We start from the raw sequence: 115343 nt of genomic DNA, 5'->3' as shown, positions 1-115343 counted from the left end.
CAAATTTTTCTACATTTTCATACATTTTATAGGCCAATTCTGGACCCATAATAGAATCAAAGCCTGGGTAATTCTCTACCTCAGCAGTGTTGTTCATTTGCCCACCAGGCGCACCGCGTTCAATCATTAATACAGAAAGATTGGACCGTGATGCATAAAGTGCTGCCGTCATCCCAGCAGGACCGGCACCAATGATAATTACATCATACATTTTATTTCCCCCAAAATTTTAAGTAAGTTTACTTTACTCCTTAAACAATTTCTTGTCTACTTTTCTGCCCTTTTTTGACATTCGGAGTAGGTGTGTCTATTACGTAAGTTATTGTACCACGGTTTTGTGTTTTCTAGGAGGGGGAAAAGAAAAGTTTAAAAATAACGATCACAACGAATCATTGATTTTTAGAAGCCGTTGTACTGCCGCATCAGAGAATTCTTCTTTATCATTTTTTATGCATTCTTGTTGATTTTGCCCTTGTGGAACAAAACGAAATACTGTAAATGATGCAGATAACGTATCAGGATTACTAATCCGATGAAGACTTTTATGCATCCGAATAAGTTCTCCTTCTGCACAAATTCTTGAAATAATTTGCTGATTTTCTAGCTCTTCTATTTTCACTTTTCCCGACTGCACAAGTAAAACTTCTTCGATTTCGTGATGCTTATGCCAACCTTGCACAGTTTTTCCTGGCAAGCTATTTATATGTATTTCAAACTCTGGAAATAGAAAATAATTTACTTCTGTTCCATCTGGCTTTTTACGAAAGATGACCTCGTCTCTTGTTAAAATTTCTATATATTTCTGTAACATGGCAGGCTCCTTTTAACTTTTTTTATAGCCGAAAGCTATTCTTTCAAACTAAGTTTGAAGCTACTTTCTGAAAATTCGAGTTCCTTTAAATATACTTTTATTACCATTTGAAAATCACTTTTTTTAAAACAATTGACTGTTCAGTATCAATCTTCACTAATCCATCTGTTCACCAGAAAAAATATAGTATTTCCGATTATTCACGAACTTATTATTCAACTTCAAAGGAAAATCAGTCAACATACAGCCCACATATCTAACATCAGAAACACTTCTACTTTTCTCAAGTACTGCTATGGTATACATTGACCTTACTAGTAACATTATAGCATCAAGTTTTAATCATATGTAGATTTAAAAAAACTGATAGCACCCTAACAGATGTTTTCGTTGCTCATTTAATTTACATGATTATTTTTTAGATGCTAATTAAATGTTTGTCAGTAACCTGAATTTTTGATATTTTTATCCAGATTACTTATGTCGGTTTATCAGTTGTGCTAACAAAAAATGATTGTTTTTAAAGATAATTTAATTCATAATATATATAGAATGAAAAAAAGGAGGTTTTATTGTTGAAAGTTGCTATTTGTGATGACAATCCAACGTTAACCGAAAAAATAAACACGATGCTATTTAATTATAACCCAAATATATTTGAAACCTATACCTACTACAATCCTCTCAAGTTAGTCAATCAACTTGACCAAGAAAATTTTGACTTTTTTATTTTAGATATAGAAATGAGTGAAATGAGCGGAATAGACTTGGCAAAAAAAATCCGAGAACGTGATATTTTATCACCTATCGTTTTTTTGACGAGTTACAAAGAATACATGGAAGAAGTCTTCCAAGTACAAACTTTTGATTATTTATTGAAACCGCCTACGGAAGATCGGTTGCACCAAGTTTTGGAAAAACTGAGACAACAGCTAGAAAAAAAAAGAAATTACTTTGTATTTTCTAGTAACAAAGTTACTTATAAAATACCAACCAAAGATATCATTTATTTCGAAAAAGATAAAAGACAAGTATTGATTCATACAGTTGGAGAAATCTACAAACCCTATATGTCAACGAATCAGATAAACGAACAACTTGATACGAATTTTGTGCAAGTCCACTCTTCTTTCATAATAAATTGCGCTTATATAAAAGAGTTAGGAAAAAATTTCCTATTAATGGATTCTAAAGAAAAATGTATTGAAATACCAATAAGTAGGCGCTTCAAAGCCGCCGCTCATAAAAGTATAGTTATGTCCATGAGAGGAAAGATATAATGCTTGATATAACATTACGAAGCCTAAGTTTGTTAGTTTATTTATTTCTTATCTCTTATTTTTTTTCTAATTGGTCAACAGCTATTAAAAATCATAGAGAATTTTATAATGTCATCTGGATTGTTATAATCATATCAGCCATGGTTACGATTATATTATCCAATGCTTACATACCGAACATTTATTTACCGTATCTTAACTTATTACTAAGTTTCATTTTAACTTACACTATTGCTATGCTACACTCGGTCCCTTATCTCGACTCGGCCGTATGGACAATGACACTTATATCAATAAATTTAATCTGTGAAGTATTGTCGTTACACTTTACGAAAATAATTTTAAATGCAGAATTAACATCCTATGGTAGCCCTACTTTTTTCATAACTTCAATAACAATTACAACTTTGATTGGGGTAGCCTGGATAGTCATACTTAAATTTTCAATAGTTAAAGAAGCAAAGTCTGAATTATCGACAAACTTATCATTTATTGTGATTTTATTACCTATTCCCATACTATCAATAATCATTTTATTTGGGCTTTTAATAGGAAACAACAATGACAAAATTTCTGAGATTACTATTACGATTAGTGTCATATTTTTAAACATCTGTGTAATTTTTCTTTATAAAATCACTATAGAATATCAAAAAAATCAATATGATCTTACTTTGAGAAAAAAAAATATCGAAGTGGAGTATAGAATTTTAAATGAAATAAAGAGAAACAGAACTAACGTTTTAAAATTAAAACATGATTTGAAGAATCAATACTTAACAATCCTCGGACTTATCGAAAATGAAGAAGTTAATGAAGCTATCGATTATATTAAGAGTAGTTTTGATATTTTAGAACCACCAACAAAAACTTATGCTGCCGATGGAGTATTAAACTACCTATTGAATGAAAAGCTTGCTGAAGCAAGAAAGAATCAAATTAATGTTGATCATCAGATATTTGTCTCTAAAAATATAAAAATTAATAATGACGTTCTAACTATTGTAATTGGAAATATAATTGATAACGCCATACAAGCATCGAAGAGAATCAAGCCGATTGACAGATATGTCAATATAATTATCAAGCAAGTCAATAATGATTTATTTATTGAAGTATCTAATAACTATAATTCTGAAGAAATTTTTACAAGAAAACATAGAAAAAATAAAGGTTTAGGAATGAAAAACATTGATGATCTCTTACAACAATTAGGTGGTATTCAACGTCACTGGACGAAAGAACGTAGATATTTTGTAACTATAGTTATATTTAATGTATACAAAGGAAACAAATGCGGTGATAACTAATCAAGTAAATCACCGCATTTTTTAGTATACTTCCATGTCGCATAATTTATCAGAAAATTTCAAAAATAACCAAACAAGCATCAATCCCATAATCGTTGAAAATAGGAACGTTATAGTTGGAAAATTCATAAGACCCATAGCAGAAAAATTCGAATATATTAGCATTAGTACCACTGACGTTATTATTGAAGCAATTTCCGATTGTTTCCAAATTGAAATTATTTCTGACAATATCAAAATTACGAATAGTAGACTACAACTTGTAACTATGGTAATAAGACCAAGGTAAATTTCAAAAAATAAATTTGAACTATGAAACTTCAAAATTAAGTTAAGCAAAACCTCAGTCACAAATGAAATAAGAAGCGCACTTCCAAAGCTAGATAAGATTATTACGTAAAAAGAACTTGTTTTTTTTACGAGAAGCTCTTTTCGATCAATCGGAAAAAGAAACGTTCTATTCCGGTGATTGCCAACATAAAATCGTACAAGCTCTTTCCTTAGTAATACAGCTCCATAAATTGATATGCCGCACATAGAAACAGTGTTCGATAATGCTATAATTCCTTGAAATGACGAGATCGTATCAGCACTTTCATCAAATATTCCCACAAATGAGAAAAACATAAAAAATAACATTTGGATTACCAGTGTAATTAAGAAAACTTTAAACCAAACATTTTTAATTTTATCTAATTCATATCTATAAACATTCAATTTTGAGTCACTAATCATGTTTTCTCTTTTGTTCATCATAATACTCTTTCAACCCCTCTCTATACTCTTCTCGAATCTCAACCATTGATTTTGGTTCTTGTACATTGCCTTTCTCTATAAATATAACGTCATCAAGAAATGTTTCCATATCTCTCAATATATGACTACTAATTATCAACACTCTATTTTCGGACAAGGTCTTAACATTCTCAATAAATAACTCTACACCATCAGGATCTAAACCGTTAAATGGCTCATCTAATAATACTAATGAAGGGTTGTGAGCTGTAGCAAGACCTAGCAAAAACCTTTGTTTCATTCCTAAAGACATTGTATTAAACTTTCTTTTTTTATTTACATTTAGACCAACATCCATTAATAGAGTCTCTATCATTAACAAATTTTTTAACTTGTAATAAAAAGCATGGTCATTGTATATATCTTCAAGCATAAATCCATTTAAACTATCTGAGTTAACAAAGTTAGTACCCACCTGCAATAATATTTTAGGGTCTGCTATTTCTACTTGCCGATTGTCTATTTTAAGTATTCCACTATCAGGTCTAAGCAAACTACATAGACATTTCATCAAAGTTGTTTTACCTGCACCATTCGGACCAACTAATCCATAAATTTTCCCTACTTCTAAATCTAATTGATCAACCTTTAAATTGAATGTATCACTTACTTTTTTATATAAATTATTTATATTTATTGTTTGCATTTTGCAATTCAGTCCCTTCTTGACAATGAAATAAGTGAAAGTAATGTAGTTAACACGAACCAAAAACAAACTACAATAATATTAGAAACATTAACAGTATTCTGTTCATAAAACAGTGATCTTATCAAATTACTCGATGGAACAAATGGTAAAAATTCAAAAAAGTTCACTAAAGCAGAAGGCAATCTATCTGTTGGATAAGTAATAGGCGAGAATAAAAGTCCACCTATCATAATTATCTGAGTTGCTAATCCTACTACATTAGGTGTTAGCCAATATGCCAAAGCAAAACCTATAGAGATCATACATAATTGAATTAGACTAAGAATAGCTAGGGCCTTCATTGAGAATCTAATTTGGACATCGAATCTTAAATATGCCGCTAAAAATGACATAAACACCCCAGGTAGTGAGGCCATTCCCCAAATTATAAAGTCGGAAATTAATATGTTCAACCGAGAAACTGGCAATGTCCTTTGATAGTCCACAATGCCCTCCTGTTTTGCTGTACTTACTATTTGAGCAGCAAGAACGCACCCTACCGCAATAATCCCAAGAGTAGTTGCTCCAGATGACAGATAGATAGCTGTCTGATTATTCACATCTGGTATTAGAAGTGCTAACCCGTAAACAATTGCTAATGATAGAAATACTTGAGTTAATGTAAAAACAGGCAATAAGTATTTATGTCTTAATAAACTCCACCCTACTAAAGCAAATAATTCCTTAATCATTGATTTTCTTCTATAATTTTTTATCATTTTCATCTATTAACTCTCCATAGGTTTCATTTAAGGATTTTGGGGAAACTTTATAATTTTGAACTTTTCTTTCTATTACTAATTTCATGACCCAGTCAACTGCTTCTAACACTTGACTGTTCTCTAATTCCATTTCTATCATTAATTCCTCATCGTTTATGTTAGTCTGAATTGCACTCGGTACTATTACACTCTTCAAATCACTTAGATTAAGAAAGTTAACAGTCATATAATTTCGATCGTTTATTTTTATAGACTGTTTTTTTAAGTTCTTATCCTCAAGAACCTTTCCATGATTCATTAAAATATATCTATCAGCATATTTTTCAACTTCTAAAATATTGTGTGTGACCACGATGATTATATGCCCCTTATTAGATAATTTTTTCAGATATCTCCATATTTTTTGCCGTCTAATAGGATCCACATCATTAGTAGGTTCGTCAAGGACTATTATTGGAGAAGGATATACAACGGCCATTGCAAATGAAGCGAGCCTTCTAAGTCCGCCTGAAAGTTTCTGTCCTGGTATATCTTTCCATCCATCTATTTTTAATTCTTTTAAAATTTTAATACACTCTTCTTCAGCTATTTTCTGACTGCCTCCTCTTATTCTTATTATTGACTCGACAGATTGAGCCATCGTTATACCTGCCAAGGGAGCATGTAGTTGAGGCATCATAGAGACATATTCTCTTGCAATTTTACTATCTCTCGCAAATGATAGACCATTAAATGTTATAGAGCCCTTTGTTGATTTCGTTATACCTATAATCTGATTCAACATTGTTGTTTTACCAGCGCCGTTATGTCCAGCTATGGCAGTTATTTCACCTTTATTAAAGCGCAAATTTATATTATCATTTGCACAGCTCTCTGATTTCTTGTACTTTTTACTTAGCGAATGTAATTCTAACTGTTGATTCAAAGCAAACCTCCTATATTTAGACTTAATTAAATTGATTGATAACAGGTTGGAACCATAACCAAATTATCATTACTAGCACACTTATACTTATTACTTTAATAATGATTAATTTCATAATTGCGACCTCTTCAAAGTAGAAAGGATTATCAACCACAAAAGAAATCAAAATGTTAATATCTGTTTTTTGTATAATGATAAATTGCCACAATATCCTTGTTATAAGTATTGATGCCGCAATAGAATTAACTCCAACACTTTTATTATTCATAATCAAAAAAACTAACAAGAATATTGCATCCGACGACATTCCAGAGGTGATCGCCGTGATTCTACCAAACCTACTCCACGTCCATACATGAGTCATAGGTATCGTAGCAACGGCTTTAACTATGTTTAAATTGATTTTCCTTGAATTCCTTGAAAATATAATGTGCATAAATTCATGAAAAGTTGTAGATACGATTGAGACAAGAATAGCAATTAGAAGAAATTTTAAAGGATTTGTAAACAAAACATTTACTGCACTTCCAAAAGGAGACCCCTTGATTACGAATAAAAATATGCTAATCGTAAACGCAACAATACCGTTAACATCAATCAGGAAAGAGGAGCTTTTAAATAAGATATTCTTAGGCTCGACAAATAGCGGCTTATAATCATCTCTCTGATCGGCTTTTTTTATCATAATTTTATTTTCAACTAATTCATTAAGTACCTCTTCTTCGATTAGTTCGGATGAATTAATTTGTCTCGCCACTTCATCACTCAACACTAATAGTTGATTTTCTTCTGATACATAAACCCAATCGCCATTGTTTAGCTTACGTTTTAACGTACGAGCTTCGGTATAGTCTCGGCCTATTTCTTCTCTTGATAATATTGAAATATTTCCCATTGGGAGACATCTCCTTTACCACAAGTTGGACATTCACTCTCAAACCTTGGCCAAGTTTTATGCGTGAACGAGTTTCCGTCCTCATAGTTAATTTCATATTGCGTTCCCAAACTTTTTGGCTCAGCATATCTTGTTACCACTCTTATTAACTCATCTACAATTGATGCTGTTAATTGAAAGATACCAGGACCATAAGCTATGGATGGGGGAGCAAATTGAATATTTCTAAAACCTACAAATTGTTCAACAAATTTAGGGTCATTTTTACTGAAGTTCAAATTCATGCAATCAAAGCATCCTGTTTTCTGGGGTATTACAGTGTATACTCTTCCTCGGCTAACCTGTGAGGCACCAAACACGCACGGCAAACCAACTTTTACAATAGCTTCATTCACAATTCTATGTATAAGGAAAGGGGGTTCATCAATAGCGCAAACAATGATATCTATTCCTTCTGTCAATTCAACAACATCATTCACATCTATTATTTTTTTATCTACAGTTTCAACGTTAATATTTGAGTTCATTTCATTAATGGATCTTTTAGCAACTACAGTTTTCTTCTCACCAATATCTGCTTCTCTATATAGTAATTGACGACCTAAATTACTTGCTTCAACTCGGTCATAGTCCACCATTCTGATCATCTTGGGGCCAAGACCCGCTAGTAAAGTTAGAATATTTGATTCTCCTCCACCAAGACCTAATAATAGTATTTTCAAGTTATTTATCTTTTCCTGTATTTCAAATCTATCATCATCAGCTTTACAGTACCTACTAAAGTAATTCACATTAGCTAAGTATCTATCTTCAATCATTCTACCAGGAAACGTCTCCTCGATTAGACCTTCATCATCATCAAATTCAATAGTGATTCCTAATTGGGCCCAACTCTAAATCTCTCTTTATTTAATTGATATAATGGATAGATTGGTTTTATTCTGGGATATTTATACTTCATTTTTTTCACTCCTTATTAAAAAAATGACGAGATATTTCTATCTCGTCTAACCGTTATTTGGTTATCAAATTAGATAATAATCCACCATGCTGTTGCATCAACTGTATCGGCTTTACGTACGTTAATTTTTTTCATTCCGCATCACTCCTTCCGCTAAACTTTTTATTGAAAAAGAAAATAAATTTCTCTTTCAGTATATCTATATAATAACTTTGACAATCATAAGTATTATTGATTGGTAATAACTAACAATTTCAATGTAACAATTTGCAAAACAACTGCTGATTTTGCAACTATTTGATTAAAGCGTTGAACGGGTATATCTTATATTAGGTTACAGTTTAAAAAAGAAATGTAAAAAATGGACAAAAATGAACTACAGCCAAAAAAAAAGAATAAAAGCAAATAAACTAGCAGCTATTATAAGTTTATTTTTTAACAATATTTATAGCGGGACAAACCATCTCACTTTTCTGGTATTCAGACTTGCTACTCTATTCAATATTTATTTGAATTGAGATGCTTTCACTAATTTTAATTTGAATTCTACCTGATAAGTTCATAAAAAATAACCTCCAAAAATTGTATTTTTCAGATACAACTTTTGGAGGTTAAAATATCTTACCTCAGCCTATTTCTTGGCATTTTTCCATACTTATCATTTCTCTACTTCTCTAAATAAAACTCAAATCGACTTCCTGCATACTGCGTACGAACATATTCAAAAGGTAGTCCGTTTTCAAAATAGGATACTTGGCGCACACGCAGAATCGCATCGCCGCGTTTAATCTCTAAATATTCTGCGATCTGTTCCGATGCTTGAACAGCAGAGATTGTTTGGTTAGAATGGCCAATTTTGTGGCCAGATTTGGCTTCAAGTGTTTTATAAAAAGAGTTCGTGATTTCAGATTTGCCATATTGCGAGACCAATGAATAAGGAATGCTCGCCACCTCAAAACAAATCGGAATGTCATCCGCAAAACGAATTCTTTCCATTCGTAAAATTGAATCTTCTGGACCTAGTTGTAATTTTTCCATCTCACTAGAACTAGGTTTCGCTACAAAATAAGACACCGTCCGACTAGAAGGAACGCGATTTTGAGACAAGGTAATTTCTGTAAAACTAGTGGTACCTGTCATTGTTTCTTGAACTTTCTTACGTGCTACATATGTTCCTGAACCAATTTTTCGTTCTAAAATCCCTTCGTCTGCTAAAGTCTGAATGGCTTGGCGTAAGGTCATTCGACTAACATCAAATTTCAAGGCTAATTCTCGCTCAGAGGGCAAACGATCCCCGATACTCCAGACACCTTTTTCAATATCTTCTTTGATTTTATCGTGAATTTGAATATAAATTGGTATATTTTGAACCATTTACGCTTCCTCCTCTTCGTTCATCTCCTCTTCTATTATAACTGGTATAGACCGTGTAAACAACCAAAAAATGATAAATAAAAGAGGAATTGGAATTTTTATCAAAGTTGGTCTAGTTGCATGCTTTCTTTTTATAACAAAAACATTTGGCTTAGTCAGTAAAAAGTGACCAAGTCAAATGTTTTTAAACGAATTTCTATTAGTTATTATCTTTTTACATTTTCTTCGTTCAACAACTTGTTCGCTGTGGCCATCATCAAACGGATTCGGTTCAACTGATTGACCAAAGATACCCCTGGATCATAATCCACCGCCGCAATGTTTGCTTGCGGATATTGACGTCGTAGCTCTTTCACGACCCCTTTTCCAACAATATGGTTTGGTAAACATCCAAACGGCTGCATACAAACGATGTTATTCACCTCATGTTTTAAGAGCTCAATCATTTCAGCTGTTAAAAACCAACCTTCACCCGTATGATTGCCAATTGATAAAATTTTACTTGCGTCTGCTGCCATATCATAAATGGAATGAATGCCATCAAAACGGACCGACTTTCTCAATGCCTTATCCATTGGTTTTTCTACCAATTCAATGATTTTTATCGCAAATTCTGCTAAACGTTTGCTTTGTTTTGACATGCCCATATTTTCGTATTTCCAAATTTGATTGTACAAAGAATAGTTCATAAAGCCAACAATATCTGGCACAACTGCTTCAGCACCTTCTTCTTCTAGCAAACGCACAATATCATTATTCGCTGTCGGCGAATATTTCACTAAAATTTCCCCGACCACACCGACTTTTGGTTTTTTTATCTCTTGTAAAGGAATTTCATCAAACGTCCGAATAATTTTTTTCATGAAGTGATTAAATTGTGTCAGCGAACCATTCCGGACATTGGCTTCCACTCTTTTTAGCCAATCTTGGTGCAGTTGATCCACCATTCCTTTTTCTGTTTCATAAGGTCTTGTTCGATAAACTACTCGTTCGAATAAGTCACCATATAAAAAGGCAACTACTAAGCGCTTGATCATTGGCAACGTAAATTTAAATCCTGGATTGGATTCGACTCCTTTATTGCCCATCGAAACTGAAGCTACAGGAACTTGAGAAAAACCAGCATCATTTAAGGCTTTTCGTAATAAGGGAATGTAATTCGTTGCGCGGCAACCGCCCCCTGTTTGCGTCATTAAGACACTGACATTATCCAAATCATATTGACCACTTTCCAAAGCTTCAACTAGTTGTCCGATGGAAATAATTGCTGGGTAACACGCATCATTATTGACATATTTTAACCCGACATTCACAGCTTCTTTGTCTTGCGCAGGCAAACAGACGACATGATAGCCAGAAGCTTGTAATGCTACATCGACTAATCCAGATTGATGAATCGGGCTAAGCATTGGTAACAGTAAGGTATGTGTTTTTTTCATTTGTTTTGTAAACACAATTTTCTCTGGCTCTTCCATTTGCATATGCGGAACAAACTGTTGCTTCTCCCGCTCATTGACAGCCGCCTTCAAGGAGCGCAACCGAATACGAATTGCGCCCAAATTCGCACCTTCATCGATTTTGAGGACTGTATAAATTTTGCCAGACCGATCCATGATTTCTTCTACTTGATCGGTTGTCACAGCATCTAAGCCGCAACCAAAGGAATTCAGTTGGACAAGTTCTAAATTTTTCGTCTTAGCCACTACTTTAGCCGCCGCATATAAGCGAGAATGATAGACCCATTGATTCACCACACGTAAATTCTGCACGTCTCCAAGATGCGAGATACTGTCTTCTGTCAAGACATGGAATCCTTCCTTTGTAATGACTTCGGCAATGCCGTGATTAATCTCTGGATCCAAGTGATACGGTCGCCCCGATAAGACAATCCCTCTCTGGCCTTTTTCAGTTAACATGGCTAACGTTTCTTCGCCTTTTTCTTGAATTTCTTTTTTAAAAGCTGCTAATTCTTGATAACCATGATGCAGCGCTGTTTGAATTTCTTCTAAGGAAATCCCTAAATCAGCAAAATTTTCAGCTAAAACTTTGGCAACTGCAGCTTCATTCGCTAAATTAAGATAGGGATTTCGATAATTCACTTGGCCCTCTCTGATGGCATCCACATTATTTCGAATAACATCTGGGTAGCTTTGCACAATTGGACAATTAAAATGATTATCTGCTTCCACTGTTTCTTGCTGTTCAAAAACAACACCAGGATAAAAGATAATTGGCACTTGCGCATCAATTAATGCTTGAATATGTCCATGCGCCATTTTCGCTGGGTAACAAACCGTATCACTGGGAATCGTTTCAAGGCCTTGTTCATAGATTTGCTTATTAGAACGTGGCGATAATTCGACCCGAAAGCCTAAGTCAGTAAAAAATGTATGCCACAAAGGATAATTTTCATACATGTTTAGGACTCTAGGGATACCCAAGCGCCCACGAAACGCTTTATTTTCCCGCAAAGGTCGGTACTTAAATAACTTGCGGTACTTATAATCAACCAAATTTACTTTGCGTTCTTCTCGTTTAATTTTAATTCGTGCACCACGTTCACAGCGATTTCCCGTAATAAATTGGCGCCCATCCGAAAACACTGTGACCGTTAATTGACAATTGTTTTCACACAAGCCGCAATGAGTAAATTCCTTTTCAGAGGTAAATGCCGCTAACTCTCCTAAAGAAAGAAGCGTGGTTTCTTCCCCAATTTCATAAGCGTCCAAAGCAATCAGCGCTGCCCCATAAGCCCCCATCAAACCAGCAATAGAAGGACGAACCACTTCACGACCGCTAATTTTTTCAAAAGCTCTCAAGACCGCTTCATTGTAAAATGTTCCTCCCTGGCAGACAATCTTTTCTCCCAACTCTTCAGGTCGGCGAACCTTAATGACTTTATAAATGGCATTTTTGATGACTGAATAAGATAGTCCAGCAGAAATATCGCCGACAGAGGCCCCTTCTTTTTGAACTTGTTTCACTTTTGAGTTCATAAAAACAGTACACCGAGAACCTAAATCAACAGGCGCTTGCGATTCTAAAGCCGCCAAAGCAAAATCCTTCACATTATATTTTAAAGATTTCGCAAAGGTTTCGATAAAAGAACCGCACCCAGAAGAACAAGCTTCATTTAATTGAATCGAGGAAAGCACGCCATTTTTAATGGTCATCGCTTTCATATCTTGTCCTCCGATATCCAAAATAAAATCCACACCTGGCTGAAAATGGTTGGCTGCTTTGTAATGGGCCATCGTTTCAACTTCACCAATATCGACTTTTAACGCATTTTTTATTAGCTGTTCTCCATATCCTGTAACAGCCGCTTTTCCGATAAAAACTTCTTCAGGCAGTTGTTGATAAAGTGATTTCAGTACTGTCATGGTGGTTTCTAAAGGTTGCCCTTGGTTATTACCATAAAAAGAAAACAACAAATGGCCATCTTCATCAATCAATGTGACTTTTGTCGTTGTAGAGCCTGCATCAATCCCTAAAAAGGTCACGCCAGTATGTTGAGATAAAGGTTTCTCCTTTGCTTGGGCTTGCGCGTGTCTTTCTCGAAAATCTGCTAAATCTTCTGCGCTGTTAAATAACGGTGGTAACGTGTCGCTCGGCTGTAAATCAGTAGCCTGGCTGTTCACTAAGCGCTGAATTAATTCTTCCAATGTACATTCGGCTGCATCTTCTGAATAAAGTGCTGCTCCCATTGCTACAAACAGTTGCGGTTGTTCTGGAAAAATAACATCTTCTGGCTGAATTGCTAAGGTTTCAATAAACCGTTTTCTCAATTCTGACATGAAAAATAAGGGTCCCCCTAAAAACGCTACTTTACCTTTAATTTTGCGACCAGCAGCTAACCCGGCGATTGTTTGATTAACTACCGCTTGAAAAATACTTGCCGCGATATCTTCTTTCGCTGCTCCTTCATTGATTAAAGGTTGAACATCCGTTTTGGCAAAAACCCCACAGCGGGAAGCAATCGGATAAATAGTTTGATAATTCTTCGCCAATTCATTCACTCCATTGGCATCCGTTTTAAGTAAAACAGCCATTTGATCGATGAAGGCGCCTGTCCCACCTGCACAACTACCATTCATTCGTTGCTCTAAAGCACCATCAAAAAAAGTGATTTTTGCATCTTCTCCGCCAAGTTCAATAGCAACATCCGTTTCTGGTATTATTGTTTCAACAGTTCGTGTACACGCGATAACCTCTTGAACAAAGGGAATCCCTAATACCTCAGCCAGCCCCATACCACCAGAGCCAGTTATGCTCATTGTCACAGGTTGGTCTGCACCGATCCTTGCTAGCCCTTCTTTTAAAATGCGTTCCGTTGCTGCTTTGACATCTGAAAAATGGCGTTCATATTTTGTAAAAATAGGCTGATTTTGCTTATTTAAAAATACTAATTTTACTGTCGTTGACCCAACATCAATCCCTGCTCTCATAACCATCAATTAAAATACCCCTTCATTTTTCAACAGTTTGTTGATTATTATACAAACTGTTTGTTATAATAGATATACCTATTTTAGAAAGGTTCTAAATGATTTGCAACAAGCAATTTACCCTATTTTGTGAGATAAACAACAAAGTTTCCGCGAATGTTGACTATCTCGAAAGGAATTTATGATGGCAAAGAAAACAGACCTTAGAGTACAACGAACCAGAAAAATGATTATTGAAGCTTTTTTTAAACTTGTAGAAACGAAAGGCTACGAAGCGGTGACGATTCAGGATATTGCTGATGAAGCTATGATTAATCGTGCGACTTTTTATGCTCATTTTAAAGACAAACAGCATTTATATGATGCAATCTTCACCTTTACGCTTAGTGCTTTTACCGCTATTCTTGATTCGCAACAACTGGTTAATGGCAACCGTGTCCGCGTGAAGCACATTGAAGAACTTCTGACGCAACTCTATATTAATATTCAAGAGAACAAATCTTTCTTCTTAACTATCATGGACAATAATTTCAACGAACACTTTCGAAAACGCTTAGCTGAAATTATCGAAGAAAAATATGCGACGATTTTTTCGCAGTTGCGTATTACCGAAAATGATATTGACGTACCGATAGATTTTGTTATTGAATACATGACCTCTATCTTCATCGGTACCCTTCATTGGTGGATTACTAGCGAGACGGATATGACACCCAACCACTTAGCCCAATTAGTTATCAAATTAGTTGGTAATGGTCATTTAACTGTCTTAGGCATCGAATTAGAAAAATAAAAACACCGGAGTAGACAATAATGTTGTCTGCTCCGGTGTTTCTGTTAAAGACGAGTTAGTTTTTTGAACGCCATTTGATATTGTGGGCTGTATTTCTTGAAGAAGTGACTTTAACACCACTTTTGATGTTACCTTTTTTACGAGGAATTAAGTCAACTTTGACATCATACTTACCATCGCGTGCTAAATCGTAAACATTTTCAACCATTTCTGTAATTTTTTCTTTAAAGTTCATTCTTATCAACTCCAGACTATTCTTTCTTAATACTTTAGCATATTCTTATATAAATGAAAACTTTTCTAGCCTGTACATGAGGAAAATCTTACCTCATTTTTGTTATATAATTATACAAAAAAAGAACATCTCTCTACCAGAAATGTTCTGAAAACTGGGGTAGCTGGATTCGAACCAACGCATGACGGAGTCAAAGTCCGTTGCCTTACCGCTTGGCTATACCCCAAAAAGAAAATGGAGGAAAGTGGATTCGAACCACTGAACCCTAAGGAACGGATTTACAGTCCGTCGCGTTTAGCCACTTCGCTATTCCTCCAAAAAGTCATTGTCGCTGTAACGACCTGACTTAGTTATAATACAATCTTTTCCAGAAAAAAGCAACCCTTTTTTTAAAAAAATTGTTATTTATTTTTTATTCACTTAAATTCCATTGACGAATAATTGTTTCAAAGGCTTCGTCCAGATTTTTTGCTGTACCTTCTTGCTTGCCATCAATTTCAATGATGAATTTTTTATCATTTTGCGGAATGACACGACCGATTTCTTTTTTACCAATAAATAATTTGTTCATTAAAACATTTGCTCCATTGTATTGGGCTTTTTCTTCTTCAACACGCACTTCAATATCTTTATTCTTTTTTGACATCTCTATCCCTCCAAGAACTCTATGTTATCAGAATCTTTGAAACAAAACAAGCACTCGCTATTTCTCTGTCAGATTGTTCGTTTATCGTTTCAATGCAGCATTAAGGAGTAACGAAATGCGATTCGCTACTCCTTAAAGGCTGATTTCTATTCTTTTTCTGAACCTTCTGTTGCATGATAGTTCACGCTATTTGAGGTACCTTTTTTAGAAAAGTTTTCAATTAGCTCTTTCACGTCAAGGCCCGTTGTTTCTTTTAGTGTTTCTTGTGTACCAGCCAACAAGTTTGTTGCATAATTGGTAATACGGTTGGCGCCAGAATTTTCGCCACCTGCGCCTGTATCTACCACTGAAATCTTGTCGATGTTGCCCAATGGTTGTGCTGCTTCTTTCATTAATTGTGGCAACATTTCCATCACCATACTTAACACAGCTGCTTCACCATATTCTTTGAAGGCATCAGCAATCTTTTGTTTGGCTTCGGCTTCCGCTGCACCACGAGCTAAAATAGCTTCGGCTTGCGCTTGACCTGTTAAACGCGTTTTGTTGGCTTCCGCTTCGGCTAATGCTTCAACTTTGAAGCGTTCTGCTTCGGCTTCTGCCACTTCGCGTGCCTTTTGAGCAAGAGCTTCTTGTTCGCGTGCGTAACGATCTGCATCGGCTTTTTTCTTCACTTCTGAGTCGTATTGTTTTTCACGACGCGTAATTTCTTTTTCTTCTAACTCAATTTGTTTTTGACGTTCAACGACTTTGACTTCCATTTCTTGTTCCACCACGTGTTGTTGTGCACGCGCGCTTTCCAAGTTATAGGCTTGGTCTGCTTTGGCTTTGGCAATATCTTGTTCTTGTTTGTATAACGCTAATTTCAATTCTTTTTCTTTTGAAGCTTCTGCAATTTCTGTTTGACGTTGCAATTCCGCTTGTTGTGATTCTTTTTCTGCTTCCGCTTTTTTGATGCGAGTTTCTTTCAAGGCTTCTGCTTCAGCAATATCTGCATCACGTTTAACTTGAGCGATTCTTGGTTTCCCTAATGAATCCAAGTATCCATTTTTATCACGAACTTCTTTAATTGTGAACGACACAATAACTAAGCCCATTTTAGCTAAGTCAACACTGGCAACTTCTTGTACACTTTGGCTAAATTTATCACGATTTTGGTAAATTTCTTCCACTGTCATTGAACCTAAAATCGAACGTAAATGTCCTTCTAATACTTCACGTGCTTCATTTTCTAATTCTTCTGTTGTTTTTCCTAAAAATTGTTCCGCTGCTGTCGCAATTTCTTCAACTGACGAACCAATTTTAATGATTGATGTCCCATCACACATTACAGGAACCCCTTGTTCTGTGTACACTTCTGGTGTAGAAACATCTAATTTACTTGAAAGCAAACTAATTCGATTTGAACGTTGGAACACTGGTAAGACAAACGCACCACCGCCACGAACGATTTTAATTTTGTTGCCACCTTCGTCTACATGAACATTTTTAGAGCCTAGATAGCTCCCGCTGATAATTAACGCTTCATCAGGTTTGGCTGTCTGATATTTAGAAACAAACACAATTAATAACATTAATAATACTAAAACTGCAATAATAATCGGTAACAAAATCCCCATTTTCTTCTCTCCTACTCTATATTTTTAGACTGCCTTCGTAAGGAATGACATAACAAACCCGTTCTTTCAATTCAATAATCAATACCTCACTACCTCTTGGCGCAGCCACTTCTTGTGGCACATAAAATGCTGCTGGTCGACTTAACGAACCTGTGACACTCTTCAATTGAATCTCGCCCATTCCCCGGACAGGGATTGGGGTAATCACAGTAGCAACACGACCCTCCATGTCTTTTTCCGAAATAGAAATTGTGGCCTCCGAATTTTTCAAAGGGACCAACACATAAAAATTTAGGAAGAAAACAATAATGGTTGAAAGAATACCACTGACAATTAAAATAAGCCAACTATTCACCGCTGTTAATTCTTCCCCAAGGTACCCAAACAGCGAGGTAAAAGCAATCCATGGAATAATCAGCATTGGGTCCACCGGTCCATCAAAATTAAAAACATCCCCAAAAATAATTAGTAAAAAAGCGAGGACCGCGCTCCCCACTAATGCATAAAAATAAACCGTTTCCAATGGTAGACCTTCTAACACTTTTCCCACACTCCTTTCTGTGCTATAACCTAGTAATAGTGTACCAATTTTTAAATAAAAAGAGTAGTAATTTCCAAATAAATCTCAAAAGATACATCTTAAGACCTATTTTTTCTTAATAAAAGAAGCAGCAATAAACGAGCAGTCCTAGAATTATCGAACTTCTACGGACTCCTCGTTTTTAAAATGTGCTATTCATTTGATTTTAACGCTTCAATCATATTGATTTTCTTCAATTTCCGATGCATAATGACCATCACAAACAACGTGAAACACATGGTGATAACTGCGGAATACAGATAACTTGGCCAATGAATAATTGGCGAAAACATAATTAAATCAACTTCAACGGTTGCTAAAATATACTGATGCAAAATTTTCCCAAAGAAGCAGCCAACAATAATACCAATGAACGTTAAAATAATGTTTTCACGGTAAACATAGGTGGTGACTTCACGATCGTAAAACCCTAAAACCTTAATCGTGGAAAGTTCTCGAATCCGTTCAGAAACATTAATGTTGGTTAAATTATATAACACAATTAACGCTAAAGAACCAGAAACAGCAATTAGTACCCAAATGACAATATCAAGGCTTTTCAGCATATCATCAAACGAACCTTTCATCGCAGTTAAAAACGTAATGTTCAACACTTTCGGCTGTTTTATCAACGCCTCTCCGATTGAGGTTTCTTGTTTTGAGGATAACTTTTTGTCAAAAAGTAGGAATTCTGTATTATACTCCGGCTTCTGTTTCGTCATCGTCTGGTAGAGTTTCGGCGTCATATAGACAAAATGACCCGTGTAGTTCTCTGCAATCGCGGCAATTTTCACGTGATAGGTTTGATTATCACTATTTTCTAAATTTAATTGATCTCCGACTTTATAGCCAAATAATTTAGCTAATTTTTCATTAATGATTACACCGTCATCGTTGAGGGAATATTTTTCTCCAGTGACTCGATCATTAAATAACTGAAAATCAGCCATTTTCGAAGGATCTTGTGGCACATAAAGAGTAATATTTTGAGTTGGTGCGCCTTTGCCCTTCGTTTTAAAGATTTCTGAATATAACGGAATTGTTTTATTCAAACCATCCAGTTTGCGCAACGTTTCTTGATACTCTTTTGTCTCTTCAGGTGTTGTTTGCTCTTTAAAAGTCACGACTGCTTGGTAATGCCAGATTTTATTAAATTGAATTGTAGCGACATCCACAATTGAATCGCGTAAACCAAAACCAACAATTAACAGCCCCATACAACCAGCTATTCCGATAACGGTCATCAGCATCCGTCGTTTATAGCGGAACAGATTTCTAGCGGTCACTTTTTGAATAAAGCTCATGCGTTGCCATAAAGGGCGGATTCGTTCTAATAAAATCCGTTGGCCTGCTTTCGGCGCTTTGGGTCTTAGCAAGGTAGCTGGGGTACTTAATAAATCGATTCTTAATGTCACTAAGGCCGCTCCCACAGTACAAGCTAAGGCTACAATGATGCCCCATAAACTGTAATTTAAGTACCACGGTGTAACTAAATCAGGAATATTGTACATTTGACCGTAGGCATCAAAAATTATTTTAGGGAATAGATAATAGCCAACTGCCAATCCTAATAATGCACCTGTTAGGCTAGCAACCGTTGCATAGGTAATAAAAATCGAAGCAATTTCACGATTACGATAACCTAAAGCTTTCAAACTACCAATTTCCATTCTTTTTTCTTCCACCATACGCGTCATGGTAGTTAAGCTGACTAATGCCGCAATTAGGAAAAAGAACAACGGGAACAGCGTGGCTAAAGAAGAAATCCGATCAGCGTTATCTTGATATTCAGAAAATCCTGGATTGTCTTCCCTAGTAAAATAATAATACGTTGGGGCTTTCAAATTGGCTAGCTCTGTTTCTTTTTCAGCCAACAGTTGTTCTTGTTTAGCCAATTCGTCTTTTTGCTTTTCAAGCATCTCAGCTGGAATTCCTGGTTGTTGCTCCAACTGCGCAAGTGCTTGTTTTCCCGTTTCCAGCGCTTGCCGACCTTGGTTAATGTCCGGCTGAGCCGAATCACGCAGAGCCGCAACCTGTTCTTCTGGCCGATTTTTCAGTGCCTCTTTTACTTGATTTAAGGCCTGCTCTCTTTTCTTTTCATAATCAGAGGAATACGTATTTTGATGTTTTAATGAACGAAATGAGATTAGCAATTCTGGATACCGTTGACTGTCAAAGGCTTTTTCCGAAACCACGCCAAAAAAGTTTAACGTTCCAGACCCGACCGTTGTGGTTCCCCTGGATGTATTATCAATATATTCTGGTGAATTGATAAATCCGACAACAGTAAAATGGGTTTGCGTCAGTCCTTTTTCTTTAATCGTTGCATCGTTTAAAGTGATTTTATCACCCATTTTATAGTCATATCTAGTTTTCGCTAATGTATCTAATGCAATTTCATTTGTTTGTTTAGGTAACCGACCGTCAACTACTTGATAGTTAACCGATCCTGCTTGATTTTTTCGATAGCCAAACAATTTTACTGCATTATTTTGCGGCCCAATCGTGGCATCTATTGTATACCGCGGCACAACTGTTTCGACATCTTTTAAAGACTGTAGTGTTGTTAAATCTTTCTTTTCCAGTCCCATTGTAGAAATTATTCGCGCATCTGGAAGCTGCTCTTTCTGGTAATAATTATTCGCGGTTTTAATCATATCTGGTCCAGTAGCTTTCAAACCAACAAAGACCATTACACCAAGGAAAATAATCCCCATAATCGATAAAAATCGTGTAGTAGATTGTCTAATTTCACGTAAGCTTGTTTTAATTAGCGCTGTTTTCTTCATTTTAGGCACCTACCATTCAATTTCAGCAACCAATTTAGGCTGATCATTCACAGTCATTTCGCGAACTTTCGCATCATTAATTCGAATTACCCGATCGGCCATTTCTGCAATGGCTGAATTGTGGGTAATAATTAAGACGGTCGTTCCAGTTTCACGAGCAGTGTTTTGCAAAATGGTTAAAATTTGTTTCCCTGTTTCATAATCCAGCGCTCCTGTCGGTTCATCACATAAAAGTAACTTTGGCTTTTTAGCAATCGCACGGGCGATGGTTACTCGTTGTTGTTCACCACCAGAAAGTTGCGCTGGAAAATTATCTAAACGTTCCCCTAAACCCACCGATTGTAAAACATTGGTCGAATCCAACGCATCCGCAACGATTTGCGAAGCCAATTCGACATTTTCTTTTGCCGTTAAATTTGGGACTAAATTGTAAAATTGGAAAACAAACCCGACATCATTGCGTCGATAAGTGGTTAATTGTTTCTCTGAAAACTGAGCGATATCTGTGCCATCAATAATAATTTCCCCTTCATCACAGCTGTCCATTCCACCAAGAATATTTAAAACAGTTGATTTTCCAGCACCGCTGGGGCCTAAAATAACCGCTACTTCTCCTTTTTCCACTTCAAAAGAAATGCCGTCATTCGCAGTAATAGTTGTCTCTCCCATTTGGTAACGCTTGTATTCATTTTTGACTTCAATATAGGCCATCCACTATCCCTTCCCTTCTACATTAAAATAGTAACATATCTGAGAAAACAAGTCTTTCAAAGAAAAGCCTTTTTTGATTTTTTAGCAAATTTACGTATAATAGAAAAGATGGTCCACTTAAATTTGGACTATTGCAAGTATAAAATTAGAGGAGCACGTTATGGCAAACAGAAAGAAGAAACCACCATTTAATTCAACCATCATGCTGATTGGCGCATTAATCATTTTAATTTTAGGCGCGGTTGGCGTTAAAGTTCCTGATGCTTTACAAGATTTATTTAATGTTCAACCACAAACAACCACCCCCTCAAGCACACCAGCACCAAAAGGAGATAATCCCGGACCCATCGAAAATGGTAAAGCCACATTTTCAGCAGAGGAATTAAAGGATAACTCAAACGGCTGGATTACTTATCATTCTCTAGATCGTCTAAAACGAGCGACAGGCGCTGATGCGCTATTAAAACCCGCAATGGTCAATACAGGAACTTCCGCTAATAAAGATATTCGACCAGCTGGTTTCATTTCAGGAAAAGCTAATCACTCGCGTGGCCACCTAATCGGCCGTCAAATGGGAGGCAGTGGTGATGATCCACGTAACTTAACCACCTTGTATCAGAATCCTGTCAACACTCCTTATATGACGAAATATGAAAATCAGATTCGGGCAGCTCTTGATCGCGGCGAAACCGTTCGCTATCGCGTGACACCTGTATATAACGGAAACGATTTGTTGGCTGAAAAAATCATCTTAGAAGCCAAAAGCCTTAAAACAAATTCACCCATTGATTTTTCAGTAACTATTTTAAACAAACAATAAGGAGGAACTTTCATTGGATTTTGAACAGCTAAAAGAAACATTACCCGATGCAAAACCACAAACATTTTTGCAAGCAATCCTCTCTCAACCTCAAGAAGAGGATGCTGAATTAACTTTCAGTGAAGAAATTGATGAACAGTTTGTCGAAAATTGTAAATTTTTAGCCTCTCCGGAAACCATTTCTGAAACAGATGTGGAACATTGGCGCAAACAAGAATTTTTAGTTGTCGCCCAAAGTTTAGATGGCGATTATCTAGCAGGCACCCTAGAGCAAACCTTTGTGATTCCTAGCTCCCTTTACAAAGAGGATATTGAGCAATTTGACAAGCAATTAATCGATTTTTTTATTGCCTACGAGAACAAAGAAATCACTTCTGCGATTTTACCAAAAGAATTATAAAAAAAGCTTGCGGATAAATTTCCGCAAGCTTTTTCTTGTGTCTTATGCTCGATAACGTTCTACGCCATCTAAATAAGTGGCTGCTAATTCCATGGTTGGTTCTAATACGATAAAGTCAGCATCGCGACCATTTGCAATCATGCCGCATTGATCATCAATTTTACAGCTGATCGCAGGAACTAATGAAGCCATCATAATTGCTTGTGCAGGTGTTGCAATACCCCAATCAACTACATTTTTAATTGCTTCTTTTAGTTTTAAAATACTACCTGCTAAGTTCCCAGTATCCAAACGAGCCGTTCCTTCTGCTACCACAACAGGAAATTCACCTAAATTGTAGTTGCCATCTGGCATACCGCCAGCCATCATGCAGTCTGTAATTAACGCAACGTGATCATGGCCCGCTTTTTCCATCAATACTTCAGCCGCTTGCGGATGTACATGGTGTCCATCACAAATTAATTCAGAGAAAACGTGTTGTAACGTTAACAATGCACCAACCATCCCTGGTTCACGGTGATTTAAGCCACGCATCCCATTATATGCATGAACAAAAACGCTAGCGCCTGCTTCAACTGCCACATCAGCTTCTTCTAAGGTCGCATTACTATGGCCTAAAGCAACAACGACACCTTCATCTGTAACGGTTTCAACAAATTCTTTCACACCATTACGTTCTGGTGCCAACGCAATTTTCTTAATAATTCCGCCTGAAGCTTCTTGCCATTCGTGGAATGTATCAAGGTCTGGATCTCCAAAATAACTTGGATTTTGTGCGCCTTTATGTTCTTCAGTAAAGAAAGGTCCTTCAAAGTAAATCCCTTGAATTTTTGCACCAGGTACTTCTTGGTAGACTTGACCAATCGTACGTGCAACGTCTGTTAAACGTTCTTTACTTGAAGTTAACGTTGTTGGTAAAAATGAAGTTACACCACAAGATAATAAGCCTTCAGACATCACTTTAATGCCTTCTGCATCGTTATCCATTACGTCATGATTCATGTAACCATGAATATGAGTATCCACTAAACCTGGGGCAATCCATTTGCCTTCCTCACGAATAATTTTTACGTCCCCTTGCGGTTCATCTTTTGTATAATTACCAAAGATACCATCCGTGATTTCTAAATAACCAGGTCCTTTAACATCGCTTTTTAAAAAGAACTTGTCTGCAAAGATAAATGTTTTCATCTTCATCCTTCTTTCTTTATTTTACTTACTTCAAAAGTACTCTTAATCAGTACAAAAGTCAAGAAATGGTGTAGACCTTTTAAGCAATTCTGAGGATTTTTTAAAGATTGCCACTTTCCACATTTTTCATTTGTTGTGCTAAGTTCAGATAACGTTCTGCTTCTTCATGTTTATTCTTTCTCATTAAAACTAAATATTTTAGATTTAATAATTCACTTAAATAATAATAACTATTTTTTTTGCGGGCCCAAGTAATTCCTTGATCCACATAAATTTCGGCATCTTTTTCTGTATAATTTTTAAATAAGAAATCAGCATAATTAAAAAATATTTTCGTTAATTCTGCATTACTGCGTTCATTTGGCAATTGATTAAAATAATGAATACTCAAACTTAAAAATCGTTCTGCTTCTACTCGATTGCCCATGTAACCATAAGTAGCACCTAGACAACTAATTAATTGAATCTCTAAATCAGAAACATTTAACTTATCGGCTTTATAGGTGAAAGATAACCCTTTACGCAAGCTAGCAATAGCTTTTTCATAATCATTTAGAACAAACAATTCACAACTACCTAAATAATAATAATATTTTTGCCAGTCCGTATCTAAATACAATTGTTCTTCAATACGATTTTCCTTTAAATAATTTAATAATAATTGATATTTTTTATGGCGAAAATATTCAGCCATTTTTTCAAATGAATACGTAACAACGTGCACATCACCAGATTTATAACGCATAATCTGGTCAACAGTCACACCTAAACGATCACAAAGTTGTTGCATTACGAGAACGTTTGGCAACTCTTCATTGTTTTCAATGCGACTTAAAACACTTTGCGAACAGATGTCTTCTGATAACATTTTCTGTGTCAATTTTCTATTTTTTCTAATTTCTTTAATAACTGCACCTAAAGAATTCATCACAATAGCTCCTATTTATATCGGCCATTTTCCTTGCAAAATGGGGATTTTGTCAAAATATGCGAATTCGCATTATGCTTTTATTGTACTTTATTGCATAATATACTGCAAGAACATTATCTAAGGTTTTCTTAGAAAATAAATAGGTTCATTTTTATTAAAAAGGAGTGTTATTGTATGGCCGAAGAGAAAAAGGTTCACTTCATTTGGGAAAAAACAAATTATTCAGGCTTTGTGGAGAAGGAGTATGAAAATTCTTATCTCATCGTAGTAGCAAATCCTAGTCCTGATATGGAAGAAAAATATACCAACCGAATGATTATTAGTAAAAAAGCATGTGAAACCGCAGAATAGTATTGTTGATAAAACAAGAACTACCAAAAAATAGCTTCGTTAGAGGCTATTTTTTGGTAGTTCTTTTATTTTTGTTTGTAGGTACTTAAAAATTCACGCATTTTATCTGCTGTAGTTTTTAAGTCTTCCATCTTCGGTAAATAAACAATACGGAAGTGATCTGGTTGTTGCCAGTTGAACCCACCACCATGGACTAATAAAATATGATGTTTGTGTAAGAAATCTAAAACAAATTTTTCATCATCATAAATGTCAAATTTGGCCGTATCAATTTTCGGGAAAATATAGAAAGCTGCTTTAGGCTTCACGGCTGATAAACCAGGAATATCATTTATCGCATTGTAAATAAATTCTCGTTGTTCGTAAATTCTGCCACCTGGTAAAAGTAAATCATCGACACTTTGATAGCCGCCTAATGCGGTTTGAATGATTTGTTGTGACAACACATTCGAGCATAACCGCATGGAAGCAAGCATATTTAGCCCTTCGATATACCCTTTTACTCGTGATTTATCTCCACTTAACACCATCCAACCGCATCGGAAGCCTGCCACTCGATGTGATTTTGACAAACCATTCAATGTTACGACAAATAAATCAGGTGCTAATGTAGCAATCGGTACATGAACCAAACCGTCCATGACCAAGCGATCATAAATTTCATCGGAGTAAATAATTAAATCATTTTGACGTGCCACTTCGACAATTTCTAGTAATAACTCTTTCGGATATAAAGCACCAGTCGGATTATTGGGATTGATAATAACGATTGCTTTTGTATTCGAAGTTATTTTTGATTTTATATCATCAATGTCTGGATACCATTCTGCTTGCTCATCACAAATATAATGAACGGGTGTACCGCCCGCCAAAGAAACAGAAGCAGTCCATAAAGGATAGTCTGGCATTGGCACAAGTACTTCATCGCCGTTATTTAACAAGCCTTGCATACACATGGTAATTAGTTCACTCACGCCATTACCAGTGTAAATATCATTAATCGTTACATTAGGAAATTTTTTTAATTGGCAATATTGTTCAATCGCTTTTCTTGCAGAAAAAATACCTTTTGAATCGGAATAACCTTCTGAATCGCGAACATTTACAATCATGTCGCGCACAATTTCATTTGGGGCATCAAAACCAAATGGCGCTGGATTCCCTGTATTTAATTTCAAAATACGTATGCCCTCTTCTTGCATGCGTTCTGCTTCTTCTAAAACAGGACCACGGACATCGTAACTTACGTTATTTAATTTATCAGATTTTTTAAAATTTCTCACACGGACTCCCTCGCTTCACAAATTTATACTCTAAAGTTACGCCAACTATAATGAAAAAGCAATAATAAATATCAGAATTTAATAAAAAATTGATGGTTTTTCCGTAATAAACAAGAGCGTGGGACAAAAATCACTTTGGATTTTTGCTCCACGCTCAAAAACTGATAAACGGCGGGAACAGAAGCAACTCCTTCTTATTTCTCGGAGTTAAACACTTCTGTCCCGACCTCTTGTTATACTAGCTGATGCAGATGATGGGACTCGAACCCACACGGACATCTGTCCACATGACCCTCAATCATGCTTGTCTGCCAATTCCAACACATCTGCATTTTAAGAGCACTTATTTATCCTAAAATAATTACTGGTCTTTGTCAAGATAACAAAGACCAGAATCGTTAGATTTGTTCTTTTTTCGCTTGCCAGGACAAACGCCCATGACATTTTCCGCAGACATATCGTGTCGTATCAATTCGTCGTTTTCTGAGGATGACTTCTCCACAAGACTGACATTGGTACTGATGGAAAACTGCTTTTTTCCGTTCTACTAGAGGCGGTGCGTAACGGGCACCGCCAGTCTTAGCCAATAACTCTTTAAAGTCCTTATCTTTATGCTGATAGCCTTTGCCAGCTAAATGTAAATGATAGTGACATAACTCATGCTTAATGACTTTTTCCAGTTCCTCTTGTCCATACTTTAAAAAGACAGTTGGATTAAAATCCAGGTGATGCGAAGCTAAATGATAGCGACCGCCCGTAGTTTTTAACCGCCGATTAAATGTAGCTTGATGCAGAAAAGGTTTCTGAAAAAATACGATTGAAATTTTTTCCACTAGCGTTTGAAGCGCTTGATCTGTCATCAAGACTGGTTGAGACTCTTTCATTGTTACTCTTTTCTATCAGCCCGAGGCAACATGGTTAAACTAATACGCCCCTTTTTCAAGTCAACATCTTCTACCCAAACTGTGACTACATCCCCCACCGCAACAACATCCGTTGGGTGCTTAACAAATTTAGTACTTAACTTAGAAATGTGGACTAAGCCATCTTGCTTCACACCAATATCGACAAACGCGCCAAAGTCAATTACGTTTCGAACAGTCCCTTGCATTTCCATTCCTGGTTTCAAATCTTCCATCGTCAACACGTCTTTACGTAAAAGTGGCGCTGACATCTCATCGCGCATATCACGACCTGGTTGGATTAAACTAGCAATAATATCTGTGAGTGTTTCTGAACCTACTTCTAACTCAGTAGCTAATTGATTCACTGGTAACTGTTTCAATTTTTCGATAGCTTCTGCTGTCCCTAATTCTTTAGAAGCAATCTCTGCTTTTTCTAAAATTGCTTGTGCTACTGGATAACTTTCTGGGTGAATGCCAGTGTTATCTAACACATTTTTGCCATTAGGAATTCGTAAAAAGCCAATTGCTTGTTCAAATGCTTTTGGTCCTAAACGAGGTACTTTTTTGACTTGATTTCGTGCTGTAAAGACACCATTTTCATCACGATAAGTGACTAAGTTTTGCGCCGTTGTTTTATTTAAGCCAGAAATATGTTGTAAAAGTTGAGCACTCGCTGTATTCACATCAACACCAACTTGGTTTACCGCAGTTTCTACAACAAAATCCAATTGCTCGGCAAGACGTTTTTGCGATACGTCATGCTGATATTGACCGACCCCGACTGCTTTGGGATCAATTTTTACTAATTCTGCCAACGGATCTTGCAAACGACGTGCAATGCTGACCGCACTTCGTTCTTCGACTTGTAAATCAGGAAACTCTTTACGAGCCACTTCACTCGCAGAGTAAACGGAAGCCCCTGCTTCATTAACAATCACGTAAAAGACGTCCCGTTTCACCGCTTTTAATTGCTCTGCCACAAACAATTCAGATTCACGACTTGCCGTTCCGTTTCCAATAGCTACCATGTCCACTTGACAGTCTTCAATGATCTTTTTAAAGGCTGGACCAGCGGCTTCACGTTTCGCAGCAGTCGCTGGTTTATGTGGATAAATCACTTGAATTGCTAAAACTTTACCCGTTTCATCGACAACTGCTAATTTACAACCTGTCCGATAAGCCGGGTCAAATCCTAGAACAACTTTTCCTTTAAGTGGTGACTGTAATAATAAATTACGTAAATTTTCACCGAAAATTGCAATCGCTTGTTCATCAGCTTTTTCTGTTAATTCATTGCGGATCTCCCGTTCAATCGCTGGTCCAATAAATCGTTTATAGCTATCTAAATAAGCAGCCTCAATGTATGGAGCAGCAAAACTTGTTGCTTGTTTGCCGATTAGTTGACGTTGGAAATAATCATTAATTTTTGTTTCATCAGCGACAAGGGAAACCTTTAAAATGTCTTCTTTTTCACCACGATTCGTTGCTAAGACACGGTGCGGCACCATTTTGCTAACTGGTTCTGCAAAATCGTAATACATTTCATAGGTCTGCTTTTCGTCTTTTTCTTCGTCCTTAACTACGCTAACGTATTGCGCATGTTTAACCATATAATCACGTAACCATGTTCGGTATTTTGGTTCATCGCTAATGCGTTCTGCTAAAATTTCATGAGCACCTTGCAAGGCTATCTCGGCGGTTGCAACTTCTTTTTCTTCATTAATAAAAGTAGCCGCTTTAGCTAAGATATCCGCGTTTTCAGGTAAAGAGAGCAACCAATCTGCTAATGGTTCCAACCCTTTTTCTTTCGCGATAGTCGCTTTAGTCCGACGTTTTTGTTTATATGGTCGATATAAATCTTCCACTTGTTGCATTTTTACTGCTTTTTGAATATCTGTTTTGAGTTCTTTTGTTAGTTTTCCTTGCTCTTCAATTAAACGGAGAACTTCTTCTTTCCGCTTTTTCAAGTTTTGTAAATAATGATAACGTTCTTCTATTTCACGGATTTGGACTTCATCTAAACTTCCAGTCATTTCTTTCCGGTAACGGGCAATAAAAGGAACTGTATTTCCTTCATTTAATAAAGTTAAAACCGTTGTTATTTGTTTTGAACGATACGTTGTCAATTCTTTTTGAAGTAGCGCTACTACTTCTTCGTTATAAGCTTCTGCCATTAACTAGATACCTCTTTTCTTATGCATACTTATCTATTTTAGCATATTTTTGCTTCTAAATATAGAAGTGAGGTAACTGATTCATACGATTAAGGAATCAAAATTCTGGTTGCCACGCAGGGGTGCGTTTTTGATATTCGATATCTTGGACAATGCCTTTTTCATTAAAAATCACACCATGTACAGAGCCGCCAAAAATAGCACCACCATCTATCCCAATTTTTCCATCACTTTGCCAAAGGTCCGTGGTCTGCATATCACCATGTAACATCGGAGTAATGGTATGACCAAAAACAATGGTCTTGCCTGTATTATTTTTCCCTTGATGAAAGGGTTCGCGAATCCACAAAAAATCCTTAGGTGCTGTTTGCCGCCAATCTTCCATCGTTAAATCAACCCCAGCATGCACAAATAAGTAATGCTCCCATTCAAAATAAAGCGGTCGTTTTGTTAAAAAATCAACTAACTCTGGATAGCGACTACGGATCATTAAGGCCATTTCTGTTGGTGAGTATTCTGCAGTAGCTCCTGGATGCAAGAGACTTTCAATTGTTTCCTTGCCACCATTGCGAACATATCCTGCAAACCAGTCCTCTGGATTTTGAAGAAACTGCAAAAAATATTCTTCATGATTGCCTCGCAAATAAACAGCGTCGTGTTGCTCGACAAGTTCTTTTCCTTTGAGAAAACAGGCTTTAGAATGCGGACCACGGTCGTTTAAATCACCAATTAAAACTAGCTGATGCTCGACTGGGTCATAGTCTGTGAGTAAGGCATCAAACAAATCTGCTTGTCCATGAATATCACTGATTACATAAACATATGGTTTCATAAATAAGCCCTCCTAACTTGCTTATATTAAGTATACGCTAAATTTTAAAATATTCTCGTAAAATGTTTGGAAATAAAAAAGCTCTTAAAAGTTTACTTTTCAATAAACTTTTAAGAGAGTCAGCTTATTCTGTTAATATCTACGATCTACACCTGCAGATTTACTCTTGTCATAAATACTATCAAACGCTAAAATTCCTAAAGTCAGATAACTAACAGAAATAATAATAAATAATAGATATTCTCCACTAGAAATTGCTTCACCTTGAATCAAGGTTTGACTAATTTTGATTCCTTTAGTAATAGGTAGTAATTGACCTATTTTTTGAAGCCAATTAGGTAATAATCCCAGAGGAAAAATCGCACCTGATAAAATCATTATTCCATATGAAATAATCGACTCAAAAGAAGCTGTTTTAGTAAACTTTAACGTTAGGCCACACAAAAGCATCGTAAACCCAAGAATTCCGAGACTTGCAATAAAAAAAATAGGAACCAAGAGCATATGGAAGCCTAAAGTTAAATTTAAAATCACTTTTAAAATAATAAGTGCTACAAGAACTTTCACTAAATTAACGACACCCCAAATACTCGAACGAATTAAAATTAGTTTTTTCAAACCGATTGGTTGAATCATTAATTGTTCCAAAACACCCATTTGTTTTTCACTAGAAGTTGAAACTGAGGCTTCGCCAATTAAACTACTTAATAAAAACCAATAGACAAATCCAATATAAAAAGAGCTTTCCGACGTGTTTCCGCTCATTAATCCCATACCAATAAAAATAAAAATCGTAATCACTGTACTCACAATTTGGTCAGGGTAATACATTTTAATTTCAAATAAATATTTACGAAGTTCACCAACGAATGCTTGTAGAATTTTCATGATAAACCTCCCTTAAAATTTCTTCAATGTTTTTCTTACGTTTTTCAAATCTATTAATTTGGTACCCTTGTTTGATTAAATTTTGTAGTTCTAGCTGTGCTGTTTCCTCTCCTTCAAGAATTATTTCTTTTGAGGGTTCTCCTAAAAAATTAAAAACTATTTCATACATATCAGATTCAAATTGTTTTATAAAGGTCGAATAGCTACCATAATATAATTGCTTACCGTTATTTAACAACAAGACTCGATCTGACAAGGTTTCTAAAACATCCGCTTGATGGGAGGTTAAGACAATTGTTTTTTGCTCTTGGTGCGCTAATTCTTCAATAATTGCCATAATTTCTTTATTTGACTGAAAATCTAAACCTAAGGTTGGTTCATCTAAAAATAAAATATCTGTTTCTTTAACTAACGCACAAATAATGGCTAATTTTTGTTGCATACCTCGTGAATAAGCTCCTGCCGGTTTGTGAATAGCTTGTTGCAACTGAAAGCGTTGGACCCATTGATGAACTTTTTGTTTTTCCTTCTTGTATGATTTTCCAGATAAACTTAGAAAATAACGAATATTTTCTATCCCGGATAAAAAAGGGTAGATATTGTCTACTGATTCCAAAACTGCTCCCATTTTGCTATATAGCTGAGCAGAATTATTTTTTTTAATTCCAGCATATTTTACTTCTCCCTTGGTCGCATAGATCATTCCCAACAGAATTTTAATCAAGGTTGATTTACCTGCGCCATTCTTACCAAGAATCACAAAAATTTCTCCTTTATTAATTGCAAAAGATAAATCTTCAAAAATGAGTTCTTGTCCAAATTTTTTAGTGAGGTTCTGACATTTAATCACTTCTTCCATTAAGATACATCCTTTCTGAAAATTCATGCACTAGAGGAATAGAATTACTCTCAAATGAATTTTTGGGGCATTTAAACGTTTTACTGAATCTCTTATAATAGCAACCCCCATCACAAACAGGTAAAAACTTACATTCTATACAGTCCTCTAAAGATTCATTTTTATTAATCTCTTGCGAACGGATAAAATCAAACATGAATTCACCATATTCTCTTACATGTACTTGTTGAAATTGTTTTAAACCTACTGCTTCTATACATGAATAAAGATAACCATTTGCTCCAATAATAAAATTATTTTTTTGAAACATGCTACATCCTAAAAATATATCTCTATAAAATGGTTCGTATGTATATCCCTCTTCCAGTGCCATTTTGTGTACTTCGTACCAATGAGTATCTTCTTTTAAAGTATATTCATACTGTTCATCTTTAGTATCTATGACATCACTAAATATAAGTGGATAGGTAATATTTTGTACTTTTAATTGTTGAATTAATTCAGGAATAGAATCTACATTTTCAGCATTTAGATTACAATTAATTTGAATGTTAATATCTGGATATTTTTCATTTAATAATGCTATGTTCTCCAAAATTTTATCAAAGCTACCACTTCTGTGTTTCGAAACACGAAAATTATCATGTATTAACTTCGGACCATCTAATGTAATCATAAGCTCTTTCAGACCTAAATCGTACAATCTTTGGTATTTTCTCCCCATTATAGTACCGTTAGTAACCATATTGAAATGAGTTCGCTCCCTAGGTACACTCAAAGTTTTCATAATATTTTCAATTGATTTTGAATGAAGCATGGGTTCTCCTCCGATAAAACAAATATCCACTTGTTCTGGTTGGATGTCGTTTACAGAAACATTTATAAAATTAACAACCTCGTTAACTGTAACTTCTGTCATTACTTCTTTCTCTGGAATAACATTCTGATAACAATAACTACACTTTAAATTACAATCATAATTTAAATGCACGACATATCGTGCAACTTTGTCTGAAAATAAATATGAATTCCTTACAGGATTCAACAGTTCTTCTTTGTCAGATTTACATGTTTTATTCATATAAAACTGATGTTCTAATTCTGGATACATGGAGTCTCTATTTTCGTTATCAATGAGCATATGTTGTTTTGTTAACATATTGTAAAGCGCAGTCTGACTTTTATTTATCCTAGTTTTTACAACATACTTACTAAGTCTTTCCAATTTATTCATCCCTCTCCAACACAGCTTTATATTCATCCCTTATATTATTGTATATTGATATTTTACTTTCATTAAATTCTTGACAAATATCTTTATTGCTAAGCATAGTTTTGAAAAAGCCAAACGTTACTTGCAATGAAGGAAACATACCAAATAAAAAAAGTAATTCCTCAGGGTAATCATATATTTGCTTGCAGTCATTATATTTTTTTACAAAAAAATTTTTATTGTTTTTCAGTTTTAATGTAGAACTATTTCTGATAAATAGATTAAAGTTTTCAAAATGATATCCATCAGTTTCAAAAGTCATTTCTATGCATATATTTTTATATAAATTATATGTTTTACAAATTTTATTCAATTCTTTCAAATCATTGATATTTTCAATTTTTATGAAATAATTATTTTCAAAAAAGCGAGAATTGTATATGTACTCCAAATAATTTTTTTCTTTATATTTTTTTTGAACTAATATACCATTTGCAACTAGCTTCTCCACTAATTCCAAATCATATTTTACCCAATCATCAATTCTATTCCATAGTTGATAAGGAACTTCAAAAACAGTGAGAGAAAAATAATTTATTATTCTTACAGCTTCTTTTCCTCTTTCTACAAATATATAATTAGATTTTTTCAACATGAGAAGCCCTCATTTCTATTATAGACAAAGTGTCATAAATATTATCACAACTTAATTCATCGCTATAACGTAACACTTCATTACCTTCTTTAGGTATAACAAATAAAGAAAAATTTTCTTTTCTAAAAATTTTTCTTTTCTCCTCCAAACCACCAATTTCTTTGACATTTCCCCTCAAATCAACATCTCCAGTTACTAAGAATGTAAAATTGCTATTTATTAGCTTCATTTTGGTGTGATACTTCTGATAATATAATATTGCCATAAAAATCCCAAGAGACGCCGAAGGTCCATCTTTAAATATATCATTATTAGTAAAATGGATATGAAAGTCTTTTATTTCATTTAAACCAAACTTCTGTTTATTATTTTTAAGCAATGTTTTCGCTATAAATACTGAATCTTTTATTTGCGAACCTACTAACCCTGTAATTACAGTAGTATCTGACTGGGCAATCTGAATTTCAAAATATTCTACAAATCCATCTTCAGAAATTGCAGGAACATAAAACATTTTTAATTCCTCCTTTTAAAAAAAACTCACTATAAAATAAAGATTTTATAGTGAGTTTTTTGATTAAATGTGTATATTTACTTGACGTTGAGTTTTTGCGCAGCAAGAATATACTTTCGAAAGATTACTTACCTCTTTCTTGACTTTACTTTTTGTATTTTCCATCACTTTCTTTTCTACCATCGAAATTTCTGACATTTTTTTCATTACCCAATCCTCCTAAAAAATATATTTTAATTAGGTTAAATACCTAATTATTCAATGTATAAACAATCCACCATTCATTTCCCATAATAAATCCCCTTTCTTTGTAACATAATACACAAGAATGATTTAATTAAAAATGACTTTTTTGTCCTTGACTATAAACACAATTTAAGGCATAATTATTTTTTTGTCTTTCTCCCATTCATCTAATATTTTTTCTTTTAATAGGTAATCACTTAATAACTCAGCTATATTTATTGCAGTCAAGTATTTATTATCAGCTTTGCCCAAATTTTTGTTAACAACTACTTCATATTTTCCTTCTAACATTTCCCATATTGCCCAGTTATTTAACCAGTGAGCCTGCTTTCTTATTTGCTTAGAAAATTTAATTATATTGTATAAATCCTCATATCTTTTTTTTCTAAAACAAATACTAGCAACGGAAGTGAAAACTCCATCCAAAATAACAAGCTCTAAATCATACAAGTAATTGATACTACAGATTAATTTTTTTAATATTTTACTAAATTCACCTTCATTCCATCCGTAACTATGGAGCATCTCAAAATATATCTTTGAAAGTAATAATTCGTTAATACCATAAACTTCAGGTTCTATTAATCTTTTAAAATTATTTTTCAAAAGATTTTCCATGTAGTCTACATTTTTAGTTACTACAGTACTTATTATTGAACTTTCTAATTCAATAGTTAGTTGTTCTTCTAGCGGAAGATCAAAAAAATACTTTTCATATATTAACTCTAAAATCCCTTCTTTATATTCTAATCTTTCCAAGCTACCTACCACAGGGTACGTTTTAAAAACTTTATGTTTTAATTTTAAATAGTCTCTAGGCAGTTCACTTTTTTGTTCAATCAAATTTACTACAGCCACATTTAATTGCTTCGCTATAAAGTTTAGTACACTAATCGTAGTGTTTGCGTTTTCATTTTCTATTCTAGTTAATTGCCTGACAGAAAGTTTACTTTCATCTTCACAGAGGGATTCTCTAGATAATCCTTTTTTACACCTCAACATCTGGATATTTTTACCAATATCTAGTACCATAATATTCACCCTTTTTTCTCATCGTAATATAACTTTATTCAAATGTAAAGGAAAAATAAACCCAGCAAGCCACGAAATATTCATGACTTGCTGGGTTGTCTCTTTTATTTTTTCTTCTTACCGCCAAACGCATCTTTCATTTTATCAAAGAAGCCTTCTTCTTGTTGTTCAGTTACATTTTGTCCGCCAGCTTTTGCAAAAGCTCGTAGGGCATCCTTTTGTTCTTCATTAAGATTTTTTGGTGTTATTAATTTCACTTTCACGTGTTGATCACCATTGCCCCCACCACGTAAACGTGGCGCACCTTTGCCTCTTAAGCGGAAGTTTGTGCCAGTTTGTGTTCCAGCCGGAATTTTTAATTTCACGTCACCATGAACAGTTGGTACAGTTACTTCGTCCCCTAGAGCCGCTTGGACAAAACTTACTGGTAAATCGTAGTAGATTTCTGCGCCATCTCGATCGAAAATATCACTATCTTCAACACGAAAGACTACATATAAATCACCATATGGTCCACCATTGGTACCCGCTTCTCCTTGGTTAGCTAAGCGCATTTGTTGGCCGTCTTCTACTCCAGCAGGCACATTTACTTTGACAGTATGTGCTTTTTTCTCATGACCTGTGCCATGACAAGTTGGACATGGTTCTTTAATTTCTTTCCCTGTGCCATGACACACATCACAAGTTTGACGACTCATCATACGACCTAATGGCGTTTGACGTTCAACATTGATTGTTCCAGAGCCATGACATTTATGACAAGTTTCTGGGTGTGTGCCTGGTTTGGCGCCATTACCGCCACAGGTTGCACAAGTATCTTCTCGATTGTACTTAATCTCTTTTTCGACACCGAAAATAGCTTCTTCAAATTTCAATTGAATTGTATATTGTAAATCGGCGCCTTGTCTTGGTGCATTTGGATCAACAGAACGGCCACCGCCGCCGCCAAAGAATGAATCGAAAATATCTTCGAATCCACCAAAACCACTACTGCTAAATCCGCCGCCACCGAAACCGCCAAAGCCACCAGCGCCGCCACCGTAATTAGGATCAGTTCCTGCATGGCCATATTGGTCATAGGCCGCTTTTTTCTGTGGATCACTTAATACTTCATACGCTTCAGAAACTTCTTTAAATTTTTCTTCCGCATCGGCTTCTTTGTTAATATCTGGATGGTACTTTTTGGAAAGTTTGCGGTATGCTTTTTTAATTTCATCATCTGAAGCACCTTTTGCTAATCCTAGCACTTCATAATAATCTCGTTTCGTCGCCATTGACTTCCCTCCAACTTTCTTCAAACTTTACAATGTGTTTAGAACCAGCCAAATTCATCGATTGCTTTCGGTCTCTCTGGTTGGATTATCTGTCACACCTTGAATCAGTGTTACTAGCTGTGAATAGGTATTTTCAGCTTGTTTAACATCGTTGTAATCATACCACAGTTCTTTCAAAACCTAAATAGTTTCTTGCTAACTTGATTGTGGTTGATTTTCTCACAAAAGACAAGGGACTGGGACATTAGTCATTGTACTAATGATCCAGTCCCTAAAATCAATTGTTATTGATTATTTGTCATCACCATTTACTTCTTCAAAATCAGCATCAACAACATCATCAGCGCCACCTTGAGCAGCTTCAGGATTTTCTTGTGCTTGTTGTTGCGCAGCTTGTTCGTAAAGTTTTACTGTTAAGTTTTGGACGATTTCATTTAATGAATCACGTTTTGCTTTCATTTGTTCGATATCGTTTGCTTCGATGGCTGCTTTTAATTCATCACGCGCATCTTCTGCTTTTTTCACTTCTTCAGCATCTACTTTGCCTTCTAATTCTTTCAATGTTTTATCAACAGTGAATAATAAAGCATCTGCATCGTTACGTAAGTCAACTTCTTCTTTACGTTGTTTATCTGCTTCAGCGTTTGCTTCAGCATCTTTCACCATACGTTCGATTTCATCATCAGATAAACCTGAAGAAGATTTAATCGTGATTGTTTGTTCTTTTTGAGTGCCTAAGTCTTTCGCACGAACATTTACAATCCCGTTTTTATCAATGTCAAAGCTTACTTCAATTTGTGGCACACCACGAGGAGCCGCAGGAATATCTGTTAATTGGAAACGACCTAATGTTTTATTATCAGCGGCCATTGGACGTTCACCTTGTAAAACGTGAATATCAACAGCTGGTTGATTGTCAGCAGCAGTTGAGAATACTTGTGATTTACTTGTTGGAATCGTAGTGTTACGATCAATTAATTTTGTAAATACGCCACCCATTGTTTCAATCCCTAATGACAACGGTGTTACGTCTAATAAGACAACGTCTTTAACATCACCAGTGATTACGCCACCTTGGATTGCAGCACCCATTGCTACTACTTCGTCAGGGTTAACTGATTTGTTTGGTTCTTTGTTTGTTTCTTTGCGAACAGCTTCAACTACAGCTGGAATACGTGTTGAACCACCAACTAGGATAACTTCGTCGATTTCAGAAGGATTTAATCCAGCATCTTTCAAGGCTTGACGTACTGGTACTTTTGTACGTTCAACTAAATCACTTGTTAATTCATCAAATTTTGCACGAGTTAAGTTCATTTCTAAGTGCAATGGTCCTGCTTCGCCAGCAGTAATAAATGGCAAGCTGATTTGTGTGCTTGTTACACCTGATAAGTCTTTTTTCGCTTTTTCAGCAGCATCTTTCAAACGTTGTAATGCCATTTTATCGTTAGCTAAGTCAATGCCATTTTCTTTTTTAAATTCTGCAACCATGTAGTCAATGATTTTATTATCAAAGTCATCCCCACCTAGGTTGTTATCACCGGCTGTTGATAATACATCGAAAACGCCATCGCCTAATTCAAGGATTGACACGTCGAATGTACCACCACCAAGGTCAAAGACAAGAATTTTTTCATCTTTGTCTGTTTTATCTAAGCCATAAGCTAAAGCTGCTGCTGTTGGTTCGTTAACGATCCGTTCTACTTCTAAACCAGCAATTTTACCAGCATCTTTTGTTGCTTGACGTTGCGCATCGTTGAAATATGCAGGAACTGTAATAACTGCTTTTTCAACTTTTTCACCTAAATAGTCTTCAGCAAAACCTTTTAAATATTGTAAGATCATTGCAGAAACTTCTTGTGGTGTATATGATTTTCCTTCAACATCAACTTTGTAGCCAGCTTCACCCATGTGACGTTTAATAGATGAAATCGTGTTAGGATTTGTAACAGCTTGACGTTTTGCTACTTCGCCCACTTGAATTTCACCGTTTTTGAATGAAACGACCGAAGGAGTTGTGCGGTTACCTTCTGGGTTTGCAATAATTTTCGCTTCGCCGCCTTCTAGCACTGCGACAGCTGAGTTTGTTGTTCCTAAGTCAATACCAATAATTTTACTCATAGTGAATATCTCCAATCTGTATTAGTTTTCTATAATAATATATTTTTAATTAACGTTTGTTATTGTGCAACAATGACCATTGATGGTCGTAACACACGATCTTGTAATTTGTACCCTTTTTGTAGAACTTCAACAATGGTATCTGCTGGGGTTTCTTCAGAAGCAGGGACTGTTTGAACGGCTTGATGTAAATTTGGATCAAAGGTTTCACCCATTGCTGGGATTTCTTCTATTCCTTCTTCTTTTAAAGCCACAGTAATACTTTCTAGCACCATCGAAATACCTTTTTTCAAGCTTTCGCCTTGTTCATCTGATACTTCAATGGCCATTGCTCGTTCTAAATTATCAATGGATGGTAAAATCTTTTTACCTAAATCTTGTGAGCGGTAACGAACTAATAATTCTCGTTCGTTTTTATTTCGATTGCTCATATTAGCAATTTCGGCTCTTGCCCGCAAGAACTTGTCTTCCATTTCGGAAAGCTCTGCTTTAAGATTTTCAATCTCTGTTGCTTCAACTTCTACTTCAGAAACGCCAGCAGCATCAACAGCTTCCATTTCTTCTTGTAATTCTTCTTGCTTCTCTTCTTTTTTACTCACTTCAGCAACTTCCTTTCTCTTTATGCATCTACTTCTTATCCTAACAAGGTTTGCTTAATTACCTAAAAAACGGTAATAGTCACCTAGTTGTGAAGCTAGCTCATGTCGAAACGTGTCTACCAAACCGAATATTTTTGAATACGGCATACTGGTTGGTCCTAGCAGGGCAATTGTTCCTTTGCCATGTCCTGATACTTCATACGTAGCAGTGATCATGCTCATATCTTCTAAGAGATTGTTGCCAATTTCTGAGCCGATACGAAAAACAATTGGATTTTCTGTTGTTGCAGAACCATTTAATAAATGCGTCAGCTCATCAGAATTTTGCATAAAGGAATAGACAGATTTCAATTGTTCAATATCTTGTTTGATGCCAAAATCTAACAAATTCATGCGACCACCGACAAAGACTTTTTCTTCAAAGGCATGTCCTAACATCTCATCGAATAAGTTCATCATTCCTTCTGGCGTTTGGAAATAGCGATGTAAAATCATCGGAATCTCCGTCCGTAAACGATGATAAACGGTCAACAAAGGTTGTCCAACCAACTTATCATTGATGATTTGTGTCATTTTTTCAAGATCTTGGCTAGAAACAGCAGCAGGAATGGCAAATACTTGGTTTTCAACATTGCCTTTATCTGTCACTATAATAGCAAGGACTTGCCGATCATTCAAAGGAACCATTCGAAAGCCGGTTAATTTCCGTTCTTTCACTTCAGGTCCTAATGAAAAAGCAGTATAACTTGTCAATTCTGATAGAATTTCAGCTGATTGTCGAATAATATCATTAATCTCATGAAATTCTTTTCCAAAAGATTGACGGATTCTTCTAAGTTCGTTCTCTTCTACTTGTGTTGGTTGTAAAAGATGATCCACGTAGTAACGATAACCAGCCATTGAGGGGATTCGCCCTGAAGAAGAATGGGTCTTAGCTAATAAGCCGTATTCCTCTAATGCTTTCATATCATTACGAATTGTGGCAGAACTAGAGGCAATGCCATCCTCCATCAATTTCTTAGAACCGACAGGTAAGCCCGTGTTCGTGTAATTTTGGATGATAAGTCTCAAGATATTTTGTTGTCTTTCTGTAATCATCGTTATTACCACCCTTCATTAGCACTCTTAACATCTAAGTGCTAACTACATATACTAATATAACAAGTCCTTACCTTTTTGTCAAGGGAAATACGCAACTTTTTAGCACTCTTCACGCAAGAGTGCTAATCGCTGCAAACCACCTTCAAAAACCATCAATACCAACTTTTGTAATAAAAAAATCATCGAAATGCTTTGTCACACTTCGATGATTTTTTTATTTTTTTACTCTTTTTCACTTAACAAAAATGCTTCAAAAACATTATTCCCCACAAATAGTCCTTTTTTCGTTAAACGTAAGATATCTGCTTCTTCAATTAATAATTCTTCTTTGATTAAGCGTTGAATGACCTCTCCATAAATTGCTTCAATTGGTTCATGAAATTTTTGTTGGAATTTTTGTTTAGAAATGCCTACTTTTTTACGTAAGCCTAAAAATAGCTCTTCTTCTATTTGATTTAGACGAGTTAATTCTTCAGTCTCCACAATAGGCAATTGATTTTCTCGCAAGGGTTTCAAATAATGTTGGATTGGACCGTGATTTTTGTAACGAGTTTGCCCAAGATAGCCGCTGGCACCTGCGCCAAATCCATAGTAGTGGTCATTATTCCAATAAGCCAGATTATGCTGGCTTTCTTTTCCTGTTAAAGCAAAATTACTGACTTCATATTGATGACGTCCTTTTTTCTCCATTGCTTCAATCGTTTCGTCAAACATCTGTGCTTCGATTTCTTCTTCAGGCAGCTGTAACCGTCCTTGACGAACCCAGTTCATGAACATTGTTTTATTTTCAAGAATTAATGAATAAAGCGAATAGTGTGGCAAGTCCAATGCTAAGGCTCTTGTCAAAGTATCGCGAAAACTTTCCAATGTTTGTCCAGGTAAAGCATAGATTAAGTCGATACTGACATTGGTAAAATTTTCTTTTTCTAAAAATTTCATTGTTTCATAAACATCTGCGGCGGTGTGCTTGCGACCGATTTTTTTGAGCAAACGATCATCAAATGTCTGAACGCCCATCGAAAGACGATTGACGCCATAGTTTTTCATGACTTGTAATTTTTCTTGGGTTAAATCACCAGGGTTTGCTTCCACCGTAAATTCATTTCGGTCATCAAACGTTAGCTGTTCGCGAACCCCTTTTAGTAGCACATCTAACTGTTTCGCTGATAATGAAGTTGGCGTGCCTCCGCCAATATAGATGGTTTTCATTTCTTGTTCTGGATACAATGCTTGCGTAAGTTGAATTTCTTTTAATAAACTCTGAATATATTCATCAACTGGTTGTCCTTCTAAAAAGACCTTGTTAAAATCGCAATAATAACAAATATGCTCACAAAATGGAATATGAATATAGGCCGACCGATCGAACATCGGCGTTGAAGTTGAAAGTTGGTTTGTTTTGGTCATTAGCTCGTTTTATCTCCTTATTACCAAAAAGCTCGTTCTTTTTGGAAAGTCTCTACTAGCCATACTAACTGTAAATGACAAATAAATCCATAAAAAAATTCGCGCAGCCACTTAAAACAACAATGAGGAGCTGTCATAAAAACCGACACCTCCTCAACCTTGAAAGAAAAGTAAAAAAATTTTTCTATATATAATAGTACAAATCAGTTACAGTAATTGACCGTAACGTTTGACGTATAAAACTTTAATGAACGCAACCAGTGCTAAATAAGCAACAATTGTCGGGATTAAATACAAGAAATAGCTTGGTGATAAACCGACAAATCCTAGTTCTGCACCGAAAGCGGTAAAGGGTAAAACAGTTCCGAGAACAATCCCTGCTGTAGTGACTAACGTCATAATTCCAGAAGCACTACTTTGAAGGAAAGGCATTTTTTCTGTTCGTAGGAAATGCAAGACGAGCATTTGGGACCATAAGGACTCAATGAACCACCCTGCATGGAAAATACCGATAAAGAGCAATTGATCTGCTCCATTTAATTCAAAGAATGAGCCACCTAGGATAGCCGGACACACAATGAAATACATAAATAAATAGGTAACAATATCAAAAATAGAACTCGTTGGACCAAACCAACGCATAAAATTACCAATTGATTTTGGTTCCCATTTTTTTGGTTTTTCTACGTATTCTTCATCTACTTTGTCCCAAGGAACTGACATACACGAAGTATCGTAAATTAGATTTAATAATAGCGATTGAATCGGAGCAATCGGTAAAAATGGTAAAAAGATACTTGCTGGGATCACGGAAAAAACATTGCCAAAATTAGAACTTGCTGTTAATTTGACGTACTTCATCGTGTTCGTAAACACGCGCCGTCCAGATAAAATTCCTTTTTCTAAAACCATTAAATCTTTTCTCAATAAAATTACATCCGCCGATTCTTTCGCCACATCGACAGCTGTATCAACAGAGATTCCTACATCAGCAGCACGCATTGCTCCAGCATCATTTATTCCATCACCTAAAAAGCCAACAGTTTGACCATTTTCAGTTAACGCATTTACAATACGAACTTTTTGGTCAGGCGTAATTTTGGCGAAAATATTATACGCTTGAACGGTTTTTCTTAATTCTTCTTGGTTTAATTGTTGAAGTTCATTTCCTGTAATAATTTTTTCGCCAGCCAGACCAACTTCTTTACAAACAGAATGCGTCACATACTGATTGTCCCCCGTTAATACTTTCACAGCTACATTATGTTGATGCAAGGCGTGAATAGCTGCCGCCGCTGTTTCTTTTGGTGGATCTAAGAAAGCAAGATAACCTTGTAAAATCAACTCTGATTCATCTTTAGTTGTATACTCCCATTCAGCCGCTTCGACTTTTTTATCGGCAATTGCTAGAACGCGCAAACCATCTCGATTTAAAGCTTCAACGTCTTTGGTAATTTTTTGACGCAGCGTCTCTGTTAAGGGCACAATTTCGCCATCTAAAAGTACCTGTGTGCAGACCAAGAGCATTTCTTCAACCGCACCTTTGGTAATTAAGCGTGTTTCTCGCGTTTTAAACTCTTTGATAATCACGCTCATTCGACGTCGATTGAAATCGAAAGGAATTTCATCTACTTTATAAAAATCATCTGATTGTATATCACTTTCTTGTGTCGCCGCTTGAATAACGGCGTTATCCATTAAATTACGCAAACCTGTTTGAAAATAACTGTTTAGAAATGCTAAATCCAAGACTTTTTGATCTTCTTGGCACCCAATATTATAGTGGTATTCTAAAATTACTTTATCTTGTGTTAAGGTACCTGTTTTATCCGTACAAAGTACATCCATCCCGCCAAAATTTTGAATGGCATTGACATTTTTCATAATCGTGCCTTCTTTAGCCATTTCTCGAGAACCTTTGACTAAATTGGTTGTTACAATCATGGGTAACATTTCTGGTGTCAAGCCGACAGCTGTGGCAATCGCAAACATTAACGCTTCCACCCAATCGCCTTTTGTTAACCCATTAATTAGAAAAACAGTTGGCGTAATAACCAACATAAAGCGAATCAGCACCCACGTTGTTTTATTAATTCCTGTTTCAAAACTCGTCTGCTGCTGCTCTTCTCCGTTATCAGAAGCCATCCGTCCGAATAAAGTTTGATTACCAACTTTAATGACAATGCCCAAACCAGTGCCACTAATGACATTTGTTCCTAAAAACAAAAGATTGTCGTATTCTGTATCAATTTGATCACTATCTTTTTGATGAGTCGCGTGTTTTTCAATGGGAAAACTCTCTCCAGTCAAGGATGATTGGGAAACAAATAAGTCCTTAGATTGGATTAAACGTAAATCGGCTGGAATCATATCGCCAGCGGATAGTTGGACTAAGTCGCCACACACAACTTCCTCAATAGGAATTTCCATTTGCTTCTTGTCACGAATGACTGTTGCTGTAACTTTAATCATATTTTGTAATTTTTCAACTGCATTGCTTGATTTAACTGATTGGACAAAACTCATCGTGCCGCTTAAGATGACCATCGCTAACATAATTAACACGCCAGTAACATCTTTTTCCTCTGGCGCAGCATAGACATATTCTGTAAAAAATGAAATCGTGGCTAGTGCTAGTAACACCAAAGTAAACGGCGTGATATACGATTTTATAAAAAGTCGCAGCCGTGAAGCTTTTTTTTCATTCATAATTTTGTTGCGGCCATAACGTTCTTGTAATTCTTCAATATCTTGGTGTTTAATGCCATCCCAAGTTGAGCCGAAACGTTGTAAAACTTTTTCTACTTCTGAATGGGCAAACTTTTTGTAACTATAGTCATGGCCCAAGTGACGCATTTTCTTTTCCATTTTCTTTCACCTCATTTATCTGTTGTTGACTTGAATTGACGATCGGTTCATCTTCCATTTTCCTCACCCTTTCCACAAAAAAAGACACGCTGAAAACTCAACGTGTCAAAGAATAATCGTTCTTATCGTTGAGCTTTAGCACTATACAACGTAAAAAGCGATTGCTTTTAGCTACCTTAAGAAAAGCCTTCATTCGACAGTTCCTGTTCTACCCATTGGCGTCTCTCGACATTTTTGGGCAGTAGCCTATGTTTGTATAGGAGCCTCACCTAACAAATCTTATTTAATTACAACAGCAAGTATAATTCTTCCTTGAAAAAATAACGATATAGAAAAAGTTTTTAGCAGATAACTTTTTGTCCATTCAGTAACAAAAAGAAAAATAATCCGCTTATTTACTATGGTTTTCTGGTATGATTCGTATTTATTCATAGAATCATAACTGGTTAAATTAATCTAAAGACCGTCAGATAGCCTTGTCGAGAAGCTTTTCTTCTGCTATTTTTTGTATAGTTAAAGAAACGGCGGTGAGGAAAATGAAATTACAACAACTAGAATATTTTATGGCAGTTTCAAAGTATGCGAGTTTTACTTTAGCTTCTCAAAAGCTCCATACGAGTCAACCTTATTTAAGTACCCAGCTCAAGGAGTTGGAACGTGAATTAGGTGCTTCGTTAATTTTAAGAGACAAGAAACATTGTCGGCTTTCTCCAGCAGGCGAAGTCGTCGCCAAGCGAACAGAAATGATTTTTGCACTCATTAAGGAAGCGCAAGAAGAGATTAATGAATTAGTGACCCAAGGATCGACAACGACCATTCGGATTGGAACAAACTTAATTGATATAGATAAAGCATTTGGAGAAGTCTTGTTGTTATTTAATCAATCCTATCCGTATGTAAGTATTGATTTTAAGTATTATTACGATCTTGAAACAGCCTTGGAAACAGATTTAATTGACATTGGGATTGGGATATTTTTGGATACCTCGATTCCATTAGAGAAAGAATTAATTTATACAGAAAGCTATCTCCTTTGTGTCAATAAAAATCATCCTTTAGCCCATGCCGATAGCGTGACGATTGACGAAATTCGTTCTTTACCTTTTGCTGCATATTCCGATCAAGTATATGAAAAAAAAGTGTTTAAACGTTGGGAACGTAAAATCAATTGGGAAAATCGGCAAATCGTCATCGAACTTCCTTCTCTTCATTTAGTCTTAGACATGGTCCAACGAGAAAAAGCCTGTAGCATCCTTCCCTATTCACTCACTGATGAACTAAACAGACGTAACTTAGTTGGTATTCCTCTGGAAGATAGTCCAGAACGAGCCATCTATTTAGTTCAGAATAATCATCACGGACATTGTGAAGCACACCGTTATTTATTTGAACAATTACGTTATTTATTCTAGGAATAGAAAAAGGAGGAATTCCCATGGAACTATTTCGTTTACATTATTTTTTAGAGTTATGCAAAGTGAAACAATTTACTAAAGCAGCCGAAAATTTAGCAATTTCTCAAGCTGCATTAAGTAAGCAAATAAAAATTCTTGAAGCAACGTTAGGCGCTGAACTTTTTAATCGCCAAGGCCAAACTACCACCTTAACGCCAGCTGGATTAATTTTAGAAAAATATTGTTGGCGCATCACCAATGAGTTGGTCTCAATTGAAGAAGAGCTAAAAGAAATTAATCATTCTTCCAACCATATTTATGTGGCCACTTATCTCTGTGATTTAGAATATAAATTGAATGACTTACTAATGACAACATTAACGGATCGTTCATCCAACTTACAAGTCCACACCATTATTACAGAAAATATTCTTCAATCCTTGGAAACAATGGATGCAGATTTTGGTATTTCCTTTGCTGACTTACCATTACCTGAACATATTGGTAAAATTGATTTATTTACAGCAAATTATCAATTCATTTTAAGAAACGATCATCCAGCTTTGGCAAAAGCTACGACGGAAGAAATTTTAAAAGAACTAACAATGTACCCCTTCGTCCGTTTAAATACCGAATTTTCCGAGCAAAACAAATTAACCAATTGGCTAGATACTACGTTTTCTAATTTTTCTCCAGAGAAAGTCATTCAAGTGGATACTCTTTCACTTATTACTCACTTGGTGTCTCATTCCGATAGTTTCGCTATTGTCCCCGAATACACAAATATTCAACTTTTAGACAATTCGATTCATACACTAACTTACCAAGAACTACCTAAACGAAACATGGCAGTTTATTATTTAAAAGAACGTTACATGAGTCGACAACTTCAACAACTTTTGGCTGAATGCCAAAAACAATTTCAATAGTAAAAACCAAGACTAGAGCTTGTCGGCAAGCGAGTTCCAGTCTTGGTTTTTATTTGTGTTTTCAGGTAGCGGCTTCTCTTCCTTTGACAAATCCTAAAGAAGTGATAGCCATCACTAACGAAGTGCCTCCTTGACTTAAAAACGGAAGCGGAATACCTTTTAACGGCAACAGTCCAATCACCGCACCGATATTCTCCACCGTTTGAAAGACCAGCGAAAAAATAAGGGCGACACAGATGTACATACAGAAACGCGAATTGCTCCGCAAGCCAGCTACTAAAACTTGATAAAACAAGTAAAAATAGAGAAAAACAACAGTGGCACTGCCCACAAAGCCCCAGGCTTCCCCGATAAAAGTAAAAACCATATCAGACTCACGAACAGGAACATACACTTCAATCCCATGCACACCCTTGCCAAATAAACCACCCGAACCAATTGCCAATAAACCTTGTACTTGTTGATAGGAGATTTTATCGACATAATCATAGGGATGAATCCATGCTAAAATTCGATCCAATTGATATTGTTTAAAATGTAAAAAGAAGAGTACTTTGTGCCCCCACTCTGTAAAGACTAACAGAATCAAGACCACGCCTAACGTTGCTAAAGCACTGAAAATAATGATTAAAATTTTGCGATCAATTCCTGAAATAACTAAAAGAGATAAAATAATCGTTACGAAAACAAGGGATGTCCCAAAATCTTTTTGTACCGCCATCAAGAAAAAAACAGGGACACTAACCGCAACGATTTTTTTTAGAAGTTGCTTGTCTGAACGCCATTTATCAGACCAGTCTTGTTGCTCATGTTGGACAATAATTTTTGCCAACATTAAAATAAACGCAATTTTCGCAATTTCTGATGGCTGAAATTTAATAAACCCTAAATCTAACCAGCGCTTTGTGCCCGTCAATAAATACATTCCTTTGTCATAGGAAAAATACAAAGCACTCATTAAGATTAATGAAAACCCATAGAAAAAAGGAGCTACTTTCCAAATAAACTTCTGTGACAGCCGACTAGCTAAAAACATGCCCGCATAACCAACAAAAATAAAGAAAAGTTGTTTTAATGCTGGCACAGTTCCGTCTTTTCCTTCATTAACGGCAATCCAATATTGCACACCAGAAGATAAAAGTGTGAGTAAAAAAATGGGCAATAATAAATCATAATTAAGATGTAAGTTGAATTTTTTTGTATTGACCATTTAACTGCCGCCTTTCGTTTGCAATAATTTTAATGACGATTCCTAATGCCACTGAAAAGATTAAATAACTTGTCCCACCGTAACTAACAAACGGTAAAGGAATTCCCGTCATTGGAATCAAACCCAAAACGCCACCAATGTTAATCGCCGTTTGAGCTAAAATCAAGGTCCCGACCCCTAACAAAAACAAGCCGTAACAATGATTCTTTATTACACAACTACTCCGCAAAATCGAGGCCGCTAAAAATAACAAAAGAAATAGCAATAGTAAGCCGCCAATCAAACCAAGTTCTTCCACAATCACCGCAAAAATAAAATCGGTTTGACCTTCTGGCAAGCCACCTTTTTTTACCATACCATTGGCTAATCCAGTGCCCCAAAACCCACCGTTATACATTGCTAAATAGGCCATTGAAGGCTGAAATCCTCGATCATGAAAGGATAAAAACGGATTTTTCAAAACAACTAAGCGGTCATACACATGCGCAAAAAAATGTGGTAAGTAGCGGTGATCGCCTAGAAAAATAATTATTTTAGAAAGAAGCGCCGCGCTAGCAACGACAATCCCCGCAGCAATTACACTAAATTTTGCATGAATACTTGCTGAGAAAATCAAGACACTGCCAATAACTAAAATAAGAATGGCCCCGCCAACTTTGGGTTGAATCAAAACTAAAAATGCAACGACCAAAACAAACAGCCATTGTTTCCTTAACTGCTTCGTTGTCAAGCCATTTTCTTTTTCACCTAAATAACAGCTCAAGTAATAAATAATCGCAAAATTACAAAGTTCTGATGGCTGAAACTGGATTCCAAAGAGAGAAATCCAACGTTGTGCGCCATTCGCTGCTACACCAAAAAAAGGTAGTCGAACCATTAACAGTAATAGTACCGAAACTAAAAGCAGTCCAATCGCAATTTTCTTATTAAATAACACTTCTAGTCGAACTTTGTAAATCACGAACATTAGCACCCAGCTGAGACACATAATAATGCCTTGTTTAATAAACACAGCAGTGGGCTTCACGCCTTGCATCAACAAGTCATAGCTACTGGCGCTATAAATCATTAACGCGCCAATAATACTTAATATAATAAAGGTCAAAAGAATTTTTGTTAGACCTAAAGTACGTAGATTCATTCTCTCACCTCTATCTTTTTCTAATTAAATCAATCTTACCAGTCTGAGTTAGAAAACAAATAGAGAGTTTTTTATAGAACTATTACTAAGCTTACATAACAAAAAGTAGCTAGACTTGGTTCATTTCACCTAGTTTCGCTACTTTTAAAAAAAGCCATTTATATAATTTTTGTGTGTTGCTCACATTTCTGATAAATTTTTCCAAACTTATCTCTTTCTAAATACTGATAATCTACTAAATACCGTCTCAAAAGTGCATAATCTTCATAGATTTCTCTAAGTCGCTGATTGACTTCTTTTTCCGTATATTCTTTCCCAAATTCAAATTGGTTGGCCACACGTTGAAACACTTGGACTTTTTTCGCATTTTTCTTGGGAATAACCAGCAACTTTCCTTCTTTAAAAAAATTTTCAACCATGTTTATTCTCTTTTTTTTGTTTTGACTATTGTTTAGAAAATTGATGATTCAGTTTTTCTTTCTGTTTATCGGTCCATTTGCCAGCGACTTCATTGACAATTGTTTCAGCAAAATCACCTACTTTTTCTCCCGTAATATTTTTGATAGGTGTTCCGTTAGCAGCTCCTTCTTCAAACAAATCAAGTAAATCAGTCAACGCATTGAACATATTGGCTCCGCTATGATCTGAAAAATGCCATGCATATTTTTCAATTTCTTGAAATACTTGTCGATACTCTGCTGGTAATGCTGCAATCCGTCGTTTATATTCTTTGTACTCTTTTTTATCCCCCACAACTTTTTTGATCAACGCTTTAAAATTTGACATGCTCTATCCCTCCATTTTTTTCATCTTGTTTACTTGTTTTGAAAGCAACGTCCACCGCTGCCAAAAATCAGCGAGTTCTGCTTCTCCTGATGAGGTTAAGCGATAGAACTTCCGCATTGGTCCTTTTTCTGAAGGCTTTTTTTCAGCTATAACCCATTGATTTTTTTCTAAACGCAGTAAAATCGTATAAACGGTTCCTTCAACAATTTCAGTAAACCCTTGGTCATTTAAAATTTTTGTAATTTCATAACCATATGTTTCTTTCCTTTGGATGATGGCTAAAACTAAACCTTCTAAAATGCCTTTTAGCAACTCTGTCTGCTTCACTGCTTTTCCTCCCTAAACTACTCTTTAGTACTATGTACTACTACATAATAATACTGAGTACCGGTTCTGTCAACTACTTTGTAATAAAAAGTAGTAAAGACGCGACAACCACCAGTACTTAACTAGTAGTTGTCGCGTCTTATTATTCTTTATTCATTTATTCCGAGTTCTGCTTCAAAGGCTTCTAATTCTGCAGGGTGTGTTTCTGGATAAGCAAAGCATGTTGAAAAATGCCACTCCCCACCACTTGTGCCAAAATAACCTGGCAGTAATTCCAAAGCCAATAATGCTTCTGATGTTTCTTTTTCCGGTAACGTAATCTGAAAAGTAGTCGCTGGAACAAAACCGAACTTCGTATAGTAAGTTGGATGGCCCAGGATAATCAATCCGCCGATGCCTAATTCTTTGGCCTTCTGAACAGAATGCTTAATTAACGCTGAGCCTACGCCCGTGTTCTGTGCTTCTGGATGGACACTTAGCGGCCCAACGGTCAAAACAGCCTTTTCTGTATGATCAGGTAATCGTAGTTTGGCTTTTGAAGACATAATATGACCCGTTAATTTTCCTTGATCAGTTTCTGAAACTAAGGACAACTCCGGAATAAAGTCGGCACTTTCTCTTAATAAATGCACGATAAAATGCTCTGTGGGACGCCAGTTTTCGGTCAAGTTTAATTCCTTGAACGCTTGATACGTTAAACGCTCTACAGCTTGATACTCTGCAGGTTTTTCTTGACGAATCTTCATTATTTGTCCTCAGATTGTTGGAAATAGTCAGCCGTATCTCGTTCATCTTGTTTTAATTGGTCGATCAAGGCTTCAGCCCCATTGAATTTCACTTGGTCACGTAAATAATGATTCCAACGAACCACCACTTGTTCGCCATAGATGTCTTGATGGAAGTCCAAAATATAGACTTCCACGGTTAAATCGCGTCCTTCTCCAAAGGTGTCATTATGACCAATTGAGCCCATGCCGACATACCATTTGCCACCGACTTCGATTTGCACAGCATAGACGCCAATTCTAGGTAAGCGCACGGTGCTTTTCACTTTGACATTAGCGGTCGGGAAACCCAATAAACGGCCACGAGCATCGCCATGGACAACTGTTCCTTCTGTTTCATAAATATATCCTAACAACTCCGTGACCTCCTCCATTTCGCCGGCTTCCATTTTTTCGCGAATTCTTGTTGAGCTAATTTTGGCACCAGTCATTTCTTCTTTTGGTACTGTCACCACTTCAAAACGGCCTTGCGCATAAGTTGGTAACTGTTTGACTCCAGCGATTTCTTTAGGACCATACGTATAATCAAACCCAGAGACTGCCACTGCACTATTTAAATTAACGATATACTGATCGACAAAATCTTGCGGTTTTAATTGAGCAAACGCTGAAGTAAATTCGACAATATATAAAATATCAACGCCCAAGTTGGCCATTAGGCGTTCTTTTTGTTCCAAGCTAGTTAAATATTTCATATTTTCTGGTAAAACTTTTTGAAAAACGATTGATGGGTGTTGGTTGAAGGTCATCACAGCTAACTTCAAGCCTTTTTCCTCAGCAATCTTTTTGCCTGTTTCAATTACTTTTTGGTGGCCTTTGTGGACACCGTCAAAAAAGCCTAGGACCATCACGACTTCTTCATTAGGAATTTGATTGGGTTCATAGGGATGATGTAGTTGAATAACTTGCATGTGCAAAAACTTCCTTCTTTTTTATTTAATTATTCCGTAGAACTTTACTTGGTTTCAATAATTTATCATGCGTTGGGTGTGGCATGTATAAACTAACCACTTGATTTTGGTAAAATAAGGCAACTAAGGATTCTGGCATTGCCTTTATTCCTAATTCTTTTTTGTGCAAACGCATGCCATTTTTTACTTTTTGATACAATTCATCTGATAAATCAATTCGTGGGAATTGTTCTACTGCTGTCTCAATGGGCAACAGGCATTGATCGATTGTTTCAGCAGCCATTTGTTTGGCTACTTCTTCTAACGTTAAGCATTGCGCAGCTTGCAAACCGCCACTTGCCGTTCTCGTTAAATCCGACATATGGGCAGGATAGCCTAATTTTTTGCCAGTATCTACGGATAGTGTCCGCACATAGGTTCCTTTGCCACAGACCACTTTAAACCGCCAACTTTGTGTTTGAGCGGATTCGTTAAAAATTGGTTCACTAGTACGTTCAAATGAATAAATCGTAGCTTTTCGTTGGGGCCGTTCAACTTCTTCCCCGTTCCGGGCATATTCATATAAACGTTTACCATTGACTTTCACCGCAGAAAACATCGGTGGGATTTGTGTGATTTCACCTGTCATTTCGGCCATTGCTTGATCAATTTGTTCAGTTGATAGAGGTGTTGTAACTGGTTTTTTTTCAACAATTTCGCCACTAACATCTTCGGTTGTCGTAGCAAATCCAAGTGTAATTTCACCTTCATAGGTTTTGCCAGAATCTACCATGTATTCGATCACTTTCGTTCCTTTGCCAACGCAGATGGGTAAGACCCCTTCGACATCTGGATCTAGCGTACCACCATGACCAATTTTTTTGGTATGTAAAATTTTTCTCAATTTAAATACGCAGTCATGACTTGTCATGCCACGTTCTTTCCATAACGGTAAAATGCCGTCCATTATAGTTCCTCCAGTTCCGATAATACTAACTTTGTCATTATAGCATAAAAGTACCTAGCTTCGCAGTCTCCGTTGCTTATTCCCTTTGGCAAAATCTCTGCTAAATGCAAAAAAAGCCACAAACTCTGATAAAAGCAGAGTTTGTGGCTTTTTTTAGCTAGTAAATGATCCCCATGTATTCTGTGCGTTGCCATCGTTTGGTCCGATTGGCAAATAAATTCTCGCGCCTGACGTATCTGTCCCACCAATAAAAACATACCCATCTGCAATATAAAACGCATCGTAATAAAAGCGAGTATTTTTGGGCCAGATACTATAAATGGGTGCTGACAGACTAGGTTGGCCCGCTCTTAAAACAACGCCTTCGTCCACACCAATTAGAAATGATTTCTTCGTTTGCGGGCGCCAAAGTTCAGCAATGTCGCCATCGTTCACATAGCCTAACAAATGTCCGCTATTTTCAATACGGTAAAGGTTTTGTCGGTCGGGTAATTTCGCTGTAATTGTTCCTACTTGTGTCCAAAGTGCCTCTGCTGATAGATGTTCATTGATTAAAGCATCTGGTGTTGGATAGATTGAAGTGAAACGAATTGCTTGTCCTACTTGATATTTTGGCGCATTAGGTTTACCTGGCTGAATAATGACAGTCTCACCTGTTTCAGAAACGCCTGTTTGTAAATCTTGTGCCAACTGCGCTTTACTAATCCCCCAACGCGCTAAATAACCATAAGGATCTGTATGATCTCCCCACCAATTTTTTGTAATCCAATCATGAGTGACTATTCCATAACCTGTTCCATCGTCCAGCGAAAAATCAGCACCAATGTTCTGAGCCAAATCACGGGCCAAATTAACATAGGCAGCATAATCTTTTTTAAATGTCGTCGCATTATTCGTTCGAGCCAATTCGATTTGCGCATAGGCTTTTTGATTAGCTAAAGAACCTGCGCCATATTGAATTTGGCCAGCAGGAGCTAATTGTTTCACTCGTCCACCAGATCCGACAAAATATGAGACATAAGCATTTGACCAATTTCGTTTCATATAGGCCACTTCATTGTCTAAACTGTGTGGTCCTAGGTTCCGCTCGTTTCCTGATTCATGTAAAACAATTAATTCATTGGTTGCAGAGCCGGGAAAATAAGTAAAGTTGATTGGATCCGCTTCGATGGTGTAAGCGCAAGCCGTCATCGGAATCGTTAAACTTAAGCCAATTACTAAAGCAAGTTGAATCATTAATTTTTTAAACATAGCATGCTCCTTTCTTAAAAAAGCCATGAAAAGAAAGTCAAAACAAATTCCCTTCCACGGCTTAAACCCGCAGATAAATGGCGGGACAGAAGTAATTTCTTCGGCAATCAGCCGAAAGTTCTACGTTTGTCCCGACCACTTCTACTTAATCATCTTTATTTTTTAACTGAATAAATAACTCTTTTAACTTTTTCGGCATAGGAATAAAGGTCGCAATGTTTTCAAAAAAAGAAAGTCCTTCGTTCGCAATGTAAAAAATCAGAACCATTTCCCGAATTGGCAAATTGTTCCCCACAACTTTTTCAACACGAACCGCTACGGCAACCACAAATAACATCGTCACTTTTTTCGCAATTCCGAGCATACCAATCCGACTGGACAATTCTTTTGTGGCGATTGCCTTAATCCAACCTGTGATGAAATCGACAATAATTAAAAAGAGGAAGACATCCAACAATTGATCTAATCCACCTAATAAACGTACGACAATCCCACCGAAAATGCTTAAAAGCATTGTTATTGTGTTGAGATAACGTTCCATAAAAAGTCTCCTAAACTAGCTTGTTATTTTGTCGGAAACGGATCGTCCGTGTACCAACTTCCTTGTAGGTAAATATTTCCAGCTCTGCTTGAGGCAAAAATTATCCCTTGATTCCCGATTTCATATAGTGCATTACAATTAGGATACGGAAAAGCGGCAGGTGCAACTGACAGCGGAATATTCCAGACACTAGCACTTATTTTTGAGGACATTTTGTACCCAGTTGGTATATTAAATATTTTAGGCATGTGGGTATTCAATTTCGTTGGATCACTCAAATTACATCTTACAAATGCATCGACACGATTTCCCACCCTAATTAATACAAATTTCATATTATCCTTATTAAAGGCCGCCTGATATTTTGCCTCGACTTCACCGACTCCACTAGCTTCATAAATGGCCATTCTAGAGGATTCCAAAGGCAAACCATTGACGGTTGGCATAGTTACAAAATTCTTCACCCCAGCAATCTCTTGATCACCTGTTTGTGTCACAGCTTGACCTTTAATCGCTTCCGCAACGTTTTTCGGGTGCATATATTTACTCGTTAAAGTTCCCGCGACTGCTTCGCTGTCTGATGCGAAGCCATAATTTTCTACATTGCCTAGCCCCACTTGTTCAGCGGTTACTTGGTGCGGATTATCCTGATTTTCCACATGGGTATTGAGTTGCTCTGCTTGAACAAAACCACTCTTCGCTAAAACCGCTTGGGCATCAACAGACAGACCAATATGAAGCCCCACGTAATCAACTTCTAAGCTAGCTGGCGTTACCCCATTCGATGAATCTGTATAGCTCATTAAATAAATGAAACCTTCATCTGTGATAAAATTCTGATCATTGATTTGAATTGAAAAATCGCCGAACTCTTTTGCTGATTCTTGGATTTGAGTTACCCAATTATCCGTAGTTGGTAAATACGCAGCGATTTTAATCGTTTGATTATTGGTCGCAGCGGCTTTCACACGTTGATTAATCGTAAAAAATTGAACGTTCTGGCGAATAAATGCCACCGCCTCGTCAGTTGTGAATGTTTCAAACATTTGTGGAATTAATTTTTTTGCGGCTTCAACGAGATTGAAGGCCGCTAACTGTTGTGGAATTACACCACTTTGGGTGGAACCTGTTTTCACACCCTCATCATCACGGCTGGCCATTTTATTGTAGTCCGCTTGGGAAACTTCCTCCCAAACGTCTGTTGGCTTCTTAAGAATTTTAGCCGTAAAATCAGTGGAATAACTGTTTGCATTGGTGGCTGTATTGCCGGCCGTTTTACCGTTAAAGTCTAACTTCAATTTGACAGTGGTTGGCTTAGCCAATAAAGAAATACCGTCTGCTTTTGTCATACGGTCATTCAAATCAATTTGAAGACGATTCGCTAAGGTAGCTTGTTTGATGCCTTGTGTATCTGTGCGTGCTTGGACAATTTCTGGATTACTATCACCTGCTTCTGCTACTAATTGATCGAAATCATTTCGTAAAGTATCAAATTCTTGTTTATTATTATTTGCCGTTGAAACTGCATTTCCTGCAATCGTGATGGCTGTTTTGGCATTGTTCATCGCTTGGTTGGCTGTTTCATTTGCTTGATTGCCTGCATCGGTGGCAATTTGTACGGCTTCTTTGCCAGCTTCATCTGCGATGTTTTTCGCTTCAGAAATTCCATTCGTTAACTGGACTTGGTAAGCATCTACTTTCTCAGCTGATGCATTCGACTGATCCAAGATTGCATTGATTTTAAGGCGACCTTGATTCAGGGTATCTAATTCTTCAATATGTTCTACTGACATTTCGTCACACTCCTCTAGTTTTCATTATTTTATTAAAACTGGCCACCCAATTGGGATTGAATATACACACGACAGATGACCGAAGCATCCAACCATAGTGGCTGATGAGAGAAAAATTGAAGCGTGTGATTGCCGCGTTCGATTTTTCCATCTGTTGTTTTTCGTAAATAACTCAAAATGTTTAGCCGTTGTTGTTGCAATGATAGTTGGGGTAATTTTTTGCCATCCACTACCAAATCAATGTTCGTTACAGAATGCGAAGGTCCTTTAGCAGTTGCCTTGAACGTTAATTCTGCGGTGTTTATATAAAGAATGTCCTCGTCAAAGTATAAATTCAGCTCCACTGGCTGTGTCTTGCTAAGTTCTCCTTGTATTGAACGATTTAAAAGTGTCGTCGCCCCTTGTGCGTAAGTTTCGCTAATCTCTTGTTTCCGACTGAAAGCTGTCATGGTACTATGAATTGTTTCTTGCAGATTTCCCAACTCTAGCTGAATGTCTTGGGGGGCACCAAAGACATCTTTTTTACTTTCTTTTTTGATACGAAGGTTGACACTCCCAAATTCATTCGTATTAATCATGATAACCGTACCCAACCGCAAACGATCGATTGCCAAAGGTTGATCTGTTAATTTAATTAAATCAGCTGCAGTCACTACCCAAGAAACTTGTGGTTTGGTCCATTCTTCTAACATTCGCAAAGCATTTTCCTTTAATGCCTTGGGATCAGAAAAACGCTGTTCCACCCAAATTGACTCTAATAAACCATAGCGGTCAATTGCGGCCTTGTTCTCTAAATACGGAACCCCTTGATTGACCGAGCGAATATTGACTTTGTTAACACCTTCGCCTGAACCTAATGGATAAATCCGATTGATTAGCATCTTGGGATTACGTTCTATTTCAAATCCTTGCATGTTGTAACCTTCTTGAATTCGCGCAACTGGTTCTGTTGGCGGTTTGACTAATGAAAGTTCAAAAGGATAGACCTCTGTATTCCATTGCCAAAGATATTCCTCTTCGAAATCGGCTGGGATGCTAAATACAGGCTCGACTAGCCCATTTTCATTCTCCCATTTATAGGTTAATTTCCTTGAAAAATCACATTTTTTTAGGACCCAATGCTTTGTTTTTTGTTTATTCAATAGAAATTGAATGGCCTCTTTCGTTGTTTTGTTTTTAATTTCGTGACAACCAAAAAGGACAGTATCACCTAAGGTACATAATGCTTCTGTGGCAGAGTAGTGAATTTGATTATTGTTCGCATCTTTCTTAATTGTGGTTGGCATCACGCGATATAAACCAATATATTCATTCTCATTGTCGGTCAGTTCCACCCATTGCATTTCTTCAATAAATTCATTTTTAGGATCATCTAGTGGCATGGTAAAATCTAAACTGCCAATTTTGTTCTCTATTTTTTCATAACTGACTTGATAGGCATTATCCAAGATTGCCGTATATGTTCTTTTCAAATCCAGCGCCATTAACATTTAATCACCCTCCTACACAAATCGGTTAGGATAGCGAATCGTCAAGCGGAAGTCGCTATCTTTGGCTTGAATATACAGCGGTTCATTGGGATATAGATAAAAATCGTTCATTGGTCGAATCATCGGTGCACCATTTTTTGTCAGATAAAAATTTTCAGTATCAATGATAATTTCCGAACGATCAAAGTCTCCTAAGTTAATTGTATCGTTCCGTGTTTTAATCCAAACACCACGTCCGGTTCCTGTTAAAATAATGGTCGGTTTGACTTTTAATCCTTCGACCGTAGGATAAATTTCAATTGGCCGAACTTCTTTACCTAAATCCCCCATCGTGTAGGCCCGATTTTGAAAGGTAATCATGGTTGATCCCCAATAAGCCCCGCCTTCAATTAAAATTGGAAAATCAACTGCACCTGAGCCTGTATTCCCCATTAAGTAATTCGCTTGAAATGTAATAGTTGGCGAACCCCACATCACACTAGTCGCATCACTCCGTGTATATTTATACGGATCAGAAAGCAATAAAGTAAAGGTGCCTGTTACTTGGTTAACACCTTCGGGTACATCACTCACTGAAGACTTACTGCCAAACCACAGCATTTCCGGTTCATCGTTAAACCAAATAGAAACGTCTTTTTCCGTAAACAAAGCAACGTTTAAATGATTAAATGCATCTCGAAACGCTTCATTATTCACAGCTGAAAGGCGATATTTGACTGTTAATTCTCGTTCTGGAATTCGCGCATAAACGTGACGTTTACCATCACGAATCCCTAATTGATAGCTTTCAATTTCGCTTGGAACTAATTCTCGTCCTGAAACTGATAATGTTTGATAGCCAGGGATGACTTTTTCTAAAAATTGACCGTTAAAATTCAACGCTTCTGAAGGAAGAGGCGTTGAACGAGTTGCTTGATTGGTATCAACAAATTTATACATGTTATCCTCTCCTTCCTAAGCGGTTATTTTGTTTCACTTGTTGTCGTTGTAACTCTGTTGCTAAATAAGGCGCCGTAGTTGCTGCGACAACTTTTCCATCTAACGTTGACTCTACTGTCACAAATAATGGTCGATTGTATGCATCATTTTCTAAACGATGGTCAATCGTTGCCGTGAAGTTTCCTCGACCAGCTAAGTCCAAGGCAAAATCATTTAACAGCGGTAAGTCTAAAATAGAAGCCATTGCTCTACTAACGGCTGTTTCGCCTGCATAAATCCCCGTGGCAATCGTGCCACCGAAATTCAATTTATGCAAATCAGATAAGGGACCTTCTTTTGCTGGTGAAAATGGTAAAAAGTTACGAATTTTACTGACGACCCCATCGATTGCTTCTTTGGCTTTTCCAATTGCGCCTGTAATTCCATCAGCAATCATGCCGACAATATTCGCACCGGCATCGGTGAATTTTGAAAACCAACCTTGGATTGCTTGCCAAGCACCTTCAATTACAGAACCAATGGCATTTTTTACCTGATCGGCTGCATTGGTAACCCCATTTTTGATATTTTCAACTAACTGTCCGCCCGAAGCTAACAGTTGACCAAAATAAGAACCAATCTTCGTGATCATTTGTGAGATTAATGTTCCTGCTGCGGACAGCAAGGCACCCAATAGACTGAGTACACCATTAATTAAGGCTTGAATCAGTTGAATCCCAGCACTTAACAACTGTGGCAACGCATTGATTAACGCACCCATTAAAGCGGTAATTAGCGTAATTGCTGCAGTAACCAGTTGCGGTAAAATTGAAATAATCCCTTGGATCAAAGCCATTAGCAATTTGACGCCTGCGCTGATGATTTGTGGCAAGGCACCAATTAAGGCATTTACCAATGTCAAAATTAAGGTAATAGCTGCCGCAACTAAGGTTGGTAAAATCGAAATAATTCCTTGAATTAACGCCATTAACAATTTGACACCTGCGCTGATAATCTGTGGTAAGGCACCTATCAACGCTGTCACTAACGCTAGAATAATCGTCAGCGCTGATTGAATTAACTGAGGTAAAATCGTCATAATCCCAGTGATTAATGCCATCAAAATTTGTAAACCAGCAGTCAAAATCAACGGTAACATAGTAACAAATGCATTGACTAAGGCTGTGATAATTGAAACACCTGCTGTAACTAGCATTGGTAACGCTGTGACAAAAGCTGTCACTAATGTAGTGATGATATTAATCGCTGCAGTTGTAATTGTTGGCAAGGCGGTGACAATCGCATTAACTAAAGTCATTAATAAGCTCAAACCAACTTCTATCAACATTGGTAAGACTGTTGTAATCCCCTGAATCAACGTAGTAATAATTTGTGTTGCCGCTTCAATTAAGACGGGCAAATTGGCAACGATCGCACCAACAATTAACGTAATTAAACTAGATAACGCGGTGACGATGCTTGGAATAGCTTCTGTTATTTTCCCGAGAATACTGGTTAAGACTGTTGTAAAAAGTTGTATAACTTTCGGTAGATTAGCTGCCAGCATTGTTGTAACCGATGTAATCGTGTTACCTAAATTATCAAAGACTTGGGTAATACCACCCGCACTCAAATCACCGGTTTTCATCCAGGCCGTCACGAATGAAACAATCAAGGAAATAATTAGACCAAACGGCCCAGAAATTCCTAATGCAGCCAGTGCAACCTTTGTCAGAACTTTTACCAAAAGACCAACCGCTAAACCAGCTTTGTCAAAGGTGCCACCAAATTGCCCTAATAAGTTACTACCTAATTGCAAACCGCTGGCAAAAACGCCTGCTAGCACACGACCAATTGTTGAAAAAATAGTCGCCATTTTCTCTAAGCCTACTGCAAAAAATTGTTTAAAAACTGCCATTATTTGTTGAAAGGCCGGCTGGATCTGTTGTAGCAGTCCTACCAATTTACCAAACGCCGCTGAAACAGCTCCTTGAATGGCACTAGCTAAGCTATTGATACTATTTCTAAATGTTTCATTGGTTTTATAGAAATAAATAAACGCTGCTACCGCTGCTAAAACGGCTGCTACAATTAAAATTAATGGTCCTCCACCTAAGGCACTAAAACTAGCACTTAGTTTTGATAAGCCACCACCTAACTTCCCAATGTTTCCTTGTACAAGAGCCAAACCAGCACTAAACTGTTGAAATTTTTGCTGAGCCATCGTTACCATAATCAACATGGGCCCAATGGCGGCTAAAATGCCCATAATGGCAACAATAAAAACTTGGACGGGTTTTGGTAATTTGATAAATAAATTCACCAAAGCTGTAATGCCTTTGACTACTGTGATAACCACTTGAACCAAAATTTCCATTCCTGGAGCCATCACGCTTTGAATCACTTGTGCCGCCGCTTCAAATGATTGATTCATCTGAGTCAATGCCCCTTGCAACTCGCCTTGCAATGAATCAGAAATCCCTCCTGCACTGGCCATAATCAGTCCTTGCATTCCTTGAAATTCGCCACTGACCCCAGCACCGACGCCCATAGCTGTTTTTAAAACGTTCAGCATAGGTAAGGAAACGGCACTAGTCATGGCCGTCCCAAAGCTCAGCATATTATTTTGTGCATTAGTAAAGCCATCAGAGGTTTCTTTCCCCGCTTTTTTAGCTGCTTCACCGGCTTGTTCAGCAGAATCTGTTAACGCTGTGTTCATTTGATCTGCTGCCTTTGCTGTTTCGTCTCCTGTTTTTTTCACTGTTTCTCCAGATTGTTGCATGACGGTTTTAAATGTGTTCATGACCGTGGCTGACTGATTGACACCCGCACTAATTTTCCCTAAATATCCACTTAATAAGGCATACTCACCGCTCATACTTTTTAATGCTTGTTGGACGCCTGCAAGGCTTTTCTTTGCCTCCGATAACGGCGTTTTTTCTTTGTCATTCTCCATCTACTCTCCTCCCTTCTCGATAGCGGCGTAGACGCTCTGCCACAGTGGCAAGTTGCGTTTTTTTCCGCTCATTTAATTTTGTTCGTTGTGGCTGGTTAGCTGCCAGAACTTCAGCAACTCGTTTTTCATAATCATAAAAACTTTTAAAGCTTTCAAAAACGGGTTTTCCTTTTTTGTTTGTCGCTTGCGCTTTAACATTTAAGTAGGCAAGCTCGTGCCTTTTCCGCTCTTCATCTACTTCTGCTAAATTAAAAGCAATCATTCGTAATTCAAATTCAGACATGGTCATCCGATCCACTTCTTCAAATGAACGACAGCCTAAGTAGCGAAAAGCAGAAAGAGCGATGTCGTGATACACGTCATCGCTCGTTTTAATTAGTTGGTCGCTTGCGCTTCTGCTTTCTTCGCTTCTTTGCTGAACTGATCGATCATTGGTTTTGTAAGAGGTTGCTTTCCCATTTCTTTAAGCAAATCATCTGAAAGTTTTTTGACATCTTGGGTCATTAACCATGCTTCAATTTCCGACTTACCTATTTTTAATTGCCCACTTTGTAAAGCTTCCATGATGTCAACTAAGATTACTGGATTGTATTGGCGTAAATAAATCATTGCTGAACTGATGCCCATGCCGAATTTGGCAGCGCCATTTTCAATTTGGTAACGTTTATCTAATTCGCGAATCGCGCCAATCGTAAATTTCACTTCAATTGTTTTTCCGTTAATCTCTAAATTCATTTTTTATCCTCCTAAAATTCAACACTTTTTGATTATGCGCCAGGTTGTGGTGCTTTATCTGGAACGGTATCTTGGAACGCATATTGTGCTTCTGCAATAATATCTGCTTCTACTGTTGCAAAACCATCTTGTGGTTTGCCATTAATAGAGGCTTCTGTTTCGATTTCTACTAATTCTTCTACATTGGCTGGTAAACTCCATGAATTTACATAACCTTGGGCATAAATTGCTGGATATTTACCTTCCGCATTTTTTTCACCTTTTAAATCAACATCCCAAAATTCCATTAAGATGCCATCTTCAACTGCGTCTTTCATGTATAAATTTTCATCATCTCGAGAGGCTAAACCGCTTAACGATAACGTAACTTCTAAACCAGAAACAGCATTCGCAACGCCATCTTTTGTTTGCGTACCGCTCGATTCACGTGAGAATTCCCATTCATGTTCAATTTGAAATAAGGGTTTCATTGCTTTCTTTGTCGCTGCTTCATCCAAGCGACGAACTAATAAAATACGGTCTTTTCCTTGCATAACTTCTCCCATTGATAATTCCTCCTAGTAAAATTGCATGTGTAATGGTAGTACAGCATGCCAAATTGTTTTTTTCATTTGTTTGGTATCTTTTACCATTTGTGCTTTGACTTCTTGATGTTTGATACCCCAATTAAAATGAGCCGTTCGTTTTAAGTTACTGGTTGCTTGCCGTAAAATCGTTCCTTTAATTGTAGAAATTTGTTGTCGTTCAGATAACGCACCATAAACATGCATTATTAATTCAATTTCACCCAAAATAGCTGATTTAGTTGGCTTAGGTAATTCTTTACTATCACCTAAGTAAACAAATGGCTGATCTGGTAAATCTGTCGGCAGTTCCTCTAGCAACAATAATCCTGACGTCTGGCAGATTGCAACAAGGGCTTCATATAACTCTTGTTCCGCTTCATTCATTTTTAGCGCCACCTTTCCATTCAAAAAATTCAGGATTGGTTAACAAATTGGCTCTCTTCTAGTCAAAATGAAGGATCTTGAAAGTAGCCGGCATTTTCTGCTCCTTCATAGCTGACACAAGAAAGCAGTCAAAATCATAGAATTCCGTGTCTTCATTTTTTTGGTTGCCTCACGTTTATCTATCTCTTTCGACACTATTAAATTACCATGTTGACACCTGAAAAAATTCCACGCTTTTTCCATGTTTACATCCCTAGTTCATCCGCCACCGCTTCAAAGAAATGATTTCTTAATTTATAGGCTTGGCTTTTACTAATAAATAATTGCTGGGCAAGTCCAATTAATGTTAAAGAGGGCCGTTTTTTCATATATAGTTCTTCAATAATCACGCGCGTTTGTTCATCCGCTTCAGCTAAACAATTTTTGATAATGTCTCGATTTCTCTCTAAGTTCCACAGACGACGATCCATAGCTATCGTAATCGCCATTCGTTCGGTCACTACAGAGTGAAGTCCTTGTCCTCTAATACCAGCATTTAAATCTGCTTCTTGATAAGGGTGCCGTAATTCTTCTTCCCGTTGCCGGATATACTCATCTGTTTTATAAAAGTCTGCTAAAATATCTTTGATATAATTAAATGTTGACGTACGCATTGGTTAATCTCCTTTACTTTTATTCATTTAAAAGTGTTAATCGATAAATAAAATAACACTCTTTCGACATGTCTAAGCCGTGACGAATCGCTTCATCTGAATAACCGAGCCAAATTAAATAGAGATACTCGCTTTTTGTAAACGATGCGGCCTTGATGGATTGGATGGGTCTTGATTGATCCATCGACCAATTACCGATTGCTTGTCCTAATTCTTGAATTTCCTGCATAATAAGTTTATTTTTTTGACTTGCCCAATCGGGATATTGATTCATTAGTTGTAAGAGTCGTTTTCTTTTTTGTGCTTTTTCGCTTTGTTGCTTTGAAATATCTTTAAATACAACGCTTTTCATTTCAAATAAATCTTTTTTACGTTTTGTTAAATTACTCATGTTTACGGCCTTCTCTTTCACCAATTAGATAACCTAATATTAGTGTCATTGTCCAAAAGATAAACCCAATAATAATTGTTAACATATTTATTTCACACTCCTCATTCGTTTGTCTGTTGTGTCTTTATATTGGAAAACATAGCCACTGGCGTGCTTCATTAGACGAGAAATAATGCGTGTTCCATAGGCCTCCACCAGTTGTTTTCCAGAAAAATTAGTAGTAAAAATAGTTGCTTTATTCTGTCTAGCTTCTAAAATTCGGTTTAAGATGTCATTATTAAAATCCGTACTAACTTTATTTTTAATTCCTAATTCAGCACCTAAATCATCTAAGACCAAAACGTCTGCTTTTTTCATTCTAGTAATATACGCTTGAGCCTTTGCTTGGCTTTTGGTCGACTCATTCATGGACATTTTTAGTTTTTCTAATAACTCAGAGTAGCTGACAAATAAACAATACTTTTGATATGCAGAGCGTTCTAAGACTTCAACTAAAATACTGATAGCCAAATGACTTTTACCAACACCAGGTTTCCCTGAAAAAATAACGTGGATTGGCTTTCCTTCAACAATCGCTGAAACTGCTGCTAAGGCCCGTTCTTTTGCTTGTCTTGTTTCTAATTCAGTGGTTTGGTAATTGGTTAAACGACATTGCCGTAGCGCATCATCAGCAATTAAGGACCCTTGATGAAAAAATTTTTGTGTACGTGCCATAAAACTCTCTTGAGAACGTTGTTGATTGGCTTGTTGTTCATGTTTTTTTAGCATTTTATACCCACACGACCAACAAGTTGGGGCACAACGTTCTGTGCCATCTTTATTTTTTTGTTGCCAAACATATTGTTCACTGCCACATTCAGGACAACGGTCTTCAACTTTTTCTAACAATTGACTCAATAGTATTTGAAAAGTTTGATCTGTCGCATGCATACTGATTTCCTCCTTTCTTTAAAAACCTAACTCTTGATATTCTTCTGTCATTTGCGGCGTATGCTCCAACACTTGTTTTTTATCATTTACCAGAACTTCATGTACGGATAAATAATTTTGTTGCTCCCAACTTTTCAAAATAGCATTTACATAGCCATAATTCCGTTTATTTCGATCGATGGCAATTCCTAAAGCATGCAAGATTAATTGGCATGCTTCCTCTTGGCTAGCCCCTTTTTGCATAAAATCTTGCAACCAATACTTAAAATCTTGGCTTGTTTTTGAGGCCAGTGTACCAAAGCCGTTTTCCTCATAAAAATGATAAATCATCTTTAAACAATCGTTTTCTGAACTACTACCTTGACTCTGACCTAACTTAGACTGGACTATGCTTTCCTGTGGTAACCGTTGGTAGTCAGCTGGTTGACCACTGACAGACGATTCTGCTTTAAACGTATAAGCTTTGCTATTTTTTTCAACAATCTGATTTTTCTCTTCTTGATACAAGGTTGGTTTGTAACGATCACTGCGAATATAATTATGAATTTTCCAATGTTTGATAACGATCACACCACTTTCAAATACTAGAATAAATTTTTTAACCATTAGCAATTTTAGATCGTCTTCCCCACAACCAACCATTCGCTGCAATTTTTTGGGATTATTGATAAATCCATCATCATCGGCACGCATCGCTAAATGAAAATACAGGGCCTGACTTGATAAGGGCATATCTAAAAACGCATCACTATCAATAATCGTTTTTGCAAACATGCGTCGTTCTGCCAATCCGCTTCTCTCCTTTTGACTAAATTATTGTTATTCTGTTAGTAATTCCATGAGGCCAATCATACCAATCACGATGGCTCCAATTTTTATTGAGACACTGCTTATTAATAAAATAATTGCTAAAAGTAACATATCCGACAACGTTTTTTTATAATTCCGACTCATTTCTTCACCCTTTCTACAAAAATACGGTTTTCCGAACAAAATATCCAAAAAAAGTTCAGTTAACCGAACATTTGAATGGCTCTATCTTAGCATCAAATATTTTCACTGTCAACTCATAAGTTCGGTTTTATGAACCGGTGATTTTAATTGCGATTGTTACTTGCCTTCTCTAAACAGGTATAGTATACTTTGAGGCAATAGGAGGTTCGGAAATATGAACATTTTTGCTGTCCGTTTAAAAGAGGCTTTAACAGCCAAGAACATCAAACCTAGTGAATTAGCGAAAAAAACTGGCATCGGTAAATCTTCGATCAGCGATTGGCTAGCTGGTCGTTACGAAGCAAAACAAGACAAAGTTTATCGCATTGCAGATGCATTAGACATTAATGAGGCCTGGTTGATGGGACAAGAGGTTCCCATGGAAAAAAATGCCTCAACTATCGACCGCATTTATAAAAAATTAGAGCCCCAACGACAAGCCATCGTTTATCAATTTGCCGAACAACAATTACACGAACAACAAACGCAAGCAGAAATTCTCTCATTCCCTCGCCGTGACGAAATGACACTGGCTGCCCACGCTGGGGATCCAGAAAAGATATTTTCAAAAGAAGAAATCGAGAAAATTCACGATTACTTGGATGAAATTGATGCCAAATATCAACAATCGATTTCTTCTGACAAAAAAGAGGATTAACTTCCCATCTACTCTTTTTATTAAGTAATGGCAGGTGAATGGTAAAGTGAATGATTATGAAAAACTCGTCAGTTCCATTCAAAAGGATGTGACGGTTTTAGAAATTGATTTATACAATCAAACAGGTTGTTATGGGTTGTATCGAAATGGCAAAATTTATATTGAAAAAACATTGAGTACCCGTCAAAAGAAGAATATTTTAGCCGAGGAATACGGGCATTATCAAACATCCGTCGGCACTATTTTAAATCAAAATTGTACAGAAAATCGGAAACAAGAGTTGAAAGCCCGCAATGTGGCCTTAGAGCAATTAGTTACATTAGACGATTTAATTCGTTGCTCTGAAGCTGGCTTAAGTAACCATTATTCTTGTGCTGAATTTTTGGAAATCGATGTTGAAACATTAAAAAATGTGATTACGTACTATCGGCAAAAGTATGGCGCCACTTATCTTTATAAAGGACGGATTTTTGAATTTAGGGATTATTCTGTGATGGTATTAAATACTGGGTTAACTTAAAAAGCATGGAACAAAATCAATAAGGATTTTGTTCCATGCTTAAAAGTATTCTGGAAAATTCAAGAGCGGTTTTTGTACCAATGGTTAATATGTCCGACGCCAAGCATAAGATTTGGGACAAGTATGAGGACGAATATAAATGACGGCCAAAATCCGATGAACTGAATAATATGTTCCCGCATACTATGTAGTACAAAGAAGAAAAGAAAAAAGTACAGGGAACTCTTGCCTGAACCCATTTCTTTTAAATAACGATCTCCATTTTTATAGAAACCAACAATTCTTTTCATTTTTGCACCTCCATGACTATTTTATCAAGAAATCATGAAAAGAAAAAGCACACCATTCGTCTGGTGTGCTTTTTCTTTTTAATTATTCACCTTGATTCAACTTACGAATCAACTCATCAATGTGATTTCCGTATTGGACAGATTCGTCTCTTTCAAAAATCAACTCTGGTGTTTTATACAAGGTTAACCGTTGTCCTAATTCTTTACGAATCAGTCCTTTGGCTTTGTCTAAGCCTTGTTGAGCTTTTTGTTGTTCGGAAGCTAAATCAGATAACAAGCTGTAATAAATCGTTGCTTGTTGTAAATCACCGGTCACACGAACATCTGTAATAGTGATGCCTTGGACGCGTGGATCTCTGATGCGTTTGTTCAAGATATCATTCACTTCACGCATGATTTCTTGACCTACACGACGGTCACGATAATTTGCCATAGTGTCTTCCTCCAATTACTAAAATTATTGTTTGATTTCTTCCATAATGAAGCCTTCAATCGCATCATCTACACGTAAATCATTGAAGTTTTCAATCATAGCGCCACATTCAAAACCAAGTTTGACTTCTTTCACGTCATCTTTAAAGCGTTTCAAGCTTGCTAATTTACCTTCATAAATAACAATACCATCACGAATGACACGCACGCCACTATCGCGGCGAATAAAGCCTTCTGTAACATAACAGCCAGCGATTGTGCCAACTTTAGATACTTTGTACAATTCACGAACCGTCATTTGACCCGTAATTTTTTCTTCAAATTCTGGATCTAATAACCCTTTCATCGCTGTTTCGATTTCTTCTAGGGCTTTATAGATAATACGGTGTAAACGAATATCAACTTCTTCTTGTTCTGCTTGTTGTTTCGCTTGTGGTGTTGGGCGAACGTTAAAGCCGATAATAATCGCATTACTTGCTGCGGCTAAAGTTACGTCGCTTTCATTGATGGCCCCAACTGCCGCGTGAACAATTTTCACACGAACGCCTTCTACATCAATTTTTTGTAAACTTGCTGAAACGGCTTCGGCAGATCCTTGTACGTCTGCTTTGACAATGATATTAACTTCTTTTAATTCGCCTTCTTTTAGGCTTTCAAATAAGTTATCCAATGTCACACGGCTACTTGCTGAACGTTGTTCAAGCAACGCACGTTTAGCCCGTTCTTCCCCTGCTTGACGTGCCGTTTTTTCATCTTCAAAGACCACAAAACGATCACCCGCTTGAGGAACATCATTTAATCCAGTAATTTCTACAGGAGTTGCGGGTCCTGCTTCTTTATCACGGCGGCCCATGTCATTGGTCATCACACGAACACGTCCGTAAGTATTACCAACAACGATTGGATCACCAACATGTAAAGTTCCTTGTTGAACGAGTAATGTCGCAACCGGACCTTTACCTTTATCTAAGCGCGCTTCAATCACTGTTCCAATTGCTTTTTGCGTTGGATCAGCTTTTAAGTCTTCTACTTCAGCAATCAATAAAATATTTTCCAATAGCTCATCAATGTTTTGATTGAATTTCGCTGAAATATTGACAAAAATCGTATCTCCGCCCCATTCTTCAGGAATTAATTCATGTTCACTTAATTCTTGTTTCACATGATCAGGATTTGCACCAGGCTTATCAATTTTGTTAACTGCTACAATAATTGGCACTTTTGCCGCTTTCGCATGGTTAATCGCCTCGATTGTTTGTGGCATTACTCCATCGTCCGCTGCAACAACTAAGATGGTAATATCAGTGATGCTGGCACCACGCGCGCGCATACTTGTAAAGGCCGCATGTCCTGGTGTATCTAAGAACGTAATTGGTTTGCCATCAATATCTAACTGATAGGCACCAATATGCTGCGTGATACCGCCTGCTTCACCTGAAGTCACACGAGAATGGCGCAATGTATCTAATAATGTCGTTTTCCCGTGGTCTACGTGTCCCATGATTGTGACAACAGGGGGACGTGTAGTTAAGTTTTCTTCAACAACTGCTTCTGGTTCGAAGAATTTATCAATGTCCGCAATATCAACTTGGACTTTTTCTTGCGGTTCCATGCCATAGTCCACAGCTAATAATTCAATTGTATCTTTATCTAAGGCTTGGTTTTGGTTAACCATGACACCCATCATAAATAATTTTTTGATGATTTCCGCTGGTTCGCGGTGGATTTTTTTCGCAATATCTGCCACGTTCATACCTTCTGTATATTCTAAAACATCTGGTAATTCACGGAATTTACGTGCTGGTACTGCTGGCTTCGCTGATTCTTGTTGATGTTTGCCTTTTTTCCCTTTTTTGTTGAAACGATTGCGGTTTTGGTTATTAAAGTTATTCCGGTTATTACGATTTTGACCGCCACCAAAATTGTTGTTACGGTTTTGGCCGCCACGTTTTTGGTTGTTCCCGCCATTGTTATTTTGGCTGGTCCGATTTTGATTCGTTGTAGAACCGTTATTGTTTTGGGTATTGCGGTTTTGATTGTTTGTATTTGTTTGATTGCTACGGTTTTGTGTGTTGCTTTGGCCGTGACGATTTTGGTTGTTGTTGTTTCTTTGTTGTCCATTCGTTGATTGATTGTTTGGACGATTTTGGTTATTTCTTTGTTCACCAGGTTTATTATTCATTGGTTTCTTATTGGCTGGTTTATTTTGTGTTGTTTGTTGCTTTTGGTTGTTTGTTGCTTTTGATTGAGTATTTACGGTACTTCCTCCTCCGAATGCTTGACGAAGCTTTGTTTCTTGCTCGGAACTAATTGCGCCCATATGGTTTTTAACATCCATACCTAATTGATGCGCTTTATCGACAACGTCTTTGCTTGCTTTATTCATTTCTTTTGCTAGTTCATAAATTCTTTTTTTTCCCATGCAATCACCTTCCTAACCTTTTAGTAATTCCTTGATTTTGGTGGCAAATCCTGCATCAGTTACTCCGATAACCATTCGTGGTCGCCCAATCGCTTGGCTGAGCTCGAATTGACTGAACAGTTCGCTAACAGGAACATTATAATAAGAACTTTTGTCCTTGATTTTCTTTCTAGTATTCTCACTGGCATCTTGCGCAACAAACACAAATTTCGCTTTGTTTGCACGAATATCTTTAAGGGTTAATTCCTCGCCTGTGACTAATTTACCGGCGCGCATTGCTAAACCTAAAAGGTTCAAAATTTTGGTTTTATTTTCCATCGCCAAACAACTCTTTGCGGGCTTTTTGGTGCGTTACATAATCCAATAGTTCTTGATAAAATTCATCACTTAATTTTGTTTCTAAGACACGATCAAGAATTTTTTTATCCCAAGCTTTTTGGACTTCCGCAGGATCCAAATCAACGTAAGCGCCACGTCCTGGTAATTTACCAGTTGGATCTAAGGCCACTTCGCCTTCTTTGGAGCGAGTAATTCTGACTAATTCTTTTTTCGGTTTCATTTCGCCTGAAACAACCGATTTACGCATTGGAATTTTTCTCTTTTTCATTTTTTCACCCTCCAAAAACGTTATTCTTGTTCAGGTAATTCTTCTGTAATTTCTGCTTCAACAACTGCTTCTTCAGCAGCCAAGTTTTCGTAATCATCTGCCGTCATATCTGAATGGATAATTGCTTCATCCATTTCTTCTGCTACTTCAGCAACTTCTTGATTGGCTTGTTGTTCATAAAATTCAGCCATATCAGATTCTGATTTGATATCAATTTTATGGCCCGTTAATTTAGCAGCTAAGCGCGCATTTTGACCACGTTTACCAATTGCTAATGACAATTGATAATCAGGTACAACAACTGTACATGCTTTGCTATTTTCTGGATCAAAAATAACATCTAATACTTGAGCTGGATTCAAGGCATTACTAATATAAATAGCTGGATCTTCGTTCCATTCCACAATATCCATATTTTCGCCTTTTAATTCATTCACAATCGCTTGGACACGTTGGCCTTTTGGACCAACACAGGTACCCACTGGATCAATATTAGGATCTGTTGAACGAACGGCTACTTTTGAACGATCGCCAGCTTCACGAGCGACGCTTACGATTTCAACAATTCCATCATAAACTTCTGGAATTTCTTGTTCAAAAAGACGTTTTAGTAAATCTGGATGACTACGGCTTACAAAAACTTGTGGGCCTTTTGATGTGTTTTCAACACGTGATACGTAAACTTTAATCCGATCATGCGGTTGGTAAAATTCATTTGGCATTTGATCTTGTTTTGATAAGACTGCTTCGATTTTGCCTAAGTTTACATAAATATAACGACGATCTTGACGTTCAACAATTCCTTGCATGATGTCATTTTCATATTCGCTAAATTCATTATAAATAATTGTTCTTTCTGCTTCACGGACACGTTGTAAAATTACTTGCTTTGCTGTTTGGGCAGCAATGCGGCCAAAGTCTTTTGGCGTAACTTCAAAACGAATTTTGTCGCCGATTTCATATGCACCATTTAATGCAACGGCATCTTTTAATGAAACTTCCAATTGTGAATCAAATACTTCTTCTGTTACTTCTTTGACAGCATATACGTGAATATTGCCTTTTTTTGGTTCAAATTCAACTTCGACGTTGCTTGCTTGTCCATAATGTCTTTTATATGCAGAAACTAAAGCTGCTTGTAACGCTTCAATCACCGTATCTTTAGGAATCCCTTTTTCAGCTTCTAATACGTCTAATGCATTTAACATTTCTTTGCTCATTGTTTTTCTTTTCCTCCTATGGATTCGTTAAAGCTGAACGAGTGGTTCTTCTTCCAAGGGAAAAACTTCTCGTTAAAACTTGTCACAGGCCTAGCTAAAAGTAAAACTTTTAGTGGACCCTTTTTTACATTCGAGTCTGTTGATTAAAATTGAATGGCTAAACGAGCTTTTGCGATATTTTTACGTTCAAAAGTCATTTCCTTCACTCTGGTTTTAATTTTTACACTTAATGTTAATTGTTCTGAATCAAGATGGACTAAGGTACCCTCAATCTGTTTTTCTCCATCAACTGCTTGATAAAGAGAAATATGAATGTACTTGCCTACCGCTTGTTCATAATCGCTTTCTTTCTTTAACGGACGTTCTGCTCCCGGAGAAGAAACTTCCAGAAAGTACGCTTGCGGAATTGGATCTGGATCCATTGCATCTAGTTTTTCACTTAATTTTTCGCTGACAAAGGCACATTCCTCAATATCAATGCCACCTTCTTTATCGATAAATACTCGTAAAAACCAATTTTTTCCTTCCTTAACAAACTCTACTTCCACAAGTTCAAAATTTTGTTCTTCTAAGATTGGTGTGACTAACTTTGTTACAGTTTCCACAGCACTACTCAAAATTTTCGCCTCCTTCGAGATTGATGTAACGAACCGTGTCCTGATGACTTTTCCATCAAAAAGAGTGAGCAGAAATCCGCTCACTCCCAACTAGTATCATTACGCTAAAGATAGTATAGCACAGAACCACTCCAAACTCAAATGAACAAGCTAAATCTCTCGAAATTTGCACATTTTGTCTCGATTACTGAAACTATCTAAGCGATTATTTTTTCGTTTTAAAATAGATAAATAATCCTTGAATCAAAAGAAGGCTACCTAAGAAAAGAAACGCGTTTTCTTTTGTTTCTCCTGTTTTTGGCAATTCCTTATTACGAATCGCCTGTTTTTCAATGGTTATTGAAGTAGTTTCTGTGGTTGAATTCGTGGTAGTATCTGTTGTCCCACTCGTTGGTGGTGTGGTACTTTCTATAGGTTTTTCTGGCGTATAGTGATTAGTAAATACTTGACCTCCATCATACTGAGTAGTCGCCACAAGATTTCCTAAAAGCGCCTCGACGGTTACTTGAACTTGAAGGTTGTGCGTATCGTAGGAAACACCTGCCTGTCGCGTGTTTACTTCCCGAATGGTGTATTGATAGTTTCCGAGAGTTTCAAAGGTTAATGGTGAAAATTGAATTTTCCCTAAAGTATCGTTACTAACCGTTTCTAGTACTGTACCTTTCTCATCTAACAATTCAAATTGAAATTCAGCATCCTTCAGTGGTTTTCCTAAAAGAACTTTTCCAGCTAAAAATGAAGCAGCGACTGGTTGATATGAAATCTTATGATTCACAACAGTTTTCAGTGCAACTAAGTTTTTACCAAAGTCTTCAGGTGTTATTGAAATCTTGTTTTGCGAAAGCTGGTAACCGGTAGGTGCTTTGGTTTCTTCTAAAGTATAGTTATCTTTTAACAAGCCTTTAACAATCGCTGTTCCGTTTTGATCTGTTGTGATTTTGGCCACTGTTTGATTGGTTGAGTTACGAATGAGTTTAAACTCTGCACCTGCTAAACGCTGGCCTGCTTCATCTTCTTTATGAATTTCAACAACATATTGTTCACCATTAGCTTCTCCACCACCCGTTTGTGAGACACGACTCACTTCGACTTCTTCCACCACCGTTTGATTTTCTGTTAATTTTGCATAATTTGTGAAGGTTTCACCTTTTTCGGGAAGATGATCGATTTTGGTTTTATAGGTGATACGATATTCATTAGTCCCAATATTGCCAAAATGCACCGAAAAATTACGGTCATCAGGACCATACTGGACAGCCAACTGACCAGTTATATCTTCCTCTGGCGTGAACTGCCAAATAGCATTTCCATCCAGTGTCCATTGTCCTCGTTCAATTTTCATAGTGTCTTTCATATAACTTAAACTTTCTGTTTTTAGCACATCTTCCACTTCTAAATCAATATACGTTTGCCCTGTTGGATTAATCCGTAGTACATTGTAAATTTCGGTTGGATCGTCTTCGATAAACCACGAATACTTGCTAAATTTTTCGTTAACATCATCGCCTTCACCTTGGTAATCAAGATCGCCAGCAAATATTTTTTCCCCTTCAACCGTGACGTAAATAGGAATCTTGGATTCATTTTCGACATTTTCGAAATCAATCAAACTTGTAAAATATAAAGACCCACTAATATTGGCATGGTTTTCTACGTAATCTGTATACGTTAACGTGACCGTTTTATTTGCTAAATCGGTCTGTGCGATTGCAACCACAGCACCTGTATCATCTACTACATTAAAGGTCATATTTTTCTCGAGACGTAGCTCTTCGGGCAAAGTAATCACACTCGTATCCCCACTATTAACGGTATTATCCGGTAAGTTGAACTCAATTCGGAGGTAGATGTCTGTATATTGATTAATGGTCCCAAGTGGGTTTCCCTCTTTGTCCGTTAGATGAATCGCTGTCACAATGTTGCCTACTTGCTTACGCGGCACTACGTTTGGCGTAGCAGAAATTTGATTGGTTTCACTGGTACTAGTTGGTTCCGTTTGCGCATATCCTGTTTCAAGTTTCAGAAAAGGCGTTATCAGCGTCGACAAAAGAATGAAAAACATTCCCCAATAGACAAAACTTCTTTTTTTCATTTTTATTCAATCCTTCCTATCTAAAATAATTGGTTAGGTTTATACTATCAAGGATTAACTAGGTGCAAGTGTTTTTATTTTTCCCAACAATAAAAAACAAAAAACACCGAACCAAAATAATTTTGGCTCGGTGTTTTGCTCCTAATGTCTTTTCTTATAAAACCATAATTGAACTTTTTCAGAAATGGTTGATAAATGTTGGAAAGTTGAGTCTGCTGCAAAGAAAAGAATGGCTAAAAGTAACAAGGCTGTTGGCGATACCGAAGTTAACGAGAACAAGTTTTTCATGGAAATACTTGTAATAACCATTCCGATTAAACAGCCAATCATTACGCGCTTGCGGTAACGATTCATTGGTGAACTAATTTTATAAAGAACCATAAAGCCGACTGAAACTAGCAACAATGTTGCAGTCGTTGAAATGTCCGTTTTTTGAAGTGCAAGAATATCACCACAAATTAGTAAGGCACCGACTACTAACATATCCGTTAACCCACCAGGAATTGCTTTTGATAACACATTGAAAAGAAATTTCCCTTCAATGCGACGATGATTTGGTTCCAAAGCTAGAAATGTCGAAGGAATCCCAATTGTAAATAAACTAATCAATGTGACTTGTGTCGGTTGTAAAGGATATGTCACGGCAAAAATCATAGCAAAGACAGACATCAGCAAGGAGAAAATATTTTTTACAAGGAATAAACTTGAAGAACGTTCAATGTTATTAACTACTTGGCGACCTTCAAAGACAACCTCCGGCATCGTTGAAAAATCAGAATCCAACAACACAACTTGCGAGGCTTGTGCTGTAGCTTGATTTCCTGAAGCCATGGCAATACTACAATCTGCTTCTTTCATGGCTAAAATATCATTGACTCCATCCCCTGTCATCGCCACTGTATGATCTAATTTTTTCAACAATAGTACAAATTGTTTCTTTTGTTCTGGCGTGACACGACCAAAAACGGTGTATTTTTCTAACGCTTCTGTCTGGGCTTCCATTGTAGTTAATGTTCGCGCGTCCACATAATTTTCAGCACCAATAATGCCTGCCGCTTGTGCTACATTGGATACTGTTAAAGGATTATCGCCAGAAATGACCTTAATAGCCACATTTTGTTCAGCGAAATATTCAAAAGTTGCTTTGGCTTCTTTACGAATCGGATTCCAAAGAAGAATGTAGCCTAGAGGTTGTACCTCTGCTGTCAACGTTTCCTGAAATTCTCCTAAATACTTTCCGAACACCAATAAGCGATAGCCTTGACTTGTATAATGTTCCACTTCAGATTGATACATTTCATAATTGTCTCTCAAAATCATCTCTGGCGCTCCAAGAATATACGTCGCTTCTGGGAAAGTCACGCTACTAAATTTTTCGACAGACGAAAACGAGGTATAGCTAACGGCTTCCCTCTGATTATTAGTAACAAAAAATTCTTTCATCGCTTTCATCGTATCGTTGTCAGCTGACATTGTTCGGCAAAAATCGCCAATTAATTTTTCGACATTGGTTAAATCTGTACCATCATTTTCGATACTCACCACAGGAACCAACTCTTGGACTTCCATCGTGTTTTCAGTAATTGTTCCTGTTTTATCTACACATAACACATCGACACGTGCTAAGGATTCGATACTTTTCATGTTGTGCAATAAAACGCCGCGCTTCGCTAAGCGCATTGTGCTGGCAGCTAATGCAACGGTTGTTAAAAGGTACAACCCTTCCGGAATCATCCCAATCAAGGCAGCTTCCATGGAGACAATGCTGTCATGAAGCCCTTGATGGTTGATGAAATAACTTTGGAAAAATAGAACACAGCCGATCGGGATAATAATAATCCCTACCCATTTCACCAAACGGTTAATGGAACCGACCATCTCTGATTGTTCCCCTTTTTTAATTGACTTCGCTTCAAGCGTCAATTGATGAACATAGGCCTCAGCGCCAATTTTATCAATTCTTGCATAACAAGAACCTGACACAATAAAGCTACCTGACAAAAGTTGGCTATCTGCTACTTTGGTAATCTCATCAGATTCCCCAGTTAACAAAGATTCATTCACACGGACTTCACCAGATAAGACAATTGCATCCCCAGAAATCTGTTCACCCGATTTAAAGAGCACCACATCATCCAAAACCAGTTCATCTGGCGAAATTTCTTGTTCTTGGCCATCCCTTACAACGGTTACTTTTGTAGCGTTTAGAATATTTAAGCTATCTAATACTTTCTTCGACTTAATTTCTTGGTAAATTCCAATGACCGTATTAATGATTACTACTGGCAAAAAGGTCATATTTTTATAAGATTGTACCAGCATTAATAACACACCTAGTACCACAAAAATTAAGTTGAAATACGTAAATACGTTATTAATAACAATCTGTTTCGTTGTGATAAACTCTGTATCGACGGCAGCATTGACTAAGCCTTTTCGCTGTCTTTCTTCAACTTGTGCGGCCGTCAAGCCTTGTTTATCTTCTGGATAATAGCGTTCCGCGTTAGCAGTCACTGCTATTGGTTCATTTTCTTGCATTTCTTTTTTTCTTCTCAAACACATCACCCCTTGTTCTAGTCGACTCTTTCATCGTCTCCTTCTCTCCCACAGTATAGCACTGAATAAAAATTTAGATAACAACTAGCGTCCAACTATAGAAAAAAATTATACATTTCCTAAACATTGTCATTTTCAGGAACAAGCTAACGCAAAACCTTTTCATTTACTTGTTTTTCCTTTACTATAGTAAAGAAGAAATATCAAGAAATGAGGAACAATTGATGGCACAGAATCACGTAATTAAAGTTAGTAAAAAAACATTAGCAGAGATGACCACTGTTTATCAACCCAATCGTTTAAATAAAACGGTCCCTTATACTGTCTTTGTGGCCAAGGTTGGCACCACTACTATCACCGCTTATCAATCAGGTAAAGTCATGTTTCAGGGACCTCAAGCTGAAAAAGAGGCCGCTCGTTGGGAAGGAACGAGTACCACACCAAAGAAAAAAATTTCTCCCCAGACTACTACACTGCCTGCTGATTTTGGCAACTGGTCTGTGATAGGTTCCGATGAAGTCGGTAATGGTAGCTATTTTGGTCCAGTAACTGTCTGTGCTGCCTATGTTGACAAAAGCATGATTAGCAAACTAAAAGCATTGGGTGTTCGTGATTCCAAAGAATTAACCGACCCACAAATTATTCAATTGTCACATGTCATTAAAGAACTGATTCCTTACAAGTTATTAATCGTTGAACCCAAAAAATACAATGAGATCCAACCAAACTACAATGCTGTACACATGAAAGTCGCTTTGCATAACCAAGCGATTTATCTGTTGCTACAAGAATTGGCTCCCACAAAGCCAGAAGGGATTTTGATTGACCAGTTCACCCCTGAAAATAATTATCGGAAATATGTTCGTAATGAAAAAAATCAAGTCACTGAAAAATTGTTCTTCGTCACTAAAGGAGAGCAGTATCATGTTGCCGTTGCTGCCGCCTCTATTATTAGCCGCGCTGCTTTTTTAGAAGAGTTAGACAAAGAATCTGCAGAATTGGGTTTCTCTGTGCCCTCTGGTGCCGGCAGCAAATCAGACCAAGTAGCCGCCCGTATTTTGAAAAAAGGCGGCCTAGACTTATTAGCGAATTACGCGAAGCTGCATTTTGCAAACACCCAAAAAGCCCAAAAGTTACTATAAAATAAACACCAAGCAAAAGTCCCAATGCCGATTAGCGGCGCTGGGACTTTTGCTTGGTGTAAAAAATTATTTTTCAATTTCGATAAACAGGACTTTTAAGTAGTTCCCCTCTGGAAAATTAGAATTCACTTGAAAGTCTGCCGGTAATTGATACGTGTCCGTAATCTTGTAACGGACATTTTTCTCTTGCAAGGCAGTAATCACCATTTTTTGATATTTGGCTAAGGATAAATTTGCCGCATTGGTTGAGGCAATAAGCGTTCCCTTATCCGTTAAAATATCAATAGAATCTTTCACTAGCTCCCCATAATTTTTAGCAACGGAAAAAACTTTCTTTTTGTTGCGAGCAAAACTCGGCGGATCCAAAATGATCATGTCATAACTCAAGCCTTTACGTGAAGCATATTTAAAGTAGTCAAAAACATCCATGACAATAATCTTTTGCGGGGCAAGATTTAAATGATTGACTTCAAATTGCTCAGTCGTTTTCGGTAAGCTTCGTTTAGCTAAATCCACACTAGTGGTGGCCACGGCACCCCCCATAGCGGCAGCTACTGAAAAAGCACCTGTATAACTAAACATATTTAAGACTGTTTTCCCTACTGCAAAACCATCTACTAATCGACCACGAACTTCTTTTTGATCTAAAAAGATGCCTGTCATTAATCCTTCGTTTAAATAGGTAGCAAATTGAACGCCATTTTCAGTGACAAGTAATGGCTCGGGTGCTTGTTCGCCATACAAAAACTGTGATTCGGGTAAATTTTTTGTGGAAAAGCGAATCTTTTCGTAGGCACCAATAATGTCAGGGTAAACTGTGCGAAACGCCGTCAAAAGTTCGGCTTTTTTCTGATAAAGGGTTTCATTATACCATGAAAAAACGGCGTAATCTGCATAGCGATCGATAATTAGACCCCCAATGCCATCCCCTTCTCCATTAAATAATCGATAAGCGGTTGTTAGCGAATCCTTTTCAAAAGACGTCCGCTTCTTACGACTTATTTCAAAGAGTTGTTGAAAAAAAGATTGATTAATTGGTCCATGCCATGACAGCAACCAACCAATTCCTTTATTTTGTTCGCCTAAATATCCTTCAGCTAAGCGCTGGCCTTTACTATCAATCAAAGTAAGCCAATCTGTTGGTAACGGCGCCGGCACTTGTTGCAAATCTTCTTTCTGAATTAAAGGATATCCTTTTTTAAATTTATGTTCTGCTTTTTTAGTTACTTGAAGTTTCATTCTGTACACCTACTTTTCAAAGTCCTATCTAGTATAGCAAAAAAAGGCCCATCTGTCTTTAAAGGATTCAAGCTTCACGTCATTTAACGAACTAAAAAGTTTAAGGAAATAGTAAGTTTTCTTTAACATCACCATTCCTCACTTCGGTAAGAATTGACATAAAATTTATGAAAGAGTAAAATTAAAGCGATATTGTAAAATACGAAATTTACCTAATTTTACTTTTATAGAATCATCGTTTAGAAAGGACGTTTATTTTGAAAAAATTATTTAAAACAAATATTTTGAACACGCGACTGGGGTTATTCTCGCTAATCGCCATCTTACTGTGGCTAAAAAACCTCTTTGCGTACGCCGTTGATTTCCATTTACGTTTGGAAAATATTAACGAGTACTTCATACTCTTAATTAATCCAATTGCCACAACGGTCTTTTTATTAGCCATCGCTTTGTATGTTCGCCGTAAAAAAGCTTCTTATATTACAATGATGATTATTTACTTCTTGATGAGTTTACTGCTCTTCTCAAATGTCGTGTATTATCGAGAATTTACTGACTTCATCACAGTTAATACGATGCTTGGTGCTGGCAAAGTAGCTAGCGGTCTTGGCGAAAGTGCCTTACGTCTCTTTAGACCTTATGACGTCATTTATTTCTTAGACTTCATTATTATTGGCGTATTATTATTAACGAAAAAAATTAAAACAGATGCGCGTCCAGTCCGCGCACGTGTAGCAGTCTCTGTCACACTCCTTTCTGTTGTCTTTTTCTTATTCAATCTATTTATGGCTGAAACAGAACGTCCCCAATTATTAGGACGTCAATTCTCTCGTGACTATATCGTGAAATTCTTAGGCTTAAATGCCTTTACCGTATACGATGGCATTACAACTTACCAAACAAACCAAGTCCGTGCCGAAGCTAGTGCTAACGATATGAAACAAGTTGAAGATTACGTGAAACAACAATATGCGGCACCCGATGATAGTAAGTTTGGTATTGCAAAAGGCAAAAATGTAATTTATATCCATTTAGAAAGTTTCCAACAATTTTTAGTTAATTACAAATTAAAAGATGAAAATGGCGTAGAACACGAAGTCACACCATTTATCAATAGTCTTTACAATAGTAAAAGTACCTTTAGCTTTGATAACTTCTTCCACCAAGTTGGTCAAGGAAAAACAAGTGATGCCGAAACCTTACTTGAAAATTCACTATTTGGTTTAGACCAAGGTTCACTCTTTACACAAGTTGGTGGGAAAAATACGTTTGAAGCAGCACCCGATATTTTAAAACAAACGCAAGGATACACTAGCGCTGCTTTCCACGGAAATGCCGGTAACTTCTGGAATCGGAATGAAACCTATAAACGTTTAGGCTATGACTATTTCTTTGATGCTAGTTATTATGATGTTAATTCAGATAACTCATTCCAATATGGGTTACACGATAAACCATTCTTTAATCAATCCGTTCAATATTTAGAACATTTACAACAACCCTTCTATTCTAAATTTATTGCTGTGTCCAATCATTATCCTTATTCTCAATTTACAAACGATGAAGCAGGATTCCCAATTGCAAAAACCTCTGACGAAACAATTAATGGTTACTTTGCAACAGCGAATTATTTAGATAAAGCGGTCGAAGAATTCTTTAACTACTTGAAATCTTCAGGTCTCTATGAAAACTCAGTCATTGTTCTTTATGGCGATCACTATGGGGTTTCTAATTCAAGAAACCAAAACTTAGCAGAATTAGTAGGTAAAACCAAAGCAGATTGGAACGATTTTGACAACGCCAATATGCAACGTGTTCCTTATATGATTCACGTTCCTGGTCAAGAAAATGGCGGTGTGAACCATACGTATGGCGGCCAAGTTGATGCCTTACCAACCCTTCTACACTTGCTTGGTGTCGATACGAAAAACTACATTCAGTTAGGCCAAGATTTATTCTCTAAACAACACAATCAAATCGTTGCTTTCCGCAACGGCAATGTTGTAACACCTAAATATACTATTTTAGGTTCTAGCATTTACGATACTAAAACAGGCACTTTAATTACAGAGCCAACCGAAGAAGTTAAGAAAGAAGTCGCTGATTTAAAAGCCAAAGCGACGAAACAATTAGAAACGTCTGACCAAATTACTAACGGTGACTTGCTTCGTTTCTATACCAATAGCGGCTTAAAACCAGTTAACCCAGAAGACTATGATTACAAGAACCAATTGCAACAACTGGAAGCAATTGAAAAAGAAAAAGGTGAAAAATCAACGAGTGTTTACAGTAAAAACAATAATAAATCAACCGTTGATGAATATCACACTGACAGTTATCAAGGCTATCAAAAAACGGGTAAATAAATCTTCAAAAAGCTTGAGCAATTTGCTCAAGCTTTTTTGCTACTTTTTCATAATTAATTCATATTATTTCACTATACTAAAGATAGTTTAGAGAGGTGAAAGTTGATGAGAAGTGTCCGTTACGCTACAGCTAGTAGTTTTTATCATAAAAAAATCACGTTAATCACCGCACTCTTCTTCTTCCTGTTCTCTTTCTTATTGACTGGGCTGTTTAACTTAATTGATTTTGAAAAAGAGTTTTTACGAACGATGCCAGACTTTGTCGATATTGAAAAACAAACTAGTTACCATTACCAACTGATCCAATACTATTGGCACCTCTATCTAGGTAGTGTCATTTTCTTTGGTGTTACTTTTCTTCTGTTTATGTATGTGACATTACGCATAAAAAAGGAAGAAATACATACATGGTATCACATGCACTTTTCAAATATGTATGTCACCAAACAGCTCTTACTAGAGTTATGTTTACCGGCTCTATTAGGAATTTTCAGTTTTTTACTTTTCACTTTAATGTTTCAAGAAACGTATAATACTGTTCTTTGGGCTGCTCGTGATGCTATTTTACAGTGGTCTCATTTGGAACCTCCAGCATTTTTAGCTAAAAGTACCGACCAGGATGTCACAATTACAAATATCCAGCATTTAGGGATTCAAACGATCCAAGCGTTTTCTTTTGATTTTAAAAGTATGCAGTCGCTTTATACAATCCGTAACTGCTTTGTTAACTGCTTAATCTTGCTTGGTATTCCTCTTGTTTGCGGGACTCCTTTCACGTTGATTTATTTACGTACACATAAGAAATAAGGGAGGGATTTTCTATGAATGTCACACCATCATTCAAAAAAACAACCGAAAAAAAATCCTCATTAGACGCGTTAGCTTTGCGAGAAGTTTATGGAATCATTTATTCTGCTCCAGAACAAGAACTCGCATTGGCCGATTTTTTCCAAACAAACCAACTAACCATTACTAGGCTTTCTTCTAGTGAAACCTTTCTGCCCTACTTGCCATTAGAAGAAAATTTATTTATCGCTAGTACGATCAAAGAACGGGATCGAAAAGTAGTTCTAGCCGAAGCTTTCCAGGTGTTCCAATTAGAACCTGCCTTACTTGGTCGTTCATTTACTTCTTTTACGACTTTTGAAAAAATTAAAATGCGCATAATACAACTTTTGCTTTCAAAAACAAGTACGTTAGTGATTGATGACATCTTTTCTTCATTAACGATTGGACAACGTCAAGAAATTTTACCTCAATTAAAAATAGCAGTTCAAAAAAGAAACAAGCGCTTGCTATTTCTGACAAAGGATCCACAAATTATTGATAGTCCCTATGTGCACCCCCTGTCTCTACATGCGTTATTAAACTAAAAAAACGTCTGGCACTGATTGTGACCAGACGTTTTCTTTAGTTTTCAGTGATTTCAACATCAGGAAATGAAATAATAAACGTGGTGCCTTTACCAAGTTCACTCTCAACATTGATTTTTCCTTTATGCAAGCGGACCAATTGTTGAACGATTGGTAAGCCTAATCCTGATTCTCCATATTTCGTATTTTTACGGGATGGATCTACTTTGTAATAACGATCCCAGATATTCAGAATTTGTTCTTCCGTCATGCCAATTCCTGTATCAGAAATACGGACAATGGTTTCTAAATAGCCTTTTTCTAAAGCAATATGAATTTCGCCATTTTCAGTAAATTGGATGGCATTTTGAACAATATTGACAACAACTTGCACGAAACGATCATAATCGGCATACACATCAATTGGTTCGGTGGTGTCTAAATACAATTGATTACCGGCGGCTTCAGCTTTGGCCGTTAGTTGAGTCACAATATTTTCTAAAGCTTCTGTTCCGTTGAACTTCTTCACAACAATTTGAATCTGGTTGGTCCGAATTTTTTCATAATCAAGATTTTCATTGACTAAGCGAATCAAGCGAGCGGTCTCATTTTGCATCAGTTTAATCGCATTCTCTTTTTGATTTTCAGGAATAGCATTATACTGCAATCCCTCTAACAAGCCATTAATAGTTGTTAAAGGCGTCCGCATTTCATGAGAGGCATCCGCCATAAATTGACGACGGCGCTCTTCTTGCCGATTGATTTCTTCTTGTGATTCTTTTAAAGACGCGGCCATTTTATTAAAATCTTCTGCTAGGTCATCAAATTCATCTTTGTCATGAACCGGTAATTGAATATCAAAATTTCCACTAGTGATTTCTTTGGTGGCTTTACGCATCCGATTAATTCGTTTCACTTGGAAAGTCGCAAATAGATAACTTAGTAACAAGGCAATCACACCAGAAAAAATAAAGCCTTTAATCAAGTTTTGTGTCACGGACTGAACACTTCGGTCAACGTTTTTGGCAGGTTGTGTAATAACGAGTGAACCAATAATCACTTTTTTATCAGAAGACTGATTTGATGCATACACCGGTAACATTACATAGGACGAAGTATTTCGGGCCCCGTAAATATCAATGTTTTCTGTTGCATAAACACGATTGCCTTTCATGATTTGATCCCAATTTTTATCGATTAAGGAAAAGTCTAATTTTTTTGTGCTATCAACTGGTGGGTACTGCACTTCGCGGTCCTTGTTAATAAACACAAATTGCACATCTTGCTTCTGGAGTACGCGCTCAGTCAACTGAAATGAATAGGATAAAACATCTCGATCTGAAACGCCTGCGACATTAATAAAAAAGTCACGTGTTTCTAAAGCCGATTCTGCATAACCATACAGCTGTTCATAGTTATTTTCTTGCATTGTGCGCTTGGTCAATTGTGTGAAAGACGTTCCGACAATGAGAATAATCAGAGCAATCACACCTATAAAAGCAAGTAATTGTTGATACAAATACTTCATTAAGCAACACCTGAATCGTCGAATTTATACCCTACGCCCCAAACCGTTTGGATGACTTGAGGACCCACTTTTTCAATTTTTTGTCGTAATTTTTTGATATGGGCATCAACTGTCCGTTCATCGCCAAAGTATTGATAGTCCCAAACCAATTCTAGTAGTTGTTCGCGTGAAAAGACTTGGCGTGGTTTTTTTGCTAAAGTGTATAGCAAATCAAATTCTTTAGGTGTTAAGCCTTCAATTAATTGATTATCTAAATATGTTTCTCGTGTTTTCGTATTCATTTTAAAATGATCCGTAATCACATCAAACGTTTCATCTGTATTCTCAGACGTATCATGCGCAGCCTCTGCCACCTCGGCACGACGATGTAGAGCTTTCATCCGTGCAATCAAAGTTAATGGACTAAATGGTTTTGTCACATAATCATCCGCACCCATTTCAAGGCCAATTACTTGGTCACTTTCAGAATCACGAGCGGTCAACATAATAATGGGAACATTGGCTGAAACTTTGCGAATTTCACGACAAACAGCCATCCCATCCATACTAGGTAAGTTTAAGTCTAACGTAATCATGTCCCATTTTTCTGGCGAAGCAAGAAAAGTCGCCAATCCTTCTTTGCCATCATCTTTAAAGGTAGCTTCCCACCCTTCATTTAAGAAAAACATTTGCATCATTTCTGAGACGGATTCATTGTCTTCAATCATTAATATATTCATTTCATTCACTCCTTATTCACTTTTCATAAAACTGCTCTATTGTAGTATACTCTAAAATTGAATTTGTACCAACCGATTCTATATTTCTTCAAAAATCCTTTACAGAACCATCAAAAATCACTTTTTTTCCTGCTCTTTTAAAGAAAACGAAAGGAACCCATTGTCTTTTCAGAAAAGTTTGTTAAAATAACAAGCGTAGAGAGGATGTTAGGGTATGGATAAAATGAAAGCTATTACTTTTTTTGATTTAGATGGAACTTTGTTAGATGGAACATCGCAAATAACTCCTGAGATTACCGCAGCAGTGGCGGCCTTGAAAGACAATCAAATTTTACCTTTAATTGCGACAGGACGGACCTTGTGTGAGATTCAGCCAATTATGAAAGCCAGTGGCATTGATTCTGCGATTGTAATGAACGGGCAATTTATTCATTATGAAGGAAAAACGATTTATTCAGATGAATTTACAACAGAGGAATGTGTTTCACTGCATGAACATGTCAAACAGCGTGGTCATGAATTGGCTTTTTACAATGAGCGCCGTATTTTTTGTACAGGGCATACTGGCACAGTGAAACAAGCCTATGATTATATTCATTCAGCTGTTCCAGAAATTGATCCCACAGGTTATGAGAATGATGCCGTCAACATGATGTTGGTCTTAAGTCAACATGGCGATGATGATGAATATTACTATGAGCGGTTTCCTGAATTGACCTTTTATCGCAATGGTCCTTTTTCAATAGATATTGTTCGTAAAGGGGTCTCTAAAGGCTCTGGTGTCAAAAATCTTTTTAACACCTTGGGATTAAACGGCATTCCCACTTATGCCTTTGGTGATGGCATCAATGATTTGGCGCTGTTTGAGGCCTGTGATTATGGAATTGCCATGGGTAATGCGCGAGAAGAACTAAAAGAAAAAGCCACCTTTATTTCAACTAAAAATACTGAAAATGGCATTGTTAATGGCTTGAAAAAATTTGATTTACTATAAGAGAAAACTACCTTCTTCTATTGATGTACTTTAGAAGAAGGTAGTTCTTTTGTATGTTCATTTTTCTTTTTCTGCTGAGCACAGAGAGCTACTCCCACTACTTGAATCAGCAAAATCGCTCCCAACAAACAACTTAATACGATGTTTCCTGATAGGATTGTTCTTCTGATTAAAATAATTAATACGACACTGCTAATTCCGTAGAGTAACCATTGGTTGTCCATTTTTATTGACCCCTTTGTTTTTCTATGTTTAGGATAGGATGTTTCCTACTAAAATGCAAGGAAAGATCCTAGATTCTTACAACTAACCCATAATTTTTACTAATTCCTTATTTGTTTTCATTTATTCTTAAGATTCGTTTCATTTTTGTAAAAAATCACACTTTTTTTCTATCTCTGTTTTAAATTGCGTACAGTTCTTAAAAAAAATGATACACTAAAAGTGAACTCGAAATGAAAGGAGCCATTCCTTTGGTTAATAGCGAAAAAAGAAAACAATTAATTATTGATACATGCATTTTAGCTGGAAAAATTATGCTGGAAAGCGGATCTGAAGTATATAGAACCGAAGATACAATTACTCGGATTGCTACAAATGCTGGCGAGCCAGAGAGCGTTTGTTACACGACGGCTACAGGGATTTTCGTGGGCTTTCGCTCCAGTAATTATACGCAATTAGAAAACATCCCCCAGCGCTCGATTAATTTGGAAAAAGTTAGCCTTGTCAATCAATTATCAAGAGAATTTGCGCAAAAGGAGATTACTTTGCCAGAGCTTTATCAGCGCTTAACTCTATTAGAAACAGATACCCCCACTTTTTCAATTTCGTTACGCTTGTTAGCAGCCGGGATTGTTAGTTGTACGTTAATGTACATTTTTGGTGGCACTTGGCAAGATTTTATTGCAACTTTTTTTGTTGGCGTGATTGGGTATGCCAGTTATCTTTTTACCCAAAAGTTATTCCAAGTTCCTTACCTCGATTCATTCGCAGCCGCTTTTGTCATTGGTTTGTTGGCCTATTTGGCTGTGCATTTTCACTTAGCGGTCAACATCGATAATATTATTATTGGTGCGGTAATGCCGTTAGTTCCAGGTGTGGCGATTACGAACTCTTTTCGCGACATTTTAGCGGGCCACCTCATCAGCGGGACGGCGCGAGGGACAGAAGCTATTTTTATTGCTGGGTCTGTTGGCCTGGGAATTGCCTTGATTTTTAAATTATTTATGTAAGGAGTGTTCAAATGGAACTAATTTTTCATCTTCTCTTTAGTTTTTTAGCGACTGTGACGTTTGGTATTATTACGAACATTCCTCGTAAAGCACTGGTGGCTTGTGGCATTACTGGCATGACAGGCTGGATGATTTATTATGTCTTAACGCAAACTTTTGATGCTAGTCAAACCTTTGCAAACTTTTTAGGAACGGTCGGGTTAGGAATCGCTAGTATCTTTTTTTCCCGTTACAAAAAAATGCCGATGATTATTTTTTATATTCCGAGTTTGGTTCCTTTAGTGCCAGGAGGCCCTGCCTATCAAGCGGTTCGGAGCATTTTGTTAGGAAATATTGATGACGGTTTGCAGTTGATTTTAAAAGTTGTCTTTACTGCTGCAGCTATCGCAGCGGGCTTTATGGTGACCTCGCTACTGGAACGAATTGTCAAACGTTTTTTCCCCAAGCGACTCTTCCGATTGGTCAAAAAATAAAAAAACAAGCTCAGAAAACGAGCTTGTTTTTTATTCTACTTCTTCAAAGAACAGCAATAAATCTTGTAGCGTTAATTGTGCTTTTTCAGCAGCGTTTAAATCTTGAACAATTTTACCTTTTTGTAAAACAATTAAACGATTGCCATATCGTAAAGCATCTTCCATTCGATGGGTAATCATCAAACAAGTTAAGTTCCCTTCTTCAATCCGTTGTTCCGTTAAGTGCATCAACTGCTTGGATGTTTTGGGATCTAAGGCAGCAGTATGTTCATCTAAAAGTAATAATTCTGGTTTTGTGATAGTGGCCATTAATAAACTTAAGGCTTGGCGTTGACCGCCAGAAAGGTTACCTGTCGGTGTATCCAGATGATTTTCCAAGCCATTGCCAACTTCTTGGCAGATTTTTGTAAACAAGGCGCGTTGCTCATTTATCTTCCGTAATGTTAAGGGACGTTTTTGTCCGCGTTTCATGGCAAGCAATAAATTTTCTGCCACAGTCATTCTTGGTGCTGTCCCCATTTTAGGATCTTGAAAAACACGCGCTAGAGATTTGGCCCGTTTGACTTCAGAAAGATTGGTGCGATTGACTCCTTCAATTAAAAATTGTCCTTCTGTTAGTGTCAAAGTTCCTGCTAAACTATTGAATAGCGTACTCTTGCCTGCGCCATTTCCACCTAAAACAGTAATGAAGTCCCCAGGATAAATGGCTAAGTTCACATGATCCAAAATCACTTTTTTTTCATTCATCCCATTATCAATGATTTTTGTCGCATTTTTTAATTCAACAACTGGTTTCATTTCGTTTCCCCCTTATCAGAAAAGCCATGTAGTCGTAATGCTTTTTTCAATTGTGGGATCATTAAACAGATTGCTAAAATCACTGCTGAGAAGATTTTCAAATATGTCGTATCAAAGCCTAATTTAATCACTAATAAAATCAATAGTTGATAAATAATACTCCCTACAACAATCGCCATCAACCGTTCACCAAACGTTAATTCTCCAAACAGTACTTCACCAATAATGAGTGAAGCTAAGCCAATCACAATGACGCCGGTTCCTTTACTTACATCCGCATATCCATCATTTTGGGCAATCAAAGCGCCAGATAAGCCAATCAAGCCATTCGATAAAACCAATCCTAAAATTTTCATGCGATCCGTTTGAATGCCAATCGAGCGAGCCATTTCTTCATTGTCACCTGTCGCAATATAGGCTTGTCCTAAACTAGTGTTAAAGAAAAATAACAGTAAAATCATTACCACAGCCAAAACACTAATCCCTAAAAAAATAGTATCATAATAATCTGGTAAGGCCATTTTTTGAAAAACATCTTGAATCTTCGGTTGGTTTAATAAAGACTTATTTGGCGATTTCATCACAAATAAAATCACGGAATTTAAACCAGACATCACTAAAATTCCTGCTAAAATAATTGGAATTTTTCCTTTTGTAAATAGTAAACCAGTCACTAAACCGGCAAGCATTCCTGCTCCGACCCCTAAAAGAGTCGCTACAAATGGTGAAACCCCTGTTGTAATGGCAGTTACACAAACCGCCCCTCCTAACGGAAATGAACCTTCTGTGGTCATATCTGGAAAATTTAAAATACGATAAGTCATAAAAATACCTAGTCCTAACAAGGCCCATAACATTCCTTGTCCAATTGCTGAAACAATCATCGCTTCTCCTACTTTCTTTGATAATTAGTTAATCAATTTCGATTTTTTTGCTAACTCTGCGGGAATCGTAATTCCTAACTTTTGAGCTTGTTTTTCATTGATAATTGTGTCGCCTGTATTAAAGGTATAAATGGGTGTAGTTGCTGGTTGACTTTTTCCAGACAGAACCTCTGCTGCCATTTTGCCGGCTTGTACCCCCAATGCATATTGATTAATCCCTACAGTTGCTAAACCGCCTTGTTCTACCATTGTATCCACCGAAGGAATAATCGGCGTCTTGGTTCGATTTGCTTCTCCGACTACCGTTTGCATGGCATTAGCAATCGTATTATCAGTTGGTATATAAATCACATCTGTTTCCTTAGTCATCACTTGAACCGTTTGTGCAATTTCATTACTTGATGGCACAGCATATGTTTTCACTGTCAATCCTTTGGCTTCAGCTGCTTTCTGCGCTTCAGCTACTTGGTATCGAGAGTTTTCTTCTGAGGAAGCATAGAGAATACCTATTTTTTTGGCAGCTGGTATCAATTCTTTTAGTAAATCCATCTGGGCTGACAAAGGTGATTGATCACTAACACCCGTGATGTTACCGCCTGGCTTTTGATTGTCTTTCACCAATCCTGCACTAACAGGGTCCGTAATGGCGCCTAAAATGATTGGGATTTCTTGGGTAGTGTTGGCTAACGCTTGCGCAGCTGGCGTGGCGATACCAATTAAAACGTCTGCCTTTTTTTGTACTAATTGTTGACTCATGATTGCTAACTTACTCTGGTCGGCTTGACCATTTTGAAAAATAATTTCTAAGTTTTTGTCTTTGTCATAGCCATTTTCCTTTAACCCTTCCTCAACACCTTTATAAATTTCATCCAATGCGGGGTGACTGACAAACTGCAGAACCCCTACAGTAACTGTTTCTTTCTTTGAATTCGTCACTTTTTGATTCACAAAAAAAGCACCAATTAAATAAATAGCTAATAAAGACACGACAAACGTTAAACGTTTATTTTTCATTTTGCATTCTCCTAACTGCCCTTTTGTTTGGCAACTTTTTCTTTTTAATAATAAAACCATTATCTATAGGGCGTTTCTTCCGTTGAAAGTGAAACTGAGATTCGTAATCCTCTGCTTAGTCAAAATCCTAGGAACACTTTTTTACAAATGTCAGGATTTAGCTGCGACGAGGATCGCAATTTTGGTGAGAATCGCAGGAGTACTTTTTCTACGAATGGGACAACGTTCTCTTCGTTCACCTTGTGCTACTCATCATCTACTCTGTCACTTCGTGCCAATCGTAGTGATTCGTAGCAAAAAAACAACGACTTATCCTAAGTGTTTAGGAGTGGTCGTTGTTTTTTTGCAAAACAAAAACCACATAGATGGGTCCTCTATGTGGTCGTTTTTTCTTCTTGAATATAACCAGCATAGATACACTTTTTAGAATAAGTCTTCTAAAGTTGTATCTATGAAAGAATCATACATACAACTATCTACGCCAGTTTTGCCATGATTGGTGCATTTCTTTTACGTTAGATAATTGTGTCATGTATTTTCCCTCCTAGTTATGTTGTTAAAGGTAGTCTACACTATATTGATTTTGTTCGTCAAGAAAAAGTTTTTATTTTCTTGCATTTCTTTTACTTCTAAAAAACGAGCCACTCTTATGAGAGGCTCGTTTTTCTTTATTTCAGCATATTTACCACTTAATTGTTTCGGTTTCTTTCAATTTTCACGGGAACTTTAACTGCTTGTTTTTGCGATTGAATCAGCCATAAACTTACTAAAATCGTCATTGAAATTACTAATGCCATCGAAAATCCCCTCTTTCTAATTCCTTAAAACTTTCTACAATCTAAGTTTAACATAGCTAGCTATTATTCACCAGTTTCTGGTACTGTATCAGTGCTTTCTGTCGTCGTTTCAGTAGATTGAGCAACGCCAGTCGTGCTGGTCGTCGTCTGTGTTTCAGCGGTCTTTGCTGCTTCTTTTTCAGCTTCTTGGGCCGCCTTTTGTTGGTCTTTCAAAACGCCAGCCATTGGTAATCGATTTAATTCTGGTATTAATTGTGTTTTTAAATCCATAGATTTTTCGACAACCGTCCGTGTCTTTTCTTTGCCGTTTTCAAAGAAAACAAGCGTAATCTCATCGCCGCTAACATTGTATTGCTCTTGTGCTTTGCCAGCATTATAAATTAACGGATAGATATACAGCGAACGATGAAATTCATTCATTTTATCTGAATTAAACAGCTTCACCATTTGATCGTATTGCTTGCCAGATGGTTTAGCAAACATGACTGACATGGCTCCTGTTTCTTGGATTTTCTTGTCTGCTGTTTTGTAATCTAAGACACTGACTTTCTCTGATTTGATGGGTCCTGCGACTAACGATTCAACTTGAGCAGCTCGAATATTTTTTTGCATCGTTGGAATAAAAATGATTGAGCCAATTATTAATACTAATGCTACAATAGCGGTAATCATTAACAGTTTTCTTTGTCTTAATTCATAAAGTGCCTCTTTTAGTTCTTCCATAAAATTATTCAACTTCTAATCGCTCCTCGCTTTTAGTTCTTATCTATTATACTAATCATTTTCTTTCTTGCCTACCCTTGCGCTTTAATTACTAAAAAAACCAGCAAACTTCCCCAGCTTTCTAAGGAAAACCCAACTCCTTTTTAACAAGCTTCTTTCTTAAATTCAAAAACTCCGCTATAATAAAGCTATTAGTCGGAAAGAAACGAGGGATTTATTATGTCATTTGATGGCGTATTTACTCATAGCATGGTTCATGAGTTGACAGAAACACTCGTAAGTGGCCGGATTTCAAAAATCCATCAGCCTTATGAAAACGAAGTCGTTTTAGTCATTCGTGCGAAAGGTAAAAACCATAAATTATTATTATCAGCACATCCTAGTTATGCGCGCATACAACTATCTACAATTACCTATAGCAATCCGGAAACACCTCCTAATTTTGTGATGATGTTACGAAAATTTCTAGACGGTGCCATTTTAGAAACGATTCAACAAATAGAAAATGATCGCGTGATTCACTTCACCTTTTCAAAAAGAGATGAACTAGGTGACTTACAAAATATTGTTTTGATTGTTGAATTAATGGGACGTCACAGTACTATCGTTTTAGTTAACCAATCTTCTGGAAAAATCTTAGATGCGATAAAACACATTGGAATGAGCCAAAATAGTTATCGTTCGTTGCTTCCTGGAGCAACTTATATTGAACCGCCAAAACCAATGGGACTTAATCCGCTCACGGCCTCAAAAGAAGAAGTCTTTGCGCTTCTTTCTACAGCTCCTGAATTAAACGGACGCTATTTACAACAACATTTCCAAGGTCTAGGCAAAGATACAGCAGACGAATTAAGTGCCCGTTTACTTGCACAACCAAATGAAAAAATGGCCATCTGGACGGAATTTTGGTCCTCAGTCACTGAAGCTGTTGTACCGACATTAACAGTCACTGAAAAAAAAGAATATTTTACGCCCATTCCTTATCAATCATTAGTTGGTGAACAAACAACGTATCCGACACTCAGTGAATTACTAGATGCCTTTTATTCTGGTAAAGCAGAGAAAGACCGTGTCAAACAACAAGGCGGCGAACTAATTCGCAAAATTGAAAATGAACTAAAAAGAAATCAAAAGAAACTTAAAAAATTACAACAAACCTTAGCCGATACAGAAAACGCTGAAAATTACCGTCGCGACGGAGAACTATTAACAACCTTCATGGCACAAGTCCCAAAAGGAGCCACCGAGGTGGAATTACCAAATTATTATGAAGAAAATGCACCGTTGCGTATCTCGCTAAATCCTGCACTTTCACCTAATCAAAATGCACAAAAATATTTTCAAAAATACCAAAAATTGAAAAATGCTGTCCGAGTTGTTAAGACACAAATTCAGCAAACACAACAAGAAATTTCTTATTTAGAGTCAGTTGTGGCACAACTTGAAATTGCGACACCAATGGACATTGAAGTGATTCGTGAAGAACTGATTGAACAAGGCTATTTAAAACGTAAAAAAAATAAAAAACAAAAACAGCCGAAAAAAAGCCAACCCGATCTTTTTTATGCCACAGATGGCACACCTATTCTCGTTGGAAAAAACAATTTGCAAAATGATCAATTGACTTTACGAACCGCTAAAAAAACTGATTATTGGCTCCATGCCAAAGATATTCCTGGATCTCATGTAATTATTCGTGACGCACATCCTAGCGAAGAAACCCTTACTGAAGCCGCACTTCTAGCAGCTTATTTTTCAAAATATCGACTTTCTTCACAAGTGCCTGTTGACTATGTCCAAGTAAAACATGTGCATAAACCCAATGGAGCAAAACCAGGTTATGTGATTTATGAAAACCAACGAACGTTATATGTGACGCCAACAGAAGAATCAATCAAAAAAATCCAGCAAAATAAGGATTCTGCTTCCTAATTATATTAAACTAAAAAACAACGTACTGCCGATTGATCGTACGTTGTTTTTTTGCATTGGCAAAGACATTTATCAAGTGATAAATAACACAAGTAAGCTCAATTAGTTTACAAACTAGCCATTTCTCTCTATACTGACTGTTGGAGGTGAAATTCATGGTCTTTTTACACATTATTTTTGGGATGTTTGCCTTTATTGGCGCTTTAGGTTTAGGTGTCGCCTTCCGCGATAGCTTTACAGAACTTTCAACACCAAAGAAATCAGCGATTATTTTATCTTACGTAGGTGCGATTGGTTCAACAGTCCTAGGGTTCACATCAGCAACAAAAAATCCATTTGTTTTAGCTGCAACAGTTGTCTTAGTTGTCGCCTTTTCTATTGCTCTTTTCAAAAAAAGCAGTAAAGAAACAAGCAAATAATAAAACCTTTGAAGAGCGGCATAGCGACAAGCTACCCTCTTCCTTTTACATACTATTTAAAGGAGTGAGGCAAATGTCTCTGACTATTTCTGAAGAAGTAAAACAACGTTTAGCCCCTTTCTTAACTGAAACGAACACCTTCTTGTTGGTAGCAAATGACGGCTCTAATCCTTATTCTTCCGCAGAAGGTTGTTGTATGATTGGCGATCGTTTCATTATCGTTCCTGTTGATCAAGCGGAAGCGCCTTATACCGAAACAATTGCTAATGATTCTTTTCACGTCTATACTTCGACGTATGACCAAATGTTTTTAACAGGGCATTTACAGCTAGTGATTCATCCGAATGCGGGAACCATTACTTTAAAAAATGAAAGTGGCATATTAGATAGTAATGTGGACATTTATCAACACTAAAAAAGCAAACAAAACGTTTACGCGTTTTGTTTGCTTTTTTAGTGTTGAAAGGCTTGAAAGGTAGTAATGATTACGTACATCATCCCCGATGCAATAATCGGACCAGCTGCAATTCCTTTTAAAAAAACGACGCCAAGAATCGTTCCAAAAACTAAGGCCACCGTAATCTCTGGCGATTGATTAATTAAACCTACTCCTTTTGAGGATAAAACAGCTACCAGAATTCCACAAAGTATCCCCAGCCATCCCATCGGTGTTTTGAATGATTGGATTAAATCCTTTAAGCCAATTTGTCCTGTAGCAATCGGGACTAAAATGGTAATTGAAATAATTGTGACCCCTAAATTAATGCCTTTATCTGACAACCACGACATGATTTTCGCACTATTTGGTAAAGCTTTTAAAGCAAGCACAACAACTGATGCAATTAATAAACTTTGATTTTTTGCAACAAACGCAATCAAGGCAATCAGTAGTAAAAAAAGCCAACTTTCCACTGGTTGTCCTCCTTTCTGATTTGGTTCTTTCGTTAACCAAACTTTCTTGTCTTTCCTATTTTAGCAAAGAACCTCTTTAATTACCATTCAGCTTCAGTAATTATTGTCTTTTTCACCCGAATCTTGCTTAGAAAAAACGAGTTAAAAATTAATTTTTTCTCATAACAAGCCTTTCCTCTTTGAAAAATTATTTTATGAAGTATACTAATATTAACTATAAAGTAGTTTACTTGCATTTATACTGGATATTCGATATCCTATTTAAGGCTCTTCAATTGAGCGAGCATCACAAAAGACATTTTAGTAGCAATTCTTGGGGAAGTAGTGCTACTAAGATGTCTTTCCTTTTTTTATTTTTACTAACAATATACGTTTCTTATATTAAAATTCACAATTCTTTATAAATAAAAGCGCCTGCCCCACAGTTGTCTGGACTGTAGGGCAGGCGCTTTTCAAGTCATTTAAATACGCTTTAGTTTTCTTTCAAATGATAAACACTTGGACTTGGGTTAAGAAAACCTGCTTCTAAAATTTCGATGTTAGTTAATGCTTGCTCTTTAGTTACTAGTTGCGGTGCACCATTTTTCAACGTTTCATAAACGGCATCATAATAACGACCGTAATCACCTACAGGCGTTTTAATTTGTTTTTTAATCCAGTCGCCATTGCCATTACGGTAGGTCACTTCTCCATAATACATTGGTGAATCTTCTCCAAATCCTGGTGCATCCGGCATGATTCCGGCTTTTAAATCATTTTCTTGTTGATCTTCGCCATATTTGATGAACGAGCCATTGCTGCCATGAACAATAAAACGTGGATACGGACTAGCGACAGAATGATTCGTTTTAACTTTTACTTTTAATTTTGAACCATAATGTAAATCAACGTCAAAATAATTATCGACTGCCTCGCTCACTTCATTATTACGAATATCATAAGTGACTTGATCTGGACGCCCGAAAAGAGCAATCATGCGATCCATTAAATGAATGCCTAGTCCGTAAAACGAACCATTTTCTTTAGGTCCTTGTTCCGTGATACTTCCTGGTCGATAATAATCAATATGTGTTTCCACTTCATTGATTTCTCCTAAAAAGCCTTGCTCTACTACTTGCTTCATCGCTAGGTAATCGCCGTCGAAACGTCGATTTTGATAAGGCATCACTACTACCCCTTTTTCTTGCCCTAAAGCAAATAATTCCTCTGCATGTTCTAACGTATCACAAAATGGTTTTTCCACAATCACTGATTTACCAGCTAAAATGGCTTGTTTGGCTAAATCATAATGTGTATGCGCAGGTGTACAGATTGTGATCAATTCAATTTCTGGATCCGTCAATAATTCATTAAGGTCAGCGGTAAAATTTACGCCTTTTTCTTTAAAGGGCGCTGCTGCTTTTTCATTAACATGTAAATCGAAAATCGTTTTCACTTCTAGTGTTTCTCGAATCATTACGTAAGGTAAATGGTAACGATTGGCACTTTTACCAAATCCAATAAACCCCATTTTTACTGTCATATTTTCCACACTCTTTTCTTATAATTAGATAAGTCCATTTGTTTCAATGACTTTTTGATACCAATAATAACTGTCTTTCGGGATTCTTTCTAAGGAACCTTTTTGTGTTTCATCTTGATCCACATAGACAAAACCATAACGCTTTTGATAGCCGTTGAGCCACGACAGTAAATCGGTGTAACTCCATGTACAATAACCAATAACTGAAACACCATCCGTAATCGCCTCTTGAATCGCTTGGATATGGCTTCGCAAATAATCAATGCGATACGTATCATGAATTTGTTTATCTTCTGTTAAGGTATCATATTCGCCTAACCCATTTTCAGTAATTAAAATAGGGACTTGATAGCGACTAGCTAATCGTCGTAAGGCAATTCTCAAACCTTGCGGGTCAATGGCCCAATCCCAGTTCGTCCGTTCAACATATGGATTATTTACTTTTTTAAATAAACCCGGTACCCCAGATTCCGTTTCAGAACCCTTTTCACCCGTTGTATTCATCTTCCCTATTCCGACGCCATCTAATGGATTAGCAGCAACCGTATCCGTCCGATAATAATTAATACCTAGAAAATCAGGTTTGGCTGAACGTAGTAACGCTAAATCGCCCTCTTTTATCGTTGGGGCCACACCTTGCTCCTGTAAGTAATTTAATGCGGCAATTGGGTATTCTCCCCAAAGATAGACATCTAACCAAAAATGCGACAACAAATCTTCTGCATTTTCTGCCGCCAAAACATTGGCAGGATGCGCATCAACGGCATAAACAGGCGTATAAGCAAAGCTAGGGCCAATTTTGCCAGGCATTTCTAATTCATGAAACGCATTAATCACTGCTGCATTGGCTAAATTAGCAATATGATTGGCCTCATACATCCGTTTATTATCTGTTACGCCGGGAGGATGCACGGCTAATTGATAACCTAACGAAGTAAACACATTTTGTTCATTTAAACTAATCCAATAGCGAACTTTGCCACGGAAAGCGTCAAATAAAATTTTCGCATAGGCCACAAAATCATCAATAATTTTTCTTGATTCCCAGCCACCATATTCTTTTTGCAAAACAGCTGGCAAATCCCAATGATACAAAGTTACCATTGGTTCAATTCCTGCCGCTAATAACTCATCAATTAAATCTGAATAAAATTTCAGTCCCGCTTGATTTACTTGACCACGCCCTTCAGGTAAAATTCGTGTCCATGCAATCGAGAAACGATATGCTTTTAAACCTTGTTGTTTCATTAAAGCCACATCTTCTTTGAAACGATGATAATGATCGACGGCTAAATCGCCAGTTGTCTCTTTGAACGTTTTTCCTGGTAGCCGAACAAATTCATCCCAAACAGATGCGCCTTTGCCGTCTTCATTCCAAGCACCTTCTACTTGATAAGCTGCCGAAGCAGAGCCCCATAAAAAATCTTGCGGAAATGCTTTTAGTTGATGATGTTCCATTGTCATACCTCCCTCTTTTCTGTGCTACCCTTTTATTGTAAAAGGTTTTCACAAAAAGTACCAATCAGATCAATAAGTTCTTCTGTTTACTTTTAAAACTATATAGTTTTAAAAAGAATAAGTCAACTACTTTTATTTAAGTACTTGATTATTAAGTGGTTACATTAAAAATAAATATATAGTTTTAACATGTTAAATTCATGGTATAATGAGAGAAATACTGGTGATAAAGGAGGACTCTGATGCGGACAAATACACGTTATAAAGAAATTTATGCAGCTATAAAACAGGATATTGAAGCAGGTGTTTATCCAATTAATCAAAAGTTACCCCAAGGTCGTCTTCTTGCAGAAAAATATCAGGTCAGCGAACTAACCATTACAAAAGCCTTACATTTGCTTGTGCAAGAAGGTTATATTGTCAGACGACGTGGCTCGGGCAGCTTTGTTCAAGACTTTCAAAATCGAACCATTACTAAATTTTCTCCGTTAACCGGCACTTACTCAACCTACGATGGAAAAGTTGAATCCGTGGTTTTAGGCTTTGCAACAGAAGTACCTGAGCCTTGGGTGACTGAAAAATTAAGTATTACAGAAGAAGAGTTAGTCTACAAAATTATTCGCTTACGGATTATTGAAGATGTGCCCTCAATTATTGAATATACTTGGATGCCCGTTGCCCTAATTCCGAACTTGACAATGAAAGAATTGAAAGTCTCCATTTATCAATATATTTCGGAACAATTGCATCAAAAAATTCAAAGTGCGCGGGTCAGCATTTCTGGGATCCGTCCTTCTGCGTTGGAAAAAAAATATTTAAACTTAACCGATAATGATTTCCTGATGCGTGCAGAACAAATTGCTTACCTAGGCAATGGACATATTTTTGAATACTCAATTGCGAATCATATTCCTAGTGAATTCACTTTTGAAACTGTCTTAATTGCAGAAAAATAGAAAACTTTTATGTTGCCATTTCTCATTTCTAACAAAACGATCTCTTTACTTTGAGCCAATACTTTTTGTTAGAAATGTTTTTCTGCTAGTTAAAAATATTTTTCAAATTATATTTCCAAACATGAATTTTGATAAAAGTATTGCTATTTACTAGAACTACGATTAAAATATTGCTTGTAGCACTCTTTTTAATATAGATACAAGCAATTTGTTTTTTACATAGTCAATCAACCAAAGTGAGGACTTTATATGAGGAAACCCTACATTTTAATGAGCTTACTCGTTCTAAGTACCTTATTAAGTGCTTGTTCAACTGTAAGTGGCAGCCCAGCAAGTCAAAGTGCGCCCGCACCTGATGAAGTGTTGGCGACAAGTATTGGGACGTATGAAAATCGAACATTGTTGGTTCCAGATGGGCGTTTAGCCTTAACTGCCTTGCATAAAGGAAAAGATTATCAAGGCAAACCAATGTTTTATGTCCTGTTTGAATTAACCAATACAACCGAAAAAACACAAAATATTCAGCTAATGATTCAAAGTTTTATGGAAGTTAGTCAAACTGTCCACGGAAAAGCCCAAAATTTACAATATGCAGTCTTAACAGATTCACCTTTCCAAGACAAATTAGATCGTTTAGCAGATGAAATCAATCCTGGTGAAACAATCCAAGTCGCTTACCCGTATGAATTTATTAATGAGAACAAGCCGGTCCATTTTAAATTTAGAGATCGCCTTCTCAGTCTGGATGAACCCATTGCATCAGAAGAAATTACCATTACAGAAAAAAGTTTGGTCCGCTAGCTTAGCTAGCATTGGACCAAACTTTTTATTTATTATTCAGACGGAAAAGATTCTCCTTCTATAAAACGTGTGTAAATGTGTTCGCTCTCAGCAGCTTCTCCCCGCATTAAATGAATAATTTTCTCTGCAGCCACCATGCCCCATCGATGTTTAGAATAGGCAATTGTTGCTAATCGCGGTTGCACAAACGCACCTAGTTCAGAATTATCAAAACCAATAATCCGAATGTCTTTCCCCATTTGGTAATTTGTTTCTGCAACATATTTATAGACACCAATCGCCATTTCATCATTAAAAGCAAAAACATCGACTGGTTCTGTCTGTGGTTGACTCAAAATTTTTTTAGCAGCCGCATAGCCAGAAGGTTCGGTAAAATCGCCTTGGATAATTTCATAAGGTATCCCAAAACGAGTTAATTCTCGTGTACTAACAGCCAATCGTTCTTGGCTATCATAACCTTTTTCTGGTCCAGAAAGCAGAAGAACTTTTTTTGAACCCACATTGACAAATTGCTCAATTGCCTGCGTGGCACCGCCACGATTATCCAAGAGAACTTGCCGAATATTCCTATGTTCAGTGGTTCGATCAAGGACAACGATCGAATGGCCTCGTTCAGCAAACTTTTCAATTTCTTTTGTTGGAAATGTCCAATCTAAAATAATTGCCCCATCCACCATTTTTTCAGGAATGAAAAGATGTGACTTTTTACCGCTGCAGACAATCATCTCATAATCAAACAGTGCTAAGCCTTTCTTAATCCCCTCCAACAATTCACCATAAAAACTACCGCCATAATCGGCCAAATAGACACCAATAATATTGGTTTGACGACGTTTTAATGTGCGAGCGGCCATGTTAGGAACATAGTTTAGCTCTTCAGCAATTGCTTGGATGCGCGTTCGTGTTTCTTCAGTTACCTTTGAACTACCATTCAATGCGTAAGAAACGGTCGAGATTGATACGCCTGCTTTTTTTGCAATATCTTTAATTCCTACCATGGACTACTCTCCTTTCTAATGGTAAATTTCAATAACACTTGCTTCATTTAATAATGAAAGCACCTCGTCTTTTTGAACTTCTATTCCCCCTTCTCGATAAGGGTTTTCTTCAAACTTAAACGGAACTTCTTGACCATCGATAACTATTTTCGCTGACTGATTTGGATAAAATTTATATGTGACAGGTTTATCAAACAATTGGTAAGTTAGTGTTAAACCAGACAATTTTTCTGGTAACATGGGATCAAAAACCACACTTTGGGCCTTTTGCCGAATCCCTAAAACAGCTGTAATTAATTGATTTAAATAAATTCCCGGCCCGCTTGAATAAATTCGCCAACCACCTTTTACCCCAATACTTCCATCTTTTAGTTTACCAAAATTTTCTTGTGATTCATACCTTGTTTTAAAATCGCCATCGGAACTACTAAAATAGGCATTGGCTTGGCGTAACTCTGCATTGTGTACCACTTCTTTTAATTGAACTGGATTGATTTGCATTAATGCTTGCCAGGTTTTGTCTCGCTGACCAATTTTCGCCATCGCTTCTGTATAGCGAATGTGCGCATGAACATACTGTAAGCCAATTTCGCGACCAAAATTAGCCGCCTGTTCTGCTCGTTTAAAATTAGTGCTCACACCGCCTCGATAGTTCGCTGGTTTGTTCATTAAGCGCACGCCATCAGGAAACGTTAATTCTTTTTCAATAATTTCTAAATGATGACTTACTTGTTCCGGTGTTAATAATTCAGCTAACATACTACGAGTCATTGGCAATAATCGATATTGAATTCCTGTTTTTTGGTCATTTGGGTGAATCATTTGTTCAAAAGTTTCTGGCGTTTCCATATAAATAAACCCTGGAATCGTTTCATCCGCCAACATATATTTTTGAAAATCGTTCTTTATTCCTGCGACTAAAATTGTTAAGTGCTGACTATAAGTAGCATCGATTTCCGTAATTAAAGCCGCAAATTTTTTCAACACTTGATACGTTAAGGCAACGGTCCAACTACTAGCCATTTGCTCTTTAAGACGATTATCATAAGGTTGTAACGTGTCATCCCAATCGCCGTCACCGTAACAGGATAGAAAAGTTTCTGGTAAAAAATGTTGTTCAATATAATTTATTTCTTTTTTCAAATGTTCAAATAAAGATGCTGTTTCTTTTGTTTTGTGATTATCTTTGCGACTTGTATAAGGGATTTCCGTAGCTAAGATTGAATAATCTGCAGTTTGTTCCAAATAATCAGTCACTACTTTCAATGGCCAGACGATAATATCGCCATGGCTTTCACTGGCTTTTTGTTCTTCGTATCGGTCAAACATAAACCATTGCGGCCAGTTGCCATCGTCCTCAAATTGATTTTCAAATAGATGCTGAATAATGGAGGCCACGATCTTAGGCTGTTGCGTCGCAAAGAAAAATTCTGTCGGTCCTTGCGACACATCTCGTGTGCCCCAAGCTGCTCCACCATATTGTTCTAAGCCATGTGGCGACAAATAATGAACGAGCATATTATGAGTATACCAACGAGTTAATTGATTCATTTGCTGCACACTTGAGTCTGTGTGTGTTAACTCAAAATGATGCAACAAGCCATTAATGAATGCCAAATATTGACTTTCTGCTTTTTCAAAATCTAATGGTGTATTAACTAATGCTTGGTCCTCTATACTGCCCGTAATAAGTAGTGAAAATTTTTGGGTCTTTTCGATTGCCAAGACTAATAAGTCCGCTTCAGCTCCACCAAATAATGTGCTATCGGTTACTTGAAATGATTTATCAACTGTCAATGCATAGGTTAGTTCTGGGTAATAATTTTCTGTAGCAGAATGATTTCCCGTCACTCGAAGCGTTTTGCCAGCTTGTTCTAATTGATAGGTTGGTACTTCTTCCGGTCCTAATAACAAATGGTTAGAAACAGCCCACATATATACATCCTTTTGACTGGTCACTTCCAATTGAATCACTCTTGAATCAGGCGAAGTGAAAGTGCGTACACGAATTGTATCCTTTGGCAACTTATAATACCAAGTAGCAGAGTTCAACCCCATTTCAAAAGCAGAAGGCATTGTTAGTAAGCGCCATAAGCCATTCTCTAAAATGTAGATTCGTTGACCAGAGCGTTTCATAACGTTTAAAGCGTTTCGGCTATTACTCATTAATTTGTTCATGGTCGTATTTCCTAAAACTACTTGTGAATTGAAAATGCCATACATATACACTGTCGTACTAAGCAAAGGTTCATCAACCGTTAAGCCTTTACCACTTAATAAAATGTGGCCATGCGCTCTTTCCATGGCAATTTCTTTTTCTTGAAGAACAACATGATGGTAATTTTCCGTGAAAAAGGAATACGTCTGACCTCCTACTTTTTCAATTTGTGTCTGAAGGGGATAAAGTGCGGCCAATTCTTCTTCTGTTAATGGATTTCCTGTGATAGGTTCTCCTAAAAGTTTCGGAGGATAGTCCTGTGTTCCTTCTAATGAATCGAATGTCACAGTTTCATAAATAGCTTGTAAGGCTTCTTTCGATAAAAAAGGTTCAGCTAATGCTTGCGGATGTGTTTCTGTTACCGCACCATAAAAAACAAATTCCTTACTTTCATTCGTTAATTGGACGGCTTCCGTTTGTAAAGCGGTGTAAGCAAATTCATATTGATAGACTTCATTTGCTAAATATCTTTTCCCCAATGCTTCTGGTGTGTTTGTTTGTTTAAATGAACGTCCGAAAAATTGATAGCCGTCCGTTGAGTAGCCTACTAATTTTTGAAAACTCCCTTGAATAAGGGCTGGAAACTTCTCATTTTGCGGTTGATTTTGTCTTGATAAAACAACAAGCTCTTCGCCCTCTTGCCAAATGTGATGATCAAGATACTGCGACACATACGCTTCATTTGACTGAACGGCTCCTTTGGTCGCTAAGCCAATATCTTGACCATAAACAATATCTACTAAACCAGTTCCAGTGACATTAACCCGCCAGAACCATTGATTGCTTGGTCCCAAACGAAAGTCAACTTGGTAACGAACCGCTTCAAATTCGCCCCGCCACGTCAATTGGTTATCTGAAAGATAAAAATCACTTTGACTGTTGGAACCAATCATTGGTCGATAATTAATTGTGTCCCCTGTAATTATCCGCAAATAGAGTTGGTTCATACTGCCGTCTAAAGGATTACCTTCTAATTGATTAATCATCATGCCACAGCTACTCAATTCTTTTAAATCACCTGTCTCTAGAAATGTAGCGACTGTGTCTGCTTGCTTAAGCTTCTTTATCTGCATAACTTATCCTTCCCATCTTATTCATTTAACGTGACTGTTGCGGTTTGTACATCGCGACTATTTCCACCAATCATTACGATAAATTCACCTGCATCACTGGTTACCTGATTGTCTGAATGAACATAGCGCACCATATCCTCTGAAAGAAGAAACTGAACTTCTTTTTCTTCCTTTGGTTCCAGCCAAACTTTTTGAAAATCTTTTAACTCTTTAATTGGGCGAACCACTTGTCCCACCAAATCACGTACATAAAATTGCACGGTTTCCTCTCCAGCGATTGGACTGTCATTTCTTACTAAAACAGAGACCGTGACTGGTTCTTCTTTGGTAAATGTTAATGCACTTAGTTGAATTGGTTGATAAGAGAAATGACTATAACTTAAGCCAAATCCAAAGGGATATTTAGCGTAATTAGAGACATCTAAATATTTAGAAACATATTTTTCTTCTGGTGCTGACTCATAAGGACGCCCAGTATTGTCGACATTGTAAAAAATTGGCACTTGACCAACCGTTTCTGGAAACGACATACTTAAACGACCACTTGGATTGTACTCTCCCCACAAAATTTCTGCTAGCGCATTGCCCCCTTCTGTTCCAGGTTGCCAAGCTTGCACAATTCCTTTTGCAACATCTATCCCTTGTAAATCTAAGGGCCGGCCACTGTAGACCGTGACAACAACATTGGGATTTTTCTCAATAATTTGTGCCACTACTGCTAATTGTTTTTCGGGTAGACGAATATCACTGCGGCTGGCAGCTTCCCCACTCATCCAATCTGTTTCGCCTAGTGCCACTACTACTTTATCTGCTTGACTAGCTAATGTTAAAGCCTCTTCAATGGCCGCCACGGTCGGTTCAAAGTAATCAAAGGGTTCTTGGGCAACTAGGAGATTTGTAGTTAATTTTTGGGCACCAGCCACGAGGGAAATGGCTTCTTCTTTCTTTCCTTGCCATGACCAAGCCCCTAAAATATCTTGTGATTGGGCCCCTGGGCCGACAAGCGCGATTTTTTCTTGCGGCGTAAAAGGCAAAATATTTTCATTTTTTAAAAGAACCATTGATTTTTGAGCAATCTTTTTAGCTATTTCTCGATGTTCTTTGCTTAAAATCACTTCTGCTTCCGCTTGTTCATCCGCACCACGATAGGGATTTTCAAATAAGCCTAGCTCATTTTTTAGTTTTAAAATTCGCATAACTGCTTCATCAATAAGTGTTTCAGCAATCCGGCATTCTTCAAGTAATTCTTTTAAATAATCTGGATAACACGTGGTCATCATTTCAATATCTACACCAGCTTTGATAGCCAATTCTGCTGCCTCTTTTTCATCTTTGGCAACGCCATGAGGAATTAATTCTTTAATCGCTCCCCAGTCTGAAATCACAACTCCTTCAAACCCAAATTCATTTCGTAATACGTCTCTAAACAGCCATTGGTTGCCTGTAGCAGGAATCCCATCCACTGTATTGAAGGACGTCATGACAAGTTTTGCACCCGCATCTAATCCAGCTTTATAGCCAGGTAAATACATTTCTCTTAGCTGCCGTTCAGACATATCTACCGTATTATAATCCCGACCAGCTAAGGCACCACCATATGCCGCAAAGTGCTTCACGCACGCGGCTACTCGCCAATTGTCCTCTTTTAAATTTTCTCCTTGGTAACCTCTAACCATTGCAGCAGCTAAGCGACTGTTGAGTAATGGATCTTCACCTGTTGACTCCATGACACGTCCCCAACGTGGATCGCGCACTAAATCAACCATTGGTGAAAAGGTTACATGTAATCCTGAAACAGCAGCTTCTTTTGCTGAAATCTCCGCCATTTTTTCAACCGCTGCTTCATCCCAAGTGCTTCCTAAAGCCAAAGGAATCGGAAAGATGGTTCTGAAACCATGAATAATATCCGCCATTAAAAGTGTTGGAATATTTAATCGATGATTTTGCATATATTCTTTTTGAACACGTTTTGCTTCGTTTGCACCAGAAACACCCAGTGTTGTCCCCGCCGTATCAATCGTTTCTTGACTTAGTCCTAACTCTGACATAGGGCCGGTCTTTTCTTCTGCTTTATCTGAATAAAACGCTGCTGCTAATTGTAATAATTGATTAATTTTCTCATCAATCGTCATTTCTTCGACTAATTGAATCAGTTGATTTTCTTTCATACTCTCACCTTTCTTCAATACATACTTCTGCTTCTAAAGGAAAATGGTCGGAGGGAAAACGTCCATCGATACTATCTGTTAAACTTGCGGTTTGCTGTACTTGCCAACCTTTTACATAAATATAATCAATTTCTTCTAATTCCGCCCAAGGTTTTGTGTAAGTAAAATTTTGAAATGTTCCTCTTGGGCCATAATGAGTAGCTAAATTTTTGCTATCTTGAAATTTTTTTTGAACAAGTTGATGAACCTCTTCCCCCGACTCTGCATTAAAATCGCCCATTAATAAAGTTGGATACTGTGCAATTTTGTCATGTAACTCCTCTAAGATAACGGTCATTCCTGCTAAACGAGCATGAGCTGAAATATGATCCAAGTGAACATTGATGACTAAAAAAGGCGTATTTTGAGTCGTTTCCTTAAATAGTCCCCACAAAGCAATTCTTGGACAGCCAGCTTCAGGATGGATACTTGGCTGCTGAGGTGTTTCAGATAACCAAAAATACCCTGTATCAATAGCCTGAATTTTTTGTTCGTTATAGAGAATCGCTAGTCCTTCTCCTTGACCATCCCCTTCTCTTTCCGCAGAAAGACAGGTGAATGTTGTATACGCCTTTAAATCCCTGACTTGATTCGGTCGTACTTCTTGAATACAACAAAGGCTCCAATCATGAAAATTGATTAACTGACAAACAGCCTCTTTACGAAAAGACCATTGCCAATCTTGGTCATACTCTGTATCTACCCGGACATTATACGTAGCTATTTTCATTTTTAACCTCCTGCAATAGTTGTTGAATTTGACGCATTTCACGACGGATCTGGGTTGTTTCACCGCCACCATGACCTTTTTTCCAATATACTCTGACTGCTTTTCTTGCCTTTATCTGATGATAAGAAGGGAAAAAATCTTTCATTGGACATATCGGATCGTGACTCCCAACAGAAGCAAAGACTGGATTTTTAATTTGCGAAACAAAGTGACGACTATCAAAATAAGGAAGAACCGCGGCAATTTTTTCATGCGCTTGAGGATGCTCTTGTAAGTACTGATGAATAATTTGATACGAACCCGTTCCTTCTGCTACTCGATTTTCTAAACAAGAATGACTTGGAACATCTGCAAAAGTAGCTAAAATCGGGAAGTCGACTAAACTGTTCACCATTAACACTACGCCACCCCCTTGGGAACCACCACGAAGAATGATTTGGTCCTGATTAATTTCAGTAAAGGTACGCACCACTTCTACGCTACGTAAATGGTCGGCAAACAAGCGGCGTTGGTACCAATCTTCTTTGTCTAGAAATCCTCGTCCCATTGGTGCTTCATGCCAAATTGTTTGATATGGCACGCGATCTTTGGTTAATCCCCCTTGACCTCGATTATCAATGACAAAACAAGCACAACCAATTTGTGTCCAATGAGCAAATTGCCAAGGTTCTTGAATATGATTCATATAGCCTAAACAGTCAATCACTATTGGCTGTTTCCCCGCCGTTTTAGGAAGTAACAAATAGCCAAAGATGCGCTCACCTAGGAAACTTAAAAAGTCGACCTGTTCCACTTGAACATTTTCCAATGGATAGTCAATGACCCGCCGATGGATATCTAGCGGTATTTTTTGAAGTTCTTCCTTGGTCTTTTGCCAAAACTCAAAATACTCATTCATGTTCCACACCTAACACTTTCTGAAAAAACGCAACTTGAAGAAAAGCCGTTGTCCCGAATCCTAACGCAATATATAAAAACAAATTAAGCTTATAGAAAAAAACAAACGTTAAAAGAGGTAAAATAAACAAAATAATCGCATTTGCACTATTACTTAAGACCACATAAACCGTCTCACCTAGTGTCTTTTTAACGGACCAATTAAAAACGGAAAAGAGAAAAAGAAAACTCGTCAAAAATAATGCAACAAAACTTAATAGAAAAATAGCTAAGAAACCTAAACTAGTGGCTATTTTAAATAAACTTGTTACGACAATACCGCCCAGTAAAAAAGCAACGAACAAGACACCTGTTAAAATAAAACCTCGCATGATATTAGTTTTTAACGCTGTCCAAAACGTTCGTAAAACAGGAATATCTTTTTCACGATACAAACGATAGATCGTTCGATACAACGCAATTAAGCCGACACCGCTAAAGATGCCTGTTATACAGGTAATTAAAAAGAGAAAATTAATAATGATCAAGTTGGCAATAAAAGAAAAAATCCGATAATACCAACCTTCATATGCAAATAGCTTATTCATATTAAAAGAGAAAAGCGGATTTCTCGTTGCTTTATCCGCTTTTCTCTCCTCCTCTCTTACTTAAGTTTGTCTCTGTTTTCCGCCATTTTCTCAGATTTTATTTTTTCAATTGCATCCCATTTATTTGATTTTAAGAATGCTTTGTAGTCTTCTAAAGATTTGTCAAAGGCTGTATCATCTTTCGCACGAATCATTGAAATAACGGTTGTATTTAGTTTGGTTTCAATCGCTTCATTCGCCCGAGCTTCCGGCGTTCCCGCATCTGGATTAATATTTTCAATTACGAAATGTGGGACTAATTTTCTTTTGCCCCATTCTTGCATTTGCGTTAAAGCACTTTCCATTGGCACTTTTAGTTTATTAACACGGTCATTGTTAAAGTATAGGAAACGACTAATGCCATATTTTTTGTTATAGGCATCATTGTCTGTTTGTTCTAATTTTTTCACTTCTGGTAAATAATCAATTTTTCCTTGATCATTGTACGCATAAGTAACTCCTTCAACGCCATATTTTGTTAAAATTTGTCCCGGTTCATCAATTAAATATGTGAACAGTTGAGTGACTTTCGCTGGATCTTTCGCATCTTTCGTAATGTAATTACTTAACCAACCTGAAATGCCGGTTTGATTTAATGTTGGTTTTCGGCCAGAAGTGCTACTTGGTCCATCAATGGCTATATAACGTGTGCCAGATTTTTTCATAAATTCTGTGAAGTTCCCACCTTGACCACTGGTTCCGGCAACGAGCATGGTTGCATAATTTCCTTGTTTCACTTTTTCATCAAACGTCGCCCCATCATCTGTGAAGCTATCATCACTAATATTGCCTGCTCGGTAAACATCATTAAATGTTTTTAACCATTCTAAGTATTCTTTATCTAAATTTCGATCATAGTATTTACCATTTTTATCCTCTAAAGGAACACCTAAGAAGTCTTGTAATTTGTCTAAAAATGGTCCTGCACCATCGCCCACTGTGGTGAAGCCCATTGGGGTCATCTCAGGATATTTTTCTTTAATCTGTTGCATGACTTTTTCAAAATTTTCTGGTGTTGAAACGTCTGGCTTGCCTAATGCATTATAGACATCTTCACGAATAACAAAATTATCATTTACTGGGATATTTCCACTTTCATAATCCGCTTTTGTATTAGAGTAATTAGGGTAACCATATGTTTTTCCATCCTCTAAGGCATACCATTTAAACGTATCTTGGTTAACAACTTTCATTAAATAGGGGTCATATTTTTTAGCTAAATCGTTTAAAGAATAGGCCCAAGAATCTGCTTTCAATGCTGCTTGTCCAGTTTTTTCAGTTAATGTCACGATATCAGGCATATCTCCACTTGAAATCATGGCATTTAATTTTGAATCATCGCCGGAAATAAATTCAATATCCACATTTAAGTCTTTTTTAATCTGCGCAGTGGTCACGTCTTTTCCAAAAGGCAGCGCCGTCCAATCTGAGTTAATATACCATTTAATCTTGGTCGGTTCTTTCTTCTTATCTAACTTCCAAGCAGGCGTCTTTTCATCTAATTCATACCGATCCTTAATTGAGACATCTGAGCTAGCTTTCTTTTCCCCACCGCTACAGGCCGCTAAACTAACGACCGCCGTTGCCACCAATAAACCGCCTAAAACTTTTTTCATATTGTTCCCTACTTTCTTTATTCTTTTACTGCACCGGCCATCATACCGCCGATAAAGTGTTTTTGTAGTAATGGATAAATGATTAAAATTGGTATCGTTGTAATGACAATTGTTGCCAGCTGAACACCACGTGTCGTTGCCTGCACCACCATATCTGTACTGCCGCTCTCTGTCATGGTACTCAAGTTGGATTGAACAATAATTTCATAAATTTTCATCTGCAATGGATACAGATATTCTTTGGTAATATATAATTTCGTGGTCATAAAGTCATTCCATTGACCAACCCCATTAAATAAAATAATGGTGGCTAATGCCGGTTTTGTTAAAGGTAAAAAGATTTTATAAAAAATTTGAAACTCACTGGCGCCGTCTATTTTGGCGGATTCTTCTAAAGATGGTGGAATTTCTCGGAAAAAGTTCATTAAGATAACTACATCATAATAGCTAAATAAAGCTGGAATGATATATACCCAGAAGGTATCTAAGAGTCCTAATGACTTAATCAAAAGATACGTGGGAATCATGCCCCCACCAAAGTACATTGTAATAACACCCATCGTTGTATAAATGTTACGCCCGACTAGTCTAGATTTACTAAGTCCATAGGCGACAATCGCACAGAACAGTGTATGCGTCGACGCACCGATGACTGTTTTTAAAACAGAAATCAAAAACGCTCGCGGAATGCTACTATCCGAAAAAACTTTCCGATAATTTTCTAGCGTAAATCCTTTCGGCCATAAAACCAAGCCTTTACCGGCTAAACCCGAACTTGACGAAACTGAGGAAACTAAAATATTCCAAATTGGCACGATAATTAATAAAGAAAACAACACAAGAATTAACGTATTGAAAAAGTAAAACCATTTGTTTTCTTTTGATTTTCTTTTAATCACAGCTGTTGCCTCCTTTATAAAATAACCGACCGACCATTGTTCATTTTTCTAGTAATGCGATCTGTAATGACTAATAAAACAATTGAAATAACAGAAATCCCTAAACCAACTGCCGTCGCATAAGAAAAGTCCCCTTGCGTTAGCCCCATACGATAAACAAATGAATTAATTACTTCTGATTTGTTTTGGTTTTGAGCATTCATTAAAACCAACGTTTGATCTAAGTTCGATCCCAATAAACCGCTAACATTTAGAATTAAGTTCAACGAAATAATCGGCGCTAATAAGGGCAAAGTAATCGTTCGGATTTGTGTTAATTTTGAAGCACCATCAATTCTCGCCGCTTCATAAAACGTTGGATCAATACGAGACATACCAGCAAGATAGAGAATCGTGCCCCAACCTACTTCTTTCCACAAATCAGAAAGAACAGCAATCCACCAATACTTATCAGGATCTAACAAATGATTGACGCCCTGATTCATTAAGCCTAACGACATCATGACTTGGTTGATAAAGCCATTTGTTGAAAGCCACGAAATCAACATCCCGCCTAAAACGATCCAAGAAAAAAAGTGCGGAATATAAGAAATCGTCTGAATCACTTTTTTTAAATGTCCATCTCTCATTTCAAAAATCATTACCGCTAAGATAATCGGAATAGCGAATCCTAAAAAAAGTTTCATTAAACTAATCGCTAAGGTATTACGAACTGCTTCCCAAAAAAAACTATCTTCCATAATGATTCGAAAATTTTCAAGTCCAACCCATGGTGCAGAAGAAACCGTATCAACAATCGTATAATTTTTAAAAGCAATGATAATTCCATAAATTGGAATGTAGTTAAAGACAATCATGAATGCTACACCCGGAAGTACCATCCAATGCAATTGCCGCTGATCATAAAACTTTTTTAGTTTTTTCATAAGCAGGGTTCCTTTCTTTTTAGTGAAACGTTTCTACAAACAGATTATACATTCACTTCAAACAGTTGTAAACCCTTACATTATGGTTTTATTTAAAAATAACAGCATTAAAAAGCGCTATAGACCATTTATAAAGAAATTGTTTTCCCTGTTTCTTTTTCCATAAAAATACTCTTTTCTAGATATTTTAAAGCATTTTATAGAAACGTTTCACCAAAATATGAACATCTTTTTCTTAAAAATAATTCTGTTAAATAACAGAAAAAGTCTGGTCGGATTGACCAGACTTTTTAAATATAGATAGTAAAATGTGTAATTTCAGGGATCACCCCAAAACGGGCATGAATGGCGGTCGTTCCTAAGCCTGTATTAACATATAGTTGCGTTTCTTGGTCCAACTGATACAATCCTCTGGTATACTTTTCTGCTAAAACATTTGTGATTGGATAAAAAGGAATCCAAATTTGTCCGCCATGGCTATGTCCTGCTAAAACTAACTGTGTACCCGTACCAATAAATGCATCCGCGACATCTGGTTCATGGGTCATTAATAACGCATAGTCATACGTTTCTCGATAGGATAATGTTTCTGAAACGGAAGGATTTCCTAATAATGAGTCATCTAAACCACCAATAAAAAGACGGCGTCCATCTGCTAGGGTTACTGTTTCTCCTTGGTTTTTCATAACGGTAAAGCCACTGGCCTCCATGACTTCATCATACACCGCAGAAGCACCGCCACCATAATCATGATTTCCCCAAACTGCATATTTTCCAATTGTCGCTTGTAACTGTTTTAACTTTTCAATCATCGGTTCTTTTTGTTGCGGATTTTTGGCATAATTGTCAAATAAATCACCTGTAAAAACGATAATATCTGGTTTTTCACGATTGACTTTTTTTATGACTTTATCTAACCGCTTCGTCTCATAAAATTCTGAAACTTGTATATCCGAAAGTTGCACAACATTCAATGGTTCTCGTTGATTTTTCTTTCCCAAAGTCACCTGATTAACGTGAACTAAATTCGGCTCAATCTTCCACGCATAGATTGGGAGTGCGATAATTAAGAAAAAAAATAAGAGCATTATACTTAAACCAATTTTTTTAACCACATCACTCGCTCCTTTCTTTTCTTTGATTTCCGAAGACTTAGTATAGAGAAAAATCTTCTTAACCACAATCTAAAACAAAGGAAATTAAGG

General features: G+C 36.9%; 110 protein-coding genes, 3 tRNA genes, 1 pseudogene and 1 riboswitch (1 of these 115 running past the window's edge). Of the genes and pseudogenes, 22 read left to right on the top strand and 92 right to left on the bottom strand.

The genetic code is table 11. From position 1 onward, the window contains the following. A protein-coding gene (trxB, locus tag IGL37_RS05380; RefSeq protein ID WP_002357780.1) for a thioredoxin-disulfide reductase crosses the window boundary here: on the bottom strand, nt 1–211 show its 5' end (the start). Its footprint begins 704 nt before the window's first position; 211 of the gene's 915 nt are visible here — the first part of the coding sequence; the start codon lies at nt 209–211; its stop codon lies off the left edge, out of view. 168 nt (nt 212–379) lie between these two features. Further along, a complete protein-coding gene (locus tag IGL37_RS05375) occupies nt 380–811 on the bottom strand; it encodes a cupin domain-containing protein (protein ID WP_002379393.1) in 432 nt (143 codons plus the stop codon). A 575-nt stretch (nt 812–1386) separates the two neighbouring features. Between IGL37_RS05375 and IGL37_RS05370 the strand changes: the two genes are divergently transcribed. Both IGL37_RS05370 and IGL37_RS05365 read left to right on the top strand, forming a co-directional pair. Then, on the top strand, nt 1387–2091 hold the full coding sequence (locus tag IGL37_RS05370; protein WP_002399975.1) for a LytR/AlgR family response regulator transcription factor: 705 nt from the start codon (nt 1387–1389) through the stop codon (nt 2089–2091). Next, nucleotides 2091–3401, top strand: a complete 1311-nt coding sequence (locus IGL37_RS05365; protein ID WP_023895307.1) for a sensor histidine kinase — start codon at nt 2091–2093, stop codon at nt 3399–3401. The genes IGL37_RS05370 and IGL37_RS05365 overlap by 1 nt, the downstream gene beginning before the upstream one ends. A gap of 21 nt (nt 3402–3422) precedes the next feature. Here the strand turns inward: IGL37_RS05365 and IGL37_RS05360 are convergent, their stop codons facing one another. The 8 genes and pseudogenes from IGL37_RS05360 to IGL37_RS05325 form a co-directional block, all read right to left on the bottom strand. Further along, on the bottom strand, nt 3423–4157 hold the full coding sequence (locus IGL37_RS05360) for a hypothetical protein (RefSeq protein ID WP_002382255.1): 735 nt from the start codon (nt 4155–4157) through the stop codon (nt 3423–3425). Continuing rightward, entirely contained in the window at nt 4129–4842 is a 714-nt protein-coding gene (locus IGL37_RS05355) for an ATP-binding cassette domain-containing protein (RefSeq protein WP_002378341.1), read from the bottom strand. The genes IGL37_RS05360 and IGL37_RS05355 overlap by 29 nt, the downstream gene beginning before the upstream one ends. Nucleotides 4843–4850: 8 nt before the next feature. After that, entirely contained in the window at nt 4851–5609 is a 759-nt protein-coding gene (locus IGL37_RS05350; RefSeq protein WP_002382254.1) for an ABC transporter permease, read from the bottom strand. Next, nucleotides 5587–6531: an ABC transporter ATP-binding protein gene (locus IGL37_RS05345; protein ID WP_033918066.1), complete on the bottom strand. Its 945-nt coding sequence runs from the start codon at nt 6529–6531 to the stop codon at nt 5587–5589. The genes IGL37_RS05350 and IGL37_RS05345 overlap by 23 nt, the downstream gene beginning before the upstream one ends. Nucleotides 6532–6553: 22 nt before the next feature. Beyond that, nucleotides 6554–7426: a hypothetical protein gene (locus tag IGL37_RS05340; protein ID WP_002379389.1), complete on the bottom strand. Its 873-nt coding sequence runs from the start codon at nt 7424–7426 to the stop codon at nt 6554–6556. Then, nucleotides 7390–8387, bottom strand: a pseudogene (locus tag IGL37_RS05335) (ThiF family adenylyltransferase). The gene IGL37_RS05340 and the pseudogene IGL37_RS05335 overlap by 37 nt, the downstream one beginning before the upstream one ends. A gap of 666 nt (nt 8388–9053) precedes the next feature. Then, complete coding sequence (locus tag IGL37_RS05330; protein ID WP_002357800.1) at nt 9054–9761, bottom strand: GntR family transcriptional regulator; 708 nt, start codon at nt 9759–9761, stop codon at nt 9054–9056. 206 nt (nt 9762–9967) lie between these two features. Next, entirely contained in the window at nt 9968–14215 is a 4248-nt protein-coding gene (locus tag IGL37_RS05325) for a 2-hydroxyacyl-CoA dehydratase (RefSeq protein ID WP_281517356.1), read from the bottom strand. A gap of 175 nt (nt 14216–14390) precedes the next feature. Between IGL37_RS05325 and IGL37_RS05320 the strand changes: the two genes are divergently transcribed. Next, nucleotides 14391–15002: a TetR/AcrR family transcriptional regulator gene (locus IGL37_RS05320; protein ID WP_002357803.1), complete on the top strand. Its 612-nt coding sequence runs from the start codon at nt 14391–14393 to the stop codon at nt 15000–15002. Between the two features lie 55 nt (nt 15003–15057). Here IGL37_RS05320 and IGL37_RS05315 read toward each other — a convergent pair whose 3' ends face one another. From IGL37_RS05315 to IGL37_RS05280, 8 genes are all read right to left on the bottom strand, one after another. Beyond that, on the bottom strand, nt 15058–15237 hold the full coding sequence (locus tag IGL37_RS05315; protein WP_002357804.1) for a hypothetical protein: 180 nt from the start codon (nt 15235–15237) through the stop codon (nt 15058–15060). 154 nt (nt 15238–15391) lie between these two features. Next, a tRNA-Gln gene (locus IGL37_RS05310) sits at nt 15392–15463 on the bottom strand. A gap of 9 nt (nt 15464–15472) precedes the next feature. Next, nucleotides 15473–15553 (bottom strand) — tRNA-Tyr (locus IGL37_RS05305). Between the two features lie 96 nt (nt 15554–15649). Continuing rightward, nucleotides 15650–15883 (bottom strand): DUF2969 domain-containing protein, encoded by a 234-nt coding sequence (locus IGL37_RS05300; RefSeq protein WP_002357806.1) that lies wholly within the window; start codon nt 15881–15883, stop codon nt 15650–15652. 146 nt (nt 15884–16029) lie between these two features. Further along, nucleotides 16030–17499 (bottom strand): flotillin family protein, encoded by a 1470-nt coding sequence (locus tag IGL37_RS05295; RefSeq protein ID WP_002357808.1) that lies wholly within the window; start codon nt 17497–17499, stop codon nt 16030–16032. 16 nt (nt 17500–17515) lie between these two features. Continuing rightward, the gene (locus IGL37_RS05290) at nt 17516–18049 is read right to left on the bottom strand and encodes a hypothetical protein (protein WP_002357809.1); all 534 of its coding nucleotides are present in this window, start codon (nt 18047–18049) and stop codon (nt 17516–17518) included. A gap of 182 nt (nt 18050–18231) precedes the next feature. Then, on the bottom strand, nt 18232–20868 hold the full coding sequence (locus IGL37_RS05285; protein ID WP_033918063.1) for an FtsX-like permease family protein: 2637 nt from the start codon (nt 20866–20868) through the stop codon (nt 18232–18234). A 9-nt stretch (nt 20869–20877) separates the two neighbouring features. Then, the gene (locus tag IGL37_RS05280; protein WP_002363831.1) at nt 20878–21579 is read right to left on the bottom strand and encodes an ABC transporter ATP-binding protein; all 702 of its coding nucleotides are present in this window, start codon (nt 21577–21579) and stop codon (nt 20878–20880) included. A 160-nt stretch (nt 21580–21739) separates the two neighbouring features. Here IGL37_RS05280 and IGL37_RS05275 point away from each other — a divergent pair, with 160 nt between their 5' ends. Beyond that, nucleotides 21740–22399, top strand: a complete 660-nt coding sequence (locus IGL37_RS05275) for a DNA/RNA non-specific endonuclease (RefSeq protein ID WP_002357812.1) — start codon at nt 21740–21742, stop codon at nt 22397–22399. 13 nt (nt 22400–22412) lie between these two features. Beyond that, on the top strand, nt 22413–22799 hold the full coding sequence (locus IGL37_RS05270) for a hypothetical protein (RefSeq protein ID WP_002360464.1): 387 nt from the start codon (nt 22413–22415) through the stop codon (nt 22797–22799). A gap of 42 nt (nt 22800–22841) precedes the next feature. On the opposite strand, the gene nagA is transcribed toward IGL37_RS05270, so the two are convergent. Together nagA and IGL37_RS05260 are read right to left on the bottom strand one after the other, a co-directional pair. Beyond that, complete coding sequence (nagA, locus tag IGL37_RS05265) at nt 22842–23990, bottom strand: N-acetylglucosamine-6-phosphate deacetylase (RefSeq protein WP_002357814.1); 1149 nt, start codon at nt 23988–23990, stop codon at nt 22842–22844. 100 nt (nt 23991–24090) lie between these two features. Further along, nucleotides 24091–24918: a helix-turn-helix domain-containing protein gene (locus IGL37_RS05260; RefSeq protein WP_002381942.1), complete on the bottom strand. Its 828-nt coding sequence runs from the start codon at nt 24916–24918 to the stop codon at nt 24091–24093. Between the two features lie 177 nt (nt 24919–25095). On the opposite strand from IGL37_RS05260, the gene IGL37_RS05255 reads away from it, so the two are divergent. Continuing rightward, on the top strand, nt 25096–25272 hold the full coding sequence (locus tag IGL37_RS05255; RefSeq protein WP_002357816.1) for a hypothetical protein: 177 nt from the start codon (nt 25096–25098) through the stop codon (nt 25270–25272). 65 nt (nt 25273–25337) lie between these two features. Here the strand turns inward: IGL37_RS05255 and IGL37_RS05250 are convergent, their stop codons facing one another. The 19 genes from IGL37_RS05250 to mgtA all read right to left on the bottom strand — a co-directional run bounded on the left by IGL37_RS05250 (nt 25338) and on the right by mgtA (nt 45243). Beyond that, nucleotides 25338–26555, bottom strand: a complete 1218-nt coding sequence (locus IGL37_RS05250) for a pyridoxal phosphate-dependent aminotransferase (RefSeq protein WP_002357817.1) — start codon at nt 26553–26555, stop codon at nt 25338–25340. 246 nt (nt 26556–26801) lie between these two features. Continuing rightward, nucleotides 26802–26885 (bottom strand) — tRNA-Leu (locus tag IGL37_RS05245). 68 nt (nt 26886–26953) lie between these two features. Next, the gene (locus tag IGL37_RS05240; RefSeq protein WP_002365561.1) at nt 26954–27415 is read right to left on the bottom strand and encodes a SprT family protein; all 462 of its coding nucleotides are present in this window, start codon (nt 27413–27415) and stop codon (nt 26954–26956) included. Nucleotides 27416–27441: 26 nt separating this feature from the next. Then, nucleotides 27442–29634, bottom strand: coding sequence for a Tex family protein (locus IGL37_RS05235; protein ID WP_033918062.1), 2193 nt, complete (start codon nt 29632–29634; stop codon nt 27442–27444). A 97-nt stretch (nt 29635–29731) separates the two neighbouring features. Continuing rightward, nucleotides 29732–30466: a metallophosphoesterase family protein gene (locus IGL37_RS05230; protein WP_033918061.1), complete on the bottom strand. Its 735-nt coding sequence runs from the start codon at nt 30464–30466 to the stop codon at nt 29732–29734. A 132-nt stretch (nt 30467–30598) separates the two neighbouring features. Next, nucleotides 30599–31354 carry an ABC transporter permease gene (locus IGL37_RS05225; protein ID WP_002388066.1) on the bottom strand — a complete coding sequence of 252 codons (756 nt, stop codon included), beginning with the start codon at nt 31352–31354 and terminating at the stop codon, nt 30599–30601. Continuing rightward, nucleotides 31326–32213, bottom strand: a complete 888-nt coding sequence (locus tag IGL37_RS05220; protein ID WP_010775790.1) for an ABC transporter ATP-binding protein — start codon at nt 32211–32213, stop codon at nt 31326–31328. The genes IGL37_RS05225 and IGL37_RS05220 overlap by 29 nt, the downstream gene beginning before the upstream one ends. Next, on the bottom strand, nt 32197–33447 hold the full coding sequence (locus tag IGL37_RS05215; protein WP_033918060.1) for a radical SAM/SPASM domain-containing protein: 1251 nt from the start codon (nt 33445–33447) through the stop codon (nt 32197–32199). Before IGL37_RS05215 ends, IGL37_RS05220 begins: the two co-directional genes overlap by 17 nt. Further along, the gene (locus tag IGL37_RS05210; protein ID WP_002397228.1) at nt 33440–34081 is read right to left on the bottom strand and encodes a hypothetical protein; all 642 of its coding nucleotides are present in this window, start codon (nt 34079–34081) and stop codon (nt 33440–33442) included. Before IGL37_RS05210 ends, IGL37_RS05215 begins: the two co-directional genes overlap by 8 nt. Continuing rightward, nucleotides 34065–34595 carry a S16 family serine protease gene (locus IGL37_RS05205; protein ID WP_002397227.1) on the bottom strand — a complete coding sequence of 177 codons (531 nt, stop codon included), beginning with the start codon at nt 34593–34595 and terminating at the stop codon, nt 34065–34067. Before IGL37_RS05205 ends, IGL37_RS05210 begins: the two co-directional genes overlap by 17 nt. 63 nt (nt 34596–34658) lie before the next feature. Next, complete coding sequence (locus IGL37_RS05200; RefSeq protein WP_002384628.1) at nt 34659–34802, bottom strand: hypothetical protein; 144 nt, start codon at nt 34800–34802, stop codon at nt 34659–34661. Between the two features lie 168 nt (nt 34803–34970). Beyond that, complete coding sequence (locus IGL37_RS05195) at nt 34971–35873, bottom strand: helix-turn-helix domain-containing protein (protein ID WP_002397226.1); 903 nt, start codon at nt 35871–35873, stop codon at nt 34971–34973. Nucleotides 35874–35977: 104 nt separating this feature from the next. Continuing rightward, entirely contained in the window at nt 35978–37147 is a 1170-nt protein-coding gene (gene dnaJ / locus IGL37_RS05190) for a molecular chaperone DnaJ (protein ID WP_002357822.1), read from the bottom strand. Between the two features lie 54 nt (nt 37148–37201). Further along, entirely contained in the window at nt 37202–37324 is a 123-nt protein-coding gene (locus IGL37_RS05185; RefSeq protein WP_002357824.1) for a hypothetical protein, read from the bottom strand. Nucleotides 37325–37438: 114 nt separating this feature from the next. Further along, nucleotides 37439–39268 carry a molecular chaperone DnaK gene (dnaK, locus tag IGL37_RS05180; RefSeq protein WP_002357825.1) on the bottom strand — a complete coding sequence of 610 codons (1830 nt, stop codon included), beginning with the start codon at nt 39266–39268 and terminating at the stop codon, nt 37439–37441. Nucleotides 39269–39327: 59 nt separating this feature from the next. Next, complete coding sequence (grpE, locus tag IGL37_RS05175; protein WP_002357827.1) at nt 39328–39867, bottom strand: nucleotide exchange factor GrpE; 540 nt, start codon at nt 39865–39867, stop codon at nt 39328–39330. Between the two features lie 54 nt (nt 39868–39921). Next, the gene (gene hrcA / locus IGL37_RS05170) at nt 39922–40965 is read right to left on the bottom strand and encodes a heat-inducible transcriptional repressor HrcA (RefSeq protein WP_002357828.1); all 1044 of its coding nucleotides are present in this window, start codon (nt 40963–40965) and stop codon (nt 39922–39924) included. Nucleotides 40966–41190: 225 nt separating this feature from the next. After that, nucleotides 41191–42339, bottom strand: coding sequence for a radical SAM family heme chaperone HemW (gene hemW, locus IGL37_RS05165; RefSeq protein ID WP_002357829.1), 1149 nt, complete (start codon nt 42337–42339; stop codon nt 41191–41193). A 243-nt stretch (nt 42340–42582) separates the two neighbouring features. Then, nucleotides 42583–45243, bottom strand: coding sequence for a magnesium-translocating P-type ATPase (gene mgtA / locus IGL37_RS05160; protein ID WP_002357830.1), 2661 nt, complete (start codon nt 45241–45243; stop codon nt 42583–42585). A 113-nt stretch (nt 45244–45356) separates the two neighbouring features. Then, nucleotides 45357–45527: riboswitch (M-box (ykoK) riboswitch) on the bottom strand. Nucleotides 45528–45779: 252 nt separating this feature from the next. On the opposite strand from mgtA, the gene IGL37_RS05155 reads away from it, so the two are divergent. Further along, on the top strand, nt 45780–46655 hold the full coding sequence (locus IGL37_RS05155; protein ID WP_002382245.1) for a LysR family transcriptional regulator: 876 nt from the start codon (nt 45780–45782) through the stop codon (nt 46653–46655). A 23-nt stretch (nt 46656–46678) separates the two neighbouring features. Further along, nucleotides 46679–47566, top strand: coding sequence for a LysR family transcriptional regulator (locus IGL37_RS05150; protein WP_002357832.1), 888 nt, complete (start codon nt 46679–46681; stop codon nt 47564–47566). 61 nt (nt 47567–47627) lie between these two features. On the opposite strand, the gene IGL37_RS05145 is transcribed toward IGL37_RS05150, so the two are convergent. The 23 genes from IGL37_RS05145 to IGL37_RS05035 all read right to left on the bottom strand — a co-directional run bounded on the left by IGL37_RS05145 (nt 47628) and on the right by IGL37_RS05035 (nt 67282). Then, nucleotides 47628–48776 carry an FtsW/RodA/SpoVE family cell cycle protein gene (locus tag IGL37_RS05145; RefSeq protein WP_002357833.1) on the bottom strand — a complete coding sequence of 383 codons (1149 nt, stop codon included), beginning with the start codon at nt 48774–48776 and terminating at the stop codon, nt 47628–47630. Continuing rightward, nucleotides 48742–49917: an FtsW/RodA/SpoVE family cell cycle protein gene (locus IGL37_RS05140; RefSeq protein WP_002357834.1), complete on the bottom strand. Its 1176-nt coding sequence runs from the start codon at nt 49915–49917 to the stop codon at nt 48742–48744. Before IGL37_RS05140 ends, IGL37_RS05145 begins: the two co-directional genes overlap by 35 nt. A gap of 158 nt (nt 49918–50075) precedes the next feature. Further along, nucleotides 50076–50336, bottom strand: a complete 261-nt coding sequence (locus IGL37_RS05135) for a DUF2087 domain-containing protein (RefSeq protein ID WP_002360471.1) — start codon at nt 50334–50336, stop codon at nt 50076–50078. Nucleotides 50337–50361: 25 nt separating this feature from the next. After that, nucleotides 50362–50703: a DUF1048 domain-containing protein gene (locus tag IGL37_RS05130; RefSeq protein WP_002357836.1), complete on the bottom strand. Its 342-nt coding sequence runs from the start codon at nt 50701–50703 to the stop codon at nt 50362–50364. A 3-nt stretch (nt 50704–50706) separates the two neighbouring features. Further along, nucleotides 50707–51030, bottom strand: a complete 324-nt coding sequence (locus tag IGL37_RS05125; RefSeq protein WP_002357837.1) for a PadR family transcriptional regulator — start codon at nt 51028–51030, stop codon at nt 50707–50709. Between the two features lie 149 nt (nt 51031–51179). Beyond that, nucleotides 51180–51776, bottom strand: a complete 597-nt coding sequence (locus IGL37_RS05120) for a GNAT family N-acetyltransferase (RefSeq protein WP_002361699.1) — start codon at nt 51774–51776, stop codon at nt 51180–51182. Then, nucleotides 51776–52726 (bottom strand): riboflavin biosynthesis protein RibF, encoded by a 951-nt coding sequence (gene ribF, locus IGL37_RS05115; protein WP_002363808.1) that lies wholly within the window; start codon nt 52724–52726, stop codon nt 51776–51778. The genes IGL37_RS05120 and ribF overlap by 1 nt, the downstream gene beginning before the upstream one ends. Nucleotides 52727–52751: 25 nt before the next feature. Then, nucleotides 52752–53672, bottom strand: coding sequence for a tRNA pseudouridine(55) synthase TruB (gene truB / locus IGL37_RS05110; RefSeq protein WP_002360476.1), 921 nt, complete (start codon nt 53670–53672; stop codon nt 52752–52754). 153 nt (nt 53673–53825) lie between these two features. Then, nucleotides 53826–54950 carry an SH3 domain-containing protein gene (locus tag IGL37_RS05105; protein ID WP_025189841.1) on the bottom strand — a complete coding sequence of 375 codons (1125 nt, stop codon included), beginning with the start codon at nt 54948–54950 and terminating at the stop codon, nt 53826–53828. A gap of 118 nt (nt 54951–55068) precedes the next feature. Further along, nucleotides 55069–55464: a phage holin family protein gene (locus IGL37_RS05100; protein ID WP_002357842.1), complete on the bottom strand. Its 396-nt coding sequence runs from the start codon at nt 55462–55464 to the stop codon at nt 55069–55071. Between the two features lie 23 nt (nt 55465–55487). After that, nucleotides 55488–57257 carry a hypothetical protein gene (locus tag IGL37_RS05095; RefSeq protein WP_033918058.1) on the bottom strand — a complete coding sequence of 590 codons (1770 nt, stop codon included), beginning with the start codon at nt 57255–57257 and terminating at the stop codon, nt 55488–55490. Between the two features lie 32 nt (nt 57258–57289). Then, nucleotides 57290–58747, bottom strand: a complete 1458-nt coding sequence (locus IGL37_RS05090) for a phage tail protein (RefSeq protein ID WP_033918057.1) — start codon at nt 58745–58747, stop codon at nt 57290–57292. A gap of 12 nt (nt 58748–58759) precedes the next feature. Continuing rightward, nucleotides 58760–59686 (bottom strand): distal tail protein Dit, encoded by a 927-nt coding sequence (locus tag IGL37_RS05085; RefSeq protein WP_010777582.1) that lies wholly within the window; start codon nt 59684–59686, stop codon nt 58760–58762. 1 nt (nt 59687) lies between these two features. After that, nucleotides 59688–62621 carry a phage tail protein gene (locus IGL37_RS05080; protein ID WP_002404500.1) on the bottom strand — a complete coding sequence of 978 codons (2934 nt, stop codon included), beginning with the start codon at nt 62619–62621 and terminating at the stop codon, nt 59688–59690. Next, nucleotides 62611–62979, bottom strand: a complete 369-nt coding sequence (locus IGL37_RS05075; RefSeq protein WP_002361692.1) for a hypothetical protein — start codon at nt 62977–62979, stop codon at nt 62611–62613. Before IGL37_RS05075 ends, IGL37_RS05080 begins: the two co-directional genes overlap by 11 nt. Before the next feature lie 17 nt (nt 62980–62996). After that, nucleotides 62997–63356 carry a tail assembly chaperone gene (locus IGL37_RS05070; protein ID WP_002357848.1) on the bottom strand — a complete coding sequence of 120 codons (360 nt, stop codon included), beginning with the start codon at nt 63354–63356 and terminating at the stop codon, nt 62997–62999. Nucleotides 63357–63388: 32 nt separating this feature from the next. Continuing rightward, nucleotides 63389–63901: a phage major tail protein, TP901-1 family gene (locus IGL37_RS05065; protein WP_002381948.1), complete on the bottom strand. Its 513-nt coding sequence runs from the start codon at nt 63899–63901 to the stop codon at nt 63389–63391. 12 nt (nt 63902–63913) lie between these two features. Further along, a complete protein-coding gene (locus IGL37_RS05060) occupies nt 63914–64330 on the bottom strand; it encodes a hypothetical protein (protein WP_002401528.1) in 417 nt (138 codons plus the stop codon). 221 nt (nt 64331–64551) lie between these two features. Then, the gene (locus IGL37_RS05055; RefSeq protein WP_002360491.1) at nt 64552–64959 is read right to left on the bottom strand and encodes a RinA family phage transcriptional activator; all 408 of its coding nucleotides are present in this window, start codon (nt 64957–64959) and stop codon (nt 64552–64554) included. Nucleotides 64960–64978: 19 nt separating this feature from the next. After that, nucleotides 64979–65371, bottom strand: coding sequence for a hypothetical protein (locus IGL37_RS05050; protein ID WP_002360492.1), 393 nt, complete (start codon nt 65369–65371; stop codon nt 64979–64981). A gap of 66 nt (nt 65372–65437) precedes the next feature. Then, a complete protein-coding gene (locus IGL37_RS05045; RefSeq protein WP_002366554.1) occupies nt 65438–66280 on the bottom strand; it encodes an ATP-binding protein in 843 nt (280 codons plus the stop codon). Between the two features lie 18 nt (nt 66281–66298). Further along, a complete protein-coding gene (locus tag IGL37_RS05040; protein WP_016627155.1) occupies nt 66299–67054 on the bottom strand; it encodes a DnaD domain protein in 756 nt (251 codons plus the stop codon). Between the two features lie 45 nt (nt 67055–67099). Further along, nucleotides 67100–67282, bottom strand: a complete 183-nt coding sequence (locus IGL37_RS05035) for a hypothetical protein (protein WP_023627964.1) — start codon at nt 67280–67282, stop codon at nt 67100–67102. Nucleotides 67283–67448: 166 nt separating this feature from the next. Here IGL37_RS05035 and IGL37_RS05030 point away from each other — a divergent pair, with 166 nt between their 5' ends. Together IGL37_RS05030 and IGL37_RS05025 are read left to right on the top strand one after the other, a co-directional pair. Next, nucleotides 67449–67931: a helix-turn-helix domain-containing protein gene (locus tag IGL37_RS05030; RefSeq protein ID WP_002361687.1), complete on the top strand. Its 483-nt coding sequence runs from the start codon at nt 67449–67451 to the stop codon at nt 67929–67931. A 34-nt stretch (nt 67932–67965) separates the two neighbouring features. After that, nucleotides 67966–68451 (top strand): toxin, encoded by a 486-nt coding sequence (locus IGL37_RS05025; protein WP_002382232.1) that lies wholly within the window; start codon nt 67966–67968, stop codon nt 68449–68451. Between the two features lie 59 nt (nt 68452–68510). On the opposite strand, the gene IGL37_RS05020 is transcribed toward IGL37_RS05025, so the two are convergent. The 9 genes from IGL37_RS05020 to IGL37_RS04980 form a co-directional block, all read right to left on the bottom strand. Next, the gene (locus tag IGL37_RS05020) at nt 68511–68741 is read right to left on the bottom strand and encodes a hypothetical protein (protein WP_010713476.1); all 231 of its coding nucleotides are present in this window, start codon (nt 68739–68741) and stop codon (nt 68511–68513) included. Nucleotides 68742–68823: 82 nt separating this feature from the next. After that, nucleotides 68824–69174, bottom strand: coding sequence for a 30S ribosome-binding factor RbfA (rbfA, locus tag IGL37_RS05015; RefSeq protein ID WP_002360497.1), 351 nt, complete (start codon nt 69172–69174; stop codon nt 68824–68826). 24 nt (nt 69175–69198) lie between these two features. Further along, nucleotides 69199–71595 (bottom strand): translation initiation factor IF-2, encoded by a 2397-nt coding sequence (gene infB / locus IGL37_RS05010; RefSeq protein WP_033918056.1) that lies wholly within the window; start codon nt 71593–71595, stop codon nt 69199–69201. A 12-nt stretch (nt 71596–71607) separates the two neighbouring features. Beyond that, nucleotides 71608–71913 carry a YlxQ-related RNA-binding protein gene (locus IGL37_RS05005; protein WP_002357860.1) on the bottom strand — a complete coding sequence of 102 codons (306 nt, stop codon included), beginning with the start codon at nt 71911–71913 and terminating at the stop codon, nt 71608–71610. Further along, the gene (rnpM, locus tag IGL37_RS05000; protein ID WP_002363794.1) at nt 71903–72202 is read right to left on the bottom strand and encodes an RNase P modulator RnpM; all 300 of its coding nucleotides are present in this window, start codon (nt 72200–72202) and stop codon (nt 71903–71905) included. Before rnpM ends, IGL37_RS05005 begins: the two co-directional genes overlap by 11 nt. A gap of 20 nt (nt 72203–72222) precedes the next feature. Then, nucleotides 72223–73422, bottom strand: a complete 1200-nt coding sequence (nusA, locus tag IGL37_RS04995; RefSeq protein WP_002357862.1) for a transcription termination factor NusA — start codon at nt 73420–73422, stop codon at nt 72223–72225. A gap of 143 nt (nt 73423–73565) precedes the next feature. Further along, the gene (gene rimP / locus IGL37_RS04990) at nt 73566–74039 is read right to left on the bottom strand and encodes a ribosome maturation factor RimP (protein WP_002357863.1); all 474 of its coding nucleotides are present in this window, start codon (nt 74037–74039) and stop codon (nt 73566–73568) included. 205 nt (nt 74040–74244) lie between these two features. Beyond that, nucleotides 74245–76131: an Ig-like domain-containing protein gene (locus IGL37_RS04985; RefSeq protein ID WP_033918055.1), complete on the bottom strand. Its 1887-nt coding sequence runs from the start codon at nt 76129–76131 to the stop codon at nt 74245–74247. A 141-nt stretch (nt 76132–76272) separates the two neighbouring features. Continuing rightward, complete coding sequence (locus IGL37_RS04980; RefSeq protein ID WP_002393199.1) at nt 76273–78693, bottom strand: cation-translocating P-type ATPase; 2421 nt, start codon at nt 78691–78693, stop codon at nt 76273–76275. Nucleotides 78694–78911: 218 nt separating this feature from the next. On the opposite strand from IGL37_RS04980, the gene rnhC reads away from it, so the two are divergent. Then, nucleotides 78912–79829 (top strand): ribonuclease HIII, encoded by a 918-nt coding sequence (rnhC, locus tag IGL37_RS04975; protein WP_002393198.1) that lies wholly within the window; start codon nt 78912–78914, stop codon nt 79827–79829. Between the two features lie 66 nt (nt 79830–79895). On the opposite strand, the gene IGL37_RS04970 is transcribed toward rnhC, so the two are convergent. After that, nucleotides 79896–81068 (bottom strand): class I SAM-dependent rRNA methyltransferase, encoded by a 1173-nt coding sequence (locus IGL37_RS04970; protein ID WP_002375049.1) that lies wholly within the window; start codon nt 81066–81068, stop codon nt 79896–79898. A gap of 257 nt (nt 81069–81325) precedes the next feature. On the opposite strand from IGL37_RS04970, the gene IGL37_RS04965 reads away from it, so the two are divergent. The 3 genes from IGL37_RS04965 to IGL37_RS04955 all read left to right on the top strand — a co-directional run bounded on the left by IGL37_RS04965 (nt 81326) and on the right by IGL37_RS04955 (nt 84807). After that, complete coding sequence (locus IGL37_RS04965) at nt 81326–83434, top strand: LTA synthase family protein (RefSeq protein WP_002357869.1); 2109 nt, start codon at nt 81326–81328, stop codon at nt 83432–83434. Between the two features lie 105 nt (nt 83435–83539). Next, on the top strand, nt 83540–84241 hold the full coding sequence (locus tag IGL37_RS04960) for a hypothetical protein (RefSeq protein ID WP_033918054.1): 702 nt from the start codon (nt 83540–83542) through the stop codon (nt 84239–84241). 14 nt (nt 84242–84255) lie between these two features. After that, a complete protein-coding gene (locus tag IGL37_RS04955; protein WP_033918053.1) occupies nt 84256–84807 on the top strand; it encodes a hypothetical protein in 552 nt (183 codons plus the stop codon). A gap of 37 nt (nt 84808–84844) precedes the next feature. Here IGL37_RS04955 and IGL37_RS04950 read toward each other — a convergent pair whose 3' ends face one another. After that, the gene (locus IGL37_RS04950; RefSeq protein WP_002357872.1) at nt 84845–86314 is read right to left on the bottom strand and encodes a sensor histidine kinase; all 1470 of its coding nucleotides are present in this window, start codon (nt 86312–86314) and stop codon (nt 84845–84847) included. Then, nucleotides 86314–87033, bottom strand: a complete 720-nt coding sequence (locus IGL37_RS04945) for a response regulator transcription factor (protein ID WP_002381953.1) — start codon at nt 87031–87033, stop codon at nt 86314–86316. The genes IGL37_RS04950 and IGL37_RS04945 overlap by 1 nt, the downstream gene beginning before the upstream one ends. Nucleotides 87034–87247: 214 nt before the next feature. Here IGL37_RS04945 and IGL37_RS04940 point away from each other — a divergent pair, with 214 nt between their 5' ends. Continuing rightward, complete coding sequence (locus IGL37_RS04940) at nt 87248–88027, top strand: Cof-type HAD-IIB family hydrolase (RefSeq protein WP_002363786.1); 780 nt, start codon at nt 87248–87250, stop codon at nt 88025–88027. 17 nt (nt 88028–88044) lie between these two features. Here IGL37_RS04940 and IGL37_RS04935 read toward each other — a convergent pair whose 3' ends face one another. Then, the gene (locus IGL37_RS04935) at nt 88045–88251 is read right to left on the bottom strand and encodes a hypothetical protein (protein ID WP_002357875.1); all 207 of its coding nucleotides are present in this window, start codon (nt 88249–88251) and stop codon (nt 88045–88047) included. Between the two features lie 231 nt (nt 88252–88482). On the opposite strand from IGL37_RS04935, the gene IGL37_RS04930 reads away from it, so the two are divergent. Both IGL37_RS04930 and IGL37_RS04925 read left to right on the top strand, forming a co-directional pair. Further along, nucleotides 88483–89259, top strand: a complete 777-nt coding sequence (locus IGL37_RS04930; protein ID WP_002363785.1) for a threonine/serine exporter family protein — start codon at nt 88483–88485, stop codon at nt 89257–89259. An 11-nt stretch (nt 89260–89270) separates the two neighbouring features. Next, nucleotides 89271–89732: a threonine/serine exporter family protein gene (locus IGL37_RS04925; RefSeq protein WP_002357877.1), complete on the top strand. Its 462-nt coding sequence runs from the start codon at nt 89271–89273 to the stop codon at nt 89730–89732. A 30-nt stretch (nt 89733–89762) separates the two neighbouring features. On the opposite strand, the gene IGL37_RS04920 is transcribed toward IGL37_RS04925, so the two are convergent. From IGL37_RS04920 to IGL37_RS04905, 4 genes are all read right to left on the bottom strand, one after another. Beyond that, a complete protein-coding gene (locus tag IGL37_RS04920; protein ID WP_002357878.1) occupies nt 89763–90530 on the bottom strand; it encodes an ABC transporter ATP-binding protein in 768 nt (255 codons plus the stop codon). Beyond that, nucleotides 90527–91414, bottom strand: coding sequence for an ABC transporter permease (locus IGL37_RS04915; RefSeq protein ID WP_002357879.1), 888 nt, complete (start codon nt 91412–91414; stop codon nt 90527–90529). Before IGL37_RS04915 ends, IGL37_RS04920 begins: the two co-directional genes overlap by 4 nt. A gap of 24 nt (nt 91415–91438) precedes the next feature. Then, nucleotides 91439–92428: a tryptophan ABC transporter substrate-binding protein gene (trpX, locus tag IGL37_RS04910; RefSeq protein ID WP_080005624.1), complete on the bottom strand. Its 990-nt coding sequence runs from the start codon at nt 92426–92428 to the stop codon at nt 91439–91441. 860 nt (nt 92429–93288) lie between these two features. Beyond that, on the bottom strand, nt 93289–93948 hold the full coding sequence (locus IGL37_RS04905) for a hypothetical protein (protein ID WP_002386659.1): 660 nt from the start codon (nt 93946–93948) through the stop codon (nt 93289–93291). Between the two features lie 219 nt (nt 93949–94167). Between IGL37_RS04905 and efbA the strand changes: the two genes are divergently transcribed. The 3 genes from efbA (at nt 94168) to IGL37_RS04890 (ending at nt 96714) form a co-directional block, all read left to right on the top strand. Beyond that, nucleotides 94168–95880: a fibronectin-binding protein EfbA gene (gene efbA, locus IGL37_RS04900; RefSeq protein WP_002360516.1), complete on the top strand. Its 1713-nt coding sequence runs from the start codon at nt 94168–94170 to the stop codon at nt 95878–95880. A gap of 155 nt (nt 95881–96035) precedes the next feature. After that, complete coding sequence (locus IGL37_RS04895; RefSeq protein ID WP_033918052.1) at nt 96036–96299, top strand: hypothetical protein; 264 nt, start codon at nt 96036–96038, stop codon at nt 96297–96299. Between the two features lie 73 nt (nt 96300–96372). Then, on the top strand, nt 96373–96714 hold the full coding sequence (locus tag IGL37_RS04890) for an iron-sulfur cluster biosynthesis family protein (RefSeq protein WP_002391631.1): 342 nt from the start codon (nt 96373–96375) through the stop codon (nt 96712–96714). A 38-nt stretch (nt 96715–96752) separates the two neighbouring features. On the opposite strand, the gene IGL37_RS04885 is transcribed toward IGL37_RS04890, so the two are convergent. The 3 genes from IGL37_RS04885 to IGL37_RS04875 all read right to left on the bottom strand — a co-directional run bounded on the left by IGL37_RS04885 (nt 96753) and on the right by IGL37_RS04875 (nt 100191). Continuing rightward, a complete protein-coding gene (locus IGL37_RS04885) occupies nt 96753–97211 on the bottom strand; it encodes a DUF441 domain-containing protein (RefSeq protein WP_002357887.1) in 459 nt (152 codons plus the stop codon). 472 nt (nt 97212–97683) lie between these two features. Then, the gene (locus IGL37_RS04880; RefSeq protein ID WP_002386658.1) at nt 97684–98733 is read right to left on the bottom strand and encodes an oxidoreductase; all 1050 of its coding nucleotides are present in this window, start codon (nt 98731–98733) and stop codon (nt 97684–97686) included. Between the two features lie 24 nt (nt 98734–98757). After that, nucleotides 98758–100191 carry a glycoside hydrolase family 1 protein gene (locus tag IGL37_RS04875; protein WP_002366531.1) on the bottom strand — a complete coding sequence of 478 codons (1434 nt, stop codon included), beginning with the start codon at nt 100189–100191 and terminating at the stop codon, nt 98758–98760. A 242-nt stretch (nt 100192–100433) separates the two neighbouring features. On the opposite strand from IGL37_RS04875, the gene IGL37_RS04870 reads away from it, so the two are divergent. Then, the gene (locus IGL37_RS04870) at nt 100434–101147 is read left to right on the top strand and encodes a GntR family transcriptional regulator (protein WP_002395823.1); all 714 of its coding nucleotides are present in this window, start codon (nt 100434–100436) and stop codon (nt 101145–101147) included. 270 nt (nt 101148–101417) lie between these two features. Continuing rightward, nucleotides 101418–101948, top strand: coding sequence for a DUF5067 domain-containing protein (locus tag IGL37_RS04865; RefSeq protein WP_016627164.1), 531 nt, complete (start codon nt 101418–101420; stop codon nt 101946–101948). A 32-nt stretch (nt 101949–101980) separates the two neighbouring features. Here IGL37_RS04865 and IGL37_RS04860 read toward each other — a convergent pair whose 3' ends face one another. The 10 genes from IGL37_RS04860 to IGL37_RS04815 form a co-directional block, all read right to left on the bottom strand. Continuing rightward, on the bottom strand, nt 101981–102946 hold the full coding sequence (locus tag IGL37_RS04860; RefSeq protein ID WP_002363772.1) for a LacI family DNA-binding transcriptional regulator: 966 nt from the start codon (nt 102944–102946) through the stop codon (nt 101981–101983). A gap of 15 nt (nt 102947–102961) precedes the next feature. Further along, the gene (locus IGL37_RS04855; RefSeq protein ID WP_016627165.1) at nt 102962–106237 is read right to left on the bottom strand and encodes a GH36-type glycosyl hydrolase domain-containing protein; all 3276 of its coding nucleotides are present in this window, start codon (nt 106235–106237) and stop codon (nt 102962–102964) included. Between the two features lie 17 nt (nt 106238–106254). Further along, nucleotides 106255–108405, bottom strand: coding sequence for a glycoside hydrolase family 3 N-terminal domain-containing protein (locus IGL37_RS04850; RefSeq protein ID WP_033591876.1), 2151 nt, complete (start codon nt 108403–108405; stop codon nt 106255–106257). 4 nt (nt 108406–108409) lie between these two features. Continuing rightward, nucleotides 108410–109174: an endonuclease/exonuclease/phosphatase family protein gene (locus tag IGL37_RS04845; protein WP_002357896.1), complete on the bottom strand. Its 765-nt coding sequence runs from the start codon at nt 109172–109174 to the stop codon at nt 108410–108412. Continuing rightward, nucleotides 109155–110072 carry an acetylxylan esterase gene (locus IGL37_RS04840; protein ID WP_002382200.1) on the bottom strand — a complete coding sequence of 306 codons (918 nt, stop codon included), beginning with the start codon at nt 110070–110072 and terminating at the stop codon, nt 109155–109157. The genes IGL37_RS04845 and IGL37_RS04840 overlap by 20 nt, the downstream gene beginning before the upstream one ends. Further along, nucleotides 110065–110658 carry a DUF624 domain-containing protein gene (locus IGL37_RS04835; protein WP_016627167.1) on the bottom strand — a complete coding sequence of 198 codons (594 nt, stop codon included), beginning with the start codon at nt 110656–110658 and terminating at the stop codon, nt 110065–110067. The genes IGL37_RS04840 and IGL37_RS04835 overlap by 8 nt, the downstream gene beginning before the upstream one ends. Before the next feature lie 56 nt (nt 110659–110714). Continuing rightward, complete coding sequence (locus tag IGL37_RS04830; RefSeq protein ID WP_033918051.1) at nt 110715–112313, bottom strand: sugar ABC transporter substrate-binding protein; 1599 nt, start codon at nt 112311–112313, stop codon at nt 110715–110717. 17 nt (nt 112314–112330) lie between these two features. Then, entirely contained in the window at nt 112331–113212 is an 882-nt protein-coding gene (locus tag IGL37_RS04825) for a carbohydrate ABC transporter permease (RefSeq protein WP_002357901.1), read from the bottom strand. A gap of 14 nt (nt 113213–113226) precedes the next feature. After that, complete coding sequence (locus IGL37_RS04820) at nt 113227–114138, bottom strand: ABC transporter permease (protein ID WP_002382199.1); 912 nt, start codon at nt 114136–114138, stop codon at nt 113227–113229. Nucleotides 114139–114428: 290 nt separating this feature from the next. Beyond that, nucleotides 114429–115319 carry a metallophosphoesterase gene (locus tag IGL37_RS04815; RefSeq protein ID WP_002402044.1) on the bottom strand — a complete coding sequence of 297 codons (891 nt, stop codon included), beginning with the start codon at nt 115317–115319 and terminating at the stop codon, nt 114429–114431. Nucleotides 115320–115343 lie beyond the last annotated feature (24 nt).

Source organism: Enterococcus sp. AZ119, from assembly GCF_050546175.1.
GTDB lineage: Bacteria > Bacillota > Bacilli > Lactobacillales > Enterococcaceae > Enterococcus > Enterococcus faecalis.
Note: the sequence above shows the minus strand (reverse complement) of the source record. Positions and strands in the feature narration are given on the sequence as shown.

What these genes read in the sequence shown, in the direction of transcription:
- rnhC (WP_002393198.1), top strand. Translation starts at nt 78,912, where the DNA reads ATGGCACAGAATCACGTAATTAAAGTTAGTAAAAAAACATTAGCAGAG.
- IGL37_RS04830 (WP_033918051.1), bottom strand. Translation starts at nt 112,313, where the DNA reads ATGAAAAAAGTTTTAGGCGGTTTATTGGTGGCAACGGCGGTCGTTAGT.
- IGL37_RS05275 (WP_002357812.1), top strand. Translation starts at nt 21,740, where the DNA reads ATGGCAAACAGAAAGAAGAAACCACCATTTAATTCAACCATCATGCTG.
- IGL37_RS04895 (WP_033918052.1), top strand. Translation starts at nt 96,036, where the DNA reads ATGGTCTTTTTACACATTATTTTTGGGATGTTTGCCTTTATTGGCGCT.
- IGL37_RS05030 (WP_002361687.1), top strand. Translation starts at nt 67,449, where the DNA reads ATGAACATTTTTGCTGTCCGTTTAAAAGAGGCTTTAACAGCCAAGAAC.
- IGL37_RS05285 (WP_033918063.1), bottom strand. Translation starts at nt 20,868, where the DNA reads ATGAAGAAAACAGCGCTAATTAAAACAAGCTTACGTGAAATTAGACAA.
- IGL37_RS04925 (WP_002357877.1), top strand. Translation starts at nt 89,271, where the DNA reads ATGGAACTAATTTTTCATCTTCTCTTTAGTTTTTTAGCGACTGTGACG.
- IGL37_RS04890 (WP_002391631.1), top strand. Translation starts at nt 96,373, where the DNA reads ATGTCTCTGACTATTTCTGAAGAAGTAAAACAACGTTTAGCCCCTTTC.
- IGL37_RS05120 (WP_002361699.1), bottom strand. Translation starts at nt 51,776, where the DNA reads ATGAAGATTCGTCAAGAAAAACCTGCAGAGTATCAAGCTGTAGAGCGT.
- IGL37_RS05155 (WP_002382245.1), top strand. Translation starts at nt 45,780, where the DNA reads ATGAAATTACAACAACTAGAATATTTTATGGCAGTTTCAAAGTATGCG.
- IGL37_RS05005 (WP_002357860.1), bottom strand. Translation starts at nt 71,913, where the DNA reads ATGGAAAATAAAACCAAAATTTTGAACCTTTTAGGTTTAGCAATGCGC.
- IGL37_RS04915 (WP_002357879.1), bottom strand. Translation starts at nt 91,414, where the DNA reads ATGATTGTTTCAGCAATTGGACAAGGAATGTTATGGGCCTTGTTAGGA.
- IGL37_RS05375 (WP_002379393.1), bottom strand. Translation starts at nt 811, where the DNA reads ATGTTACAGAAATATATAGAAATTTTAACAAGAGACGAGGTCATCTTT.
- truB (WP_002360476.1), bottom strand. Translation starts at nt 53,672, where the DNA reads ATGGACGGCATTTTACCGTTATGGAAAGAACGTGGCATGACAAGTCAT.
- IGL37_RS05095 (WP_033918058.1), bottom strand. Translation starts at nt 57,257, where the DNA reads ATGTCAGTAGAACATATTGAAGAATTAGATACCCTGAATCAAGGTCGC.
- IGL37_RS04970 (WP_002375049.1), bottom strand. Translation starts at nt 81,068, where the DNA reads ATGAAACTTCAAGTAACTAAAAAAGCAGAACATAAATTTAAAAAAGGA.
- IGL37_RS05055 (WP_002360491.1), bottom strand. Translation starts at nt 64,959, where the DNA reads ATGCGTACGTCAACATTTAATTATATCAAAGATATTTTAGCAGACTTT.
- IGL37_RS04820 (WP_002382199.1), bottom strand. Translation starts at nt 114,138, where the DNA reads ATGAAAAAACTAAAAAAGTTTTATGATCAGCGGCAATTGCATTGGATG.
- rbfA (WP_002360497.1), bottom strand. Translation starts at nt 69,174, where the DNA reads ATGGCAAATTATCGTGACCGTCGTGTAGGTCAAGAAATCATGCGTGAA.
- IGL37_RS05280 (WP_002363831.1), bottom strand. Translation starts at nt 21,579, where the DNA reads ATGGCCTATATTGAAGTCAAAAATGAATACAAGCGTTACCAAATGGGA.
- IGL37_RS04870 (WP_002395823.1), top strand. Translation starts at nt 100,434, where the DNA reads ATGCGGACAAATACACGTTATAAAGAAATTTATGCAGCTATAAAACAG.
- IGL37_RS04875 (WP_002366531.1), bottom strand. Translation starts at nt 100,191, where the DNA reads ATGGAACATCATCAACTAAAAGCATTTCCGCAAGATTTTTTATGGGGC.
- IGL37_RS05150 (WP_002357832.1), top strand. Translation starts at nt 46,679, where the DNA reads ATGGAACTATTTCGTTTACATTATTTTTTAGAGTTATGCAAAGTGAAA.
- rnpM (WP_002363794.1), bottom strand. Translation starts at nt 72,202, where the DNA reads ATGAAAAAGAGAAAAATTCCAATGCGTAAATCGGTTGTTTCAGGCGAA.
- IGL37_RS04855 (WP_016627165.1), bottom strand. Translation starts at nt 106,237, where the DNA reads ATGCAGATAAAGAAGCTTAAGCAAGCAGACACAGTCGCTACATTTCTA.
- IGL37_RS05020 (WP_010713476.1), bottom strand. Translation starts at nt 68,741, where the DNA reads ATGAAAAGAATTGTTGGTTTCTATAAAAATGGAGATCGTTATTTAAAA.
- IGL37_RS04945 (WP_002381953.1), bottom strand. Translation starts at nt 87,033, where the DNA reads ATGAATATATTAATGATTGAAGACAATGAATCCGTCTCAGAAATGATG.
- IGL37_RS05340 (WP_002379389.1), bottom strand. Translation starts at nt 7,426, where the DNA reads ATGGGAAATATTTCAATATTATCAAGAGAAGAAATAGGCCGAGACTAT.
- IGL37_RS04905 (WP_002386659.1), bottom strand. Translation starts at nt 93,948, where the DNA reads ATGGAAGAACTAAAAGAGGCACTTTATGAATTAAGACAAAGAAAACTG.
- IGL37_RS04920 (WP_002357878.1), bottom strand. Translation starts at nt 90,530, where the DNA reads ATGAAACCAGTTGTTGAATTAAAAAATGCGACAAAAATCATTGATAAT.
- ribF (WP_002363808.1), bottom strand. Translation starts at nt 52,726, where the DNA reads ATGCAAGTTATTCAACTACATCATCCCTATGAACCCAATCAAATTCCT.
- IGL37_RS05065 (WP_002381948.1), bottom strand. Translation starts at nt 63,901, where the DNA reads ATGGGAGAAGTTATGCAAGGAAAAGACCGTATTTTATTAGTTCGTCGC.
- IGL37_RS05215 (WP_033918060.1), bottom strand. Translation starts at nt 33,447, where the DNA reads ATGAATAAATTGGAAAGACTTAGTAAGTATGTTGTAAAAACTAGGATA.
- IGL37_RS05090 (WP_033918057.1), bottom strand. Translation starts at nt 58,747, where the DNA reads ATGTTAATGGCGCTGGATTTGAAAAGAACATATACGGCAATCTTGGAT.
- IGL37_RS05200 (WP_002384628.1), bottom strand. Translation starts at nt 34,802, where the DNA reads ATGAAAAAAATGTCAGAAATTTCGATGGTAGAAAAGAAAGTGATGGAA.
- IGL37_RS05365 (WP_023895307.1), top strand. Translation starts at nt 2,091, where the DNA reads ATGCTTGATATAACATTACGAAGCCTAAGTTTGTTAGTTTATTTATTT.
- IGL37_RS05145 (WP_002357833.1), bottom strand. Translation starts at nt 48,776, where the DNA reads ATGGTCAATACAAAAAAATTCAACTTACATCTTAATTATGATTTATTA.
- IGL37_RS05105 (WP_025189841.1), bottom strand. Translation starts at nt 54,950, where the DNA reads ATGGCTTTTTTAAGAAAGGAGCATGCTATGTTTAAAAAATTAATGATT.
- nusA (WP_002357862.1), bottom strand. Translation starts at nt 73,422, where the DNA reads ATGAGCAAAGAAATGTTAAATGCATTAGACGTATTAGAAGCTGAAAAA.
- IGL37_RS05350 (WP_002382254.1), bottom strand. Translation starts at nt 5,609, where the DNA reads ATGAAAATGATAAAAAATTATAGAAGAAAATCAATGATTAAGGAATTA.
- IGL37_RS05320 (WP_002357803.1), top strand. Translation starts at nt 14,391, where the DNA reads ATGATGGCAAAGAAAACAGACCTTAGAGTACAACGAACCAGAAAAATG.
- IGL37_RS04955 (WP_033918053.1), top strand. Translation starts at nt 84,256, where the DNA reads ATGAATGTCACACCATCATTCAAAAAAACAACCGAAAAAAAATCCTCA.
- IGL37_RS05235 (WP_033918062.1), bottom strand. Translation starts at nt 29,634, where the DNA reads ATGGCAGAAGCTTATAACGAAGAAGTAGTAGCGCTACTTCAAAAAGAA.
- IGL37_RS05070 (WP_002357848.1), bottom strand. Translation starts at nt 63,356, where the DNA reads ATGAATTTAGAGATTAACGGAAAAACAATTGAAGTGAAATTTACGATT.
- IGL37_RS05325 (WP_281517356.1), bottom strand. Translation starts at nt 14,215, where the DNA reads ATGGTTATGAGAGCAGGGATTGATGTTGGGTCAACGACAGTAAAATTA.
- IGL37_RS05195 (WP_002397226.1), bottom strand. Translation starts at nt 35,873, where the DNA reads ATGGTACTAGATATTGGTAAAAATATCCAGATGTTGAGGTGTAAAAAA.
- hrcA (WP_002357828.1), bottom strand. Translation starts at nt 40,965, where the DNA reads ATGATTACAGAAAGACAACAAAATATCTTGAGACTTATCATCCAAAAT.
- IGL37_RS04865 (WP_016627164.1), top strand. Translation starts at nt 101,418, where the DNA reads ATGAGCTTACTCGTTCTAAGTACCTTATTAAGTGCTTGTTCAACTGTA.
- IGL37_RS04980 (WP_002393199.1), bottom strand. Translation starts at nt 78,693, where the DNA reads ATGTGTTTGAGAAGAAAAAAAGAAATGCAAGAAAATGAACCAATAGCA.
- IGL37_RS05045 (WP_002366554.1), bottom strand. Translation starts at nt 66,280, where the DNA reads ATGCATGCGACAGATCAAACTTTTCAAATACTATTGAGTCAATTGTTA.
- IGL37_RS04880 (WP_002386658.1), bottom strand. Translation starts at nt 98,733, where the DNA reads ATGACAGTAAAAATGGGGTTTATTGGATTTGGTAAAAGTGCCAATCGT.
- IGL37_RS05225 (WP_002388066.1), bottom strand. Translation starts at nt 31,354, where the DNA reads ATGAAAATTCTACAAGCATTCGTTGGTGAACTTCGTAAATATTTATTT.
- IGL37_RS05355 (WP_002378341.1), bottom strand. Translation starts at nt 4,842, where the DNA reads ATGCAAACAATAAATATAAATAATTTATATAAAAAAGTAAGTGATACA.
- IGL37_RS04850 (WP_033591876.1), bottom strand. Translation starts at nt 108,405, where the DNA reads ATGAAAGAAAATCAACTGATTCAATTAGTCGAAGAAATGACGATTGAT.
- IGL37_RS04845 (WP_002357896.1), bottom strand. Translation starts at nt 109,174, where the DNA reads ATGAAAATAGCTACGTATAATGTCCGGGTAGATACAGAGTATGACCAA.
- efbA (WP_002360516.1), top strand. Translation starts at nt 94,168, where the DNA reads ATGTCATTTGATGGCGTATTTACTCATAGCATGGTTCATGAGTTGACA.
- dnaJ (WP_002357822.1), bottom strand. Translation starts at nt 37,147, where the DNA reads ATGGCGACGAAACGAGATTATTATGAAGTGCTAGGATTAGCAAAAGGT.
- IGL37_RS04860 (WP_002363772.1), bottom strand. Translation starts at nt 102,946, where the DNA reads ATGGTAGGAATTAAAGATATTGCAAAAAAAGCAGGCGTATCAATCTCG.
- IGL37_RS05330 (WP_002357800.1), bottom strand. Translation starts at nt 9,761, where the DNA reads ATGGTTCAAAATATACCAATTTATATTCAAATTCACGATAAAATCAAA.
- IGL37_RS05230 (WP_033918061.1), bottom strand. Translation starts at nt 30,466, where the DNA reads ATGAAACCATATGTTTATGTAATCAGTGATATTCATGGACAAGCAGAT.
- IGL37_RS05080 (WP_002404500.1), bottom strand. Translation starts at nt 62,621, where the DNA reads ATGGAGAATGACAAAGAAAAAACGCCGTTATCGGAGGCAAAGAAAAGC.
- IGL37_RS04840 (WP_002382200.1), bottom strand. Translation starts at nt 110,072, where the DNA reads ATGAATGAGTATTTTGAGTTTTGGCAAAAGACCAAGGAAGAACTTCAA.
- trpX (WP_080005624.1), bottom strand. Translation starts at nt 92,428, where the DNA reads ATGAAAAATAAACGTTTAACGTTTGTCGTGTCTTTATTAGCTATTTAT.
- mgtA (WP_002357830.1), bottom strand. Translation starts at nt 45,243, where the DNA reads ATGGAAAAGAAAATGCGTCACTTGGGCCATGACTATAGTTACAAAAAG.
- IGL37_RS05130 (WP_002357836.1), bottom strand. Translation starts at nt 50,703, where the DNA reads ATGTCAAATTTTAAAGCGTTGATCAAAAAAGTTGTGGGGGATAAAAAA.
- IGL37_RS05085 (WP_010777582.1), bottom strand. Translation starts at nt 59,686, where the DNA reads ATGTATAAATTTGTTGATACCAATCAAGCAACTCGTTCAACGCCTCTT.
- infB (WP_033918056.1), bottom strand. Translation starts at nt 71,595, where the DNA reads ATGGGAAAAAAAAGAATTTATGAACTAGCAAAAGAAATGAATAAAGCA.
- IGL37_RS04930 (WP_002363785.1), top strand. Translation starts at nt 88,483, where the DNA reads ATGAAAGGAGCCATTCCTTTGGTTAATAGCGAAAAAAGAAAACAATTA.
- IGL37_RS05140 (WP_002357834.1), bottom strand. Translation starts at nt 49,917, where the DNA reads ATGAATCTACGTACTTTAGGTCTAACAAAAATTCTTTTGACCTTTATT.
- IGL37_RS04950 (WP_002357872.1), bottom strand. Translation starts at nt 86,314, where the DNA reads ATGAAGTATTTGTATCAACAATTACTTGCTTTTATAGGTGTGATTGCT.
- IGL37_RS04835 (WP_016627167.1), bottom strand. Translation starts at nt 110,658, where the DNA reads ATGAATAAGCTATTTGCATATGAAGGTTGGTATTATCGGATTTTTTCT.
- nagA (WP_002357814.1), bottom strand. Translation starts at nt 23,990, where the DNA reads ATGAAAACATTTATCTTTGCAGACAAGTTCTTTTTAAAAAGCGATGTT.
- IGL37_RS05295 (WP_002357808.1), bottom strand. Translation starts at nt 17,499, where the DNA reads ATGGGGATTTTGTTACCGATTATTATTGCAGTTTTAGTATTATTAATG.
- IGL37_RS05240 (WP_002365561.1), bottom strand. Translation starts at nt 27,415, where the DNA reads ATGACAGATCAAGCGCTTCAAACGCTAGTGGAAAAAATTTCAATCGTA.
- IGL37_RS05135 (WP_002360471.1), bottom strand. Translation starts at nt 50,336, where the DNA reads ATGGTTGAAAATTTTTTTAAAGAAGGAAAGTTGCTGGTTATTCCCAAG.
- IGL37_RS05205 (WP_002397227.1), bottom strand. Translation starts at nt 34,595, where the DNA reads ATGTTTTATGTTCCTGCAATTTCTGAAGATGGATTTGTAGAATATTTT.
- IGL37_RS05210 (WP_002397228.1), bottom strand. Translation starts at nt 34,081, where the DNA reads ATGTTGAAAAAATCTAATTATATATTTGTAGAAAGAGGAAAAGAAGCT.
- dnaK (WP_002357825.1), bottom strand. Translation starts at nt 39,268, where the DNA reads ATGAGTAAAATTATTGGTATTGACTTAGGAACAACAAACTCAGCTGTC.
- IGL37_RS05300 (WP_002357806.1), bottom strand. Translation starts at nt 15,883, where the DNA reads ATGTCAAAAAAGAATAAAGATATTGAAGTGCGTGTTGAAGAAGAAAAA.
- hemW (WP_002357829.1), bottom strand. Translation starts at nt 42,339, where the DNA reads ATGTTCGATCGGTCGGCCTATATTCATATTCCATTTTGTGAGCATATT.
- IGL37_RS05360 (WP_002382255.1), bottom strand. Translation starts at nt 4,157, where the DNA reads ATGATGAACAAAAGAGAAAACATGATTAGTGACTCAAAATTGAATGTT.
- IGL37_RS05100 (WP_002357842.1), bottom strand. Translation starts at nt 55,464, where the DNA reads ATGGAACGTTATCTCAACACAATAACAATGCTTTTAAGCATTTTCGGT.
- IGL37_RS05315 (WP_002357804.1), bottom strand. Translation starts at nt 15,237, where the DNA reads ATGAACTTTAAAGAAAAAATTACAGAAATGGTTGAAAATGTTTACGAT.
- IGL37_RS04935 (WP_002357875.1), bottom strand. Translation starts at nt 88,251, where the DNA reads ATGGACAACCAATGGTTACTCTACGGAATTAGCAGTGTCGTATTAATT.
- IGL37_RS05040 (WP_016627155.1), bottom strand. Translation starts at nt 67,054, where the DNA reads ATGTTTGCAAAAACGATTATTGATAGTGATGCGTTTTTAGATATGCCC.
- IGL37_RS04940 (WP_002363786.1), top strand. Translation starts at nt 87,248, where the DNA reads ATGGATAAAATGAAAGCTATTACTTTTTTTGATTTAGATGGAACTTTG.
- IGL37_RS05260 (WP_002381942.1), bottom strand. Translation starts at nt 24,918, where the DNA reads ATGAATTCTTTAGGTGCAGTTATTAAAGAAATTAGAAAAAATAGAAAA.
- IGL37_RS04960 (WP_033918054.1), top strand. Translation starts at nt 83,540, where the DNA reads ATGAGAAGTGTCCGTTACGCTACAGCTAGTAGTTTTTATCATAAAAAA.
- IGL37_RS04985 (WP_033918055.1), bottom strand. Translation starts at nt 76,131, where the DNA reads ATGAAAAAAAGAAGTTTTGTCTATTGGGGAATGTTTTTCATTCTTTTG.
- IGL37_RS05255 (WP_002357816.1), top strand. Translation starts at nt 25,096, where the DNA reads ATGGCCGAAGAGAAAAAGGTTCACTTCATTTGGGAAAAAACAAATTAT.
- IGL37_RS05220 (WP_010775790.1), bottom strand. Translation starts at nt 32,213, where the DNA reads ATGGAAGAAGTGATTAAATGTCAGAACCTCACTAAAAAATTTGGACAA.